We start from the raw sequence: 112,117 nt of genomic DNA, 5'->3' as shown, positions 1-112,117 counted from the left end.
CGGAGGAAGGCATCTTCGTCGGAGTGTCCGCCGGTGCCACGGTGGCGGCGGCACTGGATTACGCGAAGACGGCGGAGCCGGGCAGTGTGATCCTGGCGATGTTGCCGGACACGGGCGAACGCTACCTGTCCACCTTCCTGCTCGAAGGCGTGGTCGAAGGCTCCGACGACGAGTGGCTGGCCAGCCTGGGTTGAACCACGCCAGCCGGTAACGCGCCGGCCTCAGCGCGAACGCACGCTGCCGTGCAAGCCGATGAATTCGAGGAACTCGGCGCGGGTGCGGGCGTCGTCGCGGAACGAGCCCAGCATCTGGCTGGTCACCATCGACACGCCACGCTTGTGCACGCCACGGGTGGTCATGCATTCGTGGCTGGCGTCGATCACCACGGCCACGCCGGCCGGCTGCAGGTTTTCCTGGATGCAGTGGGCGATTTCCGCGGTGAGCTTTTCCTGCACCTGGAAACGCCGGGCGAAACCGTCCACCACGCGCGCCAGCTTGCTGATGCCGACCACGCGGTTGGTCGGCAGGTAACCGACGTGGGCGCGGCCGATGATCGGCGCCATGTGGTGCTCGCAATGGCTTTCGAACTCGATGTCGCGCAACACCACCATCTCGTCGTAGCCCTCGACTTCCTTGAAGGTGCGAAGCAGGTAGTCGCCCGGGTCCTCGGCATAGCCGGCGAACCAGTCGCGATACGCCTTGACCACGCGCTTGGGCGTATCCAGCAGGCCTTCGCGCGAAGGATCCTCGCCGGCCCAGCGCAGCAGCGTGCGCACGGCATCCTCGGCTTGTTCGCGGGTGACGTCGGTGGGGTGGTTCGGCTCGCTCATGCGGGTTCCTGGGGGACGGCGCGGGTCTGCCAGTGTAGCGCCGGGCGAATCCGGCGGCGACGGGTGCGGTTCAAGCCGGCCGCGGCGCGATGGAGCAAAACACGGCGACCCGGTGCGGTTGCGGCGGTTCGAGCGGCACCAGCCATGCTTCGCCGGCGACGATCGCCGTGCACGGACCCAGCGTGGCCACGCGGATGCGACGGGCGGACGCCTCGCGCTGCAGCCGGTCCAGCACGCTGCGCAAAACCGTGCCGGTGAACGGCGTGTAGAGGTAGAACACGGTGCCGGTGGCGAGATCTGCGGCGCGGGCATCCTGCTCGACGAAGGTGACGCCCGTGAGCGCCAGTGCTTCGGCGCAACGGCGGGCGCAGGCGACATAAGCCGCGTTGCGCTCGATGCCGATGCAGCGCGCGCCAGCGCAAATCGCCACCAGCAGCGGCACGTGGCCGAGGCCGGAGCCGAGGTCGACCAGCACGTCGGCGGCGTCGAGCTGCACGCGCTCGATCAGGTCGAGGATGTGGCGGGCGGGCGTGGGCTGGTAGAACACCATCTCGGGCGGCAACGCGTCGTCGCCATCTGCTGGTTCGTCGAACGGCAGCACGCCGGCGAGCACGCTGTCGAGGGCGTCGTAGGCCTGGTCGTCCAGTGGCGTGTCAGCCGGTGCGGCGAGTGCCTGCAGCCAGTGGCGCAGGACGGCTTTGCCTTCGCCGCCACGAATGGCTGCGCGGATGGCGAAGTAAGCCGTCTGGTTGACGGTCTCCAGCTGCCGCATCAACGCGCTGGCGTGCTGGCGGACCGCATCGGCCACGTCGTCGAAGAGCAGGGCATCCAGCCGGTCCATCGCCTCGATGCGTTCGCGCAATCGTTCCGGGCGCTGCAGCGAGTCATCGCGTTCGATTTCCGCGATGCGCGCCTGCAGGACCGCCGTGGCATCGGGTGGCATGGGCATCAGGTCTCGCTGTCTTCCTCGTCATCCGTGCCGGGGGATGGCAGCACGGCGCCGATCAGGTCGTCGGCCTCGTCCTCGGTCAACGATTCCACGCTGCGCAACCGGCGCTCGATCGCGCGGGTGCGCACGCCGGTGGCGTCGATGTGCTTGCCGGCCTCGTCGAGCTTCTTCTTGACCTTGTCCAGCACGTCGCCGAACTTGCCGAACTCGGTTTTCACCGCGCCGAGCACGCTCCATACCTCGCTGCTGCGCTTGGCGATGGCCAGCGTGCGGAAGCCCATCTGCAGGCTGTTGAGCAGGGCGCTCAGCGTGGTCGGGCCGGCGATGGTGATGCGGTGGTCGCGTTGCAGGTTTTCGAACAGGCCCGGTCGACGGATCACTTCGGCGTAAAGCCCCTCGGTGGGCAGGAACAGCACCGCGAAGTCGGTGGTGTGCGGCGGTGCCACGTACTTGCCGGCGATGCGCTTGGCCTCCTCGCGCACGCGCAGTTCCAGCGCGCGCCCGGCGAGCGCTGCGGCATCGGCATCGGCGGCATCCTGTGCGTCGAGCAGGCGCTGGTAATCCTCGACCGGGAACTTCGCGTCGATCGGCAGGTACAGCCGTCCGCCGTCCTGCTGGCCAGGCATGCAGATGGCGAATTCCACCCGCTCGCTGCTGCCCGGCACGGTGGCCACGTTGGATTCGTACTGGTCGGGAGTGAGCATCTGCTCCAGCAGGGCGCCCAGCTGCACTTCACCGTAGATGCCGCGGCTCTTCACGTTGGTCAGCACGCGCTTCAGGTCGCCGACGCCGGTGGCGAGGTTGCGCATCTCGCCCAGCCCTTGCTGCACGGCTTCGAGGTGGCGGGTGACGATCTGGAACGATTGCCCGAGCCGGGTTTCCAGCGTGCTCTGCAGCTTTTCGTCGACTGTGGCGCGCATCTGTTCCAGCTTGGCGGCGTTGTCCTGCTGGATCGCGCCGAGCTTGGCCTCCAGCGTGGCGCGCACTTCGCCCATGCGCTTCTCGTTGTCGGCGGTGAGGGCGCCCAGCCGCTGCTGCTGCTGTTCGCCGAAGCGGTTCAGCGCCAGCGTGAGTTCCTCGCGGCTCTTGCGTGCGTCATCGGCCAGGCGTTGTGCCAGCGTCTGCAGCCCGGCGCTGGTGCTGTCGGTGAGCGCGGCGAGCCGTTGGCCGAAGCCGTCGATGCGTTCGGCCTGCTGGCGCGACATGCCGGTCAGCTGCTCGCCGACGTGGTTGCGAAAGCGATCGAAGCCCTGCTGCAGCTCCTCGCGACCGGCGCGCTGTTCCTCGCGCAGCGTGCGCTGCAGGCGTTCGTTGTCGTCCTTCAGGGCATCGAGCCGGGCGCCCAGCTCGTGGCTGCCGGACTTGCGCAGCAGGATGAATACCTGCAATGCCAGCACGACGAGCACGGCCAGCAGGAGAATGTCGGTGATAGGCATGGATCGTTTCCGCGGATTCAAGGGTACAAGTTTACGCGCTGGAGTCTCAGTTTCCGGGACGGCGCGTCAACGCTGGACGTCGGGCCGATCGTGGCGATATGGTTGCCCGTATCGCGGCGCCACATGCCGTGACAGGCCGCATGGCGGCCGGCGTCGCTCGGACGGTTCCGGGCGCCTACGACCATCGAGATCATCATGACCGAGCCCGGTTCTCCGCGCCGTTTCGCGCGCATCGAACGTCTTCCGCCCTACGTTTTCAACATCACCGCCGAGCTGAAGATGGCGGCGCGTCGTCGCGGCGAGGACATCGTCGACTTCAGCATGGGCAACCCCGATGGCGCCACGCCGCCGCATATCGTGGAGAAGCTGTGCATGGTGGCGCAGCGGCCGGACACGCACGGCTATTCGACGTCGAAGGGCATTCCGCGCTTGCGTCGCGCGATCACGCATTGGTATGCCGACCGCTATGGCGTGGAACTCGATCCCGAAAGCGAGGCCATCGTCACCATCGGCTCGAAAGAGGGCCTGGCGCACCTGATGCTGGCCACGCTCGATCGTGGCGACACCGTGCTGGTGCCCAATCCCAGTTACCCGATCCACATCTACGGTGCGGTGATTGCCGGCGCACAGATCCGTTCGGTGCCGATGGCGCCGGGCATCGATTTCTTCGCCGAACTCGAGCGCGGTATCCGCGAGAGCATCCCGAAGCCGAAGATGATGATTCTCGGCTTTCCGTCAAACCCCACCGCGCAGTGCGTGGAGCTGGACTTCTTTGCGCGGGTGGTCGAACTGGCGCGGCAGTACGACGTGCTGGTGGTGCACGACCTGGCCTACGCCGACATCACGTACGACGGCTGGAAGGCACCATCGATCATGCAGGTGCCCGGCGCGAAGGACATTGCGGTGGAATTCTTCACCCTGTCCAAAAGCTACAACATGGCCGGCTGGCGCATCGGCTTCATGGTCGGCAATGCCGAGCTGGTCGCGGCGCTGGCGCGGATCAAGAGCTATCACGACTACGGCACCTTCACCCCGCTGCAAGTGGCTGCGATAGCTGCGCTGGAGGGCGACCAGCAGTGCGTGCGCGACATTGCCCATCAATATCAGTTGCGCCGCGACGTACTCGTCAAGGGGCTGCATGAAGCCGGCTGGATGGTAGAGAACCCGCGTGCGTCGATGTACGTCTGGGCGAAAATTCCCGAGCCGTACCTGTCGCTCGGTTCGCTGGAGTTCGCCAAGAAGCTGCTGGCCGAGGCCAAGGTGTCCGTGTCGCCCGGCGTGGGTTTCGGTGATTACGGTGACGACCACGTGCGCTTCGCCCTGATCGAGAACCAGGATCGCATCCGCCAGGCGGTGCGCGGCATCAAGGCGATGTTCCGGAAGGATGGCCTGCTCCCCGCTGCGGCGAAGGCGGCAGGCGAGACGACGAAGGATGCGGGCGCCGGCACCGGCTGAGTTCATGCGGTCCGCCTGCCTGAGTCATCGTGGTCATTCCACGGGCAGGATTTTTCGGGAGGGGACGGTTGGAGATCCGGATCGACAAGCTGGAGAGCCCCGCGGTTCTTGCACTGCTTCGCGAGCATCTCGACTCGCTGGCGCCGACCGCGCCGGCAGAGAGTCGCCACGCACTGGATCTGGAGGGATTGCGTCGTGCCGACGTCACCTTTTGGTGTGTCTGGGATGGCGAGGCGCTGGCCGGGTTCGGGGCGCTGAAGCAGCTGACCGGATCGCATGCCGAGATCAAGTCCATGCGCACCGCCGCTTCGCATGTGCGGCGTGGCGTCGCTTCCATGCTGTTGCGGCACCTGGTGCAAGAGGCCATCACCCGCGGTTATTCGAGGCTGAGTCTGGAAACGGGCTCGATGGCATTCTTCGAGCCTGCACGGCGCTTGTATGCATCGTTCGGGTTCGAACCGTGTGCGCCTTTTGGAAGTTACAAACGCGATCCGAACAGTGTTTACATGACCCGGAAACTCGACGGACGGGCACCCGCTGGATGAGCCGGGCGCACAAGCGCGAACCGGTGCCCTCCGCGCGCTTCCGACTCCGTGCCGGATGGCAACCGGAGATGGGCGGCGGTGATTTCACGCTGTCGTATCCAGTGGCAGGTAAAGATGGTGCAATCCGTCCAACGTGGAGCCTGTCGTGGAATGCAGTCATGACTATCTGATCGTCGGGGGCGGCATGGCCGCAGATGCCGCCGCCAAATCCATTCGCGAGATCGATGCCGCTGCCGATGTCGGCATCGTGGGCGACGAGGCAGCGCCTCCCTATCAGCGGCCACCATTGTCCAAGGCGTTGTGGAAGGGCGACAAGTCGCCGGGCGATATCGACCTGGGTACGGCCGCCAGCGGAACGGTAGTGCACGGTGGTCGGCGCATCGTGGCACTGGATCGTGCCGCGCACCTCGCGCGCGACGACCATGGCAACAGCTATCGCTATCGTCGATTGCTGCTGGCTACCGGCGCCACGCCGCGGCGACTGCCTTTCGATGCCGGCGAACGGGTGATCCATTTCCGCACGCTGGACGACTATCGCGCATTGCGCCGCTTCGCGGTCAAGGGCGCGCACGTGGCGGTGGTCGGCGGCGGCTTCATCGGCAGCGAACTGGCCGCCTCGCTGGCGGGCGCGGGCTGCAAGGTAACAATGCTGTTCCCCGGTCCGTCGATCGGTGCGGGTCGCTATCCCGATGCGCTGTGTCATTTCCTCGACGACTACTACCGCGAACATGGCGTGACCGTGTCTGCCGGCGTGAACGTGGTAGATGGCAAGGCAGTTGGTGAGGGCGTGGAACTGGCGCTGTCCGATGGCGAGACCTTGCGCGTGGATGCAGTGGCGGTGGGCATTGGCGTGACGCCGAACACCGAGTTGGCGGAACAGGCCGGGCTGAAAGTCGATAACGGCGTTGTCGTCGATGACCGTCTGCGCAGCAGCGACGCCGACATCTGGGCCGCCGGCGATATCGCCAATTTCCGCAACCCGGCGCTGGATCGACGCCTGCGCGTGGAACACGAGGACGCCGCCGTCGGCATGGGCAAGCACGCCGGCCGCGTGATGGCCGGCATCGACGAGCCATACGACACGCTGCCGTTCTTCTACTCCGACCTGTTCGACCTGGGTTACGAGGCCGTAGGCCTGCTCGACAGCCACCTCGGCGTGGTCGAGGACTGGCGCGAACCGTACCGCGAAGGCGTGGTGTATTACCTCGACGGTGGCCGCGTGCGCGGCGTGCTGCTGTGGAATACCTGGGACCAGGTGGACGCGGCGCGCGAGTTGATTGCGCAAGCGGGGCCGTTCGACGCGTCGTCGTTGCGCGGGCGCTTGCCGCACAGCACCTGAAATGCGTGGCGTGTCAAAGGCGACTCCCCTCCCCTGATTGTCAGGTGCGAGGTGCTCGAAGCATGGTCAAGGCCGTCTGCATGGTCCGATCCCGCGCCAGTAGGTCCGTGGTCGAGTGCGTCCCGCCCGAAACCACGACAAGCTTCAGGTTGCCGGGCATGCCCGCCGCTCGTAAATCCGAGAGCGGAGTCTCTCTATCCGCCGTACCCTGAAATACGACGGCTGGTACATCCCGCATGCTCGACAGCGCTTCAGCAAGCGAATAGTCATGCGCGAGGAGCCTTGGAACAGGCAGCAATGCCAGTGGTGCCAGATACCAGCGGGCGTTTAGGCGAAGGCGAATCGCTGAAGAGAACGAGCGTGCTGCGCTGTCGAGAATGAGTCCCGCGGGATGAGTTTTTGCGGCAGCGTAGGCTGCGACCATGGAGCCCAGGGAGCGACCGTACAGCACTATTCGGTGGCCCGGACATGTAGCTTGGGCAGCCTCGGCTGTCTGCGTGGCGAGCACCATGATTTCGTGCAGATGATGAGGTGTGCCAGGGGCGCCATTTTGCCCCGGGTAGGCGACGGCCAGAACGGCAATGCCATGAGCGACGAATGCAGGGAACAGGTTCCTTATGTACGCAGAGATGTTGCCATGTTGGCCGGGAAAGAAGACGACGCAGTCCACCTTCGGTGTTCCGTAGCGCCGAACCAGAATGGCATTGCCGTCATCACCGCCGATGCGCAAGAACAGCGGTGCCGTTGTTTGTGCGGAGAGGGCAACGTGTGGCAATACCAGCGATTCAACCCCGAATCGAAAAAAGCATGCTCCTGCAACGAAGTAGAAGAGCACGAATGCTGCAATCGTGAGCAGGGGCGTGCGGATCTTCATGAGGTGGCGGGCACCTGGCACCTGGATAAAACTGCCGGGATATCTGTAGGAGCGCACCCTGTGCGCGATGCTTTTTATCGACACTTGAAGCAAGAGCATCGCGCACAAGGTGCGCTCCTACAACAGCCACGTGGGATCAATCCACCCGGCAGAACACCGCCTTCAGGTAACGGCTTTCCGGTACGTCGGTGCGCACCGGGTGGTCGGCGCCGGCGCCGCGTACTTCCAGTACCTGGATCTCGCGGCCGGCGTTCAGGGCCACCCGGCGCAGCATCTCCAGGAAGTCCGCTTCGCTGACCAGTCCGGTACACGAGCAGGTGAGCAGCAGGCCGCCGGGCGGGATCACGTCCAGCGCCAGCCGGTTCATCGCGAAGTATTTCTTCAGCGCGTCGAACACTTTGTTGCGGTCGCGGGTGAGCTTGGCCGGGTCGAGAATCACCGCGTCGTATTGCTCGCCACGCGCCACGGCGGCGCGCAGCCAGTCGAAGATATCGGCCTGCTGGAAATCCACCGTGACGCCATTGGCGGTGGCGTTGGCGCGGGCGATATCGAGGATGCCCGCATCCATGTCCACGCCGACCGCTTCGCGCGCGCCCGCGGCCATGGCGTGCACGGCGAAGCCGCCGGCGTTGCAGCACAGGTCGAGTACGCGGTGGCCCTTGGCCAGTTCGGCGAAGCGACGGCGGTTGTCGCGCTGGTCGGCGAAGAAACCGGTCTTGTGGCCGCAGCCGGGCGCGGCGTGGAAGCGCAGGCCATGCTCGTGCACCTCTACTGCGTCGGGCACGTCGGCCGCGCGGCAGTCGAACGATTCCTGCTTCTGCACGTGGCTTTCGGCGAACCAGTACAAACGTGCGCCGGGGAAGTGTTGCAGCAGCGCGGCGTGGATGGTGTCGCGGAACTTCCACATGCCAGCGGCGAAGTATTCGATCACCAGGATGTCGGCGTAGCGGTCCACGATCAGCCCGGAAAGGCCATCGCCCTCGCTGTGCACCACGCGCCAGGCATCGCTGGCGTCATCCAGTCGCAGCAGTTCGCGGCGCAATTGCACGGCGCGGTGGATGCGCGCGGCGATCCACGTGGCATCGATCGCTTCGGCCGGGTTGCTGGTCAGCAGGCGCAGCGCGATGCGCGCATGGCCGTTCCAGAATGCCTGGCCGATGAAGCGGTTCTTCGCATCGCGCACTTCCACCACGCTACCCGGCGGGATGCGCGCCTCCGGCTTGTGGACCTGGGCGGACCAGATCCACGGATGGCCGGGCGTGCGGTCGGATTTGAGGCGGATCGGAGGGTGGGCGACGGGCGTATTCATCCGCCCATGATAGCTGGCTTCGGCGTGGACTCTCGCTCAGCGCAGCCGCAACGCCAGCCAGGACAACAGCGCCAGCAGGTTGAGGCCCAGCCGCGAGGTTGCCGGACCGGCCAGCGCCAGCCCGAAGCCTTCGCTGCCCAGGAGCCAGGTGATGCCCGGGTGCACCGGCAGGTGCAGCGTGGCGAACACGTCGACGTAAGCACCGCAGTGCATGGCGTAGCTGAAGATCGGCGTGGCGATCAACGGTAGCTGCAGCAGTTGGGCCCAGCTCGACAGACGGATGCCGCGCTCGCTGCCTTCCAGCAGCAGCACGCCGGCGACCATCACGAAAGCGTAGGCAGCCAGCGCGATCAGCGCCGGCAGCGCGTTGTGCAGCGAGCCGGGCGGCAGCAGCCGGCGCAGCATGGTGGCGAAGCCATACAAGCCACCGGCCACTTCGAGGATGCCGATCAGGCGGAACAAAACGGTACGCACGCGGCAAGCCTCGTTCGAAAGGGACGCAAGCATAGAGCCACCACCGCAGCGTGGGCCAGCCACGCTGCTGGCCCGCGTTCAGGCCAGCAGGATGCCGCGCGGCTCCTCCAGGATGACGTGCGGCACGAAGCGCGCGCTGTCGCGGGTGACCAGGGTGGCATCCTCGCGCAGGCCGATGCCGCAGGCACGGTCGCCCACCACCCAACTGCCGACCAGCGGGTAGTGGCCGTTGAATGCGGTGAGCGGGTGGCAGGCCTGGCGGATGCACGGGCCGCGATAAGGGCCCTCGGTGGCCAGCTCGCGACCGTCGGCCAGGTGCATGGCGATGTTGGCGCCCTCACGCGAATGCAGCGGCTTGCGCACCCAGCCGCGCGGCAGCTCGCCGCCGGCATCGAAGGCAGCCGGCAGCAGGTTGGGATGGCCGGGGTAGGCGTCCCACAGCAGCGGGAGAATGCCCTTGTTGCTGAGCAGCGCCTTCCACGGCGGCTCGATCAATTGCAGCCCGGATGCGGGCAGGTAGCGGCCAAACTCGTCCTGGAACAGGTCTTCCAGCGGATAGAGCTTGAACAGGCAACCGATGACGCGGTCGTCAAGATCGGTGAAGCGGCCGTCGACGGTGCGGCCGATATCCTCGATGGCGATGAACTCGCCATCGATGCCGGCTTGCAGCGCGCAGTCACGCAGATAGGCGACGGTGCCGCGGTCTTCCTCCGAATCGCGTACGGCCGCGAAGCGGAACGGACGCCGGATGGTGCGCGCGATGCTGCCGAAGGCTTCCACCAGCGCTTCCTGGATCGAGTTGAACTGGTCGGTGTCGGGTGGCAACCGGTCGCCGGCAAGCAGGTCTTCCAGCCATTGCCACTGGAAGAAGGCGGCCTCGAACAGCGCGGTGGGCGTGTCGTAGTTCAGCTCGTAGAGCTTGGCGGGGCCGGTGCCGTCGTAGGCGAAATCCATGCGTCCGTACAGGTGCGGCGAGCGCGTCTCCCAGCTCCGGGCAATCCAGTCTCGGTAATGTTCGGGAATGCCGAGTCGGGCCAGTGCGGCCTCGTCGCGCACGATGCGCTCGACCATGTCCAGCGCCATCGCGTGCAGCTCTTCGGTGGGTGCCTCGATGTCGTCTTCGATCTCGCGCAGGCTGAAGGCGTAGTACGCCGTTTCATCCCAATACGGCGCGTCGTCGATGGTGTGGAAGCCGAAGCCGCAGGCGGCGGCCTTGGCGCGCCAGTCCGGGCGCTCGGCGCTGACGATGCGGCGCATCAGCCGCCGAAACCATGGAAGCCGTGGAAGCCGTGCGATCCGCCGGAGCGGCCGAAGCCGCCGCGGCTGACCGTGATCGCGCGGTCCGGTGTGGCAGAGACCCGCGTCATCGAGCGGCCGGTGCCGCTGCGGTATACGCCGCCGTAGCTGCCGCCGGCGTAGCCGCTGCCGCCATAACTTCCACCAGCGGGATTGTCCGGGCGCTTGTCATCGGCCGGGCGCCGCCAGCTGTTCCAGCGGTCGCGGAAAGCCGGTGCACTGTTGAAGCCGTTGGCGGCGCGGCCGTGGTGCATCATTTGCGACAGGAAGAAGCCGGTCATCAGCGGGCCATAGAAACTGTGCTGGCCGCCGCCGCGCTGGATGCACTGATCGAGTCCGAAGTCGGCTTCGCATGTTGCGGCCGTGGCGTAGTGTGGTGCTTCGGCTTCGGCCGCCTGGTGCGCCTTCAGGTAGGCATCGCTGCAGGTGGCGACATCGTGGGTGGCGGCGGTACAGGCCTCCACCGAGGTGTACAGGCCGCTGCGCGTGGCGTCGGGTTCGTTGTTGCAGGCACTCAGCAGCAGGGGTGTGGCGCCCATCGCGAGCAGGACGGCGGTGCGGGATCGCTTCATGGTTTCGTTCCTTGAAATCAGTCGGCGAAGTGTCTCAGTTCGCGGGGCGCCGGGAAAGGTGGCGCGAAGCCTATTCGAGCTCGTCGGCCAGCTCGTGCAGGTCGGCGATGTGCTGCTCCCACCAGCGGGGTTCGGCGGCAAACGGGAACGCGGCGGGAAAGGCGGGGTCGTGCCAGCGCTGGGCGATCCAGCCGGCATGGTGCACCTGGCGCATCGCGCGCAGCACGGGCACCAGCGCCAGTTCGGCCGGGTCGAAATCGCGCATGGACGTATAGCCATCCAGTAGCGACTGCATGGCGTGCTCGTCGTGGGCGAGCATCCACAGGTCCTGGACGGCCGGGCCGCCGCGGGCGTCGTCGAGATCCACGAAATGCGGGCCGGCGTCGGTCCACAGCAGATTGCCGGGGTGGCAATCGCCGTGCAGGCGCAGCGAACGCACGGGGCCGACAGCATCCTGGCGTGCGGCTGCCGCCGCATCCAGCCGTTGCGCGGCGTTGCGATAGTTTGCGTGCAGCGACTCGGGCAGCAGCGACGAGGCCAGCACGGCTTGTACCGGTTGTTCGATCAGGGTGGCGCGATCAATGCGGCCACGGTGCGCGAAGGGTTCGCGCGCGCCGACGGCATGCATGCGCGCGATCAGCCGCCCCAACCATTCCAGTTGCTCGGTCGATTCCAGCGTGGGCGCGCGTCCGCCGCGGCGTGGCGTCAGTGCGTAGCGGAAGCCGCCGTGATGCAGCAGCGTGCGGCCACCGAAGACCAGTGGCGCCACCACCGGCAGCTCGGCATCGGCCAGTTCCTGCGCGAAGGCGTGTTCTTCCAGGATCGCCGCATCGCTCCAGCGGCCCGGGCGGTAGAACTTGGCGATGACTGGCGCTTCGTCCTCGATACCCACCTGCCACACACGGTTCTCGTAGCTGTTCAACGCCAGCAGGCGGCCGTCCGGCCACAGCCCGCAGGCGCTTACGGCGTCGAGCACGAGGTCCGGGGTGAGGTTGGCATAGGGGGCATCAATCATGCGAAGCCCCATGCCCCGAAGGTGCGCGCGTATCCGGGGCGCGCAAGTGTGAGAACCCGCTCGGCACATTCGCCTCCTCTCTCCACCGGGGAGAGGATTGAGGTGAGGGGCGGGTGCTCGCGACAGCACGCATCAAAAGCCGCTTCGAAGCGGCCGTATCGCAAGAGTGTCCCCTCACCCCAGCCCTCTCCCCGGTGGGGAGAGGGAGTAAAAAGCATGCGAACCCGCCCGGCACGTCCGCCTCCTCTCCCCTTTGGGGAGAGGATTGAGGTGAGGGGCGGGTGCTCGCGACAGCGCGCATCGAAAGCCGCTTCGAAGCGACCATGACGCAAGAGTGTCCCCTCACCCCAGCCCTCTCCCCGGCGGGGAGAGGGAGTAAAAAGCATGCAGACCCGCACGGCACGCTTGCCTCCTCTCCCCACCGGGGAGAGGATTGAGGTGAGGGGGGTGCTCGCGACAGCACGCATCGAAAGCCGCTTCGAAGCGGCCATGACGCAAGAGTGTCCCCTCACCCCAGCCCTCTCCCCGGTGGGGAGAGGGAGTAAAAAATATGCGAACCCGCACGGCACGCTCGCCTCCTCTCCCCTTCGGGGAGAGGATTGAGGTGAGGGGTGGGTGCTCGCGACAGCACTCATCAAAAGCCGCTTCGAAGCGGCCATGGCGCAAGAGTGTCCCCTCACCCCAGCTCTCCCCCCGGCGGGGAGAGGGCGTAAAAGGCATGCAAACTTGCCCGATGCGTTCACTTTCTCTCCCCAAAAGGGAGAGGGGGAAACGTGAGGCTTCTCCCTCCGTGTGGGAGAAAGCTGCGATCTCACTTGCCCACCACCGCAACCGGCACCACCGCCATGGTCAGACGCGACATGCACACCAGCTGGCCGGCTTCGTTCTCGATGCGGATTTCCCAGACCTGGGTGGAGCGCCCCAGATGCAATGCCTTGGCGGTGCCGGTGACGATGCCTTCGCGTACGCCGCGCACGTGGTTGGCGTTGATGTCCAGGCCCACCGCGCGTTCGCGTGCAGGATCCAGCGTAAGCATGGCGGCGACGCTGCCCAGCGTTTCGGCCAGCGCCACCGAGGCGCCGCCGTGCAGCAGGCCGTAGGGCTGGTGCGTGCGATGGTCCACCGGCATCGTGCCTTGCAGCCAGTTGTCGCCCGCGGCGGTAACGCGGATGTCGAGCGATTCCAGCAGCGTGTTGGCGCGCCAGCTGTTGATGTGCTCGAGGTCGATGTCCTGCTTCCAGATGCTCATGGCCGGATACTCTTTGGATGGTTCATGCGAAAGGTCGCATTGTCGACGGAGTGCCATCGCGGCGACAATGCATGCGTGTTCACCGTAACCCTGAAAAGTTCCGGCCGCCATTTCGACGTGGCCGCTGGCGAGACCGTGCTGGAGGCCGCGCAGCGAGCCGGCATCGCGTTGCCGTATTCGTGCCGTGCCGGGGTCTGTGGCAGTTGCAAGGCCACCTTGCTGGCTGGCCGCTGCGTCTACCCGCGCAATCCGCCCACCGCGCTGGATGCGCACGAGCGTGCCCATCACGCGGTGCTGCTGTGCCAGGCGGTGCCGGCCAGCGACCTGCTGCTGGAAGCGCGTGAGGTGACCTCGGTGGAGGACATCGCGCGCCGGCAGTTGCGCGTGCGCGTAGCCGACAAATGGACGCTGGCGCCCGACGTGACCGGTCTGCGCCTGTTGCCGGATGAAGGCGTGCCGCGCCTGCGCTGGCTGCCCGGGCAGTATCTCGACGTGTTGCTGGAAGAGGGCCGGCGCCGGCCGTTCTCCATTGCCAACGGGCCGCAGGCCGACGGCGCGATCGAATTGCACGTGCGCCATGTCGCCGGCGGCGGCTTCACTTCGTGGGTGGCGGACCGGTTGCAGGTGGGCGACACGCTGCGCATCGAGGGCCCGTTGGGCACGCTGGTGGCGCGCGAGGATTCGGAGCGGCCGATGGTGTTCATGGCCGGTGGCACCGGTTTCGCACCGGTGAAGGCAATCGTCGAACATTTCATCGAGCTGGGCACGCGTCGCGAGATGGATGTGTACTGGGGCGCGCGCAACGCGGCCGATCTGTACCTGCGCGAAGAAGTGGAGGGCTGGGCAGCCAGGCTGCCGAACCTGCGCTTCCACCCGGTGTTGTCCGAGCCGGACCAGGCGCAATGCCCGGGCTTGCGCGAGGGACTGGTGCACGAGGCGGTGCTGGCCGATCACCCGGATCTGTCCGGTCACGACGTCTACATGAGCGGACCGCCGGCGATGATCGACGCTGCCCGCCATCGCTTCACCGATGCGGGTCTGCCGGATGACCGGCTGTATTACGACTCGTTCGACTATGCGCCCGACGTGCTGGCGCAGATCATGGCTGGCCGGGCCGGGCTGCACCCGTAGGCGCGACTTCAGCCGCGATGCCTTGCGGGCGTGCGGGCGTCATGCAAGAAGCATCGCCCGCACGCGGATTCCTACTTGGCGCCCTTGGCCACCGGCAATTGCGCCGCGTGCCAGCCCAGCACGCCGCCGCCCAGCACGTAGACCTTGCCGAAGCCGGCCTTGACCAGGCGCGGCGCGGCCTTCGCCGAGTTGCCACGACCGTCCTTGTCCATCACCACCACCGGCAAGTCCTTCGCCTTGGCCAGGTCCTTGTTCTCGGGATCGAACTGGCTCATCGCCACGTGCTTCGCGCCGGGGATATGCATCTTCTCGAAATCGGCGCGGGCCGACAGGTCGATCATCAGCGGGCTTTCGCGGTTGATCAGCATGGTCAGCGCGGCCGGAGTGAGTTCCTTGTACTTGCGGAACAGCACGGCCACGTAGGTGACGATCACCGCCAGCAGCAGGATCACGAACAGCGCCGACAGCGCGAGGTGATGGTTCACGAACTGGGGCAGTTTGTGCAGAAAATCGTTCATCGCGCGTCCACTTCGCGCAGCACGGCCGCGCGGATCCGGGTAAACCGTCGATTATACGGCATGCGTACGGCCTCCGGCCCGATCTGACCAGCCCGGTCGAGCGCGCGCCTACTGGGTGATGTCCGGCAGGCCGCTTTCCAGCCACCAGCGCTTGGCCACGGGATCGTAGCGCCAGGTCTGGTGGTCGATCACGCTGCGCTCGGACTGGGTGTTGCGGTTGATCAGGCTGATCTTGACCACCTGGGTCACCTGGTTCTTGCCGTCGGGAACCGCGCCGTTGCCATCGTCGTAATCGCTGACCCGCACCTGCTGGAAACGGGCCTGGTCCAGCGAAGTCAGCGGGTGCTTTTTGCGCACCTTGGGATCGACGAACTGCCACGCGCTGGGAAAACCGTCCCAGCGCACGGCGTTGGCGTAGGCCAGCAGGGTCTCGGTCAGCGCGTTGCTGCGCTGGTCGGCGGCACAGCCGCCCAGCAGGAGTGCACTCAGTGCAACAAGGCAAGTGATGGTGCGGCGCATGGACGATCTCCCCCGGATGGAAGCGATCATTTTGCCGCATTCGCGCTGGTGGCGTCCGTGCGCGGGTGCGCGCGACGCTTGGCCACGAAACGGGCAGACAGTGTCGCGGCCGGCTTGCCCTCATCACCCGGCACCGCGCAGGTTACCTCGATGCGGGCCTTGCCACGAGCGGCGAGGGTGCCGAAGAACGTGGCCCAGTCGGCTTCAGGGGCCAATTGTGCCGCGCTGAGGAAGTCGTCCCATACCGGGCTGAGATAGCGCACGGTGGATTCGCCCACGAACACGTCGCAATCCTCGTTGCGTGCGCGCAGCGCCAGTTCCACCAGGCCCCAGCCGGTCAGCGTCATCACGCTGACCAGGCTGCCGCCAAAGGCGCAGCCCTTGTCGTTGACGTTGGGTGCCAGTGGCGCGGCCAGGGTCAGTTGTTCGCCATCGTAGTGGTGCAGTTGCAGCGCCATGTCGCGCGCCAGCGGAATGCCTTCATGGATGAAATCGACCAGTGCCTGCGCGGCCTCGTGCCGGTCGGTCGGAGAGGGTGCGGTGGAAACCATCGGTAGCTCGTGTTGCGGGGGTGGGGACCCGAAGTGTAGACGCTACACTGCATCGGACTCCCTGATGGAAGGTCCCGGCGTGGCAACACAACCCGCATCGCAGGCCAGGGCGCTGAACGGGCGCACGCTGGTGATCACCCGTCCGGTGGGTACGGCCGGGGCCATGGCGCGACAAATCCGTGCGCGCGGTGGCGTGCCGGTACTGCTGCCGGGTTTGTCGCTGCGCGCGGCGGATGATGCGGTCGCCACCCGCGCCGCCCTGCGCGAGGCGCTGGATGCCGAGCTGCTGCTGTTCACCAGCCCCGCTGCGGTGCGCTTTGCCGCCGCGCTGCTGCCGCTGGAAACCCGGGCCAGCGTGCTGGCCGTGGGGCAAGGATCGGCGCGCGCCCTGCATCGACATGGGCTGACGGCGCAGGCGCCCGAACAGCGGCAGGACAGCGAAGGCCTGCTGGCGCTGCCGGTGCTGCAATCGCTGCAAGGGCGGCGCGTGGCGCTGGTCGGCGCCCCCGGTGGTCGCGGCCTGTTGCGCGATCAGCTGCGCGCACGCGGTGCCCATCTGCATGAGGTGCAGGTGTACCAGCGCGTGCCACCCCGGCTGGGGCCGCGGCACCTGGAGCTCGTGCGGCATCTGCCCGCCGATGCACGGGTCCTCCTGTCCAGCGCCGAAGCCTTGCAGAACCTGCAGGCGGCGTTGGCGCCTGCCCTCTGGCGGCGTTTGTGTATGGCTTTGGCGGTGGTCAGCAGCGAGCGGCTCGCGTCGATTGCCGATGCCGCGGGATTCAGCCGGGTGCAGAAGGCGGCCTCGGCGCGCGGCGTCGATCTGCTCGCCGCTGCGGCCATGTGAGTGCTCTTCACCCGACGACAACGAAGCCGCGTGCGCGGGCTGGTAGCATGCGCGCATGAGCCAGGACGATCTCACCCGTGACCCCGCCGCGCCCACGGGCGCGCCTTCCGATTCCCGCCGCGCGAAAGTCGCCGCCGCACCGCCGCGCCGTTCCGGCGGTGGCACGCTGGCGCTGGCCTTGCTGCTGGCCTTGCTGGCGATCGCCGGCACCGGCTATGTCGGTTGGCAGCAATGGCGACAGATGCAGCATCGCGGCGCCAGCGAACGTGCCGCGACCGACATGCAGCAACGCGTCAGCGTGCTCGAGCATACGTTGGCCGGCGTCAGCAGCAACGGCAGCTCGTTGCAGCAGCGCCTGAACGACGCCGAGCAGGTCAACAACGCCCTGCGCGAGCAGCTGCTGGGGCAGAACGATCGCCTGCGCGCGCTGGAAAGCGCGGTCGGCAAGCTGTCGGAGAAGACCCTCTCCGGCCACGATGCGATGTTGCTGGACAACACCGAGTCGCTGCTGCGCATGGGCCAGCAGCGTTACGAGCTGTTCCACGACGCACGCGGCGCGGCGGCGGCTTATGCGCTGGCCGAACAGACGCTGGCGGCGGTGGACGACCAGGCCTTCGCCGGCCTGCGTCAAAGCATCGAGGCCGAGCGCAACGCGTTGCTGCAGAGCGCACCGGCCAGTCGCGATGCCATGCTTGCCAGCGTGGCGCAGTTGCGTGCCGATGCGGTGAAGCTGCCGCTCAAGCCGCTGGATAGCGACGCCACGCCGGACCAGGGCGCGTGGGGGCGCGTGAGTCGGGCCTTGTCCAGCGTCATCAGCATCCACCGCGACAACGGTGCGCCGCTGGCGGTGGCCGATGCCGGACTGGTGCGTGAATTGCTCGGGCTCGACCTGGCCCAGGCGCAGGCCGCCCTGCTGGCGCGCGATGCCGCTGCCGCCGATGCCGCACTCAAGCGCGCCGATGCCAGTCTTGCCGCCAGCTTCGACGCCCAAGCCGACGAGGTGAAGCAGGCGCGCGCGCAAATCGCCACGTTGCTCCAGCAGATCAAGCCGTCCGCGCCAGTGCAGCTGGGTGCTGCACTGAGTGAATTGCGCAACCTGCGTTCGGTGCATGCATTGGCTGGCAGCAACACGTCGCCGTCAACCGCGGCGCCGGCGCCCGCTTCGTCCAGCCACGGGGCCCAGCCATGAGGTTGTGGCGCTGGATCCTGTTGCTGGTGATCGTCGCCGCGCTGGCCGCGTTCGGCTGGCATTGGGTGGCGGCCGATCCGGGTTACGTGCTGGTGCGCATCCGCGGTTGGCAGGTGGAAACCTCGCTGCTGGCTGCGGTGGTGATCGTGCTGGTGGCGTGGGCCGTGCTGGTCGGCCTGTGGCGCCTGGTGCGCTGGCCGTTCGGCGCGTTGTCGCGGCGCCATCGCCGGCTCAGCCACCAGCGGCTGGGCGAAGGCCTGGTCGCGCTGACCGAAGGACGCCACGGCGATGCCGAGCGCGACCTTAACCGCGCCTCGCGCCTGCCGGCATTGCGTGGCCCGTCGTTGCTGGCTTCGGCGGAAGCCTCTTCGCGTCGCGGCGAGCATGCCCGTGCGCTGGAAACCCTCGACCAGGCGGCCCAGGTCGCACCGCAAGCCGCGCGCGTGTTGCGTGCGCGCGTGTTGCGCCGTGACGGCAAGCCGGCCGAAGCCGTGGCTTTGTTGGCACCGGACGCCGATGCCAACAAGCTCACCCCCGGTGGCTGGCGCGAACTTGCCCTGGCCGCACTGGCCTGTGGCGACACCCGGCGTGCCCGCGAAGCACTGGAACCGTTGCAGAAAAGTGGCGCGCTCGGCACGCGAGGCCAGTCCGCCCTGGAGGCACAGGTGCTGGTTGCCAGCATCGACGCCGCGCCCGATGGCGCCGCGGTCAACACACTGTGGTCGCAGCTGCCCAAGGCCCAGCGCCGCGTGCCGCTGGTGATCGATGCCTACGCCCGTCGCGCCGCCGGTTTCGGTCTGGTATTGCCGGCGATGGACGAAGTGGAATCCGCGCTGCGCCGCGAGTGGTCGCCGACGCTGGTCGAGACCTGGGGTGCGCTGCCCGGCGGCGACCTGGAATCCCGCCTGCGTCGCGCCGAAGGCTGGCTCGACGCCCACCCTAACGATGCCAGCCTGCTGCTGGCGCTGGGCCGCATGTGCGTGCGCCTGAAGTTGTGGGGCAAGGCACGGCAATACCTGGAACGCTCGATCGCGCTGGCGCCCAGTGCCGGTGCGTGGGAAGCGCTCGGCGATGCCTGCGCCGACCAGGGTGATGCGACCCAGGCGCAGCGCTGCTATCGCAACGCGCTGGCTGCCGTGCGCGGCGAAATCGCGCAGCGTCCATCGGCTGCGCCGGCGGGAACCGTCGATACCAGCGCCATCGCCGTCGAAGAACGTGACGCACACGGCATGCCACGACTGGGGAAATAAGATTTTTTAGGTACGTTATAAGTGGCGGCTAGGGCACCCGGATGTCGCCGTGGTTTCCTTTTCGGGTGAGGCTGTAGATCCATGGCCATGACTGCGATGTCATGCCGCAGCCTGGTTGGGGAATTCAGATCTACATAGCCGCTGATAGCTCGTTTTGTTCTGGATCGAATAAAGGAGAGCACCGCATGTCGCAGGTTCAGCATCACAGCATCACCCCCAATGCTTGGCCGGCTATCGCCACTGCCGCATTGCGGGTCGCCTTCGGTGTCATCTGGGCGGTAGGCGCCGCGCTGACATGGTCGCCTGATTTCGCGGTTCACTACGTCGGCTACCTGCACAATGCGGCGCAGGGACAGCCCGGTTGGCTGGCAGGCTGGTTCCAGCTATGGATCGGTCTGGTAACACCGCACGCGGTGTTGTTCACCTGGCTCACGCGGATCGTCGAAAGCGTAATTGCATTGGCTCTGCTCACCGGCTTTGCGCGCAAGACCCTGTACGTGGTCGGTGTGCTTTTCAGCCTGCTGGTGTGGAGTACCGCCGAAGGTTTTGGTGGTCCCTACACAGTAGGCGCCACCAACATGGGAACCGCGATCAGTTACGTGCTGATCTTCGTGGCCCTGATCGGTATCGACAGTCGCGGTGGTCACAACCCTTACAGCGTGGACTACTTCATCGAGAAGCGCTGGCCGGGCTGGTGCCGGTTTGCAGAATGGGGTCGTCACAAGGTGATCGAGCGCGAACCCGAGCGCCTGCCGTGGGGCGTGCAGATTCCCGCCATGCTGGCTGTGCTGGTGTTGGTGATTTTCCTGATCGGCGGCCTGCACAGCACCTTGCACGTCAAGGCCGCTTCGCCGGTATCGGCGGCGGCTGCCGTATCGCCGCTATCGCTGGCTTCCAGCACGCCGGATGCAAAGCCGCGCGATGCGCGCCTGCCGCCACTGATTGGCACCGGCGACAGCGTCGACGTGCATCTTGAGGCGTCGGACCACACGGTATCCATCGCCAATGGCGTCAATTACCAGGCGTGGACATTTGGCGGCACGGTGCCTGGTCCGATCATCCACGTACGGCAGGGCCAGACGGTCAACGTGACTTTCACCAATCACGGCACGATGCAGCACTCCATCGATTTCCATGCCGCGATCACCCCGCCCAGCCTGCATTACATCGAGGTCCAGCCCGGCAAGTCGATCAAGTTTTCCTTCGTGGCGAACGTGCCCGGTGCTTTCCTCTATCACTGCGGCACGCCGCCGGTGTTGCTGCACATCGCCAACGGCATGTACGGCGTGATTGTGGTGGATCCGGCCACGCCGTTGCCGCCGGCTGCCGACAGTTACGTGCTGGTGCAAAGCGAGTGGTATACCCAGCAGGTGTCAGGTCACCTGATGGGGCCCAACTTCGAACGTATGTCCGAAGAGCGGCCGGATGAAGTGGTGTTCAATGGCTCGGCCTTCCAGTACCGCGACCATCCGCTGATCGCCGAGGCAGGCAAGCGCGTTCGCCTCTACGTGGTCGACGCCGGCCCGGATCTGTGGAGCTCGTTTCATGTCATCGGCGCCATCTTTGACAAGGTCTATACCGATGCGGATACCGCGCACGCGCAAAGCGGCGTGTCCACCTACTCGGTGGGTCCGGGTGCCGGTGCGATCTTCGACCTGGTGATCCCGGAGCCGGGCAAGTATCCCTTCGTCGATCACGATATGGCGCACGCGTCGCTCGGTGCGATCGGCGTGCTCGAAGTCCGTGGCACCGATGGCGCGCCGCCACCGGAACCGGAAGCAGTTGCGCCGGAACCAACACCCGCCGCGCCGGCGAAAGACATGGCTGCGGAATCAGTCGCGCTGGGTCCGTACCACTTCGATGCGACCAAGGGCGCGGCCCTGTACGGCGCCAACTGTGCCGCATGCCATCAGCCCACCGGGCAGGGCCTACCCGGTGCATTCCCGCCACTCAAGGGCAATGCCGCCGTGCTGGATGCCAACCCCGCGAAACACATCGAAGTGGTACTGAACGGCCTGCATGGCGAAAACATCGGCGGCGTGACCTACGCTACCCCGATGCCACCGTTCAAGGATTCATTGAACGACGCCCAGATCGCCGACATCATCAATCACGAACGCACCTCCTGGGGAAACCAGGGCAAGCAGATCACCGCCGATGAAGTGAAGGCTCTGCGGGCGAAATGAGACAGTGGTAGGCCAGCGGTGTTGTCGCTGCTGGCCTGCTTGCGTGGGTCGGGATATAAAGCCCGGTCCACTCCTTGGGTGTGAGACGCAACCAGCGTGATATCGGTCGCCTTTGTGTGACATGCCGATCGCGATCAGTGAGCGCGATGAGCACATGGCGCCGCGATCGTATGGGCAGGTGCAATCAGCGGCGCGCGTAGCTCGTTCGCTGGTTTGAGGCGTCCGGTGGACCGCCATGCAAGATCGTGTAGGGTGCCGGCCCGCAGAGCACCCGGAACTTTTGCACCGTAACAAGCGCGCCATCGTAAACCATATCGTACCCGTACTGGTATGTTGCCGCGCTGACAATCTGACCGTTATTCAAGCGGACCCAAGCTTCTACGCCGCCGATGCCGCAGCCCCCACTCATCGGCGTAAAGTGATAGGACACAACAACTGCTGGCCGCGGCGATGACGGCGGCGATGTGGGCTGTTTGACTGTGCGGACTATGAGGGCGGCGGCGGCTGCCAAGGTAACAGCCCACATCATTATTGATTTCCACGACCATGAACCTATGAAGATCCTGAAGTCGTCGAACCATTCGTGAACGTGTCCTGCCATTGGCTTTCCTTGTGCAGCGCGGCTTTCAAAATCCGACTATTGAATATGCGAACCTGTAGGGCCGGTTAACATATCTCGCGGTGCGTGCCCCGAAGGTGATGCCAAAGCGTAATTCTTGACTTTGCCCGGTCCTGCCCGGCCCATCATACGTTGTGTAGTCACCATCCAAGATGGCATCGTCATCAGGCTTCCGCTCTGTTCAGTCAGAGCCAACAGAGCATGCCATGGCCGGGCACTACCTGCCCACTGGATAGGTGCGGCGACCGACACTTCTGGCCGATTGTTGACGTTGAATAGGCGCGGCCTACAACGATGTCAGGTTCGCATAGGCCGCCACCAGCCACTTGCTGCCGGCATCCTCGAAATTGATCTGCAAACGCGTGTGCGGGCCGCTGCCTTCGGCGGCGATCACGATGCCTTCGCCGAAGCTGGGGTGACTGACGCGCTGGCCGAGTTTCACCGGTGGTTCTTCCTGCCACGAGGTGGCAGCGCCGCCGGGGCGGCCGGCGTACATCGGGCGGGTGACGTGCACGCGCGGGCGTACTTCGTCGATCAGTTCGGGCGGAATCTCGCCGAGGAAGCGCGAGGGGCGCGCCAGCATTTCGGTGCCGTGCATGCGACGCGATTCGGCATGGGTGACGACGAGTCGCTCGCGGGCGCGGGTGATGCCGACGTAGGCAAGCCGGCGCTCTTCTTCCAGCCGACCTTCGTCATCGACCGAGCGCTGGCTGGGGAACAGGCCTTCTTCCATGCCGACCAGGAACACCAGCGGGAATTCCAGGCCCTTGGCCGAGTGCAGCGTCATCAGCTGCACGCAGTCGTCCCACGCTTCGCCCTGGCCTTCGCCGGCTTCCAGCGCGGCGTGCGAGAGGAAGGCGGAGAGCTCGCTGAGACCGGCGTCGATATCGTCTTGGGTGAGCTCGAAACGGCTGGCCACGTTGACCAGTTCGTCGAGATTTTCCACGCGGGCCTCGCCATTGCCGCGGCTGTCCTTTTCGTAGTGATCGCGCAGGCCGGTGTGGGTGATGGCGTGTTCGATCTGTTCGGCGAGGGGTAGCGTTGAAGCCCTCTCCCCTGCGGGGAGAGGGTTGGGTGAGGGGTTGTCCGGAGCGGAAGTTTCCGGCAAGCCCGGCCCCTCACCCCGACCCTCTCCCCGCGGGGGAGAGGGAGAAAAATCGTGGGCCATCTGGTCGATCAGGGCGAGGAAGGCTTTCACCGCATTCTTCGCGCGACCGGCCAGCTCGCTGCCGGCCAGTTCGCCGAGCGCGGCTTCCCACATCGAGGTGTTGTCAGTGCGCGCGCGACGGCGCAGCACGTCCAGCGTGCGGTCGCCGATGCCGCGCGGCGGGGTGTTCACCGCGCGCTCGAAGGCGGCATCGTCGTGGCGGTTGGAGGTCAGTCGCAGGTAGGCCAGTGCGTCCTTGATCTCGGCGCGCTCGAAGAAGCGCTGGCCGCCGTAGACGCGGTACTTGATCGCGTGCTGGGTGAGCTGTTCCTCGAAATTGCGCGATTGCGCGTTGGAGCGGTAGAGGATGGCGCAATCCTTCGCGTCGCCGTATTCGGCGACGTATTCGCGGATGCGCTCGATCACGAATCGTGCTTCGTCCTGTTCGTTGTAGGCGGCGTACAGCGCGATGCGCTCGCCGTCGTCGCCGGCGGTCCACAGTTCCTTGCCAAGGCGGCCGCCGTTGCGTGCAATCACGCTGTTGGCGGCTTTCAGGATGGTGGCGGTGGAGCGGTAGTTCTGTTCCAGTTTGATCGTGCGCGCACCGGGAAAATCGCGCAGGAACTGCTGCATGTTTTCCACCTTGGCGCCGCGCCAGCCGTAGATCGACTGGTCATCGTCGCCGACGGCGAAGACTTTGTTGGTGGCGCCGGCGAGCACGCGAATCCACGCGTACTGCAGCGCGTTGGTATCCTGGAATTCGTCGATCAGGAGATGACGCCAGCGCTGCTGGTAATGCTCCAGCACGGCCGGGTGTTTCAGCCACAGTTCGTGCGCGCGCAGCAGCAATTCGGCGAAGTCGACCAGACCGGCACGGCGGCAGGCGTCTTCGTAGGCCTGGTAGACCTGCACCAGGGTGCGGGTGACCGGATGATCGTGGTGTTCGATATCGCCCGGGCGCTTGCCTTCGTCCTTCCAGCCGTTGATGGTCCAGGTGGCCTGGCGCGGCGGGAAGCGGGCCTCGTCCAGCCCCAGTCCGGTGACCACGCGTTTCACCAGCCGCTGCTGGTCGTCGGCGTCGAGGATCTGGAAGCCTTCCGGCAGTCCGGCTTCCTGCCAGTGACGACGCAACAGGCGGTGCGCGATGCCGTGGAAGGTGCCCACGGTGATGCCCTGGGTCTGGCCGGGGATCAGCGATTCCAGCCGCGCGCGCATTTCGCCGGCAGCCTTGTTGGTGAAGGTGACGGCGAGGATCGCCCACGGTGGCGCGTGTTCCACCTGGGTGAGCCAGCCGATCCGGCGGGTGAGCACGCTGGTCTTGCCGGAACCGGCGCCAGCGAGGACGAGATAGTGGCCGGGCGGGGCGCAAACGGCTTCGCGCTGCGCGTCGTTGAGCGTGTCGATCAGGTGCGAGACATCCATTGCACCCATTGTAGCGGGGCGGATGCGAAAACCGCCGCGAAAGCGGCGGTTTTCGGGTCGATCCGGTCTGCGGATCAGTTCTTCCTGACAAAGCCCGCGATGGCCAGGCCGGCGCCCACCACGATGCCGGCAATGCCGACCCATTGCGGCACGAGCTTGTCGTGCGTGGCAGTGAGTTTGGCCGAGCCCACCTTAACCAGGGTGTCGGTCTGCTCGTAGCTGCCATGACCCAGTACCACCCATAGCCCGGCGACCAGCAAGATGATGCCCACGATGATCAGTCCAACGCGCATGGATTGCCTCCTCCTGTTGTATGTGCGCTCGAGTATGCCGGCTGTACATGTGTACGTGGAGTCAGCGTGGGGATATCCGATAAGTGACTGTGCTCGGCCGCGGATGGCGACGACGCTGAGGCGCGAGGAAGAGGAGCCTCTTCGACTTCAGCCCTGCGGGCCTACGCTCAGGGCACGGGGCGCGGGTGGGTTTCGATGCCAGTCGGGTGGCGGTGTGAGTGCATTGCGGGGTCGGGCGCATAAAAAGGCCCCGAGGACTTAGGGGGAGTCCTCGGGGCCGGGGAAACGAAGCCCAGGGGAGAGGTTCGTTTCCGGGTGGCAACTCAGGGAGGTGAGTGCCGGTGGGTGCCGTTGCGTGCATCCGAAGGATTGGAACGCGGTTTTTCGGAAAAGTTGCATGCGGGATGCAAAAAAAATCGTGGCGATTCATGGTCACGAAAAGCTAACAAATCGGGCTGGAAGAGCACCCCTCCCCGGCCCTCCCCTGCAAGCAGGGGAGGGAGGCAAAGCAGGCTGGGTTCTGCGAGCTTTGCTCCTCCCCCTGCGAGCAGGGGGAGGCTGGGAGGGGGTAGCTCTTTGCGCGATCCGCCGTGCTCAGTGCGCCTCGTCCCAGTTCGCGCCCACGCCCACGCCGACCAGCAACGGTACGTCCAGCTTCGCCGCGCCGCACATCAGTTCGGTGACAGCGGCCTGCACGGTTTCCACCGCGTCGGCGCGCACTTCAAAAACCAGTTCATCGTGCACTTGCATGAGCATGTGCGCGTCGTCGCGGTCGGCCAGCCAAGCGGCCACGGCGATCATGGCGCGCTTGATGATGTCGGCGGCGGTGCCTTGCATGGGCGCGTTCACGGCGGCGCGCTCGGCGCCCTGGCGCAGGCCCTGGTTGCGCGAGGTGAGGTTCTCCAGGTACAGCCGGCGACCGAACAGGGTTTCCACGTAGCCGTCGCGGTGCGCCTGCTCGCGGGTGGCTTCCATGAAGGCGTGCACGCCGGGGTAGCGGGCGAAGTAGCGTGCCATGTAGTCGCTGGCTTCGCCGCGGTCGACGCCGAGCTGGCGGGCCAGCCCGAACGCGCTCATGCCGTACATCAGGCCGAAGTTGATCGCCTTGGCGGCGCGGCGCTGGTTGGCGCTGACCTCCTCGGGCTGCACGCCGAACACCTCGGCGGCGGTGGCGCGGTGCACGTCGCCGCCTTCGTGGAAGGCCTTGAGCAGACCTTCGTCGCCGGACAGATGGGCCATGATGCGCAGCTCGATCTGCGAGTAGTCGGCGGCCAGCACGCGCCAACCCTCCGGTGCCACGAAAGCCTGGCGGATGCGGCGGCCTTCCTCGGTACGTATGGGGATGTTCTGCAGGTTGGGATCGGACGAGGAGATGCGTCCGGTGGCCACCGATCCCTGGTGGTAACTGGTGTGCACGCGGCCGGTGCGCGGATTGACGATGCCGGCCAGCTTGTCGGTGTAGGTGGAACGCAGCTTGGCCAAGCCGCGGTAGTCGAGGATCAGCCGTGGCAGCGCGTGCGCGTCGGCGATCGCTTCCAGCGCTTCCTCGTTGGTGGATGGCTGGCCCTTGGGCGTCTTCACCTTGGCCGGCAGGCCCAGTTCGTCGAACAGGATTGCCTGCAACTGCTTGGGCGAATCCAGATTGAATTCGCGGCCGGCGACGTCGTAGGCCTGCTGCTGCAATTCCAGCATGCGCTTGCCCAGTTGCTGGCTCTGCTTGCGCAGTTCGTTGACGTCGATCAGCACGCCACGCTGTTCCATGCCGGCGAGCACCGGCACCAGCGGGATCTCGATGTCCTCGTACACACCACGCAGTGTCGGTTCGCTTTCCAGCTTCGGCCACAGCGCATGGTGCAGGCGCAGGGTGATGTCGGCGTCTTCGGCGGCGTAGCGGCAGGCGGTATTCAGGTCCACGTGCGAGAACGGAATCTGTTTGGCGCCCTTGCCAGCCACTTCTTCGTACTTGATGGTCTGGTAGCCGAGGTATTTCTGCGCCAGCGAATCCATGTCGTGGCGCGTGGCAGTGGCGTTCCACACGTAGGATTCCAGCATCGAATCGTGCCTGAGTCCCTGCACGGCAATGCCGTAGTTCGACAGGATGTTCATGTCGTACTTGGCGTGCTGGCCGAGCTTGGGACGGGCGGCATCCTCAAGGATCGGCTTCAGCGCAGCCAGCACTGCATCGCGACCCAGTTGCGCCGGCACGCCGGGATAGTCGTGCGCCAGCGGGATGTAGCAGGCCTTGCCCGGTTCCACCGCGAGACTGAGGCCGACGATATCGGCGAGCATCGGGTCGAGGCCGGTGGTCTCGGTGTCGAAGGCGATCAGCTCGGCGCCGCGCAGTTTTTCCAGCCACGCATCGAGTTGCGCCTGGGTGGTGACCAGCTCGTATTCGCCCGGGGCTGAGAGCTCGGAGCCCCTCTCCCCTCGGGAGAGGGGTTGGGGTGAGGGTTCGGCCGGGCCTTGCGCTTCGCACGGACCCTCTCCCCCGGCCCCTCTCCCGAGGGGAGAGGGGGGCAAGGGCGCCGATGTGCTGTCCAGCTCCTTCAGCGCCGCCTTGAAGTCGTAGCGCGTGTACAGCTCGCGCAGTGCCGCGGTGTCGGCTTCGCGCAGGGCCAGTTCGGTGGGGCCGGCGTCCAGTGGCACGTCGGTCTTGATCGTTACCAGCTCGCGCGACAGCGGCAGGTTCGGCAACGCCTCGCGCAGGTATTCGCCGATCTTGCCGCCGATCTTGTCGGCGTGCGCGATCACCCCGTCCAGCGAGTCGTATTCGGCCAGCCACTTGGCGGCGGTCTTGGGACCGCATTTGTGCACGCCGGGCACGTTGTCGATGCTGTCACCGGTAAGCGTGAGGAAGTCGATGATGCGGTTCGGTGGCACGCCGAACTTCGCTTCCACGCCGGCGTCGTCCATGGTGGTGCTGGTCATGGTGTTGACCAGGGTGATGCCCGGGCGTACCAGTTGGGCCATGTCCTTGTCGCCGGTGGAAATCTCCACCTCGATGCCTTGCGCATGCGCCTGCACGGCCAGCGTGCCGATCACGTCGTCGGCTTCCACGCCGGAGACGCGCAGGATCGGGAAGCCGAGTGCGCCGACGATGGCCAGCATCGGCTCGACCTGCGCGCGCAGGTCGTCGGGCATCGGAGGGCGGTTCGCCTTGTACTGGTCGTACATGTCGTTGCGGAAGGTGGGGCCGGAGGCGTCGCTGACGAAGGCGACGTAGTCGGGCCGGGCCTTCAGCGTGGCGCGCAACATGTTGACCACACCGAACAGCGCGCCGGTGGGCTCGCCTTGCGCGTTGGTGAGCGGAGGCAGCGCGTGGAAGGCGCGATAAAGGTATGAGGAACCGTCGATCAGGGTGAGCTTTGCCATGGGGGCGATTCTCGCACGCTTGCCGCCGGTTCACGGGGCGCCATCGCCGGCGCTGTTATGCTCCGTTTCCCCACCGAGAATGCCGCCATGAAATCCGTCACCTGCCTGTTCGCCCTTGCCGCCTTTGCCGCATTGCCGGCTTTCGCGCAGTCGACCGCTCCGGCCAAGCCGCATTTCACCCCCGCGCCGCCGCCGCCGGGGATGAACGATCCGGGTGTGCAGCCGGTCGCGCCGGTACCTGCGCACACCGCGCCGGCGCCGGCCGAGACTCCGGCCGAACCGACCCCGAGCACGTATCCGAGCAAGCCGATCCCGATGCCGCGGATGCCGGGTGACACGTCCACGCCTGCCGCCAGCCAGGCTCCGCCGGATGTCAGCGTGCACCAGCAGGGCGACAACACCGTCGAGGAATTCAAGCAGAACGGTCGCGTCTACATGGTCGTGGTGCGGCCCAAGCATGGTGTGCCACAGACCTACATGGTCGACCCGCAGGGCCGCTTCCACGCGCAGAACGGCGCGCCGCCGGTGCAGCCGGTGATGTACAAGATCCTGGAGTGGGGCAAGAGCAAGCCGGCCGAAGCTTCCTCGTCGGGCGGCAACTGAGACACCGGGTCAGGTGATGCCGGAGGGCGGGTCGCCGCTCGTTGGCTGTCCAGCGTCGGTTGCCGTTTCGCGCTGATCAGCGCCGGGCACGCCGCTCGCGCGCAGTGGCCACTTCACGCAGGCGATTCCAGACTAGTTCGGCCACCGGCGACAACGAGCGCTGGCGGCGGTGGATCAGGGTGATCGCGCGCTTCACCACCGGCGTCAGCGGCCGCGTCACCAACTGCGGGGATTCGGGCAGCGACAGACCGGGCGTGATGCTGCTGCCCAATCCTGCCTCGACCATGCGGAAGGCGGTGTGCGTGTGGTTGGTCTGCTGGGTCACCTCGACGCTGATGTGGCGGTCGTCGAGGATCTGATCGATCAACCGGCGGCTGCCCGAGGAGTAGTCGAGCAGCACCATCGGCTCGCCCTGCAATTTCTTCCACGGGATGCGTTCGAGCCGGGCCAGCGGGTGGTCGCGGCGACAGACCAGCACGAACGGGTCATGCATGATCGTTTCGCGGGCGAACTCGCCGCTGTCGGGCGGATCGATCGCCACGCCGAAATCCACTTCGCCGCCGCGCACGCTGTCGAGCACCTGGGTCTGGGTCAGGTCGCGCAGGTGCAGGCTCAGTTCGGGATAGTCGCGCGCGCATTCGGCGATGCATTGCGGCAACAGTTCGGCCGACGGCGTGGGGCCGGCGGCCACGCGCACCGTGCCGCGGCGGCTTTCGCCCTCGGAATGGACGTGGGCGAGCACGCCCTCCAGTTCGTCCAGCACCCGTTCCACCGCGTGGTACAGGTAGCGCCCGGCTTCGGTCGGCACCACCTCGCGGGTGTTGCGATCGAACAGGCGCACGCCCAGTTCCGCTTCCAGTTCGGCGATGTGCCGGCTCACCGCCGGCTGGGTCAGATGCACCTGGTCGGCCGCGCGGCGAAAGTGCCGCTCGCGCGACACCGCCAGGAAGGCGCGCAACTGGCGCAGGCTGATATTCATGCCATTAGTGTATCAGTGGATCAGATAAAACGATTTGATTTATCAATGGACGGACGTTGCAATAGCCATCCATTCCGCCAGATCCCTTTCTCCATGTTGCGTCGCTTGCTGCCCGACCGTTTCACCTGCGCGCTGCTGGGCACCGTGCTGCTGGCCAGCGTGTTGCCGTGCCGTGGCGTGACGGCGCAGGCGTTCGGCGTGCTGAGCGATGTCGCCATCGCGCTGTTGTTCTTCCTGCATGGTGCCAAGCTGTCACGCGCCTCGGTGCTGGCGGGCATCACCCACTGGCGGTTGCATCTCACCGTGCTGGCCAGCACCTTCGTGCTGTTCCCGCTGATGGGCCTGTTGCTGCGACCGCTGCTGTCGCCACTGGTGACGCCGGGTTTGTATCTGGGTGTGCTGTTTCTGTGCGCGTTGCCGTCGACCGTGCAGTCGTCGATTGCCTTCACCTCGATGGCGCGTGGCAACGTGTCGGCGGCGGTGTGCGCGGCATCGGCGTCGAGTCTGCTCGGCATCTTCATCACCCCGCTGCTGGTGGGCGTGATGATGGAATCGCACGGTGGTGGCGAGTTGTCGTGGGATGCGGTGGGCGAGATCGTGCTGCAGATGCTGGTGCCGTTCGTGGCCGGGCAGGTGGCGCAGCGCTGGATCGGTGGCTGGGTGCAGCGGCATCGCGCGCTGGTCGGCGTGGTGGATCAGGGCTCGATCCTGCTGGTGGTGTACACCGCGTTCAGTGCATCGGTGTTGCAGGGCTTGTGGAAGCACACGCCGCTGCCGGTACTCGGCGGCCTGCTGGTGATCTGCGGTGTGTTGCTGGCGCTGGCGTTGCTGCTGACCCGCTACGGTTCGCGTGCGCTCGGCTTCGGCAAGCAGGACGAGATCACCATCGTGTTCTGCGGCTCGAAGAAGAGCTTGGCCAGCGGTATCCCGATGGCCAAGGTGCTGTTCGCCGGGCATCCGCTGGGCATGATCGTGCTGCCGATCATGCTGTTTCACCAGATCCAGCTGATGGTTTGCGCGGTGCTGGCACGGCAGTATGCGCGACGCGACGCTGCTGCTGCGGAGAGTGTGTTGCACGATGCGTCGCTGGATGACGCGCAGGCGGATTGAGTCGACATGGCAGGACGCGCCTTGTGCGCGATGGCTTCCTCGGCAAAGACCGAAAAGCATCGCGCACAGGGTGCGCTCCTACCAAGAGCAATGGCGGAGCGCCTGATTTATTTCCGTCGCTTTCAGTGACGGAGTGCTTGATTTATTTCCGCCACTTTCAGTGACGGAAATGCCGCATCCCGGTGAATACCATGGCCATGCCGTGTTCGTCGGCGGCGGCAATGGTTTCGGCGTCGCGCATCGAGCCACCGGGCTGGATCACGGCGCTGATGCCGGCTTCGGCGGCGGCGTCGATGCCGTCGCGGAACGGGAAGAAAGCGTCCGAGGCCATCACCGAGCCGCGCACTTCGAGTTTCTCGTCGGCGGCCTTGATGCCGGCGATCTTCGCACTGTAGACGCGGCTCATCTGGCCGGCGCCGATGCCGATGGTCTGACGGTTCTTCGCATAGACGATGGCGTTGGACTTGACGTACTTGGCCACCTTCCAGGCGAAGATCAGGTCATCGATCTGCGTGGGTGTGGGGGCGAGCTTGGTCACCACCTTGAGATCGGCCGCCGTGGCCATGCCGGTGTCGGCGCTCTGCAACAGCAGGCCCGAACCCACGCGCTTGGAGTTCATGCCCGGATGTGCGGTGGCCAGGCCGCCGTGCTCCAGGTCAGCGCCGGGCGACGGCGGGATCACCAGCACGCGCACGTTGCCCTTTTTCTTGAACGCCTCCAGCGCGGCGGGCTCGTAGCCCGGCGCCAGCACCACTTCCACGAACTGGCGCGCCACGATGGCGGCGGCGGTGGCGCCGTCCAGCACGCGGTTGAAGGCGATGATGCCGCCGAAGGCCGAGGTGGGGTCGGTCTGGTACGCCAGGTCGTAGGCCTTGCCGATGCCGTCGAGACTGACCGCCACGCCGCACGGGTTGGCGTGCTTGACGATCACGCAGGCCGGCTTGTGGAAGCTGCGCACGCACTCCCATGCCGCGTCGGCGTCGGCGATGTTGTTGAAGGAGAGCTCCTTGCCCTGCAGCTGCTCGAAGGTGGCCAGCGTGCCGGGCGCCGGGTACAGGTCGCGGTAGAACGCGGCACTCTGGTGCGGGTTCTCGCCGTAGCGCAGGTCCATCACTTTCTCGAAGCGGCTGTTGACCTGCGCCGGGAAGGCGTCGTGGCCGGTGATGGCTTCGTGGGCATCGTCGAGCTTGAGGCCTGACAGGAAATCGCTGATCGCGCCGCCGTAGTTGGCCACGCGGTTGAATGCAGTCACCGCCAGCTTGAAGCGGGTGGCGCGCGACAGGCCGCCATGCTGCTCGATCTCGGCCAGCGCCTCGGCATATTGATCGGGCGAGGTGAGCACGCCGACGTCGTTCCAGTTTTTCGCCGCCGAGCGCAGCATCGCCGGACCGCCGATGTCGATGTTCTCGATGGCGTCTTCCAGCGTGCAGTCGGGCTTGGCCACCGTTGCCTCGAACGGGTACAGGTTCAGCACCAGCAGGTCGATCGGCGCGATACCGAGTTCGGCCATCACCGCGTCGTCGGTGCCGCGCCGGCCGAGCAGGCCGCCATGTACTTTCGGGTGCAGCGTCTTGACGCGGCCGTCCATGATTTCGGGAAAGCCGGTGACGTCGCTGACGTCGGTCACCGCGATGCCGGCCTCGCGCAGGGCCTTCGCGCTGCCGCCAGTGGAGAGCAGCGTCACGCCCGCCGCTTCAAGCCGGCGACCCAGTTCGATCAGGCCGGTCTTGTCGGAAACACTTAGCAGTGCGCGGCGGATGGAGGTGACGGCGGGGGCGGGCATGGCGGGTTTCCGTAGGGGGAAAGCCGCACATTATAGCCGGATTGGCCTGGCGCCGCCGGCGCGTTTGGATGGCCAAACGTGAAGCGGCTCAGAGCAGGCCGAGCGAGGTGAGTTTCTTGCGCAAGGTGGCGCGATTGATACCGAGCGCGGCGGCGGCGCGGCTCTGGTTGCCATCATGGAACGCCAGCACCTCGCGCAGCAGCGGGCCTTCGACCTCGCGGATCACCAGCGCGTGCAGGCCTTCGCCGCAGTCCGCATCGCCAATGTCGGCGAGATAGCGGCGCACGGTGCGGCTGACGCATTCGCCCAGCGCGCTCTGGCCCTGCGACAAGGCTTCCCTGTTCGCCCCGTTGGCAGGCAGTCTGACGGCGTTCACGGGCATGTCCCCTCACGAGCTGACGCGACGGCTGCATGGGCCATCGCCTGAGTTTATGTCTTTGCCGCGTGCTGCGGCGAATGTGCAACCCGCGCCGAAAGATCGCGCGGGGCTACCGAGTGTACCCGCGCGGGGCGACAAAATTAAGTGCGGCGTTCGGAAAAAACAGAAGCGTCCTACTCGAAATCCAGCGAAAAGGTCACCGCACGCTGGCCCGGGTCGTCCACCTCGAACACCAGGGCAGTGGTCGCGCCGGGCGCCAGGCCTTGCTGCTGCTCGGCACGGTCGCCGAGGTATTCGTACGGCCGCAGTCGGCGCATCGCCAGTCGCTTGCCGTTCACGTCGAGCAGGGTGATCGCCACCGTCGGCCAGGGCTGGGCGAAGGCGGCGTTGTTGCGCACGGTGGCACTGATCAACAGTGCGCCAGGCACGGACGGATGGGTTTGCACGTCACGCGCAAGCAGTTGCAGCTTGTGCACGTCGCGCACCAGCGGCAGGCGGCAGTGGAGCACGCTGCAGGTCTGGCGCAACAGGTTGCCCGTGGCGGGATTCGCGATCAGCGTGTCACGGCATGCCCAGCCAAGCTGGGCGGCGAGCAGCAGTGTCAGCAGGACGCAGACGGCAATCCATGGCCAGCGCCGCGGCCCCGCTTCGCGTGGTTGCGCAAAGCGGGGGGCGAAAGACAGTCCGGCGAAATCTTCGGGTTCGGGCGTCGGGGTGGCCGTGGGCTCGGGCTCCGTCGAGCGCGGCCGGTACACCACCAGGTCGAGATGCGGCGGCTCGAACGCCGGCTCGTTCGGCGGCAGTTCGCGGAACGGTTCGGGCGGCAATTGTTCGGTGAGCGTGGCGAGACTGTCGAAACCGGCGCTGCAATGCCCGCACATCACGTAGCCGTGCGCCTGCGCGAGCGTGCGCGCATCCAGCGAGAATACGGAGAGGCATTCAGGGCATTGCGTGTACATGCGGGCCGCTTCGGTCGAATCGCCGCAAGCTTAGCAGGCGCTGGCGGCGCATCGAACCGGTGCGCGCCGGCACGGTATCAATGGATGCGGCGGCGACCGCTGATGCGCACCCAGTCCTCGCGCGTGTCCACGCGCAGTTCGTCGAACCAGCACGCGTAGCGCTGCAGCAGTTCATCCTGCTGGCCGGCGAGGATGCCGGAGATGGCAAACGGTGCACCGGGTTTGGCGGCGGCGGCGAAGGTGGGCGCGAGTTCGCCCAGCGGGCCGGCGAGGATGTTCGCGACGAAGATATCGGCCGGCTCCACCACGTGGTCCTCGGGCAGGAACAGCGCGAAGTGGCTGGCCACGCCGTTGCGTTCGGCATTGTCGGCCGAGGCGGTGAGTGCCTGCGGGTCATTGTCCACGCCCACCGCTTGCGCGGCACCGAGCTTCAGCGCGGCGATGGCGAGGATGCCCGAGCCGCAGCCGTAGTCGATCACCGACTTGCCGGCCAGTTCCAGCCCGTCCAGCCACTCCAGGCACAGCGCGGTGGTGGGATGCGTGCCGCTGCCGAAGGCGAGGCCGGGGTCGAGGCGGATCACCACCAGCTCGTCATCTTCCGGCGGCTCGATGTTCCACGGATAGATCCACAGCCGGCGGCCGAACGGCATCGGCTTGAACTGGTCCATCCACGCACGTTCCCAATCCTCGTCGGCCACTTCCTGGAAGCCGAGCTGGTCGGGTTCCAGCCAGGGCAGCAGTTCCCCGAGCGCTTCGAGCAGGCCGCGACGATCGCTGTCGGCATCGAACAGTGCGCTCAGCGTGAGCGTGGGCCACAGCGGCAGCTCGCCCACGCCAGGCTCGAAGATCGCCTGTTCGTCCGGCGTTTCCGCGTCGGCGTCACGCAGCGTGATCGACATGGCACCGAGGTCGTCCAGCGCCTCCTCGGTGCGGGGCTGCTGTTCGACGCGGACGGTGAGGGTGAGTTCGAGGAAGGGCATGGAGGGAGAGGAGTGAGGATCGAGAAGTGAGGAGTGAGGAGTGAGAGCAGGCAATGCGTGGCGGCGAGTGGTCGGAGTGAGCGCTTTCTCTCACTACTCACTCCTCTTCACTCACTCCTTGGCTTCGCCGGCCACCTTGTGTTCCTTCTGCTCGGCCATGCGCTTTTCCAGGTAGTGGATGTTCTGTCCACCTTGCTGGAAACCCACGTCGGCCATGATCCGCTGCTGCAACGGGATGTTGCACTTCACGCCTTCGATCACCGTCTCGGCCAGGGCCAGGCGCATGCGCGCGATGGCGGTGGCGCGGTCCGGGCCGTGCACGATCAGCTTGCCGATCATCGAGTCGTAGTTCGGCGGGATGCGGTAGCCGTCGTACAGGTGCGTGTCCACGCGCACGCCGGGGCCGCCGGGGGCCTCGAAGCGCTTCACCGTGCCGGGGCAGGGCAGGAAGCTGTCCGGGTCCTCGGCGTTGATGCGGCATTCGATGGCGTGGCCGGTGACGTGGATGTCTTCCTGGCGGATCGACAGCTTTTCGCCGCCGGCGATCAGCAGCTGTTCGCGCACCAGATCCACGCCGGTGATGAACTCGGTCACCGGATGTTCCACCTGGATGCGGGTGTTCATCTCGATGAAGTAGAAGCGGCCGTTCTCGAACAGGAATTCGAAGGTGCCGGCGCCGCGATAGCCGATGCGGATGCACGCATCCACGCAGACCTTGCCGATCTCGGCGCGCAGTTCCGGCGTGATGCCCGGTGCCGGCGCTTCCTCGACCACCTTCTGGTGGCGGCGCTGCATCGAGCAATCGCGCTCGGCCAGGTGGATGGCATTGCCCTGGCCGTCGGCCAGCACCTGGATTTCCACGTGGCGCGGATTTTCCAGGAACTTCTCCATGTACACCTGATCGTTGCCGAAGGCCGCCTTGGCCTCCTGCTTGGTCATCACGATGGAGTTGCCCAGGTGTGCCTCGGTGCGCACCACGCGCATGCCGCGACCGCCGCCGCCGCCGGACGCCTTGATGATCACCGGATAGCCGATTTCGCGGGCGATCTTCATGCTGGCTTCGACATTGTCGTCGAGCGGGCCGCCGGAGCCTGGCACGCACGGCACGCCGGCCGCCTTCATGGCGCGGATGGCTTCCACCTTGTCGCCCATCAGGCGAATCACCTTGGCGGTCGGGCCGATGAAGATGAAGCCGGACTCTTCCACCTGCTCGGCGAAGTCGGCGCGTTCGGAAAGGAAACCGTAGCCGGGATGAATCGCGTTGGCGTCGGTGATCTCGGCCGCGGCAATGATGCGCGGGATGTTGAGATAGCTGTCCGCCGACGGGCCCGGGCCGATGCAGATCGACTCGTCGGCCAGACCCACGTGCTTCAGGTTGCGGTCCGTGGTGGAGTGCACCGCCACGGTCTTGATGCCCAGGCTGTGGCAGGCGCGCAGCACCCGCAGGGCGATTTCGCCGCGGTTGGCGATGAGGACTTTCTCGAGCTTGGGCATGGTCAGGCGATCACGAACATGGGCTCGTCGAATTCGACCGGCTGGCCGTTCTCGACCAGGATGGCCTGCACGGTACCGGCCACGTCGGCTTCGATCTGGTTGAACATCTTCATTGCCTCGATCACGCCCAGCGTCTCGCCGGCCTTGACCTGCTGGCCGACCTTGACGAACGGCGCGGCGCCCGGAGACGACGAGGCGTAGAACGTGCCGACCATCGGCGCCTTCACCACGTGGCCCGCGGGCAATGCGTCGGCGGCGGGGGCGGCATCGGCCGGCGCGGCGGCCACCGGGGCTGCAACGGCGATCGGGGCGGGCGCGACGGCGACGGGAGCCGGGGCGGCCATCACCGCGTTGCCCTTGGGCACGCGCGACAGGCGCACCACTTCCTCGCCTTCCTTGATTTCCAGTTCGGCGAGGTTGGATTCCTCGAGCAGATCAATCAGCTTCTTGATTTTGCGCAAATCCATCGGATCGGCCTTCTTTTACAGTTCGTGGATGCCGCGCGCGGCGGCAGGATAATGAATGGGGTGGGCGGCTCAGACCGCCGACAACCGCCGCAGCGCGGCGTCCAGCGCCAGCGTGTAGCTGTCGCTGCCGAAGCCGCAGATCACGCCGACGGCAATGTCGGAAAGATACGAGTGGTGCCGGAACGGCTCGCGGGCGAACACGTTGGACAAGTGCACCTCGATGAACGGAATCGCCACGCCGGCCAGGGCGTCGCGCAGGGCCACGCTGGTATGGGTGAATGCGCCGGCGTTGCACAGGATCATCGCCACTCGTTCGTCGCGGGCCTGGTGGATGCGGCCGGTCAGCTCGTGCTCGGCGTTGGACTGGAACCAGAACAGCTCGTGTCCGGCCGCCTGGGCCTGTTCGGCCAGCTGCGCGTTGATGTCGGCCAGCGTGCCATGGCCGTAGATATCCGGCTCGCGCACGCCCAGCAGATTGAGGTTGGGTCCGTGCAGGACCAGGATCTTCGCCACACGACGACCTTGCGACAGCGTCCGGGAAAGTCGGAACGCGCGCAGTGTGCGCGCACTCACTCATATTGTCCAGTTCGCCGCAGTTCGGCGATGTTTGGCGGAGAAGTGCGCGTTAAACCGTGCGGTGACGTATGTCGCGGGGTGGCGCCTCAGGGTTTGCCCGGGGCCAGCCACGCGTGCAGTTGCGCCTGCTGCAGCGGGCCGCGGCGCACGGCCAGCACGCGTCCGGTGGCGTCCAGCAGCACGCTGTAGGGCAGCACTTCGGCCGTGTCACCGAGCCGCAGCGAGGTGCTGGGCGCGTCCAACTGGCCGATCAGAACCGGGTAATCCAGCGGATGCGCGGCGAGGAATCGGCGCACGTGGGCCGGGTCGTCCATCGCGATGCCGACAATGCGCACGCCGCCAGCACCGTAATCGGCCTGTGCCTGGTCCAGCAGGGGCATCTCGTCCAGGCAGGGTCCGCACCAGGTGGCCCAGAAGTTCAGCAGGACGCGGCGGCCGCTGTAATCCGAGAGCCGATGCGTTTGGCCGTCCGGGTCGGGCAGGGCCAGATCCGGGCGAAGATCGCCGACGTTCGCCACCTGCACGCCGGCCGGCACATGCGCCAGCCGGCTGCGGTGCTGCAGCCAGCCACCGGCCGCGGCGGCCAGGATTGCGATGGCGAGAATCAGCCAGGTCTGCCGGGTGAACATCTCAGTCGGTGGCCGTCAGCGTCCGGGTCATTAGCGCCGAGGTCAGCACGGTCGGCAGTTGCCGTCCTTCGCCGCCGCCCTTCGGGAACATCACGTACAACGGCACGCCGGGCGAGTGGTAATGCTGCAGGAAAGCGGTGATCGCCGGGTCCTCGTTGGTCCAGTCCCCCTTCATGTAGACCGTGCCGGTGCGCTTGAGCAGGTCGCGGAACGAGGCGGTATCCAGCACGGCGTGTTCGTTGGCCTGGCAGGTGATGCACCAGTCGGCGGTCATGTCCACCAGCACCGGCGTTCCGGCAGCACGCAAGGCCGCCAGCTTCTGCGGGCTGTAGGCCACCACGCCGGTCTGGGTCTGGGCGACCTGTGTGGGTGCAGGCACCTGTCCCAGGTAGTACAGCGACGCGAGGACCAGTACGGCCGGCAGCACCACCAGCGCGCGACCGAACGTGCCGTGTGCGCGGCTGCGCTCGAACCACCACAAGGTCAGCGCCAGCAGCACCATCGCCACCAGCAGCAGGCCCACCGCATTGGCGCCACGCTGATGCGCCAGCACCCAGGTCAGCCATACGGCGGTGAGATACATCGGGAACGCCAGAATCTGCTTCAGCGTTTCCATCCAGCGACCGGGTCGTGGCAACCAGCGGGCCAGCGCGGGCACGAAGCCGATCAGCAGGAACGGCAGTGCCAGGCCCACGCCCAGCATCAGGAATACCAGCAGCGCGGCGAGTTTCGAGGCGGCAAACGCGTACGCCAGTGCGCCGCCCATGAATGGTGCCGTGCAGGGGCTGGCCACCACCACCGCCAGCACGCCGGTGAAGAAGTCGCCGGCCGCGCCACCGCGATTGGCCAGTGCGGCCCCCGTATTGCCCAGCGAGGCGCCGAACTGCACGACGCCGGACATCGACAGTCCCACCGCGAAAATCACGCAAGCCAGCACGCCGACCAGCAGCGGCTGCTGCAATTGCGAACCCCAGCCCAGCGCATGGCCGCTGGCGCGCAAGGCCACGATGGCGATGCCGACGACCGCGAACGAACACAGTACGCCGCCGGTATAGGCCAGTGCCTGGCGCCGTCGACGGGCCGGGCTTTCGCCGCTTTCCAGCACGCTGACCGCCTTGATCGACAGCACCGGCAACACGCATGGCATCAGGTTCAGCACCAGCCCGCCGCCGAGCGCCAGCAGCAGGGCGGCCAACAGGCTGGTGCGCAGCGGTGCGGTCGCCGGTGGCGTGGCGGTGGTCGCGGCCGATGCGGTGTCCGCATGCGCGGCGGGTGGTGTGGGCGTTGCCGCGGCGACACCGGAGGCGATTGCGCCGCTGGACAGATCGACCGTCACGTCACGCGTCATCAGCGGATAGCACAGACCGCCGTCCTGGCAGCCCTGGAAGCTGGCTTCCACGGTGAGCTGGTGCCGGCCGGCGAGGTCGCCCTTGATCGGCACCGGCAATTCGAGCTGGCCGAAGTACACGGTGACGTGGCCGTAGTGCGCATCCTGGTGTGCGGTGCCGGTCGGCCACTCGGGCGTGCCAAGGCTCAGGCCGTCGGCGTCTTTCAGGCGCAGCGTGGTCTGGTCGCGATACAGGTAGTAGCCCTTCGGCATCGTCCACTGCAGCAGCAGGTGATGGGCATCCTGCGCCAGCGCGGCGAAGCGGAACGCCTGTTCGGGCGGCAACGCGGCGCCATCCATGCCACTGGTGGGGGCGCTGCCCAGCTGGTGTAGCGCACTGCTGAGCGGGTTGCTGCCGGGGTGGTCGCTCGGCGCGGCGGCATCGGCTGTGGTTGCTGCCGGCAGCGGCAGGTCGAGCTGCTCGGTATGCGGCGGGTAGCAGATCTTCGGCTCCACTTCGTGGCAACCCTGGAATTGCACGCTCAGGCGCAATCGGGTGGTGCCGGGCGCCACGGTGTAGGGAATGCTGGCATCGATTGCGTGGTGGTAGGTCTCCACCGGGCCGAGGTACGGGTCGACGTGCTTCTCGCCGGCCGGCAGTTGCGCCTGGCCCAGCGTCACGCCCTCGCCGGCGGTGAACTTCATCCGGCCGCGATACAGGTAGTAGTCCGGCGCGATGGTCCAGTGCAGCTTCAGCACGCCGGGCGTGCTGGCGTCGGCCTTGAGCTGGTAGGCCTCGGTGACGGGCAGGATGCCGTTGTCCTGCGCCAGGGCCACGGGCACGGCGAGTAGTAGGACGGACAAGGCCAGCAGGCAGGCGGCCAAGTGGCGGGGCAGGGAAAAACGCATGGCAGCTCCAACATCGATCGGGTCGCGCGCGGGCGACACGGCATTATGGCCCAGCCGTCGCGGGCGGTTTGGGGATGCGGCAGGATGCCCGGCCGAAGTCGGCAAGGCCCTGCCCTGACGCCCTCCGCTTGCCGGCAGACCATCAGAGTATTCGTCGGTGTGAACCGTTGGGTTACCTGGATCCGGGACTTCAGTCGCCGACAGAGTGACGAATCCAGTCCAGATAGGCGGCATGGCCGCGTTCCACCGGTACGGCGATCAATTCGGGCAACTCGTAGGGGTGCAGTGCCAGCAGACGGGTTTTCAGCGCCTCGAAGCGGCTGGCGACGGTCTTGATCAGCAGCAGTTCCTCGGCGTCCGTGGTCACCTGGCCCTGCCAGCAGTAGGTGGATGCCACGCCTGGCAGGCGGTTGACGCAGGCGGCCAGCCGCTCACCGATCAGCGCCTCGGCGATGGCCTGTGCGCTGGCGGCATCGGGGCAGGTGCAATAGCAAAGCAGGACGGGGTCGGGCATCGCGAAGTCGGGGCGGCAGGGACGCTGCCGAGGGTAGCGTGTCGCCCCTTGAAATGTCGGTTGAACGCTCCATGTCAGAGCCAGAGACGCGGTACTAGGAGCGTGGGCGGTAGAAACTTTCGAGGCGAAAAAGTGGCTGCGTGAGGACAGATTTTCGACGATTCGCCAGCCCATAGTGGTTCTATGGGCCAAGAAGCGACGGAAATATGGACCACGCAGACGCTTTTGCAGCCCGGAAGATTTCTGCCGCCCACACTCCTAACCCTCTTGCAGGGGCGTTCTGCGTCATTACAATTGGCACTCACTGGCCCGGAGTGCTAACAACGGCACCCGGGTCGCCCCTTTCTCAATCCACATAACCTAGCTGGAGTCGTCATGAGCAAACTGCGTCCGCTGCACGATCGCGTCATCGTCAAGCGTCTGGAAGAAGAGCGTATTTCCGCCGGCGGCATCGTCATCCCGGACAGCGCCACCGAGAAGCCGACCCGTGGCAAGGTCGTGGCTGCCGGCACCGGCCTGATCATGGCTGACGGCAAGGTCCGTCCGATGTCGCTGAAGGAAGGCGACACCGTGCTGTTCGGCAAGTACGCCGGCCAGGAAATCAAGATCGACGGCGAAGACCTCGTGTTCCTGAAGGAAGACGACATCGTGGCCGTGATCGAAGGCTGAGCGCGTCACCGCGCTCGCCCGTTGCCGGAAGCTCGCTTCGGCGACGCTCTCGAAACGACAAACCCCCTTTCCTTAATTTCAAAATTTTTGAGGCAAAAATTTTATGGCCGCTAAAGAAGTCCGCTTCGGCGAAGACGCCCGTTCGCGCATCCTCAAGGGCGTGAACACGCTCGCCAACGCCGTCAAGGTCACGCTGGGCCCGAAGGGTCGCAACGTGGTGCTGCAGAAGAGCTTCGGCTCGCCGACGATCACCAAGGACGGCGTTTCCGTCGCCAAGGAAATCGAGCTGGCCGACGCCTACGAGAACATGGGCGCGCAGATCGTCAAGGAAGCCGCCTCCAAGACCTCCGACAACGCCGGTGACGGCACCACCACCGCCACCGTGCTGGCGCAGGCGTTCATCCGCGAAGGCCTGAAGGCCGTGGCCGCCGGCATCAATCCGATGGATCTGAAGCGCGGCATCGACAAGGCCGTGGTGGCCGCCGTCGGCGAGCTGAAGAGCCTGAGCAAACCCACCGCCGACGACAAGGCGATCGCCCAGGTCGGCACGATCTCGGCCAACTCCGACACCAACATCGGCGACATCATTGCCACCGCGATGAAGAAGGTCGGCAAGGAAGGCGTGATCACGGTCGAGGAAGGCTCGGGCCTGGACAACGAACTCGACGTCGTCGAGGGCATGCAGTTCGACCGCGGCTACCTGTCGCCGTACTTCATCAACAACCAGCAGAGCCAGCAGGTCGAGCTGGATGACCCGTTCATCCTGATCCACGACAAGAAGGTTTCCAACGTGCGCGAGCTGCTGCCCGTGCTGGAAGCCGTCGCCAAGGCCGGCAAGCCGCTGCTGATCGTCGCCGAGGAAGTGGAAGGCGAGGCGCTGGCCACGCTGGTGGTCAACACCATCCGCGGTATCGTCAAGGTCGCCGCCGTCAAGGCGCCGGGCTTCGGTGATCGTCGCAAGGCCATCCTGGAAGACATCGCGATCCTGACCAACGGCCAGGTGATTTCCGAGGAAGTCGGCCTGCAGCTGGAGAAGGCCACGATCAACGATCTGGGCCGTGCCAAGCGCGTCGTCATCACCAAGGAAAACACCACCATCATCGACGGTGCCGGCGAAGCGGAAAAGATCCAGGCGCGCATCGGCCAGGTCAAGGCGCAGATCGAGGAGACCTCCTCGGACTACGACCGCGAGAAGCTGCAGGAACGCGTGGCCAAGCTGGCCGGCGGCGTTGCGGTCATCAAGGTCGGTGCGGCTACCGAAGTCGAGATGAAGGAAAAGAAGGCTCGCGTCGAAGACGCCCTGCACGCAACCCGTGCGGCCGTTGAAGAAGGCGTGGTCCCCGGTGGTGGCGTGGCGCTGATCCGCGCGCTGAAGGCCGTCGAAGGCCTGAAGGGCGACAACGAAGACCAGAACCTCGGCATCGCGATCACCCGCCGCGCGCTCGAAGCGCCGCTGCGCGAGATCGTCTTCAATGCCGGTGGCGAACCCAGCGTGGTCGTCAACCAGGTCAAGGAAGGCAAGGGCAACTACGGCTACAACGCCGCGACCGGCGAGTTCGGCGACATGATCGAGTTCGGCATCCTGGACCCGACCAAGGTCACCCGTTCGGCCCTGCAGTACGCCTCGTCGGTGGCCGGCCTGGCGATCACCACCGAAGCGATGGTGGCCGAGCTGCCGAAGAAGGAAGAGCACAGCCACGGCGGCGCCCCCGGCGGCATGGGTGGCATGGGCGGCATGGATTTCTGATCCGGCCCCAGCCGTTCGCCCCAGACGTTGCCGCATGGCGGCGGCGTCGAAGGGCAAACCACAAAAAACCCCGCTTCGGCGGGGTTTTTTGTGGCTTGTTTCTGGTCGAGCCCGACGGATCGGCGGGGCTCGTGACATTCACGCCTGGGAGCGTGGGCGGTAGAAACTTCCGAGGCGAAAAAGTGGCTGCGTGAGGACAGATTTTCGACGATTCGCCGGCCCATAGTGGTTCTATGGGCCAAGAAGCGACGGGCATATGGACCACGCAGCCACTTCTGCAGCCCGGAAGATTTCTGCCGCCCACGCTCCTAGGGCTTAGTGGCCGTGTACCTGGGCGCTGGCCGAACCGCCGGCATGGATACCCTTTGCGGCATGGCCGATGGCGCCGGCCGTATGCTCGCCGGACTGCAGGGCTTGGTGGGTGGTGTCGCGGACCTGGCCGGCTGCGCTGCGACCGGCTGCGCCGGCTTTGCCGGCAGCCGCGGAGGTGTCGAGTCCGGCACCCATGCTTGCACTGGTATCGGTATTCGCGCCTGCCGCACCGGCGTGGATCGAGGCGTTGGTGCGAGTATCGACCCGGGCATGGCTGCGGGAGTGCGCGGCATTTTCGGCGCGATGCGTGGCGTGGCGGGCACGGTGGGCGGTGTGCTGCAACGTCTGGTCCGCCTGCATGCCGGCGTGTCCGGCTGTCTGCATGGCGCTGTGCGTCAGTCCGCCGGTTTGTACGCCAACGCCAAGCCGTCCGCCACCACCCACGGCCACCTGGGCAAAGGCGGGGATGGAAAGCGCGAAGCTGGTGGCAACGATGGTGGCGATCACGGTCTTGCGCATGGGTGGGACTCCTCGATGATGGAACTGCGGGCAGGCATGCGCCGCAGTGGTCATCACGCTAGGCGTGCGGTTCTGGCTGGTGCCTGAATCCGGGGGGAGGGCGTTTTGGCAGCGGACAGCTGGCTGAATGGTTGCCGTAATTGCGCGTGGCCGGGTTTCCGGCGCGGTCTCCCATCGTCCGTTGTTCCGCGACCTGGAGCGCCGGCGCGGAACAACGGGGATATAGGCCAGGCTCAGTGCGCGGTGCCCGCACTCGTCGACATCGCCGCGGGTTGGCCGGCGTAGTTCGACGGAGTGCCGGGAGCGCTGACAGGCAGCAATTTTTCCAGCTTGCCCTTCATGCGCAGCAGGGCGACGCTGGCCATGTCGGTGTCGACTTGCTGCTGCCCGGAAGATTCGTCGGACAAGGGAGCGCCCGGGGCCCGGGTGAGCCTGGCCAGCTGCGGGACCAGCAGCTGGGTCAGCGCGAAGTAGGCGTCGTCGTGGATGCCGGCGGTGTCGAGCAGTTTGCCGGGAAGCATCCACGAGGCGATGTCTTCGTGCACGGCCTTGCGCGGATGGGCCGGGTCGACCAGCAGCCAGGTGCCCGGTTCGCTCAGCATGTTGCCGCCGTCGACGAAACCGAGCGTGTGGTAGACATTGGTCAGTGCGGGCAGGTGGTCGCCGTAGAACAGCAGCAGGGTCGGGCGGCTGCGCTTGGCGAGCAACGCGGCGAGCCGGCCCAGCTCATGGTCGGCATGCTGGATGTGATAGATGTAATCCTGCAGCTCGAGCTTTTCCTTGCCCTCGATGCCGGCGGGTACGCGGATGGCATCGCGCTCGGCGGTGTTCGCCGGCTCCACATCGTACGGACCGTGCGCCTCGATGCTGATCGCGAACAGGAATTGCGGCGGACCGCTGTCCTTCAGCTGGTCCATGATCTCGTCGGTCATCGCGCTGTCGGCCATGTACTTGCCGTCCATCGCCGCGTTGGCCGGGAATTGTGTGCGCGAGACGAAACGGTCGAAACCCAGCGCCTTGAATGCCGTGGTGCGGTTCCAGAATGCCGGATCGTTGCCGTGGATGGCCACGGTCTCGTAGCCGCGCGCATTCAGTGCCCGCACCATGCTCGGCACCAGCTTGCGGTTCATCTGCAGATAGGGGAACTGCATGTCCTCGAAGTAGCGCAGCGACAGGCCGGTAAGCACTTCGAACTCGGTACGGATGGTGCCGCCGCCGAAAGTGGGGACGTACAGCGGGCCGCTGGTGCCTTCCGCCTGCAGCCGGCGCAGGTTGGGGGTGAGGTCGGCGTGTTCGTAGCCACGCAGGGTCGACGGATCGAAGAACGATTCGCTCTGGATCACCACTATGTCCGGCAGCGCGCTCGCCGGCGTGGCCGGCATCTGCATGTGCTGCTGCAGCGCCGGTTCGTTCTGTGCGAGCAGTTGTTTCACCGCGGCCGGATCGGCCTTGCGCTTGGCGTGGCCGTACTGGATGTGGAACATCAGCAACGAGCTGACCAGCCCCGAGTGGATGGTGGTGGAAGCGGCCGACCACGGTTCCAGCCATAGCGTGCGACCGTTGTAGAAACCGGCCCAGGCCGAACTGCCGGCGAGCAGGCTGCCCAGCGTGACGGCCAGCACGGCGCCACCGACCAGCCGCTTGCCGCGGGTGCGGCGCGCGAACAGCGGCGGCTCGAAGTGCCACAACGCGATGATTGCGGCAAGGCCGGCCAGCAAGGCCAGGTACGGCCATGGGCTGTGCGGCAGATAACCGGCGAGCAGGTGGAAGCCGCCCTTGCGCAACTGGCCGACCATGCGGAAGTCGGCCGGCATCAGCGGCGTGCCGAGGTTTTCCACCTTCAGCGCGTTGACGCCATACAGCACGGCCTGCAGCAGGTACGCCAGCCCGAACGACCACAACAGGCGTCGGCTCAGCAGCAGCAACAGGCCGCCCAGCAGCAGCCCGGGCAAGGCGTTGGCCAGCGGGAATTTCGGCTGGATCAGCAATCGCAACGGCGCCACGCCCTTGTGCCCGTCGATCAAGCCGGTGAGCAGGACGAAGAGGATGGCTACCGCGACCAACAGGGCGAGTCGGGCAAGGCGGGACTGGGGAAGGGCGAGGCGTGTCGTCATGGCGGTCCGGTGGCCTGGTCGCAGGCAAGCTGCGGACTGTAACGCGGGCGACATGAACGCGTTGTCAGGTGAATATCGCGTGTTGCCCCGGGTTCATCGGTCGGGTGATTCCAGGTTATTGGCCTTGGCCGTCGTCCCGGCCTGCGCCCACTGCTGTCCGGAATAATTTTGCGAAGGCATGACGGCAGCCGAATCCGTCATTCCAGCGAAAGCTGGAATCCAGTCGAACATGCGTGCGAAGCACACAAAAACAAGAAGTTGAGTGTGCTTCGCACAGCATCTTAACTGGATCCCAGCTTTCGCTGGGATGACGAGACGGGGCGTGGTCGATAACTCTGAAATTTGGGTCTCATGCAAACTCAATGGTTGCAAAGTTGTACTGCTCGGGGCCTTCCACGCATCGCGCATTTTTATTCCGGACAGCAGTGGGCCTTCGCCGGGATGACAAGAAAAAGCACGGGGGCATGACGAGTCGCGTGACTTCATTTCTTCCACGTCTACCCAAAAAAGAAGGGCCGGCGCATGGCACGCCGGCCCGAATGCGCCCGTTGCGGGACGCGGCTGAAGCAGGGTTGGATCAGGCGTTGACGGCTTTCTTGAGCGCGTCCGTCACCTTCAGCAGGCGCAGGTAGGGCTTGAGGGTCTTCCAGCCCTGCGGGTATTCCTTGCGGGCGTCCTCGTCGGAGACCGACGGCGCGATGATCACGTCGTCGCCCGGCTGCCAGTCCACCGGCGTGGTGAGCTTGCGGCCGTCGGTGAGCTGCAGCGAGTCGAGTACGCGCAGCACCTCGTCGACATTGCGGCCGGCACTCGGCGGGTAGGTCAGGGTCAGGCGCACTTTCTTCTGCGGATCGATGATGAACACCGTGCGCACGGTGACCTTGGGGTCGGCCTTGGGGTGGATCATGCCGTACAGGTTCGCCACCTTCAGCTCGGTATCGGCCAGCAGCGGATAGTTGATCGCGGCGCCGGTGACGTCCTCGACGTCCTTCGACCAACCCTTGTGGTCGGCCACCGAATCCACCGACAGGCCAAGCAGCTTGGTGTCACGCTGGGCGAACTCGCCCTTGCGGCGGGCGAAGGCGCCCAGCTCGGTGGTGCACACCGGGGTGAAATCCTTCGGGTGCGAGAAGAACACCAGCCACTGCTTGCCGATGTAATCGTGCAGGTGGATCTGGCCTTCGGTGGAATCGAGGGTGAAGTCGGGGGCGGTATCGCCCAGTTGCAGGCTCATGATGGTCTCCTTCGACGAGCGATTGCGGGATGCGGGATGCGGATGGATCAGGCAGCGTCGGCCAGGGCGGCGGACGGCTGGTGGGACGAGCGGGCGGGGCGTCGACAGCTTTCCAGCAGCTCGCCATGCCAGTGCAGGCGATGGGCGAGTGCCGCGACTTCGCCGATGATCAGCAACGCAGGCGCGGCGATGGCATGCTGGCGTGCCAGCGCGGGCAATTCGTCCAGCGCGCCGGTGAGCGTGCGTTGCTGCGGCAGCGAACCGTTTTCCACCAGCGCGAAGGATGTCGATGCCGCACGTCCGTGCGTAATGAGTTTCCGCGACACGGTGTCGAGCTGGGCCACTCCCATGTAGAACGCCAGCGTCTGGCGTTCCCGGGCCAGCGCCGCCCAGTCCAGCGTGTCCAGCGAATCGCGGCAGTGCGCGGTCACCAGTCGCACCGACTGGGCGTGCTCGCGATGAGTCAGCGGCACGCCGGCGAAGGCGGCGCAGGCCACGGCCGCGGTGATGCCGGGCACCACTTCGAAGGCGATGCCATGGTGTTGCAGGAATTCCAGTTCCTCGCCACCGCGACCGAACACGAACGGATCGCCACCCTTCAGTCGAACCACGCGGCGACCGGCGCGGGCGTGCTCCAGCAGCAGCGCGTGGATGGCATCTTGCGCGGTATGCGTGCCACCGCCGCGCTTGCCCACGGCGATGCGCGCGGCATCGCGCCGGGCCAGTTCGAGCACGGCGGGCGACACCAGGGCGTCGTGCAGGATCACGTCGGCCTCGTTCAACGCACGCAGCGCGCGCAAGGTGAGCAAGCCGGGATCGCCGGGGCCGGCGCCGACCAGCACCACCGAGCCGACCGCTGCGGGTGTCGATGCGGCATCCAGCGCCACCTGCAAGGCATGTTCGGCCAAGGCGGGTTGCGCGGCACGCAATAAATTGCGGACCGGGCCATCGTGCAGCCAATCATAGAAACGTCGGCGATGGGCCATGTCCGGATGACGCTGGCGGATATGCGGACGGTAGCGCTGGGCCAGTTGCAGCAGCGGGCCCAATGCGGGGTCGAGCAAGCTCTCGATGCGTTCGCGCAACCGCCGTGCCAGCACCGGTGCCGTGCCGTTGGTGGAAATGGCTACTTGCAACGGCGCGCGGTTGATCACCGCCGGCACCTGGAAACTGGACAGCGCGGGATCGTCCACCACGTTCACCAGTCGTCGCCGCGCGGTGCCTTCGGCAGCGATGCGCGCATTGAGCCACGGGTCGCCGGTAGCGGCGATCACCAGCCATGCGCCGTTCTGCCATTCCTTGCGATAGCGGCCCGGCAGGTAGGTGATGCGTTGCTGCGAGACCCACTCGTGCAGGGTGGCGGTGAGCGCGGGGGCGCCGACACGCACCCGGGCGCCGGCGGCCAGCAATGCCTCGGCCTTGCGCTCGGCTACCACGCCGCCGCCCACCACCAGGACGGGGCGGTCGACAAGATCGGCGAAGAGCGGATAAAGCGGCATGGCGGTCGAGGGCACGTGTCGGGAAGGATGGATTCACGCTAACGGTGCCGGGGTTTGGCTGGAAATGATGGCTGCGACCGAGGTTATGCCGACCTGGCATGATGTGGTGGTGCATGACTTCCGACGTATTAGAATGGATGGATAGACGTCCAAAACATTCGTGTGTTAAGGTCGCGTGCAGTCGACCCGGCATGGTGCCGGTGTGTGGAGATTGGTCATGCTCAACATCAAGCAGATTCGTTCGGCGGAAAACATGCCCTGTCCGTGTCGTGCTTCGTGCATTGACGCTCGCCATCCACGTACACCCCAAGGCAGGACATCATGACGCTCACCCAACTGCGCTACATCGTCGCCATCGCCGACGCCGGTCTCAACATCACGCTCGCGGCGGAGAACGTCTACGCCACCCAGTCGGGCATCAGCAAGCAGCTCAAGCAACTCGAAGGTGAACTCGGTTTCCAGGTGTTCACCCGTCGCGGCAAGAGCCTGGACACGATCACGCCCGCCGGCGCCCAGGTACTGGAGCGCGCGCGCATCATCCTCAACGAATCGCACAACATCCGCGCGTTGGCAGCGAACCTGCGCGAGGAATCGCACGGCGAGCTGGCACTGGCCACCACGCATACCCAGGCCCGCTTCGTGTTGCCCGAGCCGATTGCGCGGCTCAAGCAGCAATATCCCGATCTGAGCGTGCACATCCGCCCGCAAGGCGAGAGTCGTGTCATCAGCCTGTTTGAAAGCGGCGAGGTCGACCTGGCCATCGTCAGCACCAGCGGCGCGCAGCCGGAAGGCGGCATCGCGGTACCGCTGTATCGCTGGCATCGACGCGCCATCGTGCCGCGCGGCCATGCGCTGGCACGCCTGAAGCGGCCGCTGCGCCTGGCCGATCTGGCCGATCTGCCGCTGGTCAGCTACGAATCCTCGCTGCAACCGGATTCCTCGCTGCGCCGGGCTTTCAGCTCGGTCGGCATCGAGCCGCGCATCGCCTGCACCTCGGCCGATGCCGACCTGATCAAGACCTACGTGCTGGCCGGCCTGGGCGTGGGCATCCTCGCCGAGATGGCGCTGGGCGATGCCGATGCGCGCGAACTGGTGGTGCTCGACATCGACCCGCTGCTGCCCGAATGCACCAGCTGGCTGGTCCTGCGTCGTGATCGCGTGCTGCGCAGCTACGTCGCGCAACTGGCCACGCTGGTCGCCCCGCAACTCGACGAAGCCGAACTTCGCCGCGTCGTCGCCGGTCACGCCGAGCCGGCATGGCCGAAAGCGCCACTGTGGCGCGAGACCGGCCGGCGCGGCAAGCGTGCGGCGGCGTTGCACGCGGCTTGAGGTGAGTTCTGCCGCGTGGCGGCAGTATTCGTGGAGGGTGGGGTTTACGTGTTGCGCACGGCTTGCGGGCGGCGCGTCTTGACCCATGGTTTCTTGCCCCATGGTTTCGGCAACCTGCCGTCACCTATGGTGCCGGGGTTTCGCCCACCTGCCGGTGGCCGAGTCACTTTCTCTCGCTTGCCCGAGAGAAAGTAACCCAAGAGAGGGGCACCCTGCGTTCGCGCCCACCGGCTCTGCGAGCCGGCGGGTCCGCGCCCGGCTACGGGGGTTCGCCGACAGGGCTCGGGCAACTGCGTCCTGCGTTGCCTCAACTCCGGCATCCATGCCGTCGCCTGCCCTGGCGTCGAACTGGCCGGCATCCCTGCCAGCCACCCTGCGGGCCTGATCCTCCGCCGCGCGCCGCTCTCGAAGGGGGATGAAAAAGCCGCACACCACAGCGCCAAGCTCGACCACACGCCCCTGCTCTTCCTAACCCTCAGTTTTCGGTGACGGCGCGGTGTGGCCGCCCGTGTAACAGGAAGAGCCACGCAAGTTCCAAACACCTCGATCGCCAAGGCTTGTAGGGTCGGCGGGTCCCATAGGCCATTTCTCTGGGTTACGTCTCTTTGGGCCAGCAAAGAGAGGTAACTCGGGCGCCGGCAGGCGCTCGAAAGCCCGCTGCAAGCGAGCATCCCACCGATTGCGCCAATGTGAGCGAAAGCCCACCGCAGGTGAGCCACCCACCGACCACGTCAGAACGAGCAAAAGCCCGCCACAGGCGAGCAATCTGGCGATCAGGCAAGTTCGCAGCAGTAGCGAGTCAGTGCAGCAAATGACTCACGCAGGCCCCCACCGGCTCGATCGCATGGAGGCTTCCATTGCCACCCCACAAATCGTGCGACGAGGACACCATCCCAACGGCGTCATCAAGCGGCCTCCGCGGTACCGCAACACCGCGCCAGTCGTGTACTCGTCCACCCAGATAAACCGCCCCCGTATGCCGCAACAGCTGCACGATCGCCGGATGCCGGCGATCCATGTGCCCATACAACAGACGCACTTCGCGCAAATGATCCGGGTAGTAGATGTCGCTGAGATCGAGCCGTGCGAGTGGTTCGCCGTGCGGGCTGCACAGCGCGATGCGCGCGCCTGCGTCGAGCGTGGCGGCGAACGCTTCGTCCACGTCCAGTGTCACTGGGAACGGCCAAGGCGTGCCGTCGGCCAGGTGCATCGCGGCCAACACGCTGTCGTAGTCGGCGCGGCCGAGAAAACCGTGCAACGGAGCCAGTTCGTTGTCCAGCAGGCGTTCCAGCCAGCGTTGCTGGCGTGGGCGCAGAATCCAGCGCGGTGCGTGCTCGCGAGTGTGGTCATGCATGGCGTTCAGACGTCCAGATGAATGCCGCATTCGCGCTTGAGGCCGAAGAAGCGGGTGTCTTCCTCGCGCATGCCCGGTTCCCAGCGGCGCGTGGTGTGGGTGTCGCCGATCGACACGTAGCCCTGGTCCCACAGCGGGTGATAAGGCAGGTTGTGGCGCTTGAGGTACATGCCCACGTCGCGGTCGGTCCAGTCCGCGATGGGATGGACCTTCCAGCGCACGTGGCGGCGCTCCAGCACCGGGGCATCCGCGCGGCTGTGCGATTGTTGCCGGCGCAGGCCGGCGAACCAGGTGCCGGCGCCGAGCTGGTCCAGCGCTTCGCGCAGCGGCTCCACCTTGGCCAGTCGGTTGTAGCGATCAATGCCGTCGCGCCCGTCCTTCCACAACTGGCCATGGCGGGCTTCGAGCCAACCGGGCGACAGCGAAGGACGGGCCACGTGCAGGTTGAGCTGGAGTCGCTCGGTGAGTTGGTCGATGAAGCGGTATGTCTCGGGGAACAGGTAGCCGGTATCGATGACCACGACCGGAATGTCCGGCCGTTGCCGGGTCACCAGATGCAGCATGACCGCAGCCTGTGCGCCGAAACTGGAGGACAGCACGTAAGGGCCGGGCAGGTGTTCGAGCGCCCAGCGCACGCGCTCGACGGCATCCAGCGATTCGAGCATGCGCTCGGCGCCGTCGAACTGCGTGGCGTCGACGGCCCGCACGCTCATGGCGCGAAGTCCAGCGCTGGCCGGCGCCGTGGCGGTTCGACCACGCCGGTGCGGGCAATGAAATCGCCGAAGCGTTCATCGCCTTGCCGCTCGCTGGCGAAGCGGCCGAACAGGTCGTCGAGCGCGGCGACGATGGCGGCTTCGTCGATGTTTTCGCGGTAGAGGGCGTTGAGCCGCTCGCCGCGATGATCGGCACCCAGGCGCAGGTCGTAGCGGCCCACGGCGCGGCCGATCAGGGCGATCTCGCCGAGGTACGGACGCGAGCAGCCGTTGGGGCAGCCGGACATGCGGAAGTGGATCGGTTCGTCGCGCAGGCCGTGCTTGTCCAGCACGGCTTCCAGCCGGTCCAGGATGGTCGGCAAATAGCGTTCGCTTTCGGCCATGGCCAGGCCGCAGGTCGGCAGCGCCACGCAGGCGATGGCGTGCTGGCGGATGCCACTGGCGCGCTTGTAGTCATCCAGGCCGTGTTGTTCCACCAGCGCATCGATGGCGGCCCGGTCGGCGGCGGCCACGTCCGCGATGATCACGTTCTGGTCGCAGGTCATGCGGAATTCGCCGGTGTGCATGCGGGCGATGTCGCGCAGGCCGGTTTGGCGCGTGTGGCCTTTCGTGTCCAGCAGCCGACCGCTGGGAATCTGCAGGGTCAGGTGCCAGCGTCCGTCGCTGCCTTCGGTCCAGCCGTAGCGGTCGCCGTTGTGCTCGAAGTGGTAGTCGCGCGGCGCCTGCAGGGGGAAGTCGAGCCGTGATTGCAGTTCGTTGCGATACCAGTCCAGGCCGCGGTCGTCGATGGTGTACTTCAGGCGCGCATGCAGGCGTTCGACACGGTCGCCGAAATCGCGTTGCACGGCGATCGCATGCCAGCACGCGTCGAGAATCTGCCCGGGTTCGACGAAGCCGATCAGGTCGCCCAGCTGCGGGTAGGTGGCCGGGTTGCCGGCACTCGCGCCCATGCTGCCGCCGGGCGCGAGGTTGAAGCCGGCCAACTGGCCGTGTTCGTCGAGGATGGCGATCAGGCCCAGGTCCTGCGCGAACACGTCGATGTCGTTGTACGGCGGGATGGCGATGCCGATCTTGAACTTGCGCGGCAGGTAGGTTTTGCCCAGCAGCGGTTCGCTGTCCTGGCTGCCGTCGCTAGTACGTTCCAGCTTGTCGACCCACAGTTCCTTGTAGGCCGAAGTGCGCGGCTCCAGGTGGCGCATGATTCGGAGCGCCCAGTCGTACGCCTCGGCGTGGGCCGGGGACAGCCGCGGGTTGACCGAGCAGATCACGTTGCGCACGTCATCGCCGCAGGCGGCCAGGGTGCTCAGGCCGGTGTCGTTGATGCCGCCGATCATGTCGCGCAGATGTTCCTTGGCAATGCCGTGGAACTGGAAGGTCTGCCGCGTGGTGATGCGCAGGCCGCTGCTGGCGTGGGCGCGGGCCAGCTGGTCCAGGTCCAGCCATTGCCGCGGCGTCAGCACGCCGCCGGGCAGGCGCACGCGCACCATGAACTGGTAGTCCGGCTCCAGTTTCTGGCGCCGGCGTTCGTCGCGCAGGTCGCGGTCGTCCTGCATGTAACTGCCGTGGAACTTCAGCAGCTTGGTGTCGTCATCGCTGATGGCACCGGTGGTGCGATTGGCCAGGCTCTCGGCAATGGTGCCGCGCAGGTAGCGGCTGTCGGCCTTGAGCTGTTCCATCGCGGAAAGGGGCTTGTCGGTCATGGCGCGGGCTTCATGGGGAGGCGGCTGGCGTTGGGCGCCGGCCGTGATGGCCTTTCGGCAAAGTGGGGATTCAGTACACGTCGCGGACGTAGCGGCCTTCGTCCAGCAGGGATCTGAGCCAGGTTTCGGCGTCTTCGTGCGACTTGCCGCCGTGTGCCACGGCGATGTCGAGCAAGGTCGCATGCACGTCGGGGGCCATGCGGTTGGCATCGCCGCAGACGTAGAGGTGCGCGCCCTGCTGCAACCACGCCCACAACTCGCGGCCCTGCTCGCGCAGGCGGTCCTGCACGTAGACCTTGTCTGCCTGGTCGCGTGAGAACGCCACGTCGAGCCGGCTCAGCGTGCCATTGCGCAGCGCCTGCTGCCATTCCAGCTGGTACAGGAAGTCGGTGCGCCGATACGGGTTGCCGAAGAACAGCCAGTTGCGGCCGCTGGCGCCAGCGGCGGCGCGTTCCTGCACGAAGGCGCGGAACGGCGCCACGCCGGTGCCGGGGCCGATCATGATGATGTCGCGCGACGGCTCGGCCGGCAGCCGGAAGCGGTCGTTGGCTTCGATGAACACGGGTACCGTGTCGCCTTCGTCCAGTGCGGACAGATGATGCGAAGCCACGCCCCAGCGCTCCTCGCCGTCGCTGCGGTAGTGCAGGCGGTCGACGGTGAGGTGCACTTCGTTTTCGACCTGCTTGAGGCTGGAAGCGATGGAGTACATGCGCGGCGCCAGCGGGCGCAGCGCCGCGACCAGGGCGTCGGCGTCCCACGCGGTGGGATAGCGGCGCAACAGGTCCAGCAGGGGCGTGCCGTCGAGCAGGGCGCCGAGCTCGGCGCGTGCGTCGGGCTGCAGCAGGGCCTTGAGGGCAGCGTGGTCGCCGCGCTCGGCATGTGCGATCAGGAAAGGCCGGGTCAGGCCGGTCAGTTCGCGGCGCTGGCCGAGCCATTGCTGCAGCGGCAGGCGTTCGTCGTTGAAATCCACCTCCCGGTTGCCATCCAGGCCCAGCGTCGCCAGCACGGCATCGACCAGCGTGGGTGACTGCGTCGGCCACACGCCGAGCGCGTCGCCGGGCTGGTAGGTGAGGCCGCTGCCTTCCAGCGACAGCTCGATGTGGCGTACGTCCTTGCCGCTGTCGCTGGCGACGATGCGCTGGTTGGCCAGCACCTCGGCGTGGAAGGGATGCTGGCGCGACCACGCCTGGCGGGCCGGATGCAGCGGGGTCACCACGCCGCTGGTCGGCGCGGGCGACGGCTGGCCCGGGGCCAGTTTCAACAAGGTGCGGGCCTGCTCCAGAGCGTTGTCGGCCCAGGGCGCGGCCACCGTCTCGATATCCACGTCGGCTTCGCCACGTGCGAACAGGCTGGTGGCACCCAGCGCTGACAGCCGTTCGTCGAGGCGGCGACCGATGCCGCAGAAGTCCGGGTAGCTGGTGTCGCCCAGCGCCAGCACGGCGTAGCTGAGTTCGGGCAGGCGCGGCGCGCGGCGGCTTTCGAGATGCTCGAAGAAACCGCGTGAATCGTCCGGTGGTTCGACCTCGTTGCCGGTGCTGTGGGTGCTGACCACCGCGTACAGCAGGCGCTCCTTCTTCAGCTCCTGCAATGGATAGGCATCGGCACGCAGCAGGCGCACCTCCAGCCCCGCCGCGGTGGCGCGCTCGGCCAACTGCTCGGCCACGCGCTTGGCGTTGCCGGTCTGGCTGCCGTACAGCACGGTAAGGCGCGCCTGTGCGTCCACGGCCTTGCGCGGCGCGCTTTCATTGCCGGCCGCCTTGCCGATGGGTCGCAGCGCAGCCAGGCCGGCGAGATAGCCCGAAAGCCAGTGCAGCGAAGGCGCATCCAGCCCCTCGGCGAGGCGGTTGGCCAGTTGCTGCTTGTCTTCGGAGAGCAGGGAAAGCGGGGCGGCGGTCATGACGATGGTCTTGTTGCGGGCGTTTGGACGTCCATTCGTAAGAGCATGCTAGGCGGGCCTTCGGCTGGCCGGAAAGGATGGGATGGCATGCGGTTATGCCGGGTCCTCATGGGCGCTGGCTGTCCGGTCAGGGCGTTCGCCCGCACGGCAGGCCAGCGGGGCATGGGCGCGAGCCGGCATAATGACGGCATGACCCAGCCGTCTTCCGAGTCCAGCGCCCTGCGCACCCTGATCGATGACCGTTACGCCGAGCTGACCGCGCGTTGCCGCGCGGCCGGCGTGCCGTTGCACGACGACGCTGGCGTGGCCGAGCGTATCCGGCGCACGCTGATGGCCAGCGATTTCGCCTTCGAAGTGTGGCGTAACCAGCCGGCTTTGCTGTCACCGCAAGGGCTGGATCGATTGCGCTCCAATGCGGACGCCGCGGCGCGCATCGAGTCCTTGAAGTTGCCGGAGGACGAGATTCCCACGCTGGCGGCGTTGCGCCGCTTCCGCCACGCCGAGGCGCTGCGGCTGGTGTTTCGCGATGTCAACGGACTGGACGAGTTGCCGGAAACCCTGTCGGCCACCAGCGTGTTGTACGAGGCCTTGCTGGCGCTGGCGCTGGGCTGGTCCGAACGGCTGCTGGCGACGCGCTTCGGCCAGGCTTGCGGCCGTGACGGCAGCGTGCAGCGGCTGATCGTCGTCGGCTTCGGCAAGCTCGGCGGCAGCGAGTTGAATTTCTCCTCCGACATCGACCTGGTACTGGTCTACCCGCACGGCGGCCAGAGCGATGGTGCGCGCGTGCTCGACAACGGCGAGTACTTCGTGCGGCTGGGGCGGCAACTGGTGCGGCTGCTCAACGAACCCACCGCCGACGGCATCTGCGCGCGCGTCGACCTGCGCCTGCGCCCGTTCGGCAATGCCGGCCGGCTGGCGCTGTCGTTCAGCGCGATGGAGCAGTACTACCAGCGCGAAGGCCGCGACTGGGAACGCTACGCCTGGATCAAGGCCCGCCCGGTGGCCGGCGACCAGCACGCCGGCAAGGAGCTGCAGGAACTGCTGCGCCCGTTCATCTATCGCAAGTACCTCGACTACACCGCCTTTGCCGGCTTGCGCGAAATGAAGTCGCTGATCGACGCGGAAGTCGTGCGCAAGGACCTGGCCGACAACTTGAAGCTCGGCCCCGGCGGCATCCGCGAGATCGAATTCATCGTGCAGCTGACCCAGCTGATCCGCGGCGGGCGCGAGCCGAGCCTGCGCGTGCGCGGCCTGCTGCCCGCGCTGGCGGCGTGCGAGGCGCGCGGCCACCTGCCTTCGGCGCGGGCGAAGGTATTGCGCGAGGCCTATGTGTTCCTGCGCAAGCTGGAAAACCGCGTGCAGATGCTGCGCGACGCGCAGACCCACGACATTCCGGACGATGCGCTGAGCCGCGAGCGGATTGCGCGCGGGCTGGATTACCCGGCATGGGAGCCGCTGGCCGAGGAGCTGGCAAAGCATCGCGAGATCGTCGCCAACGAGTTCGCCGCGGTGCTGATGCCGCAAGGTGGCCGCACCGCCAGCGTGCCGGCCGAGGATGCCGCCTTGTGGCGGCAGGCCTGCGACGAGGCGCTGGATGCCGGCACGCTGGAAGCCAGCGGTTTCGTGCCCGGGCCGGAGGCGGCCGAAGCGCTGTTGAAACTGCCGAAAGCCTCGCCGGTGCGCGCCATGTCGGCGCGTTCGCGCGAACGGCTCGATCGCCTGATGCCGCAGTTGCTTGCCGCTGCGCGCGCCACCGATGCGCCGGTGCCGTGCCTGCTGCGCCTGTGCCGCCTGACCCAGGCCGTGGCGCGGCGTTCATCCTATCTGGCGTTGCTGGAGGAGCAGCCGGCGGCGCGCAAGCGGCTGGCCAAGCTGTTCGCCGACAGCGCCTTTCTGGCCGAGCGGGTGATCGCGCAGCCCTTGCTGCTGGACGACGTGCTCGATCCGCGCATCGAACAACTGCCGCTGAAGCGTTCCGACATCGGCGCCGAACTCACCCGCGTGCTGGCCACGCTGGACGAGCGCGAGGCCGAGGCCGAGCTGGAACGCATCACCGAATTCAAGTCGTCCATCGCGTTCCGGCTGGGGCTGGCCTTCAACGACGGTCGTGCCGATGCGGTCGCCACGGCGCGACGGCTGGCGATGCTGGCCGAATCGGTGATCATTGCCGTCACCGCGCTGGCCGAGCGCGAACTGGTGACGCAACACGGCCGCCTGCCGGGCGAAGGCTCCGGCTTCGCCGTGCTGGGCTACGGCAGCCTCGGCGGCGAGGAACTGGGCTTTGCCTCCGATCTCGATCTGGTGTTCGTCTACGACGGCAAGCGCACGCAGGCAATGAGCAATGGTCCGCGCCCGCTGGAAGGTTCGCGCTGGTACCAGCGGCTGGCCCAGCGCGTGATGAACTGGCTGACCGTGCAGACCCGCGCCGGGCGACTGTACGAAGTGGATACGCGCTTGCGCCCGGATGGTTCCAAGGGCCTGCTGGTCGGCAGCCTGGATGCCTTCATCGCCTACCAGCAAAGCCGGGCATGGACGTGGGAGCACCAGGCGCTGTTGCGCGCGCGGCCGGTGGCCGGCGATGCCGTGCTCAATGCCGCGCTGGCCGGGGTGCGCCGCGACATCCTGGCAGTGCCACGCGAGGCGACCGCCGTGTTCGATGCGGTAAGCCAGATGCGTCGCCGCTGGCGCGCCGAACGTGATCGTTCGGACACCGCTCGGCTTGATCTGAAGCAAGGCCGCGGCACCCTGCTCGATATCGAATTCGCCCTGCAAGGCCTGGTGCTGGCGCATGCCGCGCAGCAGCCGCAATTGCTCGGCGTCACCGCCAATGCACGGCTGATCCCGGCGTGTCGCGATGCCGGCCTGCTGGATGCCACGCAAGCGGCCACGCTGGTGCGGGCCCACGCCGAGCTGTTGCAGCGTGCGCTGGCCTGCACGCTGGATCTGCGTTCGCGCGTCGCGCCCCGCGATGCCGCACTGGAAGGCCTTTGCGAGGAAGTGACGGGTGTGACTCGTGCGTTGGGTTTCGCGTTCGACTGAAGGCGTGGCCAGACCGTCTACCCGCTCAGGACGTCTGCCGACCTGATCGTTACCGCCGAGGCTGGTGGTCGTCGTGGCCGGGTGCCGATGCTGCCAGGCGCTTGCGTAATTGGGCCGCGATATCTGCCGTTTCGCGCAATGGCGGTTGCGAGGCCGGGACAGGGTCACCCAATGCGTGCAACAGGCCGGCCTGATGCAGCGACCGGTGAAAACGCTCCAGTTTCGCCGGCAAGGTCGCGTCGACCAGTGTCTCGACCGGGCAACCCACCGCGCAGGCCTCGCTGAGCATGTTCACCGAATCGGGCGTAACGACGAGGCGATCGGCCCAGCCGAGCACGCCGGGGTAGGGGTTGCGGCCGTCGTCGGGGCCGGCCCAGCGCAGGCCGGGGATACCGTCGAGCGCAGTACGCAGCGTGTCCATGACCGCATCGGGGGTCCGCCGCGAGGCGAGTACAAGCAGGCTGCCGCCTTCGTGCTGCCAGCGTGCGCGCAGGCGTTCGGCGAGGCGTCCGGCGTAGCCGCTGTCGATGGCGATGCCGCGACGCGGACCGCCGATCAGCACGCCGCTGCGCGGCCGCGGCAGTTCGTCGAATTGCGGGCAGGATTCGCGGCCATCGGCCAGCCAGTCGTCGTCGACCCCGTTCAGCGAACCCAGCGGGTTCAGCACATTGGGGCCGGTGAGCCCATCATGGCGCGGGGCGATCACCGTATCCCAGTGGGCCGGGTCGATGCGCGGGTCGAGGATCTGCACGGTGTGGCAGCGGCCACCGGACAGCTCGCGCAGCATCCGCGTGAACAGTGCGGCGCTGCGGCCGCAGCCGATGGCGAGTCGCGGCCACGGTGGCGCGAAGGCGACGCGTTGCGCCAGCGGCAATGCGCGGTCGCTGCCGGGCAGCAGGCGCGGGGCGAACCAGGACCACGGCGCGCGCGGTTCCAGCACCAGGTGGCGTACCGGCATGTCCATCCGCTCGGCCAGCGCCAGCGCCTGGCGCTGGTTGCCGGCGGCATGGTCGGTGATCGCCCAGCACTCGTGGCGCGGGTTCAGCATGCGGAGGTAACCGCTGGCATTGTTTCCGCGAATGGCACGCTGCGTTCCCCTGTCGAGACCCTGCCGGATGGCGCCTGCGTTTACACTGGTGCCGTTGCGCCACGATAACGCCAAGCCAGCAAAGGATACCCATGAGCGAGTTGCTTTCCGATACCGCCCTCGACCAGTTGTTCCGCGAAGCCCGCACCTTCAATGCGTGGCTGCCCAAGGACGTCAGCGACGAGCAACTGCACCAGCTCTACGATCTGGCCAAGTTCGGCCCGACCAGCGCCAACTCGTCGCCGATGCGGGTGGTGTTCGTGAAGTCGAAGGCGGCCAAGGAAAAGCTGTCGCCGCTGATGTCCGACGGCAACCGCGCCAAGACCATGGCGGCACCGGTGAACGCGATTGTCGCCACCGACCACGCCTTCCACGAGAAGCTGCCGCAGCTGTTCCCGCATGCGGATGCGAAGAGCTGGTTCGACGGCAACCAGCCGCTGATCGACATCACCGCGTTTCGCAATGCCTCGCTGCAGGGCGCTTACCTGATGCTGGCCGCCCGCTCGATCGGGCTGGATTGCGGGCCGATGTCCGGCTTCGACAATGCCGGCGTGGACGCGGCGTTCTTCGCCGGCACGCAGATCCGCTCCAATTTCATGATCAATATCGGCTACGGCGATGCCAGCCGCGACCTGTTCCCGCGCAGCCCGCGGCTGACGTTCGACGAGGCCTGCCGGGTCGAATGAGTCGATGATCAGCCCACTCGACATGCTGTGGCGCCTGGCGCTGGCGGCCGTGCTTGGCGCGGTCATCGGCATCAATCGCGAACGCCACGAGTGGGCCGCCGGCATGCGCACGCACATGCTGGTGAGCGTGGGCGCGGCGCTGGCGATGATCGTGTCGGCGTTCGGTTTCAACGATGTGCTGATGCATGAGCACGTGGTGCTCGATCCGTCGCGCATCGCGGCGCAGGTGGTCAGCGGCATCGGCTTTCTCGGCGCCGGTACCATCTTGTTCCTGCAACGCGAACAGGTGGTGCGTGGCCTGACCACGGCGGCCGGCTTGTGGGCTACCGCGGCGATCGGCCTGGCTGCCGGCAGCGGCCTGTACCTGGCGGCGGCGATGGCCACGGCGGTGATCTGGCTGATTCTGGCCGCGCTGAAGCCGCTGGAGCGGCGCCTGTTCGCGCGGCGCCTGCGTGGCGTGCCGCGGTTGCGTCTGCGGCTGGGAGCCGCGGCCCCGCTGGCGGCGGTGGAGGCGCTGGTCGCCCGCCAGCATCTGCCACTGCGCAAGATGATCCTGCGCCGGCACGAGGATGGCGAGGACCGTCTGGACCTGCTGTTCGATACCGCCGTGCGCGACACCCAATTGCTGGCACTGGCCGAGGAATTGCGCAAGCTGGAAGGCTTGCAGGCCGTGCTGCTCGAACCCGCACCGGGCACGGTGCATCCCCCCGCTGATTAGTTCTGGAGATTCCCATGCGCACGCTTCGTTATGTACTTCTGGCCGGGTTGCTCGGTGCCGCGTTGTCGGTGCAGGCCGCACCGGTGACCTACAAGCTGGACCCGAGCCATACCATGGTGCTGTTCAGCTGGAGCCACTTCGGCTATTCCCATCCCACCGCCGACATGGGCATCTCCGCGGGCACGCTGGTGTATGACGCGCAGGATCCGGCCAAGTCGTCGGTCGACGTGAGCATGCCGATGAGCCTGCTCGATACCCACGTGCCGGCGCTGGACAAGCACCTGAAGGAAGCGGACTTCTTCAATGCCGCGAAGTATCCGGTGATCACCTTCAAGAGCACTCGCGTGCAGCCGGTGGACGCGACCCATTTCAAGGTCACCGGCAACCTCACCGTGCACGGCGTGACCCGGCCGGTGACGCTGGATGCCACCTTGAACAAGGTGGGCCCGCACCCGATGAGCAAGGCGCAGTCGATCGGCTTCGATGCCACCGGCACGCTGATGCGCAAGGACTTCGGCGTGGGCGCCTACGTGCCGATGGTCAGCAACGAGATCCAGTTGCGCATCACCACCGAGGGCTCGGTGCCGAAGGCGAAGTAAGGCTGGTACCTGGCGGTTTCCGAAGGCCCGTGTCGGCGACGATGCGGGCCTTCGCGTTGCCAGGTCCGGCGGTTGCCTTTCCGGGCTCGGGTAGCCATCCGAGGCCCTCCCCGGGGCGCTGGCGAAGGCCCCGGCCTGCTATGATCGTCGGCCCCAGTCCTGTTCGGAGCCCAGCCCATGTCGGGTCCTCTTCCCGCGGCAGCAAAGCCGATCCCGGCAAGTGCCGAAAATCGTTACGAAGTGACGCGCGCGGATCTTCCGTTGTCCTGCCCGATGCCCGGCATGACCCTGTGGAATGCCCACCCGAAGGTCTATCTGCCGATCGTCGATGACGGCGGCGAGAGCACTTGTCCTTACTGTGGCGCGCATTACACGCTGCGCGACTGATCCGGACCGGGTCGGCGCACGGCTTGCGCCGAACTGACGGGCATGACGGCACGATTACTGCTTGTGTTCAGGGATGAAGATGTTCAATCAGGGGCCGATGTCGATCATGGCCACGCCTATCCGAACGCTGACCGTTGTCCAGCTGCTGCCCGCGCTGCATTCAGGCGGCGCGGAGCGTTCGGCGCTGGAAGTGGCGCGCGCGCTGGTGCAGGCGGGACATCGCTCGGTGGTGATTTCGGCCGGCGGGCGGCTGGCCAGCCAACTGGAAGCCGAAGGCAGCGAACACATCACGCTGGATATCGGCCGCAAATCCCTGCGTACCCTGGGGCGGATCGGCGCGTTGCGTCGTACGTTGCGCGAACTGAAGCCCGACGTCGTGCACGCGCGCTCGCGCCTGCCGGCATGGCTGGGTTGGTGGGCGATCCGCGGCCTGACGCCGCGGCCGCACTTCGTCACCACCGTGCACGGGCTGAACTCGCCCGGCTCCTATAGCGCGATCCTGCTGCGCGGCGAGCGCGTGGTGGTGGTGTCACAGACCTTGCGCGATTACGTGCTGAGCCATTATTCGTGGCTCGATCCGGCCCGCGTGAAGGTGATTCCGCGCGGCATCGACCCGGAGGCGTTTCCCTACGGTCATCGCCCGGATGATGCCTGGCGCAAGGCCTTCTTCAACGAGTATCCGAGCCTGGCGGGCGCGCCGCTGCTGACGCTGCCGGCGCGCGGCACGCGGCTGAAGGGGCACCACGATGCGATCGAGCTGGTCGCGGCGCTAAAGCATCGCGGCATCGACACGCGCCTGCTGCTGCTGGGCGTGATCGAACCCGGCCGCGAGGCTTATGCCCGGGAACTGCAGGATCTGGTGCATGCCTGCGATGTCGCCGACAAGGTGGTGATGACGCCGCCGCGCACCGACGTGCGCGATATCTACGCGACTTCGGCACTGATCCTGCAGTTATCGAACAAGCCCGAATCGTTCGGTCGCACCGTGGTCGAGGCCTTGTCGCTGTGCCGTCCGGTGCTGGGCTATGCGCACGGTGGCGTGGGTGAATTGCTGGCCGAACTGTACCCCGCCGGCCGCGTGGTACCGGGTGATCGCGAGCGGCTGGTGGAACGCGCCGCCGAGCTGTTGCGCGTGGCGCCACCGATCGCGCCGCTGCAGAGCTACCGTCTGGACGACATGCAGGCCGCCGTGCTGGCCTTGTATACCGACGTGGCCGGCTGAATCGGCATCCGCATTGCCGGGCTGCCGGCTTCGGCGCGACGTGCACGCTGAGTAGCTCCCCTACAATGCCCGGGTATCTCATTCGGGCTCCGCATGACTTCCTTCGCCGCCACGTCCAGGGCCATCCTGTGCTCGCCGCTGACGCCGTTCTGGCTGGTGGTGGCACTGTTGCCGTTCGGGCGTAGCGCCGAGCTGGGCACCTTGCTGTGCCTGATCGGCCTGCTGTGGCAGTGCCGGCATGGGATGGCGCCGTGGCGCGACCGGCGCGGGGCCGCCCTGCTGCTGGTATTGCTGGCCGCGTATGTCGGGGCGGCGCTGTGGTCGGCGTTCGACGCGGTGGCGCCGGCCAAGAGCTGGTCAAGCGTGGCCGGGCTGCTGCGCTATGTGCCGCTGGGACTGTACGCCTGCCTGGTGATTCGCCGCACCGATCGCCTGTATGCGCTGTACGCCGGCGTGGCCGCGGTGCTGGCGTTGTGGGTGCTGGCGGCGTGGCTGCAGATCGTGACGGGCTGGAGTCCGCGCGGCGTGGCCACCGGCGAATACCTGACCGGGCTGTTCGGCAATGACCTGAAGTTCGGCCCCACGCTGGCCGTGCTGTCGCCGTTCGCGCTGTGGGCGGCGCGGATGCGTTGGGGCGGGCGCGGCTTGCTGGTGGCGTTTCTGCTGTTGCTGGGACCGGTGCTGCTGGCCGGTTCACGTTCGGCGTGGCTGTGTTACGCGCTGGTGGGGCTGGCGTTTGCCTGGCGCGAGGCCGGCACGACACGGCGCTTCCTGGGGTTGTGCGCCGCTGGTGCCGTGCTGCTGGTGCTGGCGGGTGGCGTGGCGTGGAAGACGTCGGCGCGTTTCGATGCCCGCATGCAGCGCACGCTGGACGTGTTCCATGGCGGCGAGCAAGGCCTGAATGCGGCGTTGACCGGACGGCTGGACATCTGGCGGGTCAGCGCGCGGATGATCGCGGCGCATCCGTTCAATGGCGTGGGCGTGCGTGGCTTCCGCTACGCCTATCCGCATTACGCGCCGGCGAACGACCACTTCGTGGTGGCCGAATCGTGTGGTGTGGGTCAGGGGGCATGCCATCCGCACCAGTGGATGCTGGAGGTCCTCGCTGGCACCGGCGTGGTTGGCCTGCTGCTGTGGCTGGCCGGATTGGCATGGGCCTTGCGCGCGTGGCGTCAGGCGGGAACGGCTGCGCGGATGCACGCGTTCCCGGCGACGTTGGCGCTGGGCGTGATGCTGTTCCCGTTGAACAGCCATTTGGCCTTCTATTCGGCGTGGTGGGGATTGTTGTTCGCCTGGCTGCTGGCACTGTGGTGTGCAGGTTTGTTTGTTGCCGGCATCCCTGCCGGCAAAGCCAAACCCGGCGTCCCTGCCGGACTTTTCAAGAAAGCACTTCCCTTGGAGCATCGCGATGCCGCGTGAGCCGCTGTCGGTGGTGTTGATCACCTTCAACAATGCCGACACCCTGGACGCCTGCCTGCGCGAGGTGGATTGGGCCGACGAGATCGTGGTGCTGGATTCGGGTTCCAGCGACGACACCGTGGCGATTGCACGGCGCCACGGCGCGCGCGTGGCGACGCACCCGTTCGACGACTATGGCCCGCAGAAACAGCGCGTCATCGAGATGGCCAGCCACGACTGGATCCTCAACCTGGATGCGGACGAGATCCTGTCGCCGGGCACGCGTGCGGTGATCGAGCAGGCACTGGTCGATCCGCGGCACGCCGGTTTCCGCCTGCCGCGACGCGAGCGGATGTTCTGGACGGTGCAGCATCGCTGGAGCCATCGCAATGGCCATTTGCGCCTGTTCGACCGCCGCCGTGGCGGCATGAACGACGTGGACGTGCATGCCGCGGTGGAAGTGCGCGGCCCGACCAGGACGTTGCGAAGTGCGGATTTCGTCAACGATGGCGACGGCGACATCGCCACCCGCGTGGAAAAGATCAACCGCTACACCTCGGGCATGGTGGCGTACAAGTTGCGCAAGGGTCAGCGTTTTACCGGCCTGCGCATGGTGCTGTATCCGCCGCTGTTCTTCCTGCGCCAGTACCTGGTGAAGCGCTATTTCCTCAACGGCTGGGCCGGCTTCATCGCCAGCGTCACCGGCGCGTTCTACGCGTTCCTGAAATACGCCAAGCTGCACGAGGCACGGCGGCGCGAATCACGGTCAAGCCGCCACTGACGGCCCGTACTCGGTGTTTGCAGCGTCCTGGCGGGTGCCATTCACGGCCTGGACGAGCAGGCTGCATGCCGTGTGCCGCAGGGCTTCGCGCTTGCGGAAGGCCGAGCGGTGCTTGCTTTCCACCAGGCTTTCGTCGCGGGCGGGCTCGTGCAGTGGCAAGGCGTGGAAGCCGTCCGGGTGGGGTTGGGCCAGACACTCGGCCCAGAAGCCGTCATAGTCCGCCTTGATCTTGCCCTTGTTGCGCGAAAACGGATGGGCACGGTTGCCGACGCCGAGCATTTGCGATGCGCCGATGGCCTGGGCCAGCGCGTACAGCATCGACAGCAGCAGGTTTTTCGGGCGCAGGCCGTGTGCCTGCTTGGTGAATTCGCGCACGGCGTCCCGTCCCAGTCCGGCCGCGGCACCTTGCAGGCAGCCGATCAACACGGTGCGGCCTTCGTCGGCGAGGGTAAAGATCACCGACGACAGGGGGCGCCCCTCGGCGTCGAGCAGATAGAGCGCCAGCTCGCCTTCGCGGCCGCGGCCCAGCGGGCGGCGCAACTGCAGTTCGGCCACGCTGTCGTTCTTGAGCACGAGCCGACCCAGCGGGGCCGCGCCTTCGCGGTACACCCGATCGATCAGGTGCGCGGGCCAATGCGCCAGGAGATAACGGTAGTGGCTTTCGATGATGGCGTAGCGACGCGCCAGCGGGAGCAAGCGGTTGATGAAGGTGTGCAGCGGCCTTTCGTGCAGGCGCGAGTCGTGCGGGAGCATGGCCGACATGCGTGGCGTCTCATGCAGGAATCGCAGCCATGCGGATTGATGCCGCCAGTGCAGGGCACAGCGGAATACATATTTGGATGCCGTCAGGGCGCGCTTGACCGGGCCGCCACGCCAATCGCGGCGGGCATGCAGTGAACGGCGGAAATACAGTAGCGACATTGGGGATGGCACCTCCATGGGCCTGTCGCACTTTCTAACGGTCGACGCTGACGCTGACCTGTCACGGGCAGCGCGAGGTCATCGGCGGTTCAGTATTTCAATACACGTCCGGGGCGCCTTCCGGCCGGGTCTTGAAGCGCTTGTGCACCCACAGGTATTGCTCGGGGGCGGCGCGCGCCATCTGCTCGATGCAGGCGTTGACGCGGGCGGTGTCATCCAGCACGTCGGCGCTGGGCAGGTTTTCCAGCGGGGCACCCAGACGCAATGCGTAGCCGGCATTGCCGGGCAGGCGGCGATGGAAGAACGGGATCACCACGGCGTTGCCCATGCGTGCCAGGTGGTGGGTGGCGGTGATGGTGGCCGCCGGGATGCCGAAGAACGGCACGAACACGTTGTCCTTGCTGCGCATGTCCTGGTCCGGCGCGTACCACAGCGTGCCGCCGCTGCGCAGGTACTTCACGGTGCCGCGGATGTCGTCCTTGTCGAACATCGCATCGGCGTAGTCCAGTCGCGCGCGCAACACGGCCCATTCGAACACGGTCGAGTCCATGCGCCGATACATGCCGGCGATGCGGATGCGCTGCGAGACCAGCCGGGCGCACAGCTCCAGGTGCGAGAAGTGACCGCCAACCAGCAGCACGCCGCGACCCTCGGCGCGGGCGGCTTCCAGGTGCTCCAGGCCCTCGAGGGTGATCGGCGTGCGGGCGATGGCGCGCTTCGAACCCATCCAGCCGAGTGCGAATTCCACCATCATCAGCCCGATGTCGCGCAGGTGGGCATCCACCAGGGCGGCCTGGGCCGCGGCATCCAGTTCGGGGAAACACAGCGCGATGTTGGCTTCGGCGATGCGCCGGCGTGGCGACGGAAAGCGTTGCACGATGGCGCCGAGCAGTCGCCCCAATCCCATCAGCGCGGGTCGCGGCAGGCGGGCGATCAGGTGCAGCGCGCCCACGCCCAGCCAGGCCGGCCAGTGACGCGGGGCGAGCAGGGAACGGGAGAAGGTGGGGCGTGGCATGCCGGGCATCGGCCCCATTGTAGTGGAGGCGGCAAAGCGGGACGAGAACGCGCCGGATCTGGCCCCGCAGGCATGCTCTCGTATACTGCCGCGTCAGTCAGGGAGTTCGTGTTGCGCTATCTCTACATACTGGTGATGTACCTGGTCACGCCGCTGATCGTGTTGCGGCTGCTGACGCGGGGCATGCGCTATGGCAACTACCACCGGCGCTGGCCGGAACGCTTCGGTGTGTTCGAGCCACCGGCGGGAATGCCCGGCTGCCTGTGGGTGCATGCGGTGTCGGTGGGCGAGGTGAATGCCGCCGAACCGCTGGTCAAGGCGTTGCGCGCGGATTATCCGCGCGCGCCGCTGGTGGTGACCACGGTGACGCCGACCGGCTCGGCGCGCGTGCACCAGCTGTTCGGCGACGAGGTGTTCCACGTCTACCTGCCCTACGACCTGCCATTCGCGGTGGAGCGCTTCCTGCAACGCCTGCGGCCGCGTCTGGCGCTGATCGTGGAGACCGAGATCTGGCCGAACCTGTATTTCGCCTGCCGCGGACGCGGGATTCCGCTGATGATCGTCAATGCGCGTCTGTCCGAACGCTCGCTGCGCGGCTACAGACCCTTGATGCCGTTGTTGCGCTCGGCGTTGCGTGGTGTGCGGGTGGCGGCGCAATCGCGCACCGATGCGGCGCGCTATCGCCTGCTGGGCGCCGATCCCGAACTGATCACGATCAGCGGCAACCTGAAGTTCGACATGCCGGTGCCGTACGATGCGGTGCGCATTGGCGAGGAGTTGCGCCAGGGGTGGGGACGATTGCGGCCGGTGTGGATTGCCGCCAGCACGCACGAAGGCGAGGAGCAGGCCGCACTGGAGGCGCACCTGAAGGTGCTCGAACGCCTGCCGGATGCGTTGCTGCTGATCGCGGCACGGCACCCCGAGCGTTTCCGGATGGTCGAGCACGCGGCACGCGGCCTCGGCTTCGCCACCGCCTCGCGCAGCACCGACGGCGTGCCCGGTGTCGCGCACCGGGTCTTCGTGATCGATTCGATGGGCGAGTTGATGCCGTTCTTCGCCGCTTCCGACGTAGCCTTCGTGGGCGGCAGCCTGGCGTCGATCGGGGGGCACAACGTGCTGGAGCCGGCGGCCTTGTCGCGGCCCGTGCTGGTAGGCCCGAACACCTACAACTTCGAGGAGATCACGTTGACCCTGGTCCGTGAAGGCGGCGGCGAGCGCGTGGCTGATGGCCCCGATCTTGCCGCGAAGGTGCTGGGCCTGCTGAGCGATCGCGCGCGGCGCGAACGCATGGGGCGACGCGCGCGGATGGTGTTCGACAGCGAGCGCGGTGCCGTGGGTCGGGTGATGCGGCTGGTGGATGGCTTGCTGGAGGAATAGCCGTCGCTTCCGGCAGGGCGGCCGGAAGGGCCGCGCCACAACGAAACAGGCCGGGTTTGCGCCCGGCCTGTTTCGTTGCAACGTCGAGGCGGCGCGATGCGCGCCAGCGGCTTACTGCAGCAGTGCGTTGATCTTTTCCAGATCCTTGAGGTCGGCGGTGCCGGCCGCCTGTTCCAGCAGCAGCTTGTCCAGGATGAACTGGTGGCGGTTCTGCGAGTAGGTGCTCTCGGCCGAGGTCAGCGTCTGGATCGCCAGCAGCACGTCGGTCATCGTCTGCGTGCCGACCTGGAAGCCGGCGCGAGTGGCGTCCAGCGCCTTCTCGCCGGATTCCACCGCGGCCTTGCCCGACTGCACCTGGCTGATCCCGGCGAGCACGGAGCGGTAGTAGTTGAGCGTGGCACGGCGGACCTGGCGGCGCTGGCTTTCCAGCGAGTCCTGCGCCGAGTCGCGCTGGTCGATCGACTGGCGCACCACGGACTGCGTGTAGCCACCGGAGAAGATCGGCACGGTCAGGGTCAGGCCGACGGTGGTGCCGTAGCGGCCGTTGCCGGCGATGCCGGCGGCAGAGCCGTGTTCGAGCCAGGTGGTGTCCTTGCCGCGCGACAGCGAGGCGCTGAGCGTGGGCAGGTGGCCGGCGCGGGCGGCGTTGATGCTGTGGTCGGCGGCGGCGACGTTGTCCTGCTGCGACAACACGTTGGGGTTGTTCTGCAGGGCCTTTTGCACCCATGCCGTCGGATCGGCCGGCACCGGGGCCTTCAACGGCAGCTCGTCGCGCAGCTTTTTCAGCGTCCCCACCGGTTTGCCGGTGATCTGGGTCAGCGCCTCGCGGGCATCGTCCAGGGTGTTCTGGGCACCCAGCGTCTGGGCCTTGGCGCCTTCGTAGTAGGACTTGGCCTGGTAGACGTCGGTGATCGCCGAGAGACCGACCTTGAAGCGCTGGTCGGCCTGCTCGTACTGCTGCTTGTACGCGTCCTCGTTGGCCTGGGCGTAGGACAGCTGGTCCTCCGCCGTCAGCACGTTGAAGTAGGCCGTGGCCACGCGGACGTAGAGATTCTGCTCGGCCGCGGCATACAGCTCGTCCTGCGCGCTGGCGCTGGAATGGGCGGCGCGCAGGTTGGCGATCTGGCTGAGGTTGAACACGCTCTGGGTCAGCGTGGCGGAGATGCTGCGATCACGCGTATGGCCGCGACCATCACCTTCCAGGCCGGCGTTGAACGAACCGCCCGAGCTGGCCTGGCTGAGCTTGGCGCCGGCCGAAATCTGCGGCAGCAGCGCCGAGCGTGCCTGGTTGATGCCTTCATGGGTGCCCAGGCGCTGCGCATCGGCCTGCGCCAGCACGGGGTCGTTGGCACGCGCTTGACGGTATGCGTCCATCAGGTCCTCGCCATGGCTGGGCAGGGACACTGCGGCCAGGGTCAGGGCAAGGGTCAGAAGCTTCAAGCGCATGGGTTCGCCTCGTGGGGTCGGGGATCGGAAATCAGAAAACGAAGGGGCGGGGCGGTTTGGCGTGGGCAAGGTATGGCAGGTCGGTCTCGAACAGGGTTTCCTCGCGGAAACGGCCTTCGCCTTCGCGGGTGATCAGTACGGCCTGTTGCGCCGGCGATTCGCCGCGCACGGCCAGCAGACGGCTGCCGGGCTTGAGCCAGCCGAAGAAGCGTTCGGGAATGCTGGACACCGCGCCGGTGACCACCACAACATCGAACTGGCCTTGCGGCTGCCACTCGATGACGGCTTCGCCGGTCGCCAGCTCGACGTTGCCGATGCCGGCCGCGCGCAGGCGCTCACCGGCCGTGGCGGTGAAGTCGGCATGCATGTCCACGCTGACCACCGCGCCGGCCAGACTGGCCATGCAGGCGGCAAGGAAACCCGAGCCGGTGCCGATTTCCAGCACGCGATCCTCCGGCTTCAACTCCAGTGCCTGCAGTACGCGACCTTCCACCACCGGCTTCATCATCACTTCGCCATGGCCCAGCGGCAGGCACAGGTCGGCGAAGGCCAGCTGCTGGTGTTCGGCGGCAACGAAATCCTCGCGGCGCACGCGGCCGAGCACCTCGAGCACACGGGCATCGAGCACTTCCCAGGGGCGCACCTGGTTTTCCACCATGTTGATTCGCGCCTGATCGAAGTTCATCGCCATTGTGCTCATGTCCCGTACGGATCGAAAAAGGTCAGATAGGATAAGGGTTTGTGACCTGTCCCGACAATGACTAGCCTGCGGCCTGACCGGGGCCGCACGAAGTGCCGGAAGTCATCGCGGCGACCTGACGCAAGTCATGCCCCCAGCCGCGTGGGCATGCTCCAATGCTCGCGCGGAAGGCTGCGGGCCGGTGCGAAACCACCGGGGAGCCGGGCCACTGCGGCGGCCGTGGCATCGCCCAGGGCGCCATCGAGGTGATGGATGCGCACCAGCGGCGCGGCACCGCGCTGCCCGGTCGAGGCGCACAACCATGCCAGCCAGCGCGCGAGACGGTGCCGTTCGACGGCGGTCAGGCCCGCGACGGCGGCGCGCGCGGCAAAAGCGGTGCGTCGCGCTTCACGATGGTTGCGCTCCAACCATGCGGCCAGTGTACGCTGGGCTTCGCGATAGGTTGCGCTGAGGACAAGTTCTGCGGCAGTGGCCATAAATACGTAGTGGGTAGCGTTCAGCAAATAATTGAACTCTGCCGTATAATAAAGTCGAATCCCCGATTTGTGAAGGTGCTTCCATGAACTCGATCCCGCAAACCAAGCCGCACGGGCCCGGCCGCCCCAAGGACATGGAGAAGCGGGCGGCCATTCTTGAAGCGGCCAAGTCGCTGTTCATCCACAACGCCTTCGCCGGCACCAGCATGGATGCCGTCGCGGCCGAGGCCGGGGTGTCCAAGCTCACCGTCTACAGCCACTTCGGCGACAAGGACAACCTGTTCCGCGAAGTGATCCGTTCGCATATCCAGGACCTGCTGCCGGAAGACACCTACCGCTTCGAACCCGCCGCCGACGTTCGCGAGACCTTGCTGCGCGTGGCGCAGGCACATGCCAGCCTCGACTGCGACCGGCAGACCGTCGGCACCTTCCGCGCCATCCTCAGCGATTGTCGCCAGGGCAATCCCCGTTACGGCCGCCTGATGTGGGAAGAGGGCTCGATGCGTACGCACGCCCTGATGGAACGCCTGCTGCAACACTCGGTTGACGCTGGCCAACTGGAGATTGCGGACGTGCCGCGTGCCGCCGTGCAATTCATGGCGCTGATCAAGGGCAACCTGATGATGCGGCGCATGTTCGGTTGCGTGGAGTGCGACGAAAGTTACGCCGCGGAAATCGAGGCCAATGCGCGCGCCGGCGTGGACATGTTCCTGCGCGCTTATCAGCCGCGCTGATTGACTGGCGGGTGGCGTGGTCGTCGCGGTGGCTCGCCTGCCGCGGGCTTTCAAGCGTCAGTCGCGCCCGAATCACTTGATGGCATTGCCGCCGCCGGTTCGGGTGGCCGCACTCGATTATCCCGGTGCTTTCATGCTTGAATGGTGGCTTGGAGCGGGGGTGCCGGCGGCAGTCGGCTGAGAGAGTCCCTTCGAACCTGATCCGGTTAGTACCGGTGTAGGGAGCTTCGATGCACGGAGTCCATCCGTGTGTCCGGTGCCGTCGCTTCTGTGCGCGAATCCTCGCGCAAACCGCACGTTGCGTGCGGGTCTGCCACAGAAGCCGGATATCCCACCATGAATGCCCAGCTGACCGATCTTGCGCGTGTCGCGCAGGAACTTTCCGAAGCCGTCACCCGCCCGATTCCCGGCTCGCGCAAGATCCATGTGCCGGGCAGTCGCGATGACTTGCGCGTGCCGTTGCGCGAGATCGCGCAGGCCGACACGCCGGCGATGTTCGGCGTGGAAAAGAACCCGCCGATTACCGTCTATGACACCTCCGGTCCGTACACCGATCCGGCGCATCGGGTGGACCTGGCCGCCGGCCTGCCGCCCTTGCGCGCGGCGTGGATCGCCGAACGCGGCGACAGCGAGCCGCTTGAAGGACGCAGTTCCGAATTCGGCCGGCGCCATGCCGCCGCACCGGAACTGGCGGCGATCCGCTTTCCGCAACTGCCGGTGCCACGGCGAGCGAAGGCTGGCGCCAATGTCACCCAGATGCACTACGCCCGGCGCGGCATCATCACGCCGGAGATGGAATACATCGCGATCCGCGAGAACCAGCGCATCGAGGCGCTGGGCGACAGCGCGCTGCGCGCGCAGCATCCGGGGCAGTCGTTCGGCGCGTCGCTGCCGAAGCTGATCACGCCGGAATTCGTGCGCGACGAGGTGGCGCGTGGCCGCGCCATCATCCCGGCCAACATCAACCATCCGGAAAGTGAGCCGATGATCATCGGCCGCAACTTCCTCACCAAGATCAACGCGAACATCGGCAACAGCGCGGTGAGCTCCGGCATCGCCGAGGAAGTGGAAAAGATGGTGTGGTCGATCCGTTGGGGCGGCGACACGGTGATGGATCTGTCCACCGGCAAGCACATCCACGAAACGCGCGAGTGGATCATCCGCAACTCGCCGGTGCCGATCGGCACGGTGCCGATCTACCAGGCGCTGGAGAAGGTGGGTGGCGTGGCCGAGGACCTCACCTGGGAGCTGTACCGCGACACCTTGATCGAGCAGGCCGAGCAGGGCGTGGACTACTTCACCATCCACGCCGGCGTGCTGTTGCGCTTCGTGCCGCTCACGGCCAAGCGCGTCACCGGCATCGTCAGCCGCGGCGGCTCGATCCTCGCCAAATGGTGCCTGGCGCACCACAAGGAAAATTTCCTCTACACCCATTTCGAGGACATCTGCGAGATCATGAAGGCGTACGACGTGTCCTTCAGTCTCGGCGACGGCCTGCGCCCCGGTTGCGTGGCCGACGCCAACGACGCGGCGCAGTTCGGTGAGCTCGATACGCTGGGCGAGTTGACGCAGATCGCGTGGAAGCACGACGTGCAGACCATGATCGAAGGCCCCGGCCACGTGCCGATGCAACTGATCAAGGAGAACATGGACCGCCAGTTGGAGAAGTGCGGCGAGGCGCCGTTCTACACGCTGGGGCCGCTCACCACCGACATCGCGCCCGGCTACGACCACATCACCAGCGCAATCGGCGCGGCGATGATCGGCTGGTTCGGCACCGCCATGCTTTGCTACGTGACGCCGAAGGAACACCTGGGCCTGCCCGACAAGCAGGACGTGCGCGACGGCATCATCGCCTACAAGATTGCCGCGCATGCCGCCGATCTGGCCAAGGGACATCCTGGTGCGCAAGTGCGCGACAACGCGTTGTCGAAGGCGCGCTTCGAGTTCCGCTGGGACGACCAGTTCAACCTTGGCCTCGATCCGGAGAAAGCCAAGGAATTCCACGACGAGACGTTGCCGAAGGACGCGCACAAGAGCGCGCATTTCTGCTCGATGTGCGGCCCGAAGTTCTGCTCGATGAAGATCACCCAGGACGTGCGCGACTACGCCGCCGAGCATGGCACCGGCGAGATCGAGGCGCTGGCCGAAGGCATGGAAGAAAAGGCCGCCGAATTCCGCGCGCAGGGCGCGGAGGTGTATCGCAAGGCCTGATGCCTGAAGGAAGACTGGCGTAGCCGGTGCGTCCCCGCACATGGATGTTCAGTGTGCGGGGGCGTGCGTGCGGGCCTTCGCGCTCGGCGTGCTCGATCATGTCCCGGTCATGCGCAGCTTGATCGGGGCACGGGAGTTGAGGGGCCTGCTCAGGAAGCTCTGATTTTTCTCGTCATCCCGGCGAAAGCTCACTGTCGTCCGGAATGACGAGCAAGAAGCCGGTTGATCAGGCTTTCCCTTGCTCGAACAGCGAGGCTGTTTCAGTCTTCGCCGTGCGCGTGCCGCATGCTGTCCAGGGCCAGCGTCGAATGGGCATAGGCGCCACCGGCGCGCATCTCGGCGGCGACCCAGATCGCTTCCATGATCTGCGCTTCGCTGGCGCCCTGTTTCAGCGCCTCGGCGGTATGCCCCTTGATGCAGTACGGGCATTGGGTGACGTGTGCCACCGCCACCGCGATCAGTTGCTTGGTGACGTTCGGCAGTGCGCCGTCGGCAAAGACCGCCGCGCTGAATGCCTTGAACGCCTCCAGCGGTTTGGGTGCCAGTTCGCGGCGCATGCGCGCCAGCTCCGCGCTCGACGGCGGATACATCGTATGGTCCATGGTGGTTCTCCTCGAAAGTCGACGTTCAGTCCTGTGCCGAGACCGTGCCGTGCACCCAGCTCGGCGGGTCACTGGCCGGGAAACTCTGCGCGAGTTCGGCGTCGATACGCTGCTCGCGCGCACGCACGGCGGCGGCGTCATCCGGTACGGGGGCGGTGGCAACGGGTGCGGGGCTGACCAGTGCATGGCGAGGAACGTGTTGCGGCAGCGAGACGTACATGGGGTTCCTCCTGATGTCGTCCGACATCCGAAAAAGCGGCTGCCCCGTCGCGCGCGGGTTACAGCCCCAGGTTGTTGTGCTCCAGCACGCGTTCGGCGCGATAACTCGAACGCACCAGCGGTCCGGCGACCGCTTCCACGAAGCCCTTGCCCAACGCCAGCTTGCGGTACTCGCGAAACTCGTCCGGGGTGACGAAGCGCTGCACCGCGAGATGATGCGGGCTGGGACGCATGTACTGACCCAGGGTAACCACGTCGACGTTGGCACTGCGTATATCGTCCAGCGTGCGTTCGATCTCGGCGTCGGTTTCGCCCAGACCCAGCATCAGGCTGGTCTTGGTCAGCGTCTGCGGCGCGTGCCGCTTGGCGAACGCCAGCACGTCCAGCGTCTGCGCGTAACCGGCGCGCGGATCGCGCACCGGATGGGTCAGTCGTTCCACCGTTTCCAGATTCTGTGCATAGGTGGTCAGGCCGGCGTCGAGCACGTGGGCCACCGCGTCATGGTTGCCGGCGAAATCGGGCGTCAACGCTTCCACCGCGGTTTGCGGCGAACGCTGGTGGATTGCGCGCACGCAAGCGGCGTAATGGGCGGCGCCGCCATCGGGCAGGTCGTCGCGGTCGACCGAGGTCAGTACCACGTACTTCAATCCCATCAAGGCCACCGCATCGGCGACCTGCAGCGGCTCCATGGGATCGAGCCAGCCCTGCGGATTGCCGGTGCTGACCGAGCAGAACCGGCATGCGCGCGTGCATACCGAACCCATCAGCATCAGCGTGGCTGTGCCGCGGCCCCAGCATTCGGCAATGTTCGGACACTTCGACTCGGCGCAGACGGTGTTCAACTTGTGGCTGCGCACGATCTCGTGCACGGCCTCGTAGCGTGCCCCGCTGGGCAGCTTGATGCGCAACCACGGCGGCTTGCGCTCCACGTCCGGCAAACCGCTGCCGGCATTCGGGCGAATGCCGCCCTTGATTGCACGGGTGCCCTGCGGGCTGATGAACTTGCTGCCGTCGTGAATGGAAGGTTGGCTGGACATGAGGCGCGTGCCGGGAAGGATGGCCATCAGTCTCCCGCAGCCGGCGCCGGATCGCCCTGATGCATGTCAGGAAGTGGCTGGGGCATTTTGCGGCGGCTTTCCTTCACCTGGCCTTTCCACCGCTGTTTCTAGGCTGTGCGGACTTCACATCCGCAGCGGCCAAGCGCCGCTGTCCGACCCAGCCCGCAGGAGCCAGCCATGCCGAAAGCCAAGCCCTTCGTCAGCGATATCGAGAACATCCGCAAGCGTGCGCGCCAGGACATCGACAAGGGCGCGATGACGGCCGGCTACAAGGCCGACCGCACCACAGTGATCAAGTTGCTCAACCACGCGCTGGCCACCGAGATCGTCTGCGTGCTGCGTTACAAGTACCACTACTACATGGCCTCGGGCATCCATTCGCAGGCGATCAAGGAAGAGTTCCTGCAGCATGCCAATGAGGAGCAGGGGCATGCCGACCTGATCGCCGAACGCATCACCCAGCTCGACGGCAAGCCCAACCTGTCGCCCGAGGGCCTGCTCTCGCGCAGCCATTCCGACTACGTGGAAGGCGAGGACATCGTCGACATGATCAAGGAAGACCTGGTCGCCGAGCGCATCGCCATCGACAGCTACCGCGAGATGATCGACTACGTCGGCAGCGCCGATCCGACCACGCGCCGCGTGCTGGAAAGCATCCTGGCGATGGAGGAAGAGCACGCCGAGGACATGAATACCTTGCTGGAGCAGCTGGGCAAGAAGGGCGAGCCGGCCAAGTCGGCGCCGCAGCGCAAGACCACCGGCGGCAAGACCGCCGCGCACAAGCGCAGCTGATCTCGCTCTGTCGATGACAGCCCGGCGGGGCGGTTCAAACCGTCCCGCTGGGCTTTTGCGCGGTTACCAGCCGGCCAGCACCAACTTGCCGATCGTGCTGCCCGACTCCAGCCGGCGATGCGCTTCGCGCATATTGGCGGCGTTGATCGGCGCCAGTTGTTCGCGCTGGATGTTCTTCAGTTCGCCGGCATCGATCAGTTCGGCCACGCGCGACAGAATGCGTCCCTGTTCGGCCATGTCCGGCGTCTTGAAGCGCGGACGCGCGAACATCATTTCCCAATGAATGCCGATGCATTTGAACTTGTACGGATCGCCGATCTTCAGCGCCCCCGACGGCTCCACGATCAGGCCGACATGGCCTTGCGGGATCAGCAGTTCGCCGAGCACGTCCCAATAGCGTGAGGTGTCGGCCAGGTTGATGGCCGCGTCGATCTGCGCGAAGCCCAGGGCTTGCAGTTGTGCTGCCAGCGGCTCGCGATGGTTGATCACGTGCTGCGCGCCCATCTCCTTGCACCAGACCACGGTTTCGGGGCGCGAGGCGGTGGCGATCACCGTGAAACCGGCGCGGCGCGCCAGCTGGATCGCGATGGAACCGACGCCGCCTGCACCGGCGATCACCAGCAGCGATTTGCCCTTGCCGCCGTGTTCGCTGTCGAACGGCATGCGCTGGAACAGCAGTTCCCACGCCGTGATCGCGACAAGCGGCAGCGCAGCGGCCTGCGCGGCATCGAGCGAGCGCGGCGCCACCGCCGCCACTCGCGCGTCGACGAGGTGGTACTCGGCATTGCTGCCCGAGCGGGTAATGTCGCCGGCGTAATACACGCGATCACCGGGACGGAAACCTTCGACGCGGCTGCCCACGGCTTCGACCACACCGGCGGCGTCGTAACCGAGCACCTTCGGCTGCGCCTCGACCTGCGGCTTGGGCGAACGCACCTTGGTGTCGACGGGATTCACCGACACGGCTTCCACGCGCACCAGTAGGTCGTGTTCGCCGGGTTGCGGCTGCGGCAGTTCCACGTCGAGCAGCGATTGCGGATCGTCGATGGGCAGGTAACGGGTGAGGGCGACGGCTTTCATGGGTTCGACTCCGTGGGGGCGGGATGGATGGCGTTCATCGGCGGCGGATCGCGTTCGACGAACGAATCGTTGCAGCAAGCGTAGTAGGGATAGAGCGGCGCGGCGGCGCCGGCGGTGACTGCAGAGTGACATGCCATGCACGTGCTCTGCGATGAATCGGGCAGAGGCGGGTCAGGCCTGCGGGCAGGCTACCGTGGCCGTCAGCCGCGCCGCGCGCGCGTTGCGCAGCGCGTACAGCGCCAGTGCGAATCCGGCCACGTCCACCAGCGCAGCGGCCCACGGCAGCGCGACGAGGCCGGCGCCATGTGCGATCACCACGCCGCCCAGCCACGCACCCAGCGCATTGCCCAGGTTGAACGCGCCGATGTTGAGGCTGGAAGCCAGGCTTGGGGCGCCGGCTGCCTGTTGCAGCACCCAGAGCTGCAAGGGCGACACGGTGGCAAATGCCGCCACGCCGAGCAGGCCGGCGAACAGCACCATCAGCGTCTTGTCGTGCAGCACGAAACCCATCGCACCCAGCACCGCCACCAGCGCCGCCAGCGTGACCAGCAGCGAGGACGGCAGGTGGCGATCAGCCAGGCGTCCACCCAGCATGTTGCCCGCGATCATGCCGACCCCGAACACCAGCAGGATCGGCGACACCGCCGTGTCCGCGAAGCCGGTGACGCGGGTCAGCAGCGGCTCGATGTAGGCGTACACCAGGAACACGCCGGCAAAACCCAGAACCGTCATCGCCAGGCCCAGCAGCACCGGCGCTCGGCTGATCGCGTGCCATTCGGCGCGCAGTGCCATCGGCGTGGCGTCGCCTTTCTCCGGCGGCACCAGCAGGGCGACGACGCTGGCTGCGAGCACGCCGATGACGGCCACCGCCCAGAACGTGGAACGCCAGCCGAAATGCAAGCCCAGCCACGCGCCGGCCGGTACGCCGAGCAAGGTGGCCACGGTCAGGCCGGTGAACATGATCGAGATCGCCGAGGCCTTGCGGTCCTCGCTCACCAGCGAGGTGGCTACCACCGCGCCCACGCCGAAGAAGGTGCCGTGGGCCAGCGAAGTGAGGACTCTCGCCGCCATCAGCGTGGCGTAGTTCGGTGCGATGGCACAGGCCAGGTTGCCCAGCGTGAAGATCGCCATCAGCGCCAGCAGCACGGTCTTGCGCGGCATGCGGTGGGTGGCCAGGGTCAGCAGTGGCGCGCCCACGAACACGCCCAGCGCATAGCCGGAGATGAGCAGGCCGGCGGCGCTGATGCTGACGTGCAGGTCGGCGGCGACCTGTTGCAGCAAGCCCATGATCACGAACTCGGTGGTGCCGATGCCGAAGGCGCCCGCGGTCAGCGCATACAGCGCCAACGGGGTGCGTGGTCGGGCGGGAGGGGAGCGCATGGCGGCAATCCTGAAGAAACGAGACGCCAGCTTAAGGATTTGCCTTTTATTCAAAAACCATCAACATGGCTAATCATTATCAACAAATGATTGATAGTCATGGATCGTATCGGTGACCTCAGCCTGTTCCTGCGCGTGCTCGATCTTGGTTCGATCAGTGCGGCCGCGCGCAGCCTCGACCTGTCGGTGGCGGTGGCCAGCCAGCGCCTGAAGCGGCTGGAGCGCGAACTGGGCGTGCGCCTGTTGCATCGGACCACGCGCCGGTTGCACGCGACGCCCGAAGGCATGCTGCTGGCCGAGCAGGGCCGGGCGCTGGTGGAGGACCTGGAATCGCTCACCGGTGGCTTGCGCCAAAGCGCCACCGAAGTCAGCGGTACGTTGCGGGTGACCATGTCGGCCGCATTCGGGGGCCGCTACATCTCGCCGCTGCTGCCGGAATTCCTGGCCATGCATCCGCGCGTGAAGCTCAGCGTGAATCTCGACGACCAGATCGTGGACCTGGTCGGCTCCGGGTTCGACCTGGGTATTCGCGTGGGTGCACTGGGCGACTCCGGTCTGGTGGCGCGCCAACTGGCGAGCAACCGGCGCGTGCTGTGCGCATCGCCGGGCTACCTGCAACGGCATGGCACACCACGCACACCAGCCGAGCTGGCCGACCACGACTGCCTGCTGCTGGTCGGCAGCCAGGGACGGCAAGACATCTGGCATTTCAGCGACCGCCGGGGGCGCGAGATCGTCCAGCGGGTGCAGGGGCGCTTCGAGAGCAACCAGGGTGCGTTGTTGCGGGATGCGGCGATGGCCGGGCTCGGCATCGCGATGCATTCGGTCTGGCATGTCCACGAGCAACTGTCCCGCGGCGAGTTGCAGGTGCTGCTGCCGGACTATCCGATCGCCACGACCGGCATCCACGCGGTGATGCCGCAGCGGCGCCTGGTGCCGCCACGGGTGCGGGCGTTCGTGGACTTTCTGGCCGAGCGGCTTGGCGATCCGTCGCCGTGGGAACGTGGTCCGGCGACACGCACGGCGCAGCCCGTGCGACCAGGACGACCGGCATCCGCCAAGCGCGGCGCATGAAAACGGCGCGCCGCCTTGCAGCGACGCGCCGTGGATTCACCCGGGTACGGGGATTACGCCTTGTTTGCCACGTGGCGCGCGATACCGGCGGTGATTTCGGCCTTCGCCTCGTCGGCGCCGACCCAGCCCTCCACCTTCACCCACTTGCCCTTCTCCAGATCCTTGTAGTGCTCGAAGAAGTGGCCGATGCGCTCCAGCCAATGCGGCGAGACGCCCTTCATGTCGTTGATGTGGGCGTAGCCCGGGAACACCTTCGGCGAGGGGATCACCACCAGCTTCTCGTCGCTGCCGGCTTCATCGGTCATCTTCAGCATGCCGACCGGATGGCAGCGGATCACCGAACCCACGGTCAGCGGCAGCGGCAGGATCACCAGCGCGTCCAGCGGGTCGCCGTCGCCGCCCAGCGTGCCCGGCACGTAGCCGTAGTTGCACGGGTAGCGCATCGGCGTGGACAGGATGCGGTCGACGAAGATCGCGCCCGATTCCTTGTCGACTTCGTACTTGACCGGCTCGGCATCCTTGGGGATTTCGATGATGACGTTGATTTCGTCCGGCACGTTGCGGCCGGCTTTGACCTGATCCAGACCCATGGATTGTCCTTGCGCGATTTCGGTGGAGGAAAAACCGCAAGGATACGCCACTGGCTGTTGCGTTGCAGCAGCAGAGGCTGAATGCCGGTGCCGCAGCGCAGTTCAGCGTGGGCCGGCCGGTTCCCGGTAAGGCCGTTCGCGCAGCCACTTGGTGGCGATCCATTTCTCGCCGCGGGTTACCGGCAGGCCGGCGTGCAGCGAGAACACGTCGCCGCTTTCGTAGGTGAAACAGACGGCCGAACCGCGCAGGGCGGTGACGGTGAGCCCGATCTCGGGGAACGCGGTGCCACCGCCGGCGTCGGGCGTGTTGAGGTAGATCACCAGGCTGGCGATGCGCTGGCCGCCGGTGGCGGTGATCGCGGCGTAGCCGGGCTGGGTGGGATCGAACCAGTCCTGGTGTGGCTCGTATTGCTGGCCCGGCAGGTAGTGCAGCACCTGCAGGCCTTCGCCGTGATCGACGGGTATGCCGAGCAGGGCGGCGATGCGCGCTTCGATGCGCTCGATCAACGGTTGTTCGCCCAACCCGAAGAACATGCCGTCGCTGGTGCGATGCTCGTCGATCTGCTGGGCGCCATCCTCCGCCACGGTGCGCGCGCGTTGCAGGCGCGGCTTGGCCAGTTCGATCAGCGCAGCGCATTCGTCGTCGGACAGCAAGCCATCGAACACGCGCAGCGGCGGCGTTTCGGCGGCCAGCATCACGCGCACACTGCGCTCGCCAATCACGGCATGTGGTCCGTCCGGCAGAAGGACGTGGGCGCCGTTCGGGCGGTGCGGGCGCAGACGTGCTTCCAACGCGGTCATCGGCATGTCCAGCACGGCGGCGACGATGCGTCGGCTGTCGTGCTGCGAATAGCCGCTGTCGTGCATCAAGCGCAGCACGTCGCCGAGGCTGTGGCCGGTGCGGGTGGTCTCGAGGATCCACTGGCGCAGTTCGGGAGTGATCGGGGTGTGGGAGCGCATGGGAAAGCGGATGGCCTGCAGATGATGGGGCGGCGCCGCAACGCCGTTCGTGCGCAGACCAGCTTACTTCAGCGAGGTCCTTCGAAAAACCGTGCACTAGGCGTGTCTGCTTGCACCAGGCGGCATCAAATGCTGCTGGAATCGAGCGGCTGTGCAGCCATCCATCCCGAAAAAGATGCCGAACAAGATGCATGCCAGTGCAGCGGCTGGAAGCATTCCGTCGACGGGTAGCCGAGGCTTCGCCTGAAAACGACGCGAGCCGGCATCGAGCCGGCTCGCGCGTGTGCTGCCTCTCGGCGGCGACTTACTTCAACTCGTTCCACAGGAAGTCGTAGACCATCGCGTGCATGTGCGCCGATTGCTTGTTGTCGGCGCCGGCGCCGTGGCCGCCTTCGGTGTTTTCGTAGAACCACACCTTCTTGTAGCCCATGCCTTCCATCTTCGCGGCCATCTTGCGTGCCTGGGCCGGGCCGACGCGGTCGTCGCTGGTGGTGGTGTAGAACAGCACCGGCGGATAGTTCTCGCCGAGCTTGACGTTCTGGTACGGAGAGAAGGTCTTGATGAAGGCCCATTGCTTCGGGTCGTCCGGATTGCCGTATTCGGCGATCCATGACGCACCGGCGGACAGGTGGGTGTAGCGCTTCATGTCCAGCAGCGGCACTTCGCAGGCGATCGCGCCGAACAACTGCGGGTATTCGGTGAGCATGTTGCCCATCAGCAGGCCGCCGTTGCTGCCGCCTTCGGCACCGAGATGCTTCGCCGAGGTGACGCCGCGCTTGACCAGGTCTTCGGCCACCGCGGCGAAATCCTGGTAGGCCTTGGGCCGATTCGCCTTCAGCGCGGCCTGGTGCCAGCGCGGACCGTACTCGCCACCGCCGCGGATGTTGGCGATGACGTAGACGCCGCCGCGCTCCAGCCACGCGCGGCCGATGCTGCCGCTGTAGAACGGCAACAGCGAGACTTCGAAGCCGCCATAGCCGTACAGCAGCGTGCGGTTGCTGCCATCCAGTTTGATGTCCTTCGGCGCGATTTCGAAATAGGGCACGCGGGTGCCGTCCTTCGAGGTGACGAAGTGTTGGCTGACGTCGAATTTCGCGGCATCGAAGAACGCCGGCTCGTGCTTGATCGTCTCGGCCTGGTGCTTGCCCAGCACGCCGCGTTCCAGCGACGACGGGGTGAGGAAGCCGGTGACCGAAAGCCAGTACTCATCGCTGTGGTCCGGATCGGTATCGACCACGCTGACCGTGCTGAAGCTTGGCGCGCCGGGCAATGCCTTGCTCGGCCATGCGCCGGTGCCCTGCGGCGTGAGCACGTCGAGGCGGCTCTTCACGTCATCCAGCACGTCGAGGATCAGATGGTGCCGGGTCCATGCGTAGCTGGACAGTGCGGTATGCGCATTCGGTTCGAACAGGGCGGTGAAGTGGCGCTTGCCGGCCATGAAGTCGTCGAACTTCGTCACCAGCAGGGCGCCGGATGGCCAGGTCGTGCCGCCCACCGTCCACGGCGAGCGCGTCTGCACCAGCAACCACTGGCGATGCGCGTCGAAACTGGCGTCGCTGGGAATGTCCAGCTTCACCTGCTGGTTGCCCTTGCGCAGGAAGTTCTCAGTATGGAAGAAATCCTTGGCGACGGTGATGAAGTCGCGTTCGAAGCCCGGCGTGCGGTCGTGGTAGGCACCGACGGCCAGGTCGGTGGGTTTGCCCTCGTAGATGGTGACGGCGGACGACAGTGGCGTGCCGCGCGTCCACTCCTTGGCGATGCGTGGATAGCTCGACTTGGTCATCGAGCCGGGGCCGAAATCGGTGCCGACGTAGAGATGATTCTGGTCGATCCAGCCGACCTGGGTCTTGGCGATGGGCAGCTCGAAGCCACCCTTCACGAACGCGCGTGTGGTGGTGTCGAATTCGCGCACCTGCACCGCGTCGCCACCGTCCGGCGACAGCGAGATCAGGCAGCGCGTATAGGCCGGCTTCAGGCATTGCGCGCCTTTGAACACCCAGCGCTTGCCCTCGGCCTTGTTCAACGCGTCCACGTCCAGCAGCACGTCCCACTTCGGCTCGGCCTTGCGGTACTCGGCCAGCGTGGTGCGGCGCCAGACGCCGCGCGGGTGCGTCTTGTCCTTCCAGAAGTTGTACAGGAAATCGCCCATGCGCTCGACGTAGGGAATGCGCGCATCCGAGTCGAGCACCTGCAGCACCTGGTCGTAGGTGTGGGTGAACTCGGGCGAGCTGGCAAAGGCCCTTTCAGTGATCGTGTTCTGCGCCTTCACCCAATCCATCGCGCGTGGCGCGTGAGTGGCTTCAAGCCACAGATAGGGATCGTCGCTGGTCGCTTGGGCGCCGGTGGTAGCTGCGTGGGTCGGAGTCATGCCGCCCAGTGTGGCGCCCAGCGCCAGCGCGAGCCAGAGGGAAGTCTTCGAGGTCATGGAGAGTCCTTGCCGGTTGACCGGGTGTGTCGTGGAGCGAGGGGTCAGATGGGGTCAGAGTCAGTTTTCCATACACCAGGATTTTCGCCGGAAACGTCGAAAACTGACTCTGACCCCGGTTTTCCCGGGGCCAGTACCGTTCGGCCCCGGCCTCGTTGCCCAACGAGTTCAGTGCACCGCCAGCAGCGGAATGATCAGCAACGCCACGATGTTGATGATCTTGATCAGCGGGTTCACCGCGGGACCGGCAGTGTCCTTGTACGGATCGCCCACGGTGTCGCCGGTGACGGCGGCCTTGTGCGCCTCCGAGCCCTTGCCGCCGAAGTTGCCATCCTCGATGTATTTCTTGGCGTTGTCCCAGGCGCCGCCGCCGGTGGTCATCGAGATGGCCACGAACAGGCCGGTGACGATCGTGCCGATCAGCACACCGCCCAGCGCCTTCGGCCCCAGGATCAGGCCGACAAGGATCGGCACCACCACGGGCAGCAGCGACGGGATGATCATTTCCCGGATCGCCGACTTGGTCAGCATGTCCACCGCCTTGTCGTACTGCGGCTTGCCGGTGCCTTCCATGATGCCGGCGATGTCGCGGAACTGCCGCCGCACTTCTTCCACCACCGCACCGGCGGCACGGCCGACCGCTTCCATCGCCATGGCGCCGAACAGGTAGGGAATCAGGCCGCCGATCAGCAGGCCGATGATCACCATGTGGTCGGACAGATCGAAGGTGAACGGCTGGTACGCCACGCCGGCCGCGGTGGCGCTGGCGCGCGCCGCCACGTCGAGGTTGTGCGTGTAGTCGGCGAACAGCACCAGCGCGGCCAGTGCCGCCGAGCCGATCGCATAGCCCTTGGTCACCGCCTTGGTGGTGTTGCCCACGGCGTCGAGCGGATCGGTGATGTTGCGCACTTCGGCGGGCAGCTCGGCCATTTCGGCAATACCGCCGGCGTTGTCGGTGATCGGACCGTAGGCGTCCAGTGCCACGATCATGCCGGTCATCGACAGCATCGCGGTCACCGCGATGGCAATGCCGTACAGGCCGCCGCAATGGTAGGCGCCCCAGATCGCCGCGCAGATCGCCAGCACCGGCCACGCGGTGGCCTTCATCGAGATGCCCAGGCCGGCGATGATGTTGGTGCCGTGGCCAGTAGTGGATGCCTGCGCGATGTGCCGCACCGGCTTGTAGTCGGTGCTGGTGTAGTACTCGGTGATCCACACGATCAGACCGGTCAGGACCAGGCCGATCAACGCGCAACCGAACAGTGCGTTGCCGGCGATCAGGCTGCCGTCGTCGCCGGTCAGGCCCTGCGGGAACAGCGCGCGGGTGATGAACCAGAACGCGATCGCCGCCAGCACCGCCGACACCAGCACGCCCTTGTACAGCGCGCCCATGATCGAACCGCCGCCTTGCTTCACCCGCACGAAGAAGGTGCCGATGATCGAGGCGATGATCGAGGCTGCACCCAGCACCAGCGGATACAGCACTGCATCGGGATTGCGGGTGAAGGCCAGTCCGCCCAGCAGCATGGTGGCGATCACCGTCACCGCATAGGTCTCGAACAGGTCGGCCGCCATGCCGGCGCAGTCGCCTACGTTGTCGCCCACGTTGTCGGCGATCACCGCGGGATTGCGCGGGTCGTCCTCGGGAATGCCGGCTTCGACCTTGCCCACCAGGTCGGCGCCCACATCGGCGCCCTTGGTGAAGATGCCGCCGCCCAGGCGCGCGAAGATCGAGATCAGCGACGAGCCGAAGGCCAGTCCCACCAGCGCGTGCAGCGCGCGCTCGCCGGTATAGCCGAAGTGCGGCAGGATCATGTAGTAGCCGGCCACACCCAGCAAGGCCAAGCCCACCACCAGCATGCCGGTGATCGCGCCGCCGCGGAACGCCACGTTCATCGCGGCACTGATGCCACTGCGCGCCGCCTCGGCGGTGCGCACGTTGGCACGCACCGATACGTTCATGCCGATGTAGCCGGTGGCGCCGGACAGCAGCGCACCGATGGCGAAACCGATCGCCGTCGCCCAGTTGAGAAAGAAGCCGATCAGCACGAACAGCACCACGCCGGCGATGGCGATGGTGCCGTATTGTCGATTGAGATAGGCGCGTGCGCCTTCCTGGATGGCGGCGGCGATCTCCTGCATGCGCGGGTTGCCTGGCGATTGCGCCAGCACCCAGCGTGTCGAGATTGCCCCGTAGATGATTGCCACGACCGCACAAGCCAACGCGATCCACAAGCCGTATTGCTGCAGCATCGGTGCCTCCCCATGAGTTGTGACGGCCGCCCAAAACGGGCGGCCGTCACGAGTATAGGCAGACCTTGCCGTGCAGCCTGTTGTGCGGCGCAGCGGATGGGACTGGGGTCAGAGTCAGTTTTCTGGGGCCTCTCGCGAAAGCCCCATCGCATGGAAAACTGACTCTGACCCCGTGGCGGCGACGCGCCTCAGTGCGTGGCGATGTCCAGGATTATCCCGGTAGCGATGGCTACCAGCAGGTAGTTGTCGGCATCGCCGCGCACCCAGTGATAGCCGCGCGGCGGCCGGCGCAGGTGGTAGTAACCGTAATCGCGGACGACGTAGACCGGGCCGCCATAGCGACGGCCACGCTCCCAGCGGTGCCAGCGCTCGCTGCGGCGCCAGCCTTCATGACGGCCGCGGTCGTGGTGGTCGTAATGGCCGTATCCGCGATCGTGGTGGTCGTGGTGGTCGTAGTGCCCATGGTGGTCATGATCATGGCCGTGGTCATGGTCGTAGGGAGCCGGAGCAGCCAATGCCAGGCTGCTGGCGCCACAAAGAACCAGCGCGATGCCCAGGTTGCGTAGTGTCTTGTTCATGGTCGTCTCCGTCAGCGGGCAACATGGTGCCCGATGCAGCCAGCGTAGGAATCCATGGCTGAACGGCAGTTGCGCGCCGCGCGGCGTATTTTCATGCGAGAGTCAGGATGTTTTGAGGCTGGCCTGCAGGTTCTTGATTGCATGGGGTTTTCGCGAGGGAGGTGGGATTCCGCCAGAGTGACCCCATCATCGAGTTTCGCGTGTGTCGATGGCCGCCGCCATTCACGCTGACATGGAGGGGGAATCGAATGAAGCCGCATATCAACAGCGTGGCGCCACGGCAGTTCACGCCATGAGTCTGCTGGTACTGGGCATGCAATGCCGTGACGAGCTCATCGATCGCCTCCTGCCGGGCCGGAAGTTGCAACGCGAGCTGCGTGCGAACTGGGGGCAGCCGGGTGCCGGGGAGCGAAGCTTTCTTGCCAGCTGGTACTTCGACCGGGTGCGTGATGCGCCGGATGCAGTGCATGTCGACGACCGCACCTGGGGCGACCTGGAGTTTCCGCGGATCTTCGCCCGCTTCGATACCACGCTGACGCCCATCGGCAGCCAGGTGCTGTTCAAGCAGTTGCGCACATACGCGGGGACGGCCGACGAGTCCGCCCGGCGTTATGCGCTGTGCGATCGACTGCGTTCGGAGCAGGCCTTGCGCGAACAGATCCAGCAGCAGCTGATGGCGTTGAAGGAGGAAACCCACGCCAATATCGCCGACTTTGTCTTCGGGCCGGAACCGGCGCCACCGAAACACCGCTGGCTGCTGGCGCTGTGGGGCCTGGCCTCCATCGCCGTGCTGGCCGCAACGATCGTCTGGGCATGGCCGATCTGGACCTGGCTGGCGATGCTGGCCGTCAATGCCGTCATTGCGTATCGGTCGATGTGGCGCATCTTCCGCAACACGGCCACCTTGAAGTCCTGCGTGCGCATGCTGCGGGTAGGGAATGGCCTTGCCCGCTTGCGCGGCACGGGGTTGTCGCCGCTGGAACAATTGGCGGATCAAGCCCCGCAGCGAACGCAGGCGCTTGGCGCATTGCGCTGGATGGCGTTGCTGCAGAAAAAGGCGCTGGAGGAACTGGGCATACCGATGTGGCTGACCCTGCTCTTTCTGGCCGAGCCGATTGCATACGCCTTTTCGATTGGACGGTTTGCGCAGATCCGCCCGGCGCTGGCGTCGACCTTCGAGCTGATCGGCGAGCTCGACGCGGCGATCGCCACGGCCTCGTATCTCCAGCAATACCCGACCCATTGCCAACCGACGATCGCGGATCACGCGCTGCTGCGGTTGGTCGAGGGCTACCACCCGCTGATCGCGCATCCGGTCAGCAATTCACTGGAACTGGATGGTCAGTCGTTGCTGATCACCGGCTCGAACATGGCCGGCAAGACCACCTTCATCAAGATGGTATCGATCAACCTCATCCTGGGTCGGACCATGGGTTTCTGCCTGGCCACCGAAGCCACGCTGCCGTTGACCCAGGTGATGACCTCGATCCGCAGCGAGCATTCGGTGGAATCCGGCAAGAGCCATTACTTCGCCGAGGTCGAGGCGATCCGTGCGTTCATCACGACGGCGGAGAAAGGTGGCCATCCGGTGTTCGTGATCGATGAATTGTTTCGCGGCACCAACACGTGCGAGCGCGTGGCGCTGGCCCGGGCCGTGCTGGAACATCTGGCCCGGCATGCGCTGGTGCTGGTGACCACGCACGATGTCGAGCTGCAGCCCGTCCTCAAACAGCACTACGCACTTTGCCACTTCCGCGAAAACCCCGAGATCGAGGGCTTTTTCGACTACCGGTTGAGGCCGGGCGCCAGCCGCGAACGAAACGCGATCCGCGTGCTGGCGCGGATGGACTTCCCCGAACGCATCGTCGCCGCAGCCATGGATTATTCGACGCAGGATCAGGAGCGGCAGAAGGATCGCGATCGCGAGAGTGCTGCCTGATTCGCATGGTCGAAGCCTTGCCGGCCCTATGTAGGAGCGCACCCTGTGCGCGAATGCTCTTCAACAGGCTCCATCCAGCAAGCGCTTTCGCGCACAGGGTGCGCTCCTACAAGAGAGCGCGGGTTCGAGATTCTGGTCAGCGTCCGAACGCCGGCAGCCTGGTTGACACTCCCGCGTTCTTCAGTTGCACGTAACGCGGCAGCCCGTCCTTGCCGTACGGCAACGGCGCCTCGCCGGTGATCAGGGGCGCCAGATAACGCCGTGCCGCTGCCGTGATGCCGAAGCCGTCGCGGCTGATGAAGCCCTTCGGCATCTTCTTCTCGCGGTTGGCGACTTTCGCCAGTGGTGCGGGTTCGATCTTCCAGCGATACGGTGCGTCGGACGTACGCACGATCACCGGCATCACCGAATTCATGCCGGCCAGCGCATAGTCCACGGCCGCCTTGCCGACGGCATACGCCTGCTCGGCATCGACTTGCGAGGCGGCGTGTCGCGCCGAGCGCTGCAGGTAGTCGGGCAGCGCCCAGTGGTACTTGTAGCCGAGCTTGTCCTTCACCAATGCGGCCAGCACCGGGGCCACGCCGCCGAGCTGGCTGTGGCCGAAGGCGTCGCGGGTGCCGGCCTCGGCGAGGAAGCGGCCCTCGGCATTGCGGATGCCTTCGGAAGCCACCACGGTGCACCAGCCCACGCGCTCCACCGTGGCTTTCACCTTGGCCAGGAACGCGGCTTCGTCGAATACGTTTTCGGGGAACAGGATGAGATGCGGCGGTGCATCGGCGCCTTCGCCGGCGAGACCCGCGGCGGCGGCGATCCAGCCGGCGTGGCGGCCCATCACTTCGAGGATGAATACCTTGGTCGAGGTCTCGGCCATCGAGGCCACGTCGAGACTGGCTTCCAGGGTGGAGATGGCGGTGTATTTCGCCACCGAACCGAAGCCGGGGCAGCAATCGGTGACGGCCAGGTCGTTGTCCACGGTCTTGGGCACGCCGATGCAGCGGATGTCGTAGCCCAGCGTCTTGCCGATCTGCGAAAGCTTCAGCGCGGTGTCGGCCGAATCGTTGCCGCCGTTGTAGAGGAACCAGCGGATGTCGTGGGCGCGGAACACCTCGATCAGTCGCTCGTACTCGGCGCGGTTGTCCTCCAGCGATTTCAGCTTGTAGCGGCAGCTGCCGAACGCGCCGCCCGGAGTGTGGCGCAGCGCGGTGATGGCGCTCTTCGATTCCTTCGAGGTGTCGATCAGGTCCTCATGCAGCGCGCCGAGGATGCCGTTGCGGGCCGCGTAGGCCTTCACTCCCCTGGCACGTGCCGCCTCGATCACCCCGGCTGCCGTGGCGTTGATCACGGCGGTGACGCCGCCGGACTGGGCGTACAGCAATTTGCCTTGGACGGGTTGGCGTGAGGGCATGGCGGCAGATCTCCGAAAGATGGCGCAACAGTATCGCGCGGATGGGCGCCAGCGGCCGTGCCAGCGCGCTATGGCGCGATCATCGTTTGACTATAACTGGCCGCAAACGCTACCGTGGGCTCCATTTTTCATGGAATCGTCGGCATGCTGCCGGCAATGCGGAGCCATATGCGACTCGTGCTACTCGGTGCACCCGGTTCAGGCAAGGGAACCCAGGCGGCTCGCCTCAAAAGCGATCTGGGCGTTCCCCATATTTCCACCGGCGACATGCTGCGTGCAGCGGTTGCTGCGGGTACGCCCACGGGGCTCAAGGCCAAGGCGGTGATGGATGCCGGCCAACTGGTTTCCGACGACATCCTGCTTGCCATGCTGGAAGAACGCCTGGCCCAGCCCGACGCCGCCACCGGCTTTATCCTCGACGGCTACCCGCGCAACCTGGCGCAGGCCGACGCGCTCGACCATCTGCTGACCCGCATTGGCCAGCCGCTGGATGCGGTGATCAAGCTGGAGGTGCCGAACGAGGCGATCATCGGTCGCTGCGAAATCCGCTTCAAGGCCGAAGGTCGCGCCGACGACAACCCCGACACCGTGCGCAAGCGCCTGGCCATCTACGCTGAGCAGACCGCGCCGGTCGCCGATTTTTATGCCCGCCGCGGCAAGCTGCAGGTGGTGGATGGCGTGGGCGAGCTGGCCGACGTCACCGCGCGGGTGCGCCGCGCGCTGGAAGGCGAATCTGCCGCGGCCAACGGCTGAGGCTGCTTTCTCCTCTCCCCGCGAGGAGGCGCCATGAATGGCGCCGACTGCAGAGCTGCGAGGCGAGGATCGGGCGAAGCGGGGGCTACCTCGTTTCCAAGCCTTCTTTCCGCTTTTTTTTGAAAGCCCGCGAGAGTCCCGCATTTTCGCCTCCGCCCCTCCCGGCGGGAACGGGAAGAGCAAAGAAGCGGTACGAAGGAACTCACTGTCATGCGTCTGCACATCCTTGGCATTTGCGGCACCTTCATGGGCGGCGTCGCCGCACTGGCGCGCGAGCTTGGACTCACCGTCGAAGGTTCCGACGCCAATGTCTATCCGCCGATGAGCACGCAGCTCGAAGGGCTGGGCATTCGCCTGATGGACGGCTACGCCGCCGAACACCTCAAGCCGGCGCCGGACCTGGTGGTGGTGGGCAACGCGATGACGCGCGGCAACCCTGCCGTGGAATACATGCTTGACGCGCAGCTGCGCTACATCTCCGGTCCGCAGTGGCTGGGCGAGACCGTGCTGGCCGGGCGCGAAGTGCTGGCGGTGGCCGGCACCCACGGCAAGACCACCACCAGCAGCTTGCTGGCGCATCTGTTGGAGAGCGCCGGCATGGCGCCGGGTTTCCTGATTGGTGGAGTGCCCGGCAACTTCAGCGTGTCCGCGCGGCTGGGGAAAAACCGGGGTCAGAGTCAGTTTTCCGAATTCCCCAGTGAGAACCGGATCGTGCAGAAAACTGACTCTGACCCCGGTTTTGACCCATTCGTGATCGAGGCGGACGAGTACGACACCGCCTTCTTCGACAAGCGCAGCAAGTTCGTGCACTACCGTCCGCGCATCGCGATCCTCAACAACCTCGAATACGACCACGCGGACATCTTCCCCGACGTGGCGGCGATCCAGCGCCAGTTCCATCACCTGGTGCGCACGGTGCCGGGCAATGGCCGGCTGATCGTCAACGCGCACGACGAGCGCCTCGCCGAAGTGCTGGCGATGGGCTGCTGGACGCCGGTGGAAACCTTCGGTATCGGTCGCGGCGACTGGCAGGCCGAGCTGATCGAAGCCGATGGTTCGGCCTTCAAGGTCAGTCGTGGTGGCAAGCTGGTCGGCGAAGTGCACTGGTCGCTGCTCGGCCATCACAGCGTGATGAATGCCCTGGCCGCACTGGCCGCGGCGACGGCCGCCGGTGCCGATCCGCGCGCACTATTGCCGGCCTTCACCGACTTCGCCAGCGTGAAGCGGCGCATGGAACTGGTGGGTGAGGTGCACGGCGTGCGCGTGTACGACGATTTCGCGCATCACCCCACGGCCATCGCCACCACCCTGGCCGGCTTGCGCGCCAGCGTGGGCGAGGCGCGCATCCTGGTGGCGCTGGAGCCGCGCTCCAATTCGATGCGACTGGGCGCGCATGCCGACGCACTGGCGCCGTCACTGGCCGACGCCGATACCGTGGTGTTCCTGCATCGCCCGGAACTGCCGTGGGACGCGCATCGCGTCACCGATGCGCTGGCGGGGCGTGGCCGCACCGAGCCGAGCGTCGACGCGTTGCTCGCAGCGCTGCGTAGTGAAGCAAAGTCCGGCGACCACGTGGTGTTCATGTCCAACGGCGGTTTTGAGGGTGCGCCACGGCGGTTTGTCGAACTGCTCGGCGCCTGACTCCCTCTCCCCTTAGAGGAGAGGGAGAAAAGCATCAAGTCAGCGGCGCGTCGAAGCATGGCGGCCGGCGCTGGTATTCGCGTTGCGCGGCAACCCATACGGTCAAGCCGAAACTCATCGTGACGATCACCAGCACGAGACCGCCGAGGGCGAAGCCGAGCGCGCCAAGCAGCCAGTAGCCACCCCAGTACACGGCCATCGCGCCGAGTGTCACCACGATGTCGACCAACGAACGGCCCAACGTGCCTTCCGGGCCGATCAGATGTACCGCCAGCGCGACCAGGCTGGCCGGTGCCGCCACGATGGCGGCGTCGACCAGCATGCGTGCCGGCTCGGTGGCGTGCACCAGCACCACCCCCAGCGCGGTGTACGCCAGCGCGCTGAGCACGCTGATCGGCACCAGGATCAGCAGCGCGTCGATCAGCGTCTTCTGGTAATCCGCGCGGGTTTGCGGGGCCAGGGTCAGGTAGAGGTCGGCCAGGTTCGGTTGCATCCGGCGCATGCCGCGGCCCAGTTGGGGGAAGCGTGACAGGCACAGCAGGATGGCGTAGGCGCCGACGATCTCGGCGTTGAAGCGCTGGCGATGCATCACCGCAATGACGTAGAACGACACGATCACCGCCACCAGCAACAGGCGCAGCGCGATTGCCTGCGGATTGTCGTGTGGCAGCAGCAGGCGGCGCACCAACACTGCGCGCAATCGCCACGATGGCCGCTGCCGATAGCGGGCCAGTGCGGATTCCATCGCGCGTTGCGAGGTGCCGTCGAACCAGGCAGTGATGACCTTGGTCAGTTTGCCGCGGCGCGCCGGTCTGCCGTCCACGGGGCGCATGCGCGAGCGTCCGAGCTGGGTGTTCGACAGCGGCGAAACATCTGCCTCGCGATCCTCGATACGCAGCATCGATCGCAGCGTCAGCCGTACGAGCAGCACCGCCACGAGCAACAGCAGCGGTATCGTCAATGGCGATGCAGCGGCCGCGCGCGCGATTTGCGACGCCAGCCCGGGCTTCCAGCCGGCCAGCACGAAGACGCCCCAGATCATCAGGTTGATGTAACGCTCGGTGCCGGAGGCCAGTCCGATCGCCGCCAGCAACAGGATCAGCGTACCGGCCAGCCACACGTGTGGTGCGCCGAGCACAGCCGCAGCCAGGGTCGGCAGCAGCACCCATTGCGCCAGTTCCAGCGCGCCGCCCCAGGCCAAGTGGCGGCGGAAATCCGGCAGCAGGAAGCTTTCCGGTCGGCACAGACCGCGCAGGCACTGTCCGATCATCATGAACCACAGCCACGTGCCACCGCCGAACAGTATCGCGGCGCCCGAAGCGGCGGCATTGCCCATGGCCGGCATCAAGCCCAGCGCCACCGCGCCACCCAACCACATCAGCTGAACCAGCACCGCGATCAGCGTGGTCTGCCGGCACGGCTGCAGCCACAGTTGCCAGACCGCCTTCATGCCAGCTCCACGAACAGGTCTTCCAGCGTGGGCGTTTCGATGCGCAGCTCGGCGCCTTCGCGTTCGGCCAGCGCGTGCAGGCTTTCCACACTCGGATCTTCCACCAGCAATTGTGCTTCGCTGCCTTTCACCGTGGCCTTGAGCAGGCCGGCGACTACCGGCGCTTCGGTCCAGCCGCCCGGACGGCTGAGTACCACGCGGCGCATCCGCTGGCGCAGTTCGGCCAGCGGGCGGGTGAACTGGATCGCGCCGTCGCGCAGCAAGGTGATGTCGGCCTCGGCGCGTTCCAGGTCGGCGGTGATGTGGGTGGAGAAGATCACCGTCTTGCCCGGTTGGCGCATCAGTTCCAGCAGCTCGCCCATGAAGGCGCGGCGCGCCTGCGGGTCGAGGCTGGCCACCGGTTCGTCCAGCACCAGCAAGTCGGGCTCCGGCGCGATCGCACGCACGATCGCCAGCTTCTGCCGCTGGCCCTGCGACAGCTCGCCGATCTTCTGCTTCGGGTCGAGTTGCCAGTCGGCGAGCAGGCGGTCGGTCAGCGCGTGGTTCCAGTTCGCGTAGAACGCCGCGGTGAAGTCGAGGTAGGCGCGCACTTTCATCCACGGGAACAGGTCGAAAGTCTGCGGCACGAAACCGATGCGGTGCATGCGTTCGCCACCCGGCTCGGTCATCGGTTCGCCGAACAGTTCCACGTTGCCGCCATCGATCGGTGACAGACCGAGCAGACAGCGCAGCAGGGTGGTCTTGCCGGCGCCATTGCGGCCGAGCAGGCCGATCACGCGACCGGCCGGCACGTCCCAGTCGATGCCGCACAGCACCTCGCGTTTCTTGAAGGATTTGCGCAGCGCACGCACGCGAACCACCGGCGCGGTATCGGTCGATGGCGGTCGAGCGAGATCGGTGGCGAGTGTCGATTCCTGGTCAAGCACGGGCATCTCCGAATTCCCTTTGGCTGGAAGTCGCCAATGTGACGCCGGCGCCCGGTCGGCGTCCAGTCTTGCGCGTGCTGCATGCCCGGCGGGCAGCCTCCGGCCCGAGTCGGAAGCGTGAACGCTGCCGGGACGGGGCATGTCGTCGACGGATACACTTGGCCGATGGCTGGCCCTTCCAACCTCGTCGAACTGCCCCTGTTCCCGCTGTCCAGCGTGCTGTATCCGGGCGGCCAGTTGCAGCTGCGCATCTTCGAACCGCGCTACCTGGACCTGGTGCGCGAATGCACGCGCAACGATTGCGGCTTTGGCGTGTGCCTGATCCTGGAAGGCCACGAGGTGGGCGCGCCGGCGGTTCCGGCTGCGGTGGGCACGTTGGCGCGGATTACCGATTTCCACCATGGCGCGGACGGCCTGCTCGGCATTTCCGCCGAAGGCAGCCGGCGCTTTCGCGTCAGTCGTACGCGGGTGCGCGCCGACGGCCAGTTGCGCGGCGACGTGGAATGGCTGCCGGAGGAACTGGCGCAGTCGGTGCCGGTGGAGTTTGCATTGTTGCAAACGATTCTTGAGCGGCTGATCGAGACGATGGCGCCGCAATGGAAGGATGCGCCGCGCGAGGCCTACGAAGACGCCAGCTGGCTGGGTTTTCGCCTGGCCGAGCTGCTGCCGTTGGCGGGGGACGAACAGCAGCGGATGCTGGAGCTGGTCGACCCCTTGCATCGCCTGGCCGAACTGCGCGATATCCTGCCGCGTTTCCAGAAAGCCTGAGCGCCACCGATCGCTTCGGGCTGCGCGCGTGGCGGTGGCCATCGTCCCGCGTAGACTGGGCGTTCATCCTCGGCGACGGAACCTGGCATGCAAACCCTGGCTGGCAAAACCCTGTTCATCACCGGTGCCTCGCGTGGCATCGGCCTGGCCATTGCGCTACGCGCGGCGCGTGATGGCGCCAACGTGGCGATTGCCGCCAAGAGCGGCGTGCCCAATCCGAAATTGCCAGGCACCATCCACACGGCGGCGGCCGAGGTCGAGGCCGCGGGCGGCAAGGCGCTGGCGCTGAAGACGGATATCCGGGATGAGGAGCAGGTGCATGCCGCAGCGGCCCAGGCGGCGGAGCATTTCGGTGGCATCGACATCGTGGTGAACAATGCCAGCGCGATCTGGCTGGCCGGTACCGAAGACACGCCGATGAAGCGCTTCGACCTGATGCACCAGGTCAACACCCGCGGCACCTTCCTGGTCACCCAGGCTTGCTTGCCGTACCTGAAAAAAGCGGCCAATCCGCATGTGCTGATGCTTTCGCCGCCGCCGAACCTCGACCCGAAATGGTTTGCGCCACACACCGCCTACACCATTGCCAAGTACGGCATGAGCCTGTGCGTGCTGGGCATGAGCGCCGAGTTCGCGCGGTTGGGCATCGCGGTGAATGCGTTGTGGCCGCGTACGGTGATCGCCACCGCGGCGATCGGGATGATCGACGGGGTAAAGCCCGAGCATTGCCGAACCCCCGACATCGTGGCCGATGCCGCGCACGCCATCCTGACCCGCCCCGCTCGCGATTACACCGGCCATTTCGCCATCGACGACGAAGTGCTGCGCGAGGCCGGCGTCACCGACTTCGGGCATTACGCCGTGCAGGCGGGTTCCCACCTGTTGCCGGACCTGTTCCTGGACTGATTCCGGCTGTTGCCCCCTTGCGTGAGGCGCTGGCATACGGAGGGAATGCGGGTGTATAAAGTGTGATGTACATCACACTTTTGACATGTTTGGAATGCATCGTCAAAGGCAAACCACCCTGTGCGGGGTGGGAGTTATGCCGGGATTCGCAGCCGTCCGGCGGTCTCGCCGGATGGATCGCGGAAACAGGGACAGGGGGCAAGCATGGCCAGCAAGACACCCCAACATTGCGTGGTGTGGTTCGGGCAGCCGTCGGCGGGAGAGGTCGATGGCGTGGCGCAGGCGGGTTGGCGCGTGCGGGTTACCGACGCGCAGGACGGCAACGGCATCGGCATGCGCCACGGCGACATCGTGGTAGCGATCGCCGATCTGCGACGATGCGATGCCGAAGTGTTGCCGGCCTTGCGCAACCTGGTTGCCGACCATCCCTGGCTGCCGTGGCTGTTGCTGATGACGGACGCCGATCAGGTGCAGGACCCGCTGGTGCAACCGGTGCTTTCGGCCTGTACGGCATCCTTCACCGCGCCGTTCGAGATGAAGCAGTTGTCGACGACGTTGCAGGCGATTCGCGAAGGTCGCTGGGCCGTCATGATGCCCTGCGTGGCCGGCCTCACCGGGCACAGCCAGGCCATCCAGCTGGTGATGGCCAGCATCCTCAAGTACGCGCCGGTGGACCTGCCGGTGTTGATTACCGGCGAAACCGGGACCGGCAAGGAATTGGCCGCCTGCGCGCTGCATCAGCAGTCGTCGCGCCGCGAGCGACCGTTTGCGGCGATCAACTGCGGCGCCCTGCCGCTGAACCTGGTGCAGTCCGAGTTGTTCGGCCACGAGCGCGGTTCATTCACCGGCGCGAATGCGCGGCATGCCGGGCGCTTCGAGGCGGCGGCGGGTGGCACGGTGTTTCTCGATGAAGTCGGCGACCTGCCGGCGGAGGCGCAAACCAGCCTGCTGCGCCTGTTGCAGGAAGGGACGCTGGAGCGGGTCGGTTCCACCCAGCCGATCCGGCCCGACGTACGGGTGCTGGCGGCGACCCATGTGGATCTGGAAAAGGCGGTAGCGCAGGGCCGCTTTCGCGAAGACCTGTATTACCGGTTGAACGTGCTGCGCCTGCGCATGCCCGCCTTGCGCGAACGCGAGGATGACATGGAGTTGCTGGCACAGCAGTTCCTCGAAGGTTTCCGGGCACAGCATCGTTGCCTGGCGCGCGGCTTCAGCCGCTCGGCCTTGCAGGCGATGCGCGGGTTCGCGTGGCCCGGCAATGTGCGCGAGTTGCTCAATCGCGTGCAACGCGCCGCCGTGCTGGCCGAGGACGCACTGATCAGTGTGGCCGATCTCGATCTGTCCGCCACCGATCCGTCACCGCTTGCCGGGCTTGACCGGGCCCGGGTGGAGGTGGAGCGCGAGACGGTGGTGGCGTGCCTGCGCGCCAGCCGTTTCAACATCAGCGAGTGCGCGCGACGGTTGAAGGTGTCGCGCGTCACCGTGTACCGCTTGTGCAAGAAGCATCGCCTGGCGCTGGCGGAAATGCGCTAGGAGCGTGGGCGGCAGAAATCTTCCGGGCTGCAAAAGTGGCTGCGTGGTCCATATGTCCGTCGCTTCTTGGCCCATAGAACCACTATGGGCCGGCGAATCGTCGAAAATCTGTCCTCACACAGCCACTTTTTCGCCTCGAAAGTTTCTACCGCCCATGCTCCTGGTCGGCCATGCCGGATGATGGCTTGGCCATGTCTCACAAGGTGTAGGGAATCTTGAAGGTCAGGGTGAAGTTGGGCGCATCCGGTGTCAGGCCGATGCCTAGCATGGTGACCAGTGTCGTATGGCGACTGAGTGCGTACGTCACCCCCATGTTGAACGCAGCGGCATTGGCGTCACTGCCGGTCACCTTGGCCCAGCGACCCTTCGGCGCGCGCAACGAGGCCTTGGCGCTGAGCTTGTCGCTGAAAGAAAGGCTGAGACTGGTGCGTTCGTTGAAGGCGAACGCCACGCCCGCGCCATACGTGTAGGCGTCGCCCAGTTTCACGCTGCCGGGGGTGGTGGTCTGCGGGTCGGTGTCGATGTCCGCGAAGCTGCGCGGGAACGCATGCGTGTAGGCCAGGTTGGCGAACACGATGGCCGGATCCATCGTCTTGACCACCGAGACGCCGAACGTGGCCTGCCACAGTCCGTTGCCGGTCGGCTGCCGTACCGGCACGGCGAATTTTCCATGGGTGGCATTGTCGCTGCCCGGGCCGCCGGGGGTACTCCAGTCGATGCCGTAGGGCGCGCGCCCGGTGGGCGCCACGACACCGAACGTCAATACCGTACCCGGGCGATGCGCCGTCTCGGTGAACAGCTCGTAGTTGGCGCTGAAGCTGACGTCGCCGATGCCCTTGCCATCGGTGGCTTCCTCCTGGGTGGCCGCGGCCGAACCACCGGCACCTCCCTGGAAATAGGCGGTTCGGCGCGCGAGGTAGGGCACATCCAGACTCAGCGTCATGCGCTGGCTGACGCCGTAGCGCGTGGTCAGGTCGTAGGTCAGCAGATCGGACTTCACGTCTTGCAGCGCGATATTGCCGAGGAAGATGGCATCCAGCGCCAGGAAGCCGTTGAGCGTGAGTTGCTTGCGGTCGTACCAGGCGTAGGTGAGGCCGTTTTCGATCGTCAGCTTGCGCGTGAAGACCGAGGTGTTCTGCTGCAGGGCATCCTGCAGGCTGCGCGTGGATGGACTTTGCCTGGCCTGTTGCTCGGCGGCGTGGCTACCGGCCTGTCCGTTTTCCGCGGCGGTTGCGTTGGCTTGTGGCTTGATGGTGTTTTGCGGCGGCGACGGGTTGGGTGTGGTCGATCCGGAAGCGGACGCCACGGCGGGTATCGGGGTGGTGGCGGTTTTGCCGGCGATTCGTGCCTGCAGTGCCTGCACCTGCATGTCCAGCTCGCGCAGTTGGCGTACCTGCTGCGCGTAGCTTGCCTTCAGCGTTTGCAGTTCGCGATTGAGTGCCTGGACGTCGTTCCGGTCTTGCGCCGACGGTGCGGCCTGCGCGGCCAGGGTCTGCTGGGCCAGGGCGCAAGCGGGCATGCCGATGGACAAGCTGCAGGTCACCGTGGTGACCAGGAGTTTTCTTTGCATGATGATGGTTCCCCTGTTGCGGAGGAATCGCCGGGCGGTGCGATCCTCAGCGGTTGCCGATGCCTCGGGTGAGTCCGAGGGCTTGCGTCACGCCTTGCATGAGCTGGAGGTTGCCGGCTGTCGTCTGGCGGATCAGTTCGATCTGCATGGTGTTGCTCACCCACTGGTTGTCGGAGGTGAGCTGCACGCTCTGGCCGAGGCTGCCGGGCTGTATCCATTGCCGCAGGCTGCCTTGGCCGGGAATGTCGAGCAGCACCTGTGCCACGCCGTTGGCGTAGCCGGCACTGACGGTGGCGCCATCGGCGCTCGTGCCGAGCGGGATGCCGCCGCCGGAACTGCCGCCTGGCGGCGTGCCGCCGTCGCGGATGACCAGGCTGGTCAGGTTGCTGGCAAGGTTGCCGTCGCCGGCTACCTGCACGCTTTGCACCATCCCCCCGATATTGGCCAGGCCTTGGTTGCTTGCGCTGCGGTTCGGGTCGTTGGGCGAGCCCGCGGGTAGTGCTTGGGCGGCCGTGATGCTTACCGTGGGGGTGAAACTGACTTGCGGTTGGTCATGCCTGAAATCCATGCCCAGCGTGAGCGTGCCCTGCAGTAGCTGGCCGGTGCTGCTGCGCCAGGTGGAGATCATGCTTACGCCGAACCACGCCACCGCATTGTTGCCGATGGTGTAGCGGCCGCGCATGGCGCCGAGGTCGGTGTCGGAGACTTCCTGCAAACTGCGGTGGGCGTGGGTATCGGCGGCAAACGCCGGGGCACCCCAGTGGAGCAAGCCTACGCCGATCATCGTCACAAGAAAATGCTTGCCGTTCATGGCGTGCGTCCTCAGAAAAGATCGGCTTGGGTGAAGCCGAAGTCGAGCAGTTCGGCATTGGTGACCGGTCCCTGGCGCGCGAACAAGGCGCGCGCACTGGGCTTGTCCAGTGGACGCAACAACACGGTGTTACGGTCGAAATCGCTGCCGATCACCACGAACACGACGCGGGATGGCCAGCTCTTGATGAAATCGGCGAGCGGCACGCTGCGATTGCCGAGCATGGGGTCGGCCAGTTCCGCGCTTCCGTCGCGCACCTGCTTCAGCACCACGAAATGGGTGAAGCCGTTGACGTTCATCAGCACAAGTGCCGGGATGCGCAGCGTACGCAAACGCGCCTCGTCGACGCGATAACCGTGGCCGCGCATGCCAAGCGCTTCCACGTAATGCTTGATGTCGAGCATCGAAAAGCCGCGTTGCCTGACGATCGCGGGGTTGGCCACGCCCATCATGCCTTGGATCACCGTGGTCTCATCCACGTTGAGGTCGTAGGCATAGCGCAGGATGGTGGCGAGTGCCGCGGCGCCACAGCTGTAGTCGGTGTGCTGGCGCACCATGTAGCGATAGCGCGATTCCTGCATGCTCTCGACATGGCTGATATACGGGGCGCCGTTGGGCAGCACGCCATCGAAGCGCACGTTTCCGGCACGTACACCGGCACTGCAGGCAAGGCCAAGGCCCAGCAGGGCAAGGAGTGGTTCGAGGTGTCGCATCACGGACGTCCTGGTGCAAGGGAAGACCCCCGGCCCGCAGGGGCCGGGCCGGGGACTCCACAGGTGCCCCGGCAAAGGAGTGCCGGGATACCGCCCTCGTTGCCGCGTTCGGCGGCGTTGATCCTTATTGGCCCGCGACGGCCATCGACAGGGTGTTGGCCTGCATGTTGCCGGTGCCGGCCGCCACGTTCACGCCGATGTTGCCGCTGGCATTGGCGAAGGCACTGCCTGACAGGCTGGCCGTGTTCGTGGTGCTCTGCTCATCGCAGTAGTTCAGGCCACCGGCTTCGTTGGCAGTGAAATTGCCGAGCGAATGCTGGTCGGTCGATGCGGTAGCCGTGGCGTACACATTGTTCTGCGTGGTCGATGCCGCAAGGCCGTTCAACTGCTGGTTGTCATCGCCGGATGCCACGTTGACGCCGATGTTGCCCGAGGCTCCCTTGAAGGCGTTGCCGCCGACATGCGAGCTGTTGGTGGTGCCCGCGTTGCCGCTCATGTCGAAGGCGGCCGCCTGGTCGGCAAACGCTTCGGCATCGGCCATGCCGCCGGAGTTGGCGGACGGATCGCCACCGTTGTTGCAGTCGTGGCTGGTGCAGTTCTGGGTCGAGAGCGTGCTGGTACCTGCCCCCGCACCGGCCGCGGCAATCGCGGCGGAGTTGGCCTGGGCGTTGTTGTCGCCGGATGCGACGTTCGCGCCGATGTTGCCGGAACTCTTGCTGCCCACCTTGCCATTGATCGTGCTGGTGTTGCTGGTGGCATCCTGGTTCAGCACCGCGTTGCCGACGCTGGATTGCGAGCCTTCCTCGATCGCCACGGCCGCTGCGTTGATGTTCAATGCACCGCTCAGCTTGGGATCGCCACTGATGCTCACGTCCGAGCCCAGCGAGACATGCTTGCTGATCGTCACGCTGTTGCTGTGCGAATTGCCCTTGCCGTGGTCGTCGTTGTGCGCATACACCGCAGAGGTGCCGAACAGGGCGGTAACTGCCAGAGCCATCAGGGTCCGTTTCATGTTTGCGTTCATGGTGTTTCCTCAGTTCATGTTTTGACTAGCGACTGCGCTCAACGCGGGGCGGACGTGGCCGAGAGCAACAAGCTGTTGCTGGTGGCGTTGCCCGATCCCGCGATCTGGTTGAGTTGCAGCAAACCCCGAAATCCATGCATGGCGGACGATTCGACCGCGACGCTGCGCGACCCTTTCGGCGACGTGCTGCCTGGATTGGCGGGGGGCTGCCCCCCTGCCGACGCAGAGACGGATGCGGACAGGGAACTGTCCGTCGCCTCGCGTATGCCCGGTGATGCCAGCGCGGTGCTGACGGCGTTGAATTCGGCGTTGCCGTTGCCGCTGGCTTGATTGATGGAAACGATGCCGCGCCCGTTTTCGAACGCGTGATCGCCGATGCGTGCGCTGGCATCCAGTGGTGCGGCGGTCACGTCGCCACGTTGCAACTGTCGCACCCGGATCATCGTCTGTGCCGTGGCGCCCACGGCGAACGCACGCAGATTGGATTGCTGGTTGAGCGTGCCGGCCGACAGGTTGATGGCCGTGGCCCCGCTCACGCCCTGGAAGGCTTGTCCGCCGATGCGGCTGTTGTCGAGATAGCCGAGCATCGACGCATAGCTGGCGCCATCGGCTTTGCCGTCGTCGCCGGCGTAAGCCACGCTGCAGGTCAGCAGCAACAGCAGTGCGAGCATTGCGAAGGTGCGGTGCGCGTGCATCGTCCGCAACCTCAATGCCCGATGCCGGCTGCGGCGGTCGACAGCGGCAATTGCGACAGTGCGCTGGTGACTTGCTCGCCGATGCCCCGGGTGGCGGGGCCGATCGACCCGGTCGAACCGTCGACCACATTGCTCACGCCGTTGCGGGCCACCATGCCGCTATTGCCACTGGCCGAATGGCCGAGGTTCGTGCCAAGTGCCCGATCAAGCACGCGACCGATCGCCGTGTTGCCTTGTCGCGGCGTGGCGCCGAGGTTGGCGACATCCGCGTCGGAGAGTTCGCCCTGGCCGAGTCCGAGCGAGTTGTCGATCTGCTGGCGTGGGGACGGATTGACGATAAGGGCCATACCTGGCGACAGCGGTTGCCGATAGGCCGGGCGCGTCGCCACGTCGCGCAACAGCACAATCTCGCCAGGCTTGGCCTTCACGCCGGCACGTGCGCCGAGATCGTCGCCGGCAAATGCCATGGCGGAAGGCAGCAGGGCGATGGCCAGTGCGATCAACCGCCCGGGGAAACGGCCCGTACCGATGTTCAACTGATGGCGAGTGCGAAATTCCATGGAGCGTTCCTCAATCCCTGGACCTGACTCAGCAATCGACGTGCCAACGAGAGCAAATGGGGCAGGACAAGGGTTTGCGGGCCGTTGTTGCGTTGTTGTCCCGGGCGTGGCGCGTTGCGCGGTGTTACATCCGCGGCGACGAAGCTTGCCGACATGGCGGTTGGAGCCTTGTGGTTGCGCGGGCTGCCCGGGGGTGTAACGGTGCTGATACACCCGGTGTGCCATGCAACAGGTGTTGCGGTGGAATCTGGTGTTTCGACGGGGGGCTGGCTAGGATGCGCAACACTCGCTGATTCACGTTTTCCCATGGCATGGCCGTTGCGGTGATGCCCGGAGCACACCATGCATTCGCAGGATTCGTCCGTGTCATCCCTCACCGCCCTCGGCAAGCGCTACTGGCTGCCGGTGTACAAGCCGCGCGAGCTGGTGCTCGACCATGGCAAGGGTGCGCGCGTGTGGGATACCGACGGCCGCGACTACATCGACTTCGGCGCCGGCATCGCGGTGAATGCACTGGGCCACCAGGACCCGGACCTGCTGGAAGCGTTGACCGCCCAGGCGGGCAAGCTGTGGCACGCGAGCAACGTGTTCTACACCGAGCCGCCGCTGCGCCTGGCCGAGGAGCTGGTGAAGGCGTCGGATTTCGCCGAGCGCGTGTTCCTGTGCAATTCCGGTGGCGAGGCGAACGAGGCGGCGATCAAGCTGGTGCGCAAGTGGGCCGCAGCGCAGGGGCGGCCGCCGGAGCGGCGGGTCATCGTCACCTTCAAGGGCTCGTTCCACGGACGCACGCTGGCCACCGTCACAGCTACCGCGCAACCCAAGTATCAGGCTGGCTACGAGCCACTACCCGAAGGTTTCCGCTATCTCGCATTCAATGACGCCGAGGCGCTGGAAGCGGCCTTTGCCGCAGGCGATGTCGCCGCGGTAATGCTGGAGCCGGTGCAGGGCGAAGGCGGCGTGGTGCCGACGGCACCCGGTTTCCTCAAGCGCGTGCGCGAATTGTGCGATGCGCATGAGGCCTTGCTGGTGCTGGACGAGATTCAGTGCGGCATGGGTCGCACCGGCGCGCTGTTCGCGCACAGCCACGATCATGTGAAGCCGGATATCGTGACCCTGGCCAAGGCGCTGGGTTGCGGTTTCCCGATCGGCGCGATGCTGGCCGGTCCGAAGGTGGCCGAGGTGATGCAGTACGGCGCGCACGGCACCACTTTTGGTGGCAACCCGATGGCCGCAGCGGTGGCGCGGGTGGCGCTGCGCAAGCTGGCGTCATCCGAAGTGCTGATGAACGTGGAGCGGCAGGCGAACGACTTGCGCGAGGGACTTGCCCGGATCAACCACGATCTGCACCTGTTCGACGAGGTGCGCGGGCGCGGCCTGATGATCGGTGCCGTGTTGGCCGCGGCGTACAAGGGCAGGGCCGGCGAGATTCTCGATCACGCCGCCGCCCACGGCCTGCTGCTGCTGCAGGCTGGCCCGGACGTGCTGCGTTTCGTGCCGCCGCTGACGATCGGTGACGAGGAAATCGCCGAAGGCCTCAAGCGCCTGCGTGCGGCATTGACCGCTTTCGTCGCGGCGTAAGCGCGGCGGGCTGCCTGCTCGGCGAGATTGCAGCGGGAGCCCGTCGGCTGATCGCCGATGGCGACACGCTGGCCGGGGTGTCGCGTCAGCGCTTGCAGGGTTGATGTTCGGCGGGGTTGGTATCATGGCAGCCCCCATCGAAGTCACCGGTGAATCCCCATGAAATATCTGCACAGCATGGTGCGCGTGCGCGATCTCGACGCCTCGTTGCGTTTCTATTGCGAGGGCCTGGGCCTGCGCGAAGTGCGCCGCAAGGAGGTGCCCGAAGGCAAGTTCACGCTGATCTTCCTTGCCGCGGATGAAAGTCCCGAAGCGGAAGTCGAACTGACCTGGAACTGGGGTTCGACCGAGGATTACGGCAGCGCACGCAACTTCGGCCACCTGGCGTTTCGGGTGGAAGACATCTACGCCACCTGCGCGCGCCTGCAGTCGATGGGCTACACCATCCACCGGCCGCCGCGTGACGGCCACATGGCTTTCGTGCGCTCGCCCGACCTGGTCTCGGTCGAACTGCTGCAGGACGGCCATCTGCCGCCGCAGGAACCGTGGGTCTCGATGCCGAATACCGGCAACTGGTAAGCGTTGCGGCGAGCGCTACCCATGCCGGGTGACGCTCGCCGCGTATCAGCCTTTCGCCTCGCGCAGCGCTTCGCGTGCGGCCTGCAAGGTATCGGCGATGTCCTGATCGGAGTGGGCGCTGGACATGAAGCCGGCCTCGAAGGCGCTGGGTGCCAGATACACGCCGCGCTTCAGCATGCCATGGAAGAAGCGGTTGAACAGTGCCGTGTCGCAGGCGGTCGTCTGCGCAAAGCTTTCCACTTTCTGCGCGCTGAAGAACAGGCCGAACATGCCACCGACGCGGTTGGTGCTGAACGGCACGCCCTCGCCGTCGGCGACCGACTGGAAGCCGTCGGCAAGCAGTCGCGTACGCGCGGCCAGCGTGTCGTGGAAACCCGGCGCCTGGATCAGCTCCAGCATCGCCAGTCCCGCGGCCATCGCCACCGGATTGCCGCTGAGCGTGCCGGCCTGGTAGATGGGGCCGGCCGGGGCGATCTGTTCCATCAGGTCGCGCCGACCACCGTAAGCACCCACCGGCATGCCGCCGCCGATGATCTTGCCGAAGGTGGTGAGGTCGGGCGTGACGCCGTACAGCGCCTGCGCCCCGCCCAATGCCACGCGGAAGCCGGTCATCACCTCGTCGAAGATCAGCAAGGCGCCGTATTGCGTGCACAGGGTGCGCAGGCCTTGCAGGTAACCGTCCTTCGGCGGAATGCAGTTCATGTTGCCGGCAACCGGCTCGATGATCAGGCCGGCAATGTCTTGGCCGTGTTCGGCGAACAGCGCCTTCGCGGCATCCAGATCGTTGTAGGGCAGGGTGAGGGTGAGGTCGGCATTCGCCTTGGGCACGCCTGGCGAGGTGGGTACGCCGAAGGTGAGCGCACCGGAGCCGGCTTTCACCAGGAAGCTGTCGCCGTGGCCGTGGTAGCAGCCCTCGAACTTCACGATCCGCGCGCGGCCGGTGGCACCGCGGGCAAGCCGGATCGCCGACATGGTGGCCTCGGTGCCCGAGTTCACCATGCGCACCATTTCCATCGACGGCACCAGTCGGGTGATGGTTTCGGCCATCGTCACCTCGGCCGCGCACGGCGTGCCGAACGACAGGCCGTTCCTGATCGCCCGCTCCACCGCTTCGCGCACGGCCGGGTGGTTGTGGCCGGCGATCATCGGTCCCCATGAACCCACGTAATCGATGTAGCGCGTGCCTTCCACGTCCCACAGATAGGCGCCGTCGGCGCGTGCGGTGAAGAATGGTTCGCCGCCGACCGACTTGAACGCGCGCACCGGCGAGTTCACGCCGCCGGGCATCAGGGGCAGGGCGCGCTGGAAGAGTTCGTGGTTGGTGCTCATCGGGGGTCTCGATCGGATGGGTAGAAATGGGCAAAGCGTTGCGCGGCGGCGCGGACATCGGGCGCACGGAAGACCGCCGAAATCACGGCCAGGAAATCCGCGCCGGCGCTAACCAGCGAGGGGGCATTGTCCGGCGTGATTCCGCCGATCGCCACCCGCGGCACGCCAAACGTGGCGCTCTGTCGCAGCAGCTCGGGCGTGGCGCGTGGGGCATGGGGCTTGGTCGGGGACGGAAAGAACGCACCGAACGCGATGTAGTCGGCGCCAGCGGCAACCGCTGCGCGGGCACGATCGATGGAGTCATAGCAGGAGACGCCGATGATGGCCTGGCTGCCCAGTGCAGCGCGGGCAGCAGCCAGCTCGCCGTCTTCCCTGCCCAGATGCACGCCATCGGCGTGAATGGCCTGGGCCAGCGCGACATCGTCGTTCACGATCAACACCGCGCCGCAGCTACGGCAAAGCCGCTGCAGAGCGCCTGCTTCGGCGTGGCGCCGGGCATGGTCCGTGGTCTTGTCGCGGTATTGCAGCAGGCGTGCGCCGCCGGCAAGCGCTTGCGTGACGACATCGAGCAAGTCGTCACGCGGACCGTCGGTGATGGCATACAAGCCGCGAGTGGCAAATGGGGTCATGCTGCGGAAGATGGGGTGTGGAGGCTTTCGCCGAAAGGGATGAGTTGCGAGAATGGCGCATTCACACCGATCAAGCGACACTGCTAATGAGTCCGAGCACCACCGATACCACCCTGCGCAAATGGATGTGCGTGGTTTGCGGCTACATCTATGACGAGGCGCTGGGCGTGCCCGAGGAAGACATTGCACCAGGTACGCGCTGGGAAGACGTGCCCGACACCTGGACGTGCCCGGATTGTGGCGCGACCAAGGAAGATTTCGAGATGGTCGAAATCGACTGAATGCCCCCGGCATGCCCGCAAACGGCCCGATTCCATCAGCGTGGTGGCCGGGCCGTTTGCTTTGATGCTACCGAGTCCCGCAAACGGCACGAGGAGGCATCATGCAGCAGTTCATTCCCTTCGAGGACGACTGGGACGCGCTGGACAAGCTGGATCTGTCGGCGCTGATCCCCTTTCATATCGAGCTGGCTGACGCGCAGAAGCCACTCCCGGCCGTCGCGCCGGTTCAGCGCACCGCGCCGAGGTCGGCGTCGATCGCCAGCACGTCGCCCACCCGCGCACCGATGTGCCTGGCTTCGCCTGCAGCCAGCTCCAGTACATAACGAGCCGGCATGTCACTGGGATAGGTGGCGCACGGGTCAGCCTTGCACGGCGGCACATCCAGCTGCATCGACACCAGCTTGCGGTGGCCGTCGAAATAGAGGATGTCGAGCGGGATCAGCGTGTTCTTCATCCAGAACCAGCGCGGCTGCGTGTCGGGAAACACGAACAGCATGCCGTGGTCCGGTGCAAGCCCGGTGCGCCCCATCAGACCATGCTCGCGGCTGGCCGCATTCGTGGCCAACTCCACCGTGATGCGGGTGTCGTGCAGGGTGGCAGATGCCGTGGGCGCATCTGGCTGCTTCGCTTGTGCGCAGGCGCATGCCGCCATCGCAAGTAGCAGGGAAAGCATCGGTCGCTTCGACATGATGGGTGTCCGACAGCTGATGATCGCTCGAGTGTAGCGCCGGGCCCTCGCGGCAAGACCGCGACTCTTCCAGCCCGCGTCATGCCGGTGCGTCTCACGGCGTCCTGATCACCGGGAGCGAGCGACACGGTTGTTGCGGAAGAGACGAAGCGAGCATGCTCAATGACTTGCGTGGAAGAAGAAAAAAACTTCACGAAAGTGCTTGCCAAAAAGCGGGGTGGTGCCTAGTATTCGCCCCCCGCCGCTGGAGATCTTCAGCACGGCAACCCGGCAAGAAAAAAGATTGATTGCAGGTGTTGACGGACCGAAAGATCGATGTAGAATGGGCGGCTCACCCGGGACGAAACGTCTCGGGGCAACTTGAAGAAAGAGTTGCAAGTGATTGATCTTTGACAGTGTGCGCAGGTGACTTGTGTGGACGCCTTGCAGTGGACGGAGAGACTGTCCAAAAAATGCAAGGGTCCAACGCAAAGTCAGCAATGACGTTTTACGTTGGGACAACCCTTCAGAAAGACAGATCATCTTCGGATGGTCGAAAACTTAAGTGAAGAGTTTGATCCTGGCTCAGATTGAACGCTGGCGGCATGCCTAACACATGCAAGTCGAACGGCAGCACAGCAGAGCTTGCTCTGTGGGTGGCGAGTGGCGGACGGGTGAGTAATGCATCGGGACCTACCCAGACGTGGGGGATAACGTAGGGAAACTTACGCTAATACCGCATACGTCCTACGGGAGAAAGCGGGGGACCTTCGGGCCTCGCGCGGTTGGATGGACCGATGTTCGATTAGCTAGTTGGTAGGGTAATGGCCTACCAAGGCGACGATCGATAGCTGGTCTGAGAGGATGATCAGCCACACTGGGACTGAGACACGGCCCAGACTCCTACGGGAGGCAGCAGTGGGGAATATTGGACAATGGGCGCAAGCCTGATCCAGCAATGCCGCGTGTGTGAAGAAGGCCTTCGGGTTGTAAAGCACTTTTATCAGGAGCGAAATACTATCGGTTAATAACCGGTGGGGCTGACGGTACCTGAGGAATAAGCACCGGCTAACTTCGTGCCAGCAGCCGCGGTAATACGAAGGGTGCAAGCGTTAATCGGAATTACTGGGCGTAAAGGGTGCGTAGGCGGTTAGTTAAGTCTGTTGTGAAATCCCCGGGCTCAACCTGGGAATGGCAATGGATACTGGCTAGCTAGAGTGTGTCAGAGGATGGTGGAATTCCCGGTGTAGCGGTGAAATGCGTAGAGATCGGGAGGAACATCAGTGGCGAAGGCGGCCATCTGGGACAACACTGACGCTGAAGCACGAAAGCGTGGGGAGCAAACAGGATTAGATACCCTGGTAGTCCACGCCCTAAACGATGCGAACTGGATGTTGGTCTCAACTCGGAGATCAGTGTCGAAGCTAACGCGTTAAGTTCGCCGCCTGGGGAGTACGGTCGCAAGACTGAAACTCAAAGGAATTGACGGGGGCCCGCACAAGCGGTGGAGTATGTGGTTTAATTCGATGCAACGCGAAGAACCTTACCTGGCCTTGACATGTCCGGAATCCAGCAGAGATGCAGGAGTGCCTTCGGGAATCGGAACACAGGTGCTGCATGGCTGTCGTCAGCTCGTGTCGTGAGATGTTGGGTTAAGTCCCGCAACGAGCGCAACCCTTGTCCTTAGTTGCCAGCACGTAATGGTGGGAACTCTAAGGAGACTGCCGGTGACAAACCGGAGGAAGGTGGGGATGACGTCAAGTCATCATGGCCCTTACGGCCAGGGCTACACACGTACTACAATGGTCGGTACAGAGGGTTGCGATACCGCGAGGTGGAGCCAATCCCAGAAAGCCGATCCCAGTCCGGATCGAAGTCTGCAACTCGACTTCGTGAAGTCGGAATCGCTAGTAATCGCGGATCAGCTATGCCGCGGTGAATACGTTCCCGGGCCTTGTACACACCGCCCGTCACACCATGGGAGTGAGTTGCTCCAGAAGCCGTTAGTCTAACCGCAAGGGGGACGACGACCACGGAGTGGTTCATGACTGGGGTGAAGTCGTAACAAGGTAGCCGTATCGGAAGGTGCGGCTGGATCACCTCCTTTCGAGATAGGCAGCCTTCGTTGCTGCAAGACGTCCACACAAGACACCTGCACATCCGCATGCCATAAGGCATGAAGGGCCTTCGGGTCCATAAGCTTTATGGGTCTGTAGCTCAGGTGGTTAGAGCGCACCCCTGATAAGGGTGAGGCCGGTGGTTCGAGTCCTCCCAGACCCACCACCATTGGGGCCATAGCTCAGCTGGGAGAGCACCTGCTTTGCAAGCAGGGGGTCGTCGGTTCGATCCCGACTGGCTCCACCAGCTTA

Annotated in this window: 99 protein-coding genes, 2 tRNA genes, 1 rRNA gene and 1 riboswitch (1 of these 103 only partly in view); of the genes, 39 read left to right on the top strand and 63 right to left on the bottom strand. The window is 66.1% G+C overall.

Annotated features, from left to right (window positions below):
- Positions 1-194, top strand: the final stretch of a protein-coding gene (gene cysK / locus AB7849_RS04490) for a cysteine synthase A (protein ID WP_037102489.1). 763 nt of this gene lie to the left of the window's left edge; the window shows 194 of its 957 coding nt (coding positions 764-957); its start codon lies beyond the left edge, outside the window; its stop codon occupies positions 192-194.
- Positions 195-221: 27 nt separating this feature from the next.
- On the opposite strand, the gene folE is transcribed toward cysK, so the two are convergent.
- The 3 genes from folE to rmuC all read right to left on the bottom strand — a co-directional run bounded on the left by folE (position 222) and on the right by rmuC (position 3,215).
- Positions 222-830, bottom strand: a complete 609-nt coding sequence (folE, locus tag AB7849_RS04485; RefSeq protein ID WP_008216546.1) for a GTP cyclohydrolase I FolE — start codon at positions 828-830, stop codon at positions 222-224.
- A 70-nt stretch (positions 831-900) separates the two neighbouring features.
- Complete coding sequence (locus tag AB7849_RS04480) at positions 901-1,779, bottom strand: class I SAM-dependent methyltransferase (RefSeq protein WP_008216547.1); 879 nt, start codon at positions 1,777-1,779, stop codon at positions 901-903.
- The gene (gene rmuC, locus AB7849_RS04475; RefSeq protein ID WP_008216549.1) at positions 1,779-3,215 is read right to left on the bottom strand and encodes a DNA recombination protein RmuC; all 1,437 of its coding nucleotides are present in this window, start codon (positions 3,213-3,215) and stop codon (positions 1,779-1,781) included. Before rmuC ends, AB7849_RS04480 begins: the two co-directional genes overlap by 1 nt.
- A 195-nt stretch (positions 3,216-3,410) precedes the next feature.
- Here rmuC and alaC point away from each other — a divergent pair, with 195 nt between their 5' ends.
- The 3 genes from alaC to AB7849_RS04460 all read left to right on the top strand — a co-directional run bounded on the left by alaC (position 3,411) and on the right by AB7849_RS04460 (position 6,554).
- Positions 3,411-4,670, top strand: a complete 1,260-nt coding sequence (gene alaC, locus AB7849_RS04470) for an alanine transaminase (protein ID WP_008216550.1) — start codon at positions 3,411-3,413, stop codon at positions 4,668-4,670.
- Between the two features lie 68 nt (positions 4,671-4,738).
- Entirely contained in the window at positions 4,739-5,215 is a 477-nt protein-coding gene (locus AB7849_RS04465) for a GNAT family N-acetyltransferase (protein WP_008216553.1), read from the top strand.
- Positions 5,216-5,360: 145 nt separating this feature from the next.
- Positions 5,361-6,554: an NAD(P)/FAD-dependent oxidoreductase gene (locus tag AB7849_RS04460; protein WP_008216554.1), complete on the top strand. Its 1,194-nt coding sequence runs from the start codon at positions 5,361-5,363 to the stop codon at positions 6,552-6,554.
- Between the two features lie 40 nt (positions 6,555-6,594).
- On the opposite strand, the gene AB7849_RS04455 is transcribed toward AB7849_RS04460, so the two are convergent.
- The 7 genes from AB7849_RS04455 to AB7849_RS04425 form a co-directional block, all read right to left on the bottom strand.
- Positions 6,595-7,428 carry an alpha/beta hydrolase gene (locus tag AB7849_RS04455; RefSeq protein WP_157618223.1) on the bottom strand — a complete coding sequence of 278 codons (834 nt, stop codon included), beginning with the start codon at positions 7,426-7,428 and terminating at the stop codon, positions 6,595-6,597.
- A gap of 136 nt (positions 7,429-7,564) precedes the next feature.
- Complete coding sequence (locus AB7849_RS04450) at positions 7,565-8,737, bottom strand: class I SAM-dependent rRNA methyltransferase (protein WP_008216558.1); 1,173 nt, start codon at positions 8,735-8,737, stop codon at positions 7,565-7,567.
- 36 nt (positions 8,738-8,773) lie between these two features.
- A complete protein-coding gene (locus AB7849_RS04445; RefSeq protein ID WP_008216561.1) occupies positions 8,774-9,211 on the bottom strand; it encodes a hypothetical protein in 438 nt (145 codons plus the stop codon).
- Positions 9,212-9,289: 78 nt separating this feature from the next.
- Positions 9,290-10,468: a glutathionylspermidine synthase family protein gene (locus AB7849_RS04440; RefSeq protein WP_008216562.1), complete on the bottom strand. Its 1,179-nt coding sequence runs from the start codon at positions 10,466-10,468 to the stop codon at positions 9,290-9,292.
- Entirely contained in the window at positions 10,468-11,079 is a 612-nt protein-coding gene (locus tag AB7849_RS04435) for a DUF1190 domain-containing protein (protein ID WP_008216564.1), read from the bottom strand. The genes AB7849_RS04440 and AB7849_RS04435 overlap by 1 nt, the downstream gene beginning before the upstream one ends.
- A 70-nt stretch (positions 11,080-11,149) precedes the next feature.
- Positions 11,150-12,094, bottom strand: a complete 945-nt coding sequence (locus AB7849_RS04430; RefSeq protein ID WP_037102479.1) for a serine/threonine protein kinase — start codon at positions 12,092-12,094, stop codon at positions 11,150-11,152.
- Positions 12,095-12,905: 811 nt separating this feature from the next.
- Positions 12,906-13,343, bottom strand: a complete 438-nt coding sequence (locus AB7849_RS04425) for a hotdog fold thioesterase (RefSeq protein WP_008216569.1) — start codon at positions 13,341-13,343, stop codon at positions 12,906-12,908.
- Between the two features lie 24 nt (positions 13,344-13,367).
- On the opposite strand from AB7849_RS04425, the gene AB7849_RS04420 reads away from it, so the two are divergent.
- On the top strand, positions 13,368-14,474 hold the full coding sequence (locus AB7849_RS04420; RefSeq protein ID WP_008216571.1) for a 2Fe-2S iron-sulfur cluster-binding protein: 1,107 nt from the start codon (positions 13,368-13,370) through the stop codon (positions 14,472-14,474).
- A 71-nt stretch (positions 14,475-14,545) separates the two neighbouring features.
- Here AB7849_RS04420 and AB7849_RS04415 read toward each other — a convergent pair whose 3' ends face one another.
- The 3 genes from AB7849_RS04415 to AB7849_RS04405 all read right to left on the bottom strand — a co-directional run bounded on the left by AB7849_RS04415 (position 14,546) and on the right by AB7849_RS04405 (position 16,062).
- The gene (locus tag AB7849_RS04415) at positions 14,546-14,992 is read right to left on the bottom strand and encodes a rhodanese-like domain-containing protein (protein ID WP_008216573.1); all 447 of its coding nucleotides are present in this window, start codon (positions 14,990-14,992) and stop codon (positions 14,546-14,548) included.
- Between the two features lie 108 nt (positions 14,993-15,100).
- The gene (locus AB7849_RS04410; protein ID WP_008216575.1) at positions 15,101-15,511 is read right to left on the bottom strand and encodes a hypothetical protein; all 411 of its coding nucleotides are present in this window, start codon (positions 15,509-15,511) and stop codon (positions 15,101-15,103) included.
- 26 nt (positions 15,512-15,537) lie between these two features.
- Positions 15,538-16,062 (bottom strand): YiiD C-terminal domain-containing protein, encoded by a 525-nt coding sequence (locus AB7849_RS04405; protein WP_008216577.1) that lies wholly within the window; start codon positions 16,060-16,062, stop codon positions 15,538-15,540.
- Between the two features lie 64 nt (positions 16,063-16,126).
- On the opposite strand from AB7849_RS04405, the gene AB7849_RS04400 reads away from it, so the two are divergent.
- The 4 genes from AB7849_RS04400 to AB7849_RS04385 all read left to right on the top strand — a co-directional run bounded on the left by AB7849_RS04400 (position 16,127) and on the right by AB7849_RS04385 (position 21,531).
- Entirely contained in the window at positions 16,127-16,906 is a 780-nt protein-coding gene (locus tag AB7849_RS04400; protein ID WP_008216580.1) for a uroporphyrinogen-III synthase, read from the top strand.
- 55 nt (positions 16,907-16,961) lie between these two features.
- The gene (locus AB7849_RS04395) at positions 16,962-18,095 is read left to right on the top strand and encodes a uroporphyrinogen-III C-methyltransferase (RefSeq protein ID WP_369500643.1); all 1,134 of its coding nucleotides are present in this window, start codon (positions 16,962-16,964) and stop codon (positions 18,093-18,095) included.
- Positions 18,092-19,345 (top strand): heme biosynthesis HemY N-terminal domain-containing protein, encoded by a 1,254-nt coding sequence (locus AB7849_RS04390; protein WP_008217147.1) that lies wholly within the window; start codon positions 18,092-18,094, stop codon positions 19,343-19,345. Before AB7849_RS04395 ends, AB7849_RS04390 begins: the two co-directional genes overlap by 4 nt.
- 185 nt (positions 19,346-19,530) lie before the next feature.
- Positions 19,531-21,531: a multicopper oxidase domain-containing protein gene (locus tag AB7849_RS04385; RefSeq protein WP_008217146.1), complete on the top strand. Its 2,001-nt coding sequence runs from the start codon at positions 19,531-19,533 to the stop codon at positions 21,529-21,531.
- 905 nt (positions 21,532-22,436) lie between these two features.
- Here the strand turns inward: AB7849_RS04385 and AB7849_RS04380 are convergent.
- The 3 genes from AB7849_RS04380 to polA form a co-directional block, all read right to left on the bottom strand.
- Entirely contained in the window at positions 22,437-24,719 is a 2,283-nt protein-coding gene (locus tag AB7849_RS04380; RefSeq protein WP_369500642.1) for an ATP-dependent DNA helicase, read from the bottom strand.
- 74 nt (positions 24,720-24,793) lie between these two features.
- Positions 24,794-25,012, bottom strand: coding sequence for a hypothetical protein (locus AB7849_RS04375; protein ID WP_008217143.1), 219 nt, complete (start codon positions 25,010-25,012; stop codon positions 24,794-24,796).
- 594 nt (positions 25,013-25,606) lie between these two features.
- Entirely contained in the window at positions 25,607-28,384 is a 2,778-nt protein-coding gene (polA, locus tag AB7849_RS04370; protein WP_369500641.1) for a DNA polymerase I, read from the bottom strand.
- 87 nt (positions 28,385-28,471) lie between these two features.
- On the opposite strand from polA, the gene AB7849_RS04365 reads away from it, so the two are divergent.
- Entirely contained in the window at positions 28,472-28,987 is a 516-nt protein-coding gene (locus AB7849_RS04365) for a DUF2782 domain-containing protein (RefSeq protein WP_245734828.1), read from the top strand.
- A gap of 76 nt (positions 28,988-29,063) precedes the next feature.
- Here the strand turns inward: AB7849_RS04365 and AB7849_RS04360 are convergent, their stop codons facing one another.
- Positions 29,064-29,966: a LysR family transcriptional regulator gene (locus AB7849_RS04360; RefSeq protein WP_008208294.1), complete on the bottom strand. Its 903-nt coding sequence runs from the start codon at positions 29,964-29,966 to the stop codon at positions 29,064-29,066.
- A gap of 93 nt (positions 29,967-30,059) precedes the next feature.
- On the opposite strand from AB7849_RS04360, the gene AB7849_RS04355 reads away from it, so the two are divergent.
- Positions 30,060-31,076: a bile acid:sodium symporter family protein gene (locus tag AB7849_RS04355; RefSeq protein ID WP_008208296.1), complete on the top strand. Its 1,017-nt coding sequence runs from the start codon at positions 30,060-30,062 to the stop codon at positions 31,074-31,076.
- A 157-nt stretch (positions 31,077-31,233) separates the two neighbouring features.
- On the opposite strand, the gene purH is transcribed toward AB7849_RS04355, so the two are convergent.
- The 10 genes from purH to cutA all read right to left on the bottom strand — a co-directional run bounded on the left by purH (position 31,234) and on the right by cutA (position 41,093).
- On the bottom strand, positions 31,234-32,859 hold the full coding sequence (purH, locus tag AB7849_RS04350) for a bifunctional phosphoribosylaminoimidazolecarboxamide formyltransferase/IMP cyclohydrolase (RefSeq protein WP_369500640.1): 1,626 nt from the start codon (positions 32,857-32,859) through the stop codon (positions 31,234-31,236).
- An 88-nt stretch (positions 32,860-32,947) separates the two neighbouring features.
- Positions 32,948-33,241: a helix-turn-helix domain-containing protein gene (locus tag AB7849_RS04345; RefSeq protein WP_050984273.1), complete on the bottom strand. Its 294-nt coding sequence runs from the start codon at positions 33,239-33,241 to the stop codon at positions 32,948-32,950.
- 170 nt (positions 33,242-33,411) lie between these two features.
- Entirely contained in the window at positions 33,412-34,197 is a 786-nt protein-coding gene (locus AB7849_RS04340) for a zinc-ribbon and DUF3426 domain-containing protein (protein ID WP_369500638.1), read from the bottom strand.
- 77 nt (positions 34,198-34,274) lie between these two features.
- Complete coding sequence (gene prmA, locus AB7849_RS04335; protein WP_147628265.1) at positions 34,275-35,177, bottom strand: 50S ribosomal protein L11 methyltransferase; 903 nt, start codon at positions 35,175-35,177, stop codon at positions 34,275-34,277.
- A 111-nt stretch (positions 35,178-35,288) separates the two neighbouring features.
- Positions 35,289-36,671 (bottom strand): acetyl-CoA carboxylase biotin carboxylase subunit, encoded by a 1,383-nt coding sequence (accC, locus tag AB7849_RS04330; RefSeq protein ID WP_092701224.1) that lies wholly within the window; start codon positions 36,669-36,671, stop codon positions 35,289-35,291.
- Between the two features lie 2 nt (positions 36,672-36,673).
- Positions 36,674-37,138 (bottom strand): acetyl-CoA carboxylase biotin carboxyl carrier protein, encoded by a 465-nt coding sequence (gene accB / locus AB7849_RS04325; protein WP_092701220.1) that lies wholly within the window; start codon positions 37,136-37,138, stop codon positions 36,674-36,676.
- A 69-nt stretch (positions 37,139-37,207) separates the two neighbouring features.
- Complete coding sequence (aroQ, locus tag AB7849_RS04320) at positions 37,208-37,651, bottom strand: type II 3-dehydroquinate dehydratase (RefSeq protein ID WP_008209816.1); 444 nt, start codon at positions 37,649-37,651, stop codon at positions 37,208-37,210.
- A gap of 149 nt (positions 37,652-37,800) precedes the next feature.
- The gene (locus AB7849_RS04315; RefSeq protein WP_092701217.1) at positions 37,801-38,343 is read right to left on the bottom strand and encodes a TlpA family protein disulfide reductase; all 543 of its coding nucleotides are present in this window, start codon (positions 38,341-38,343) and stop codon (positions 37,801-37,803) included.
- Position 38,344: 1 nt separating this feature from the next.
- On the bottom strand, positions 38,345-40,579 hold the full coding sequence (locus AB7849_RS04310) for a protein-disulfide reductase DsbD family protein (RefSeq protein WP_092701778.1): 2,235 nt from the start codon (positions 40,577-40,579) through the stop codon (positions 38,345-38,347).
- Between the two features lie 190 nt (positions 40,580-40,769).
- On the bottom strand, positions 40,770-41,093 hold the full coding sequence (gene cutA, locus AB7849_RS04305) for a divalent-cation tolerance protein CutA (RefSeq protein ID WP_008215584.1): 324 nt from the start codon (positions 41,091-41,093) through the stop codon (positions 40,770-40,772).
- Positions 41,094-41,468: 375 nt separating this feature from the next.
- Between cutA and AB7849_RS04300 the strand changes: the two genes are divergently transcribed.
- Together AB7849_RS04300 and groL are read left to right on the top strand one after the other, a co-directional pair.
- Positions 41,469-41,762, top strand: coding sequence for a co-chaperone GroES (locus AB7849_RS04300; RefSeq protein WP_008213337.1), 294 nt, complete (start codon positions 41,469-41,471; stop codon positions 41,760-41,762).
- A gap of 103 nt (positions 41,763-41,865) precedes the next feature.
- Complete coding sequence (gene groL, locus AB7849_RS04295) at positions 41,866-43,509, top strand: chaperonin GroEL (RefSeq protein ID WP_369500637.1); 1,644 nt, start codon at positions 41,866-41,868, stop codon at positions 43,507-43,509.
- A 315-nt stretch (positions 43,510-43,824) separates the two neighbouring features.
- On the opposite strand, the gene AB7849_RS04290 is transcribed toward groL, so the two are convergent.
- The 4 genes from AB7849_RS04290 to cysG all read right to left on the bottom strand — a co-directional run bounded on the left by AB7849_RS04290 (position 43,825) and on the right by cysG (position 49,187).
- Entirely contained in the window at positions 43,825-44,340 is a 516-nt protein-coding gene (locus AB7849_RS04290) for a hypothetical protein (protein WP_037098430.1), read from the bottom strand.
- 233 nt (positions 44,341-44,573) lie between these two features.
- On the bottom strand, positions 44,574-46,454 hold the full coding sequence (locus AB7849_RS04285; RefSeq protein ID WP_092701211.1) for an LTA synthase family protein: 1,881 nt from the start codon (positions 46,452-46,454) through the stop codon (positions 44,574-44,576).
- Positions 46,455-47,031: 577 nt separating this feature from the next.
- Positions 47,032-47,688, bottom strand: a complete 657-nt coding sequence (locus tag AB7849_RS04280) for a peroxiredoxin (protein WP_092701208.1) — start codon at positions 47,686-47,688, stop codon at positions 47,032-47,034.
- A gap of 47 nt (positions 47,689-47,735) precedes the next feature.
- A complete protein-coding gene (gene cysG / locus AB7849_RS04275) occupies positions 47,736-49,187 on the bottom strand; it encodes a siroheme synthase CysG (RefSeq protein WP_369500636.1) in 1,452 nt (483 codons plus the stop codon).
- Between the two features lie 321 nt (positions 49,188-49,508).
- On the opposite strand from cysG, the gene AB7849_RS04270 reads away from it, so the two are divergent.
- On the top strand, positions 49,509-50,516 hold the full coding sequence (locus AB7849_RS04270) for a LysR substrate-binding domain-containing protein (protein ID WP_008210336.1): 1,008 nt from the start codon (positions 49,509-49,511) through the stop codon (positions 50,514-50,516).
- A gap of 799 nt (positions 50,517-51,315) precedes the next feature.
- On the opposite strand, the gene AB7849_RS04265 is transcribed toward AB7849_RS04270, so the two are convergent.
- The 4 genes from AB7849_RS04265 to AB7849_RS04250 all read right to left on the bottom strand — a co-directional run bounded on the left by AB7849_RS04265 (position 51,316) and on the right by AB7849_RS04250 (position 56,180).
- Entirely contained in the window at positions 51,316-51,870 is a 555-nt protein-coding gene (locus AB7849_RS04265; RefSeq protein WP_008211979.1) for a bifunctional sulfate adenylyltransferase subunit 1/adenylylsulfate kinase, read from the bottom strand.
- Positions 51,871-51,875: 5 nt separating this feature from the next.
- Complete coding sequence (locus tag AB7849_RS04260) at positions 51,876-52,583, bottom strand: phosphoadenylyl-sulfate reductase (protein WP_369500635.1); 708 nt, start codon at positions 52,581-52,583, stop codon at positions 51,876-51,878.
- The gene (gene cysI / locus AB7849_RS04255; RefSeq protein ID WP_008211977.1) at positions 52,580-54,283 is read right to left on the bottom strand and encodes an assimilatory sulfite reductase (NADPH) hemoprotein subunit; all 1,704 of its coding nucleotides are present in this window, start codon (positions 54,281-54,283) and stop codon (positions 52,580-52,582) included. Before cysI ends, AB7849_RS04260 begins: the two co-directional genes overlap by 4 nt.
- Positions 54,284-54,353: 70 nt before the next feature.
- Entirely contained in the window at positions 54,354-56,180 is a 1,827-nt protein-coding gene (locus AB7849_RS04250; protein WP_369500634.1) for an assimilatory sulfite reductase (NADPH) flavoprotein subunit, read from the bottom strand.
- Positions 56,181-56,369: 189 nt separating this feature from the next.
- Between AB7849_RS04250 and glnE the strand changes: the two genes are divergently transcribed.
- Positions 56,370-59,219 (top strand): bifunctional [glutamate--ammonia ligase]-adenylyl-L-tyrosine phosphorylase/[glutamate--ammonia-ligase] adenylyltransferase, encoded by a 2,850-nt coding sequence (gene glnE / locus AB7849_RS04245; RefSeq protein ID WP_369500633.1) that lies wholly within the window; start codon positions 56,370-56,372, stop codon positions 59,217-59,219.
- A 49-nt stretch (positions 59,220-59,268) separates the two neighbouring features.
- Here glnE and AB7849_RS04240 read toward each other — a convergent pair whose 3' ends face one another.
- A complete protein-coding gene (locus tag AB7849_RS04240) occupies positions 59,269-60,267 on the bottom strand; it encodes a mitochondrial fission ELM1 family protein (protein WP_369500632.1) in 999 nt (332 codons plus the stop codon).
- 131 nt (positions 60,268-60,398) lie between these two features.
- On the opposite strand from AB7849_RS04240, the gene AB7849_RS04235 reads away from it, so the two are divergent.
- The 7 genes from AB7849_RS04235 (at position 60,399) to AB7849_RS04205 (ending at position 66,097) form a co-directional block, all read left to right on the top strand.
- Entirely contained in the window at positions 60,399-60,992 is a 594-nt protein-coding gene (locus AB7849_RS04235; protein WP_008213881.1) for a malonic semialdehyde reductase, read from the top strand.
- A 4-nt stretch (positions 60,993-60,996) separates the two neighbouring features.
- Positions 60,997-61,710, top strand: a complete 714-nt coding sequence (locus AB7849_RS04230) for an MgtC/SapB family protein (RefSeq protein WP_092701184.1) — start codon at positions 60,997-60,999, stop codon at positions 61,708-61,710.
- 14 nt (positions 61,711-61,724) lie between these two features.
- A complete protein-coding gene (locus tag AB7849_RS04225) occupies positions 61,725-62,309 on the top strand; it encodes a YceI family protein (protein WP_008209432.1) in 585 nt (194 codons plus the stop codon).
- A 177-nt stretch (positions 62,310-62,486) separates the two neighbouring features.
- Positions 62,487-62,696 (top strand): zinc-finger domain-containing protein, encoded by a 210-nt coding sequence (locus AB7849_RS04220; RefSeq protein ID WP_008209430.1) that lies wholly within the window; start codon positions 62,487-62,489, stop codon positions 62,694-62,696.
- A 97-nt stretch (positions 62,697-62,793) separates the two neighbouring features.
- The gene (locus tag AB7849_RS04215; protein ID WP_037098876.1) at positions 62,794-63,918 is read left to right on the top strand and encodes a glycosyltransferase; all 1,125 of its coding nucleotides are present in this window, start codon (positions 62,794-62,796) and stop codon (positions 63,916-63,918) included.
- Positions 63,919-64,011: 93 nt separating this feature from the next.
- Positions 64,012-65,337 carry an O-antigen ligase family protein gene (locus AB7849_RS04210; protein WP_369500631.1) on the top strand — a complete coding sequence of 442 codons (1,326 nt, stop codon included), beginning with the start codon at positions 64,012-64,014 and terminating at the stop codon, positions 65,335-65,337.
- Entirely contained in the window at positions 65,327-66,097 is a 771-nt protein-coding gene (locus AB7849_RS04205; RefSeq protein WP_008210120.1) for a glycosyltransferase family 2 protein, read from the top strand. Before AB7849_RS04210 ends, AB7849_RS04205 begins: the two co-directional genes overlap by 11 nt.
- Here AB7849_RS04205 and AB7849_RS04200 read toward each other — a convergent pair.
- Together AB7849_RS04200 and lpxL are read right to left on the bottom strand one after the other, a co-directional pair.
- On the bottom strand, positions 66,083-67,018 hold the full coding sequence (locus AB7849_RS04200) for a VirK/YbjX family protein (protein ID WP_008210118.1): 936 nt from the start codon (positions 67,016-67,018) through the stop codon (positions 66,083-66,085). The genes AB7849_RS04205 and AB7849_RS04200 overlap by 15 nt on opposite strands.
- A gap of 97 nt (positions 67,019-67,115) precedes the next feature.
- Positions 67,116-68,033: an LpxL/LpxP family Kdo(2)-lipid IV(A) lauroyl/palmitoleoyl acyltransferase gene (gene lpxL, locus AB7849_RS04195; protein WP_008210117.1), complete on the bottom strand. Its 918-nt coding sequence runs from the start codon at positions 68,031-68,033 to the stop codon at positions 67,116-67,118.
- 72 nt (positions 68,034-68,105) lie between these two features.
- Between lpxL and waaA the strand changes: the two genes are divergently transcribed.
- Entirely contained in the window at positions 68,106-69,410 is a 1,305-nt protein-coding gene (waaA, locus tag AB7849_RS04190) for a lipid IV(A) 3-deoxy-D-manno-octulosonic acid transferase (protein WP_369500630.1), read from the top strand.
- 111 nt (positions 69,411-69,521) lie between these two features.
- On the opposite strand, the gene AB7849_RS04185 is transcribed toward waaA, so the two are convergent.
- The 3 genes from AB7849_RS04185 to AB7849_RS04175 all read right to left on the bottom strand — a co-directional run bounded on the left by AB7849_RS04185 (position 69,522) and on the right by AB7849_RS04175 (position 72,032).
- Entirely contained in the window at positions 69,522-70,856 is a 1,335-nt protein-coding gene (locus AB7849_RS04185) for a TolC family outer membrane protein (RefSeq protein WP_008210111.1), read from the bottom strand.
- A gap of 31 nt (positions 70,857-70,887) precedes the next feature.
- Positions 70,888-71,547: a protein-L-isoaspartate O-methyltransferase family protein gene (locus AB7849_RS04180; protein WP_008210110.1), complete on the bottom strand. Its 660-nt coding sequence runs from the start codon at positions 71,545-71,547 to the stop codon at positions 70,888-70,890.
- Positions 71,548-71,681: 134 nt separating this feature from the next.
- Positions 71,682-72,032, bottom strand: coding sequence for a hypothetical protein (locus AB7849_RS04175; protein ID WP_008210108.1), 351 nt, complete (start codon positions 72,030-72,032; stop codon positions 71,682-71,684).
- A gap of 83 nt (positions 72,033-72,115) precedes the next feature.
- Here AB7849_RS04175 and AB7849_RS04170 point away from each other — a divergent pair, with 83 nt between their 5' ends.
- Positions 72,116-72,766, top strand: coding sequence for a TetR/AcrR family transcriptional regulator (locus AB7849_RS04170; RefSeq protein ID WP_008210106.1), 651 nt, complete (start codon positions 72,116-72,118; stop codon positions 72,764-72,766).
- Positions 72,767-72,912: 146 nt separating this feature from the next.
- Positions 72,913-73,007, top strand: a riboswitch (TPP riboswitch).
- 95 nt (positions 73,008-73,102) lie between these two features.
- Positions 73,103-74,980, top strand: coding sequence for a phosphomethylpyrimidine synthase ThiC (thiC, locus tag AB7849_RS04165; RefSeq protein ID WP_008210105.1), 1,878 nt, complete (start codon positions 73,103-73,105; stop codon positions 74,978-74,980).
- Between the two features lie 260 nt (positions 74,981-75,240).
- Here thiC and AB7849_RS04160 read toward each other — a convergent pair whose 3' ends face one another.
- From AB7849_RS04160 to lipA, 3 genes are read right to left on the bottom strand one after another with little or no spacing between them, the layout of a single operon-like run.
- On the bottom strand, positions 75,241-75,582 hold the full coding sequence (locus AB7849_RS04160) for a carboxymuconolactone decarboxylase family protein (RefSeq protein ID WP_008210103.1): 342 nt from the start codon (positions 75,580-75,582) through the stop codon (positions 75,241-75,243).
- Between the two features lie 25 nt (positions 75,583-75,607).
- A complete protein-coding gene (locus AB7849_RS04155) occupies positions 75,608-75,802 on the bottom strand; it encodes a hypothetical protein (RefSeq protein ID WP_037099158.1) in 195 nt (64 codons plus the stop codon).
- Between the two features lie 58 nt (positions 75,803-75,860).
- Positions 75,861-76,865 (bottom strand): lipoyl synthase, encoded by a 1,005-nt coding sequence (gene lipA / locus AB7849_RS04150; protein WP_439822701.1) that lies wholly within the window; start codon positions 76,863-76,865, stop codon positions 75,861-75,863.
- A gap of 171 nt (positions 76,866-77,036) precedes the next feature.
- On the opposite strand from lipA, the gene AB7849_RS04145 reads away from it, so the two are divergent.
- Positions 77,037-77,651: a ferritin-like domain-containing protein gene (locus tag AB7849_RS04145; protein ID WP_008210100.1), complete on the top strand. Its 615-nt coding sequence runs from the start codon at positions 77,037-77,039 to the stop codon at positions 77,649-77,651.
- A gap of 63 nt (positions 77,652-77,714) precedes the next feature.
- Here AB7849_RS04145 and AB7849_RS04140 read toward each other — a convergent pair whose 3' ends face one another.
- Positions 77,715-78,731: a zinc-binding alcohol dehydrogenase family protein gene (locus tag AB7849_RS04140; RefSeq protein ID WP_008210097.1), complete on the bottom strand. Its 1,017-nt coding sequence runs from the start codon at positions 78,729-78,731 to the stop codon at positions 77,715-77,717.
- A 171-nt stretch (positions 78,732-78,902) separates the two neighbouring features.
- The gene (locus AB7849_RS04135) at positions 78,903-80,111 is read right to left on the bottom strand and encodes an MFS transporter (protein ID WP_037099155.1); all 1,209 of its coding nucleotides are present in this window, start codon (positions 80,109-80,111) and stop codon (positions 78,903-78,905) included.
- Positions 80,112-80,210: 99 nt separating this feature from the next.
- Between AB7849_RS04135 and AB7849_RS04130 the strand changes: the two genes are divergently transcribed.
- The gene (locus tag AB7849_RS04130) at positions 80,211-81,185 is read left to right on the top strand and encodes a LysR family transcriptional regulator (RefSeq protein WP_008210092.1); all 975 of its coding nucleotides are present in this window, start codon (positions 80,211-80,213) and stop codon (positions 81,183-81,185) included.
- A 53-nt stretch (positions 81,186-81,238) separates the two neighbouring features.
- On the opposite strand, the gene ppa is transcribed toward AB7849_RS04130, so the two are convergent.
- The 5 genes from ppa to AB7849_RS04105 form a co-directional block, all read right to left on the bottom strand.
- Positions 81,239-81,775 carry an inorganic diphosphatase gene (gene ppa, locus AB7849_RS04125; RefSeq protein ID WP_008210090.1) on the bottom strand — a complete coding sequence of 179 codons (537 nt, stop codon included), beginning with the start codon at positions 81,773-81,775 and terminating at the stop codon, positions 81,239-81,241.
- A gap of 102 nt (positions 81,776-81,877) precedes the next feature.
- On the bottom strand, positions 81,878-82,735 hold the full coding sequence (locus AB7849_RS04120) for a 2OG-Fe(II) oxygenase (protein WP_008210089.1): 858 nt from the start codon (positions 82,733-82,735) through the stop codon (positions 81,878-81,880).
- A gap of 304 nt (positions 82,736-83,039) precedes the next feature.
- Positions 83,040-85,160, bottom strand: a complete 2,121-nt coding sequence (locus AB7849_RS04115; protein ID WP_439822700.1) for a prolyl oligopeptidase family serine peptidase — start codon at positions 85,158-85,160, stop codon at positions 83,040-83,042.
- A 168-nt stretch (positions 85,161-85,328) separates the two neighbouring features.
- The gene (locus tag AB7849_RS04110; protein WP_147628214.1) at positions 85,329-87,413 is read right to left on the bottom strand and encodes a sodium-translocating pyrophosphatase; all 2,085 of its coding nucleotides are present in this window, start codon (positions 87,411-87,413) and stop codon (positions 85,329-85,331) included.
- A gap of 188 nt (positions 87,414-87,601) precedes the next feature.
- Positions 87,602-87,991 carry an RcnB family protein gene (locus AB7849_RS04105; protein ID WP_008210086.1) on the bottom strand — a complete coding sequence of 130 codons (390 nt, stop codon included), beginning with the start codon at positions 87,989-87,991 and terminating at the stop codon, positions 87,602-87,604.
- Positions 87,992-88,283: 292 nt separating this feature from the next.
- On the opposite strand from AB7849_RS04105, the gene AB7849_RS04100 reads away from it, so the two are divergent.
- Entirely contained in the window at positions 88,284-89,930 is a 1,647-nt protein-coding gene (locus AB7849_RS04100) for a MutS-related protein (RefSeq protein ID WP_369500627.1), read from the top strand.
- A 136-nt stretch (positions 89,931-90,066) separates the two neighbouring features.
- Here AB7849_RS04100 and AB7849_RS04095 read toward each other — a convergent pair whose 3' ends face one another.
- Positions 90,067-91,335, bottom strand: coding sequence for a 6-phosphofructokinase (locus tag AB7849_RS04095; protein ID WP_008210083.1), 1,269 nt, complete (start codon positions 91,333-91,335; stop codon positions 90,067-90,069).
- A 168-nt stretch (positions 91,336-91,503) separates the two neighbouring features.
- Between AB7849_RS04095 and AB7849_RS04090 the strand changes: the two genes are divergently transcribed.
- Together AB7849_RS04090 and mpl are read left to right on the top strand one after the other, a co-directional pair.
- Positions 91,504-92,088, top strand: a complete 585-nt coding sequence (locus tag AB7849_RS04090; RefSeq protein WP_037099148.1) for an adenylate kinase — start codon at positions 91,504-91,506, stop codon at positions 92,086-92,088.
- A 210-nt stretch (positions 92,089-92,298) separates the two neighbouring features.
- Complete coding sequence (mpl, locus tag AB7849_RS04085) at positions 92,299-93,729, top strand: UDP-N-acetylmuramate:L-alanyl-gamma-D-glutamyl-meso-diaminopimelate ligase (RefSeq protein ID WP_008210079.1); 1,431 nt, start codon at positions 92,299-92,301, stop codon at positions 93,727-93,729.
- A gap of 34 nt (positions 93,730-93,763) precedes the next feature.
- Here mpl and AB7849_RS04080 read toward each other — a convergent pair whose 3' ends face one another.
- Both AB7849_RS04080 and AB7849_RS04075 read right to left on the bottom strand, forming a co-directional pair.
- Entirely contained in the window at positions 93,764-95,179 is a 1,416-nt protein-coding gene (locus tag AB7849_RS04080; protein WP_008210077.1) for a hypothetical protein, read from the bottom strand.
- Positions 95,176-96,111, bottom strand: coding sequence for an ABC transporter ATP-binding protein (locus tag AB7849_RS04075; RefSeq protein WP_008210075.1), 936 nt, complete (start codon positions 96,109-96,111; stop codon positions 95,176-95,178). The genes AB7849_RS04080 and AB7849_RS04075 overlap by 4 nt, the downstream gene beginning before the upstream one ends.
- 159 nt (positions 96,112-96,270) lie before the next feature.
- Here AB7849_RS04075 and AB7849_RS04070 point away from each other — a divergent pair, with 159 nt between their 5' ends.
- The 3 genes from AB7849_RS04070 to AB7849_RS04060 all read left to right on the top strand — a co-directional run bounded on the left by AB7849_RS04070 (position 96,271) and on the right by AB7849_RS04060 (position 99,312).
- Positions 96,271-96,873: an LON peptidase substrate-binding domain-containing protein gene (locus tag AB7849_RS04070; RefSeq protein WP_008210072.1), complete on the top strand. Its 603-nt coding sequence runs from the start codon at positions 96,271-96,273 to the stop codon at positions 96,871-96,873.
- An 87-nt stretch (positions 96,874-96,960) separates the two neighbouring features.
- Entirely contained in the window at positions 96,961-97,779 is an 819-nt protein-coding gene (locus AB7849_RS04065) for an SDR family oxidoreductase (RefSeq protein WP_008210071.1), read from the top strand.
- 204 nt (positions 97,780-97,983) lie between these two features.
- Complete coding sequence (locus tag AB7849_RS04060) at positions 97,984-99,312, top strand: sigma-54 dependent transcriptional regulator (RefSeq protein ID WP_008210068.1); 1,329 nt, start codon at positions 97,984-97,986, stop codon at positions 99,310-99,312.
- A 196-nt stretch (positions 99,313-99,508) separates the two neighbouring features.
- On the opposite strand, the gene AB7849_RS04055 is transcribed toward AB7849_RS04060, so the two are convergent.
- From AB7849_RS04055 to AB7849_RS04030, 6 genes are all read right to left on the bottom strand, one after another.
- Complete coding sequence (locus tag AB7849_RS04055) at positions 99,509-100,831, bottom strand: hypothetical protein (protein WP_037099420.1); 1,323 nt, start codon at positions 100,829-100,831, stop codon at positions 99,509-99,511.
- Positions 100,832-100,928: 97 nt separating this feature from the next.
- Positions 100,929-101,693 (bottom strand): hypothetical protein, encoded by a 765-nt coding sequence (locus AB7849_RS04050; protein WP_369500626.1) that lies wholly within the window; start codon positions 101,691-101,693, stop codon positions 100,929-100,931.
- A gap of 11 nt (positions 101,694-101,704) precedes the next feature.
- Positions 101,705-102,406 (bottom strand): C39 family peptidase, encoded by a 702-nt coding sequence (locus AB7849_RS04045; RefSeq protein ID WP_008210516.1) that lies wholly within the window; start codon positions 102,404-102,406, stop codon positions 101,705-101,707.
- A gap of 124 nt (positions 102,407-102,530) precedes the next feature.
- Positions 102,531-103,430: a hypothetical protein gene (locus AB7849_RS04040; protein WP_008210514.1), complete on the bottom strand. Its 900-nt coding sequence runs from the start codon at positions 103,428-103,430 to the stop codon at positions 102,531-102,533.
- Positions 103,431-103,468: 38 nt separating this feature from the next.
- A complete protein-coding gene (locus AB7849_RS04035; RefSeq protein ID WP_008210511.1) occupies positions 103,469-104,125 on the bottom strand; it encodes a hypothetical protein in 657 nt (218 codons plus the stop codon).
- Between the two features lie 11 nt (positions 104,126-104,136).
- A complete protein-coding gene (locus AB7849_RS04030; protein ID WP_008210510.1) occupies positions 104,137-104,685 on the bottom strand; it encodes a hypothetical protein in 549 nt (182 codons plus the stop codon).
- Between the two features lie 342 nt (positions 104,686-105,027).
- Here AB7849_RS04030 and AB7849_RS04025 point away from each other — a divergent pair, with 342 nt between their 5' ends.
- Positions 105,028-106,263 carry an acetylornithine/succinylornithine family transaminase gene (locus AB7849_RS04025; protein ID WP_369500625.1) on the top strand — a complete coding sequence of 412 codons (1,236 nt, stop codon included), beginning with the start codon at positions 105,028-105,030 and terminating at the stop codon, positions 106,261-106,263.
- A gap of 159 nt (positions 106,264-106,422) precedes the next feature.
- A complete protein-coding gene (locus AB7849_RS04020; RefSeq protein ID WP_008210509.1) occupies positions 106,423-106,842 on the top strand; it encodes a VOC family protein in 420 nt (139 codons plus the stop codon).
- A 45-nt stretch (positions 106,843-106,887) separates the two neighbouring features.
- Here AB7849_RS04020 and hemL read toward each other — a convergent pair whose 3' ends face one another.
- Complete coding sequence (gene hemL, locus AB7849_RS04015; protein WP_008210508.1) at positions 106,888-108,171, bottom strand: glutamate-1-semialdehyde 2,1-aminomutase; 1,284 nt, start codon at positions 108,169-108,171, stop codon at positions 106,888-106,890.
- On the bottom strand, positions 108,168-108,800 hold the full coding sequence (gene thiE / locus AB7849_RS04010; RefSeq protein ID WP_369500623.1) for a thiamine phosphate synthase: 633 nt from the start codon (positions 108,798-108,800) through the stop codon (positions 108,168-108,170). The genes hemL and thiE overlap by 4 nt, the downstream gene beginning before the upstream one ends.
- 86 nt (positions 108,801-108,886) lie before the next feature.
- On the opposite strand from thiE, the gene AB7849_RS04005 reads away from it, so the two are divergent.
- Positions 108,887-109,081, top strand: a complete 195-nt coding sequence (locus AB7849_RS04005; RefSeq protein ID WP_037099400.1) for a rubredoxin — start codon at positions 108,887-108,889, stop codon at positions 109,079-109,081.
- Between the two features lie 226 nt (positions 109,082-109,307).
- Here the strand turns inward: AB7849_RS04005 and AB7849_RS04000 are convergent, their stop codons facing one another.
- Positions 109,308-109,769 (bottom strand): DUF192 domain-containing protein, encoded by a 462-nt coding sequence (locus AB7849_RS04000; protein ID WP_008210506.1) that lies wholly within the window; start codon positions 109,767-109,769, stop codon positions 109,308-109,310.
- A 541-nt stretch (positions 109,770-110,310) separates the two neighbouring features.
- Here AB7849_RS04000 and AB7849_RS03995 point away from each other — a divergent pair.
- The 3 genes from AB7849_RS03995 (at position 110,311) to AB7849_RS03985 (ending at position 112,112) form a co-directional block, all read left to right on the top strand.
- Positions 110,311-111,855, top strand: a 16S ribosomal RNA gene (locus AB7849_RS03995).
- 99 nt (positions 111,856-111,954) lie between these two features.
- Positions 111,955-112,031 (top strand) — tRNA-Ile (locus AB7849_RS03990).
- A gap of 5 nt (positions 112,032-112,036) precedes the next feature.
- Positions 112,037-112,112 (top strand) — tRNA-Ala (locus tag AB7849_RS03985).
- Positions 112,113-112,117: the final 5 nt, after the last annotated feature.

The sequence above is a fragment of the Rhodanobacter sp. FW021-MT20 genome (genome assembly GCF_041107475.1).
Lineage (GTDB): Bacteria > Pseudomonadota > Gammaproteobacteria > Xanthomonadales > Rhodanobacteraceae > Rhodanobacter_A > Rhodanobacter_A glycinis.
The sequence above is the reverse complement of the archived record's forward strand: the minus strand, read 5'-3'. Positions and strand labels throughout refer to the sequence as shown.

Excerpts from the sequence above, each read along its gene's own strand:
- AB7849_RS04020 (WP_008210509.1), top strand. The coding sequence starts at position 106,423 with ATGAAATATCTGCACAGCATGGTGCGCGTGCGCGATCTCGACGCCTCG.
- AB7849_RS04360 (WP_008208294.1), bottom strand. The coding sequence starts at position 29,966 with ATGAATATCAGCCTGCGCCAGTTGCGCGCCTTCCTGGCGGTGTCGCGC.
- AB7849_RS04435 (WP_008216564.1), bottom strand. The coding sequence starts at position 11,079 with ATGAAGCGATCCCGCACCGCCGTCCTGCTCGCGATGGGCGCCACACCC.
- AB7849_RS04265 (WP_008211979.1), bottom strand. The coding sequence starts at position 51,870 with ATGCATGACCACACTCGCGAGCACGCACCGCGCTGGATTCTGCGCCCA.
- AB7849_RS04005 (WP_037099400.1), top strand. The coding sequence starts at position 108,887 with ATGAGTCCGAGCACCACCGATACCACCCTGCGCAAATGGATGTGCGTG.
- AB7849_RS04310 (WP_092701778.1), bottom strand. The coding sequence starts at position 40,579 with ATGCGTTTTTCCCTGCCCCGCCACTTGGCCGCCTGCCTGCTGGCCTTG.
- AB7849_RS04170 (WP_008210106.1), top strand. The coding sequence starts at position 72,116 with ATGAACTCGATCCCGCAAACCAAGCCGCACGGGCCCGGCCGCCCCAAG.
- AB7849_RS04290 (WP_037098430.1), bottom strand. The coding sequence starts at position 44,340 with ATGCGCAAGACCGTGATCGCCACCATCGTTGCCACCAGCTTCGCGCTT.
- AB7849_RS04480 (WP_008216547.1), bottom strand. The coding sequence starts at position 1,779 with ATGCCCATGCCACCCGATGCCACGGCGGTCCTGCAGGCGCGCATCGCG.
- AB7849_RS04060 (WP_008210068.1), top strand. The coding sequence starts at position 97,984 with ATGGCCAGCAAGACACCCCAACATTGCGTGGTGTGGTTCGGGCAGCCG.
- AB7849_RS04380 (WP_369500642.1), bottom strand. The coding sequence starts at position 24,719 with ATGGATGTCTCGCACCTGATCGACACGCTCAACGACGCGCAGCGCGAA.
- AB7849_RS04315 (WP_092701217.1), bottom strand. The coding sequence starts at position 38,343 with ATGTTCACCCGGCAGACCTGGCTGATTCTCGCCATCGCAATCCTGGCC.
- AB7849_RS04175 (WP_008210108.1), bottom strand. The coding sequence starts at position 72,032 with ATGGCCACTGCCGCAGAACTTGTCCTCAGCGCAACCTATCGCGAAGCC.
- AB7849_RS04095 (WP_008210083.1), bottom strand. The coding sequence starts at position 91,335 with ATGCCCTCACGCCAACCCGTCCAAGGCAAATTGCTGTACGCCCAGTCC.
- AB7849_RS04080 (WP_008210077.1), bottom strand. The coding sequence starts at position 95,179 with ATGAAGGCGGTCTGGCAACTGTGGCTGCAGCCGTGCCGGCAGACCACG.
- thiC (WP_008210105.1), top strand. The coding sequence starts at position 73,103 with ATGAATGCCCAGCTGACCGATCTTGCGCGTGTCGCGCAGGAACTTTCC.
- ppa (WP_008210090.1), bottom strand. The coding sequence starts at position 81,775 with ATGGGTCTGGATCAGGTCAAAGCCGGCCGCAACGTGCCGGACGAAATC.
- AB7849_RS04025 (WP_369500625.1), top strand. The coding sequence starts at position 105,028 with ATGCATTCGCAGGATTCGTCCGTGTCATCCCTCACCGCCCTCGGCAAG.
- AB7849_RS04215 (WP_037098876.1), top strand. The coding sequence starts at position 62,794 with ATGTCGATCATGGCCACGCCTATCCGAACGCTGACCGTTGTCCAGCTG.
- AB7849_RS04185 (WP_008210111.1), bottom strand. The coding sequence starts at position 70,856 with ATGCGCTTGAAGCTTCTGACCCTTGCCCTGACCCTGGCCGCAGTGTCC.
- AB7849_RS04285 (WP_092701211.1), bottom strand. The coding sequence starts at position 46,454 with ATGACGACACGCCTCGCCCTTCCCCAGTCCCGCCTTGCCCGACTCGCC.
- AB7849_RS04405 (WP_008216577.1), bottom strand. The coding sequence starts at position 16,062 with ATGGTTTCCACCGCACCCTCTCCGACCGACCGGCACGAGGCCGCGCAG.
- AB7849_RS04430 (WP_037102479.1), bottom strand. The coding sequence starts at position 12,094 with ATGATTGATGCCCCCTATGCCAACCTCACCCCGGACCTCGTGCTCGAC.
- AB7849_RS04040 (WP_008210514.1), bottom strand. The coding sequence starts at position 103,430 with ATGAACGCAAACATGAAACGGACCCTGATGGCTCTGGCAGTTACCGCC.
- AB7849_RS04100 (WP_369500627.1), top strand. The coding sequence starts at position 88,284 with ATGAGTCTGCTGGTACTGGGCATGCAATGCCGTGACGAGCTCATCGAT.
- AB7849_RS04455 (WP_157618223.1), bottom strand. The coding sequence starts at position 7,428 with ATGAAGATCCGCACGCCCCTGCTCACGATTGCAGCATTCGTGCTCTTC.
- AB7849_RS04070 (WP_008210072.1), top strand. The coding sequence starts at position 96,271 with ATGGCTGGCCCTTCCAACCTCGTCGAACTGCCCCTGTTCCCGCTGTCC.
- cysG (WP_369500636.1), bottom strand. The coding sequence starts at position 49,187 with ATGCCGCTTTATCCGCTCTTCGCCGATCTTGTCGACCGCCCCGTCCTG.
- AB7849_RS04090 (WP_037099148.1), top strand. The coding sequence starts at position 91,504 with ATGCGACTCGTGCTACTCGGTGCACCCGGTTCAGGCAAGGGAACCCAG.
- AB7849_RS04055 (WP_037099420.1), bottom strand. The coding sequence starts at position 100,831 with ATGCCCGCTTGCGCCCTGGCCCAGCAGACCCTGGCCGCGCAGGCCGCA.
- hemL (WP_008210508.1), bottom strand. The coding sequence starts at position 108,171 with ATGAGCACCAACCACGAACTCTTCCAGCGCGCCCTGCCCCTGATGCCC.
- groL (WP_369500637.1), top strand. The coding sequence starts at position 41,866 with ATGGCCGCTAAAGAAGTCCGCTTCGGCGAAGACGCCCGTTCGCGCATC.
- AB7849_RS04400 (WP_008216580.1), top strand. The coding sequence starts at position 16,127 with ATGGAAGGTCCCGGCGTGGCAACACAACCCGCATCGCAGGCCAGGGCG.
- AB7849_RS04420 (WP_008216571.1), top strand. The coding sequence starts at position 13,368 with ATGCGAAAGGTCGCATTGTCGACGGAGTGCCATCGCGGCGACAATGCA.
- AB7849_RS04035 (WP_008210511.1), bottom strand. The coding sequence starts at position 104,125 with ATGCACGCGCACCGCACCTTCGCAATGCTCGCACTGCTGTTGCTGCTG.
- AB7849_RS04280 (WP_092701208.1), bottom strand. The coding sequence starts at position 47,688 with ATGAGCCTGCAACTGGGCGATACCGCCCCCGACTTCACCCTCGATTCC.
- folE (WP_008216546.1), bottom strand. The coding sequence starts at position 830 with ATGAGCGAGCCGAACCACCCCACCGACGTCACCCGCGAACAAGCCGAG.
- AB7849_RS04065 (WP_008210071.1), top strand. The coding sequence starts at position 96,961 with ATGCAAACCCTGGCTGGCAAAACCCTGTTCATCACCGGTGCCTCGCGT.
- AB7849_RS04390 (WP_008217147.1), top strand. The coding sequence starts at position 18,092 with ATGAGGTTGTGGCGCTGGATCCTGTTGCTGGTGATCGTCGCCGCGCTG.
- AB7849_RS04440 (WP_008216562.1), bottom strand. The coding sequence starts at position 10,468 with ATGCGCCGCATCGTCAGCGCCGAGCGCCCGGACTGGCGCGCCAAGGCC.
- AB7849_RS04000 (WP_008210506.1), bottom strand. The coding sequence starts at position 109,769 with ATGTCGAAGCGACCGATGCTTTCCCTGCTACTTGCGATGGCGGCATGC.
- polA (WP_369500641.1), bottom strand. The coding sequence starts at position 28,384 with ATGGCAAAGCTCACCCTGATCGACGGTTCCTCATACCTTTATCGCGCC.
- AB7849_RS04075 (WP_008210075.1), bottom strand. The coding sequence starts at position 96,111 with ATGCCCGTGCTTGACCAGGAATCGACACTCGCCACCGATCTCGCTCGA.
- rmuC (WP_008216549.1), bottom strand. The coding sequence starts at position 3,215 with ATGCCTATCACCGACATTCTCCTGCTGGCCGTGCTCGTCGTGCTGGCA.
- AB7849_RS04395 (WP_369500643.1), top strand. The coding sequence starts at position 16,962 with ATGAGCCAGGACGATCTCACCCGTGACCCCGCCGCGCCCACGGGCGCG.
- purH (WP_369500640.1), bottom strand. The coding sequence starts at position 32,859 with ATGCCCGCCCCCGCCGTCACCTCCATCCGCCGCGCACTGCTAAGTGTT.
- AB7849_RS04180 (WP_008210110.1), bottom strand. The coding sequence starts at position 71,547 with ATGGCGATGAACTTCGATCAGGCGCGAATCAACATGGTGGAAAACCAG.
- lipA (WP_439822701.1), bottom strand. The coding sequence starts at position 76,865 with ATGGCCATCCTTCCCGGCACGCGCCTCATGTCCAGCCAACCTTCCATT.
- AB7849_RS04135 (WP_037099155.1), bottom strand. The coding sequence starts at position 80,111 with ATGCGCTCCCCTCCCGCCCGACCACGCACCCCGTTGGCGCTGTATGCG.
- thiE (WP_369500623.1), bottom strand. The coding sequence starts at position 108,800 with ATGACCCCATTTGCCACTCGCGGCTTGTATGCCATCACCGACGGTCCG.
- AB7849_RS04385 (WP_008217146.1), top strand. The coding sequence starts at position 19,531 with ATGTCGCAGGTTCAGCATCACAGCATCACCCCCAATGCTTGGCCGGCT.
- prmA (WP_147628265.1), bottom strand. The coding sequence starts at position 35,177 with ATGCCCTTCCTCGAACTCACCCTCACCGTCCGCGTCGAACAGCAGCCC.
- AB7849_RS04160 (WP_008210103.1), bottom strand. The coding sequence starts at position 75,582 with ATGGACCATACGATGTATCCGCCGTCGAGCGCGGAGCTGGCGCGCATG.
- AB7849_RS04225 (WP_008209432.1), top strand. The coding sequence starts at position 61,725 with ATGCGCACGCTTCGTTATGTACTTCTGGCCGGGTTGCTCGGTGCCGCG.
- AB7849_RS04375 (WP_008217143.1), bottom strand. The coding sequence starts at position 25,012 with ATGCGCGTTGGACTGATCATCGTGGGCATCATCTTGCTGGTCGCCGGG.
- accC (WP_092701224.1), bottom strand. The coding sequence starts at position 36,671 with ATGCCCAAGCTCGAGAAAGTCCTCATCGCCAACCGCGGCGAAATCGCC.
- cysI (WP_008211977.1), bottom strand. The coding sequence starts at position 54,283 with ATGACCGACAAGCCCCTTTCCGCGATGGAACAGCTCAAGGCCGACAGC.
- AB7849_RS04250 (WP_369500634.1), bottom strand. The coding sequence starts at position 56,180 with ATGACCGCCGCCCCGCTTTCCCTGCTCTCCGAAGACAAGCAGCAACTG.
- accB (WP_092701220.1), bottom strand. The coding sequence starts at position 37,138 with ATGGATTTGCGCAAAATCAAGAAGCTGATTGATCTGCTCGAGGAATCC.
- AB7849_RS04340 (WP_369500638.1), bottom strand. The coding sequence starts at position 34,197 with ATGTACACGCAATGCCCTGAATGCCTCTCCGTATTCTCGCTGGATGCG.
- AB7849_RS04345 (WP_050984273.1), bottom strand. The coding sequence starts at position 33,241 with ATGCCCGTGAACGCCGTCAGACTGCCTGCCAACGGGGCGAACAGGGAA.
- waaA (WP_369500630.1), top strand. The coding sequence starts at position 68,106 with ATGCTCTCGTATACTGCCGCGTCAGTCAGGGAGTTCGTGTTGCGCTAT.
- AB7849_RS04155 (WP_037099158.1), bottom strand. The coding sequence starts at position 75,802 with ATGTACGTCTCGCTGCCGCAACACGTTCCTCGCCATGCACTGGTCAGC.
- AB7849_RS04425 (WP_008216569.1), bottom strand. The coding sequence starts at position 13,343 with ATGAGCATCTGGAAGCAGGACATCGACCTCGAGCACATCAACAGCTGG.
- AB7849_RS04110 (WP_147628214.1), bottom strand. The coding sequence starts at position 87,413 with ATGCTGCAGCAATACGGCTTGTGGATCGCGTTGGCTTGTGCGGTCGTG.
- AB7849_RS04450 (WP_008216558.1), bottom strand. The coding sequence starts at position 8,737 with ATGAATACGCCCGTCGCCCACCCTCCGATCCGCCTCAAATCCGACCGC.
- AB7849_RS04235 (WP_008213881.1), top strand. The coding sequence starts at position 60,399 with ATGAGCGAGTTGCTTTCCGATACCGCCCTCGACCAGTTGTTCCGCGAA.
- lpxL (WP_008210117.1), bottom strand. The coding sequence starts at position 68,033 with ATGCCACGCCCCACCTTCTCCCGTTCCCTGCTCGCCCCGCGTCACTGG.
- AB7849_RS04210 (WP_369500631.1), top strand. The coding sequence starts at position 64,012 with ATGACTTCCTTCGCCGCCACGTCCAGGGCCATCCTGTGCTCGCCGCTG.
- AB7849_RS04220 (WP_008209430.1), top strand. The coding sequence starts at position 62,487 with ATGTCGGGTCCTCTTCCCGCGGCAGCAAAGCCGATCCCGGCAAGTGCC.
- AB7849_RS04365 (WP_245734828.1), top strand. The coding sequence starts at position 28,472 with ATGAAATCCGTCACCTGCCTGTTCGCCCTTGCCGCCTTTGCCGCATTG.
- AB7849_RS04050 (WP_369500626.1), bottom strand. The coding sequence starts at position 101,693 with ATGAACGGCAAGCATTTTCTTGTGACGATGATCGGCGTAGGCTTGCTC.
- AB7849_RS04205 (WP_008210120.1), top strand. The coding sequence starts at position 65,327 with ATGCCGCGTGAGCCGCTGTCGGTGGTGTTGATCACCTTCAACAATGCC.
- AB7849_RS04355 (WP_008208296.1), top strand. The coding sequence starts at position 30,060 with ATGTTGCGTCGCTTGCTGCCCGACCGTTTCACCTGCGCGCTGCTGGGC.
- glnE (WP_369500633.1), top strand. The coding sequence starts at position 56,370 with ATGACCCAGCCGTCTTCCGAGTCCAGCGCCCTGCGCACCCTGATCGAT.
- AB7849_RS04230 (WP_092701184.1), top strand. The coding sequence starts at position 60,997 with ATGATCAGCCCACTCGACATGCTGTGGCGCCTGGCGCTGGCGGCCGTG.
- AB7849_RS04260 (WP_369500635.1), bottom strand. The coding sequence starts at position 52,583 with ATGAGCGTGCGGGCCGTCGACGCCACGCAGTTCGACGGCGCCGAGCGC.
- AB7849_RS04120 (WP_008210089.1), bottom strand. The coding sequence starts at position 82,735 with ATGCGCTCCCACACCCCGATCACTCCCGAACTGCGCCAGTGGATCCTC.
- AB7849_RS04270 (WP_008210336.1), top strand. The coding sequence starts at position 49,509 with ATGACGCTCACCCAACTGCGCTACATCGTCGCCATCGCCGACGCCGGT.
- AB7849_RS04415 (WP_008216573.1), bottom strand. The coding sequence starts at position 14,992 with ATGAACGATTTTCTGCACAAACTGCCCCAGTTCGTGAACCATCACCTC.
- AB7849_RS04300 (WP_008213337.1), top strand. The coding sequence starts at position 41,469 with ATGAGCAAACTGCGTCCGCTGCACGATCGCGTCATCGTCAAGCGTCTG.
- cutA (WP_008215584.1), bottom strand. The coding sequence starts at position 41,093 with ATGCCCGACCCCGTCCTGCTTTGCTATTGCACCTGCCCCGATGCCGCC.
- mpl (WP_008210079.1), top strand. The coding sequence starts at position 92,299 with ATGCGTCTGCACATCCTTGGCATTTGCGGCACCTTCATGGGCGGCGTC.
- AB7849_RS04045 (WP_008210516.1), bottom strand. The coding sequence starts at position 102,406 with ATGCGACACCTCGAACCACTCCTTGCCCTGCTGGGCCTTGGCCTTGCC.
- AB7849_RS04030 (WP_008210510.1), bottom strand. The coding sequence starts at position 104,685 with ATGGAATTTCGCACTCGCCATCAGTTGAACATCGGTACGGGCCGTTTC.
- AB7849_RS04200 (WP_008210118.1), bottom strand. The coding sequence starts at position 67,018 with ATGTCGCTACTGTATTTCCGCCGTTCACTGCATGCCCGCCGCGATTGG.
- AB7849_RS04240 (WP_369500632.1), bottom strand. The coding sequence starts at position 60,267 with ATGCTGAACCCGCGCCACGAGTGCTGGGCGATCACCGACCATGCCGCC.
- AB7849_RS04140 (WP_008210097.1), bottom strand. The coding sequence starts at position 78,731 with ATGAAAGCCGTCGCCCTCACCCGTTACCTGCCCATCGACGATCCGCAA.
- alaC (WP_008216550.1), top strand. The coding sequence starts at position 3,411 with ATGACCGAGCCCGGTTCTCCGCGCCGTTTCGCGCGCATCGAACGTCTT.
- AB7849_RS04105 (WP_008210086.1), bottom strand. The coding sequence starts at position 87,991 with ATGAACAAGACACTACGCAACCTGGGCATCGCGCTGGTTCTTTGTGGC.
- AB7849_RS04410 (WP_008216575.1), bottom strand. The coding sequence starts at position 15,511 with ATGCGCCGCACCATCACTTGCCTTGTTGCACTGAGTGCACTCCTGCTG.
- AB7849_RS04115 (WP_439822700.1), bottom strand. The coding sequence starts at position 85,160 with ATGACCTCGAAGACTTCCCTCTGGCTCGCGCTGGCGCTGGGCGCCACA.
- AB7849_RS04130 (WP_008210092.1), top strand. The coding sequence starts at position 80,211 with ATGGATCGTATCGGTGACCTCAGCCTGTTCCTGCGCGTGCTCGATCTT.
- AB7849_RS04145 (WP_008210100.1), top strand. The coding sequence starts at position 77,037 with ATGCCGAAAGCCAAGCCCTTCGTCAGCGATATCGAGAACATCCGCAAG.